Genomic DNA, 108,421 nt, shown 5'->3' with positions numbered 1-108,421 from the left:
TTTGTTCTGCCCCAGCGCGGTTGGTTCAAGCCGGTTGCCGCTGATTTCGGTCCTGATGGGCGGTTTTATGTGTTGGAGCGAAGCCTCTCGGCAATCGGGTTTCGCTCGCGCCTGCGGCGGTGGGATCTGGCAGGCGACATGCCAAACGCCGAGAAAACCCTGTTCGAAACCGGAACGGGCGCGCATGACAACCTCGAAGGCTTGTCGATCTGGCGGGATGATCAGGGACGTTTGCGGGCCACGATGATCTCGGACGACAACTTTCTGGCGCTGCAACGGACCGAGTTGGTCGAGTATCTGCTGCCCGATTGACACGCGGCAGATGAAGGTCTAAACGCACAACCTGCCTCGGGACGGTCCCTTGGCCAAGTCGCCGCTACCTTGTCAAAACGGGCATCAAAATATGCAACGCAACTTTATTCCCGGCATCATTGCCATGGCCGCCATCGTCGTGGCCTCGAACATCCTGGTCCAGTTCCTGATCCTTGACGGGCTGTTGACCTGGGGTGCTTTCACTTATCCGCTGGCCTTTCTGGTCACTGACATCATGAACCGCGTCTATGGTGTGGGCCCGGCTCGCAAGGTCGTTTTCGCGGGCTTCGTCACCGGGGTGATCTGCTCGCTGATCGGCAGCCAGATCATGCTTCAGGGCGACGGCTTCACCTATGCCGCCGTGCCGCTGCGCATCGCCGTGGCCTCGGGCACCGCCTTTCTGATTGCGCAACTGACCGACGTCACCGTGTTCAACGCCATGCGTGGCGGTCAATGGTGGCGTGCGCCGCTGGTATCGACTCTGGTAGGTTCAGCGCTGGATACCGCTTTGTTCTTCACCATCGCCTTCTCGGCCTCGGTCACCTTCTTTGGCGCCGATGCGGATGCTGCCATCAACTGGGCGTGGGAGCCCGTGCCCTTCATGCTGTCGGGTCCCGAGGCACCGCTGTGGGTGACGCTGGCCTTTGCCGACTGGTTGGTGAAACTGTCGCTGGCCCTGATCGCTCTGATCCCGTTCAAGGTGATCGTTGCGCGACTGACCGCTGCACAGCCTGCGTAAAAAAGTGCTTTGAGAATGGCGCATCTTGTGTCACGCTTCTTTTCAACCGCAACAGATAGAAAAGGAGGTGATCCAGTGTCAAGAAAGAGATTGGAGAGAGGTGTCGGAACAACCGGGGGGACCGCCTGCTAGGGCAGCCCTTGGCCGAGCGTGCGCTCCGGCTGGTCGATTGATCTAACCGACCCGACCTCCTGAACTTTCGAAGGGCCGTCCCGCCGGGGCGGCCCTTTCTGTTTTCAGCCGCGCCAGTTATGGTCTCACCCATGTTGCGCATCTCTGACGATATCACTCTGCAAGACTGGGAAATGACCGAGAGTTTCGTGCGTTCCTCCGGCCCTGGTGGGCAGAATGTGAACAAGGTCTCAACCGCCGTTGAGCTGAGGTTCGAGGCCGCGCGATCCCCTTCTTTGCCCGATCCGGTCAAGAACAGGCTGAAACGGCTGGCCGGGCGGCGCTGGACCAAGGATGGCGCGATCATCATCCAGTGCGAAGAAACACGTTCCCAAGCCCGCAACCGGGAAATCGCACGTACAAGACTGGCGGAACTGATCGGCAAGGCGCTGGTCAAATCCAAGCGGCGCATCGCGACGAAACCCACCTATGGTTCGGTCAAACGCAGGCTTGCGGCGAAAAAGGCGCGGGGCGACGTCAAGGCGCTGCGCGGCAAGGTGTCCGAAGAATGATCTGGCATCTCGTCCGGGCGTTGATAGTCTGGCCATCAATAGGTGCAGGAGAGTAACGCCATGAGGCTGGAGGGAAAAACCGCAATCGTCACTGGCGGTGCATCCGGGTTTGGTGCGGGGATCGCAAGGAAGTTCCTGGCCGAAGGCGCGCGCGTCATGATTGCTGACATCAATGGCGATGCCGCCCATGAGCTTGCAACCCAGCTTGGGTCCGAAGCGGTTGCTCAGCAGGTTGATGTAGGTGAGGGCGCTTCGGTTCAAAAGATGGCGGATGCGGCTTTCTCAACCTTCGGCCATCTGGACATCCTTGTGAACAATGCCGGTGTGACCCACCTGCCGACGCCGTTGGAGGAGGTCAGCGAAGCGGATTTCGACCGTGTTTTCAACGTGAACATGAAATCTGTCTATCTGACCGCCCGCGCATTGGTTCCACCTATGAAGGCACGCGGGGCGGGTTCAGTGCTGAACGTGGCTTCAACCGCGGGCCTGTCGCCGCGCCCGAACCTGAACTGGTACAACGCCTCCAAGGGCTGGATGATCACCGCAACCAAGACGATGGCAGTCGAGCTCGCCCCTTCCGGGCTGCGGGTGAACGCGATCTGCCCGGTCGCCGGGGAAACGCCATTGCTGAAGTCTTTCATGGGTGAAGACACACCCGAAATCCGTGCCAAATTCCTGTCGACCATCCCGTTGGGCCGCTTTTCAACCCCTGAAGACATGGCCAATGCCGCCTGTTTCCTGTGTTCGGACGAGGCCAGCATGATCACCGGCGCCGCGCTCGAGGTGGACGGAGGCCGATGCATCTGATCCGTTCTTCATCTGGCCAAAAATATCCCCGCCGGAGGCAGCGCGCGCCAGCGCGCTTTCCCGCTCGACCACCGAGGTATGCATGATCCCCGGACCCAGAAACCTGATCACGGATGTCGCCGGCCTGATGGTCGGCAACGCACAGAACGCAGCTTTGAAATCAGGCGTCACGGTTCTGACCGGCGCGCAACCACTCCGAGCCTCGGTGCACGTGATGGGCGGCGCACCCGGCACGCGCGAGACAGATTTGCTGGCCGCCGACAAGACCGTTGACCAGGTGGATGCGATCGTGCTTTCGGGCGGGTCGGCCTTTGGGCTGGATGCCTGTTCGGGCGTCATGGATGCGCTGCATGCGCAGGGTCGTGGGTTTCAGGTGGGTTCCGCCGTGGTGCCGATCGTGCCCGGGGCGATTCTGTTCGACCTGCTGAATGGCGGCGACAAGGCGTGGCACCAGAATCCCTATCGCGCCTTGGGCCGTGCGGCGTTCGAATCCGCGTCGGACCGGTTCGAACTCGGAACCGCAGGTGCAGGAACCGGGGCTCTGACCGCGATGCACAAAGGCGGGTTGGGTTCCGCCTCGCTTGTTCTGGACAGCGGTGTCACCGTTGGCGCATTGGTTGCGGTCAATCCGCTGGGCAGTGTCACCACGCCGGGTGACAGGCATTTCTGGGCCGCCCCATTTGAAGTGGACGGCGAATTCGGTGGATTGGGACCTGATCCCAATGCCGGGCTTGGCCAGCCAACGGTCAGTCGCAAAGCGCAGGTGATGCGGTCGGCGAACCCGGACAAGGCCAATACCACGATTGCCATCGTTGCGACGGATGCGGTCCTGAGCAAACCGCAATGTCAAAGGTTGGCCGTTGCCGCCCATGACGGTATTGCCCGCGCCATTGTACCCGCCCACACGCCGGGGGATGGCGATCTGGTATTCGGGATCAGTACGGGCGCGCGAGGTGTCGCCACCGATACCGAACCTGGTGTCATCGGGCATGCGGCCTCGCTTTGCCTGGCGCGGGCCATCGCGCGCGCCGTGTATCTGGCGACTCCGGCAGCAGGCGATCTGTTGCCTTGCTGGTCCGGGGTACATGACAAAAGTTAAGGACAGCCTATTTGTCGCAGTGGCACAGTGAACGCGCGCGGCAATCTGCGCGTTGACTCTTTTTTGCGCCGACGGTCCATTCGGTGCAGCCAATTTGTATCGGAGCAAAAGCTATGAATCGCATCCTCGCTACTGCAATCGTCGGCCTTCTGGCCCTTCCTGCCTATGCTGAAGGCGACGCTGAGGCGGGCAAGAAAACCTTCAACAAGTGCAAGTCCTGCCACATGATCGCTGACCCGGCAGGCGAAGTGATCGTCAAGGGTGGCAAAACCGGCCCCAACCTCTATGGAATCGCTGGCCGCACCGCCGGTACCGTTGAGGGTTTCAAGTACGGAGACAGCATCGTTGCCGCCGGTGAGAAGGGTCTGGTCTGGGACGAGACTACTTTTGTCGAGTATGCTCAGGACCCCAAGGCATTTTTGAAATCCTATCTGGATGACACGTCTGCCAAATCGAAAATGACCTTCAAGCTGAAAAAGGGCGGTGAAGACGTCTATGCCTATATCGCAAGCGTGTCGGGTGAATAACACGTGATACTGTGCACCAATGCACAAGGACCAAAGGCCGCAGCCCCTGCGGCCTTTGGTGCGATTGATAACAATGTGGAACAGCGACACTTTGGTATATGACGGCGGATCGCGAAAAAACGCCGCAACGCCAAGCCCGTCCGGCAACAGCTATAATCAAAATCAGGGCCCGTCAGGCGGATTGGCAGCAGGAGAGGACAGATGGGTATCATGATCCCAGCTTGGGTCAATGGTGAGTTGACCCCTGTAGACAAGCTTGAAGTTCACGAAAAAGGGCTCAAGCACAAGGCTGTGTCGGTTTTTGTCGTTCAGGGGACCGAGATCCTGTTGCAGCGCCGGGCGCTGGGCAAGTACCACACGCCCGGCCTTTGGGCGAACACCTGCTGTACGCATCCAGATTGGGATGAAAGCTCTTCCACCTGTGCCGTGCGCCGCCTGCGTGAAGAGCTTGGGATCACAGGTCTGTATCCCGAATACCGGCACCGGTTGGAATACCACGCCGATGTGGGCAACAGCATGGTGGAAAACGAGGTTGTCGACGTCTTTCTGGCCCATGTCCGCGGCCCGCTGAAAATCGCGCCCAACCCGGATGAAGTCATGGATATCCGTTGGATCGACTATCACGATCTGTTGGCCGAGGTGAAACGCCACCCGGACCGGTTTACGCCCTGGTTGAAGATATACCTTCACAACCATGCTGACACGATTTTTGGCCCGGATCTGATCATTTCTGCCAAATCCTGACCCCGGCTGGAAATCCGTGCCTTGCAAGGGCGGCGCAAGCCGCCTAAATCAACGCGTTATGGCCAAGCAGAAGACAGACCCGAATTACAAGGTAATTGCCGAAAACCGGCGCGCCCGCTTCGATTATGCAATCGAAGAGGACATCGAATGCGGTATCGTTCTGCAAGGGTCCGAAGTCAAATCCCTGCGCGCGGGTGGTTCCAACATTGCCGAAAGCTATGCCACCGTCGATGACGGAGAGCTGTGGCTGGTCAACAGCTATATCGCGCCATACGAGCAGGCCAAAGTGTTCAAGCATGAAGAGCGCCGCCGTCGCAAGTTGCTGGTGTCCCGCAAACAGATGTCCGATTTGTGGAATGCAACCCAGCGCAAGGGCATGACGCTGGTGCCGCTGGTTTTGTATTTCAACCACAAGGGTTTGGCCAAGATCAAGATCGGCATCGCCAAGGGTAAGAAAACCCATGACAAGCGCGAAACCCAGGCCAAGCGCGATTGGTCACGGCAGAAACAGCGTTTGTTGAAAGACCACAGCTAGAACGCCATCGCCGCCTGTACCGCGCGTTGCCAACGGTCATAGGCCGCATCGCGGTCGGCTTGGTCCTGCGTTGGCTCGAACCGGCGATCCAGCGCCCATGTTTCCGCAAACCCGGCCTGATCCGGATAAACACCGGCTTTCATGCCTGCCAGCCATGCGGCGCCCAGGGCTGTCGTTTCTTGCATGACCGGGCGATCCACAGGCGCGCCAAGACAGTTCGACAGGCCTTGCATGGTCCAGTCAGACGCGGCCATCCCGCCATCGACGCGCAGGATGACATCGGCATCGGCCCCCCAGTCGCCCTGCATGGCATGCCACAGGTCGCGGGTCTGGAAGGCGATGCTTTCCAGCGTGGCGCGGGCGATCTCGGCCCGGCCGGAATTGCGCGTCAGCCCGAACAGCGCTCCGCGACAGTCAGGTTTCCAATAAGGCGCCCCGAGGCCGGTGAAGGCGGGCACAAGCACCACATGCTGGTTCGGGTCAGCCCGAGCCGCCAGTTCGCCGCTTTGTGGCGCCGCATCGATGATCTGCAACGCGTCGCGCAGCCATTGCACTGCGGCCCCCGCGATAAAGATCGACCCTTCCAGCGCATAGGTTCGCCGGCCGTCCAGTTGATAAGCGATCGTCGTCAGCAGGCGGTTTTTCGACTGAACCGGCTGTGCGCCTGTGTTCAGCAGCGCAAAGCAGCCCGTGCCATAGGTTGATTTCATCATACCGGGCTGGAAACAGGCCTGCCCGATGGTGGCGGCTTGCTGGTCGCCTGCAACGCCCAGAATGGGAATGTCGCCCCCGAACAAAGTGGTGGTTCCGAAATCCGCGGCGCAATCCTTTACTTCGGGCAAAAGGTTCAGGGGCACGTCCAGCAGGTCGCAAATCTCGGCGCTCCACGTGCCTGAGTGAATGTCGAACAGCAGGGTACGGGCGGCGTTGGTGGCATCGGTTGCATGAACACGGCCTTCGGTCAGCCGCCAGATCAGGAAACTGTCGATCGTGCCGAACAGCAGGTCTCCGGCTTCTGCCCGCGCGCGGGCACCCGAAACGGTATCCAGCAGCCATTTGACCTTGGTGCCCGAGAAATAGGGATCCAGCAGCAGACCGGTCTGAGCGGTAACGTCATCCTCGCACCCGGCCTGTTTGTAGCGGGCGCAGATATCGGCGGTGCGGCGGTCCTGCCAGACGATGGCATTGTGGATGGCCTTGCCGGTCTGTTTGTCCCAGACGACCGTCGTTTCGCGCTGGTTGGTGATGCCGATACCGGCAATCTGATCCGCTGAAATGCCGGTGGTTTCCATCACCTCACGGCACACATGCATAACGCTGGACCAGATATCCTCGGGGTCGTGTTCAACCCAGCCTTCCTGCGGGAAGTGCTGGGGAAACTCCTGCTGGGCAGTGCCGACAGGCCGCATCAGCGCGTCAAACAGAATGGCGCGCGAAGACGTAGTGCCTTGATCGATTGCCAGAATATGGGTCATTTCCGCTCTCCCCCGGTATCGTTTTGCCGGACTTTAGCGCAAACAACGGCGCAGGGGCCAGTGCAGAAATCAGGCCGGATTGACAGGAATATTGTCGATCAGGCGGACGCCGTCGGCCCAGGCCGTGACGAACAGGCGGGCGGGCTGGGTGGCGCTGGACAGGCTTTCCAGTGTCTCGGCACAGCGCATGTCGACATACTCGACTTCGGAAAACCCGACCTTCAGCAGGGTTTCCTTTGCATCCTGCGCCAGTTTGGCAAAGTCTGCGCCCTTGGCCAGATCGTCAGCCACCTGTTGCATGACGCCGTTCATTTGTTCTGCGACCTTCAACCCTTGGGGGGAAAGAAGAAGATTGCGCGACGACATCGCCAGGCCCGAGGGTTCACGCACGGTCGGGCAGCCGATCACCTCGATGGGGATATTCAGATCACGCGCCATCCGGCGGACAACCAGCAGCTGTTGATAGTCTTTTTCCCCGAAATAGGCTCGATCCGCCTGTGTTTGCAGGAACAGCTTGGCAACCACCGTGGCCACGCCTTCGAAATGTCCGGGGCGGAAGGGGCCTTCCATCACGTCGGTCAGACCGGCGACCGATACCGTCGTCGAAAACCCTTCCGGATAGATTTCCTGCGGGTCCGGCACATAGATCGCATCCACACCATACGGGGCCAGCTTTTGGGCGTCTTCATGCTCGGTGCGGGGGTAATTTGCCAGGTCTTCGGGATTGTTGAACTGCTTGGGGTTCACAAAAATCGTCACGATCACCCGGTCGCAGCCCTGTTTCGCCGCCTGTGCCAGTGACAAATGCCCCTCGTGCAGCGCACCCATGGTCGGAACCACGCCGATGGTCTCACCGTTTCGATGCCAAGTGGTGGTTTTGGCACGCAGCTCGGCCAGAGAGCGCAGAATCGGTGTGGTCATGTCTTTTGTCCTCTGGCCGGAGCCTGATCGGCAAAGACGTGTTCATCCGCCGGGAAGGTCCGCGCGCGGACTTCGGCGGCGTATTCGGCAATGGCCGCTTCGGCCAGCGGACCCAGCTCGGCATAGCGTTTGACGAATTTGGGTTTGAAGGCGGTGAAAAAGCCCACCATGTCGTCCACGACCAAAATCTGCCCGTCACAGCCCGCAGATGCACCGATGCCGATGGTCGGGATCGCAATCTCTTCGGTGATCTGGTTCGCCAGACCTTGGGGCACTTTCTCCAGAACGACCGAGAACGCGCCAGCCTCGGTCACGGCGCGGGCGTCTGCCATGACGGCTTCGGCCTGCTCGTCACGGCCCTGCACCTTGTAGCCGCCCAGCGTGTTGATCGACTGCGGCGTCAGTCCGATATGAGCCATCACCGGGATGCCTCGTTTCACCAGAAAGCGGATGGTTTCAGCCATTTCGACCCCGCCTTCCAGTTTGACCGCGCCCGCACGTGTGTCCGCCATCAGGCGTGCGGCGTTACGAAAGGCTTGTGCCGGGCCTTCCTCATAGCTTCCGAAAGGCATGTCGATGACCATCATCGCACTTTTTAGGCCGCGTGATACGGCCTGACCATGCAGGATCATCATCTCCATCGTGACCCCCAGCGTGGATTCCAGCCCGTGCAGCACCATGCCGACGCTGTCACCGACCAGCACGAAATCGCAATGGGCGTCCATCAGGCGCGCCATTGGCGTGGTATAGGCGGTCAAAGAGACCAGAGGTTCGCCGCCTTTTCGGGCGCGAATGTCCTCGGCGTTCGGGGCTTTCTTGCGGGCGGTGGCGCTCATGGATCGCTCCTGCAGTATTATGTTGCAGTGCGGCATAGCAGATCGGACGGGGCCGAAGAAACCCCGGTTGCGCGAACATTCCCTTGATTGACCTGAGGTTTACAGGAAGACTGTCGGTAAAACGGCCCTGAAAACAAGGGCACAACCCGTTTCAGTAGGGAGAGTTCACATGACGAAATTCCTGTTCCGGACATTTGCATCGACCCTGGCCGTAGGGGCCAGCCTGCTTGCCACGCAGGCTTTGGCCAAGTCGGACATCACCATAGCGATGCAGCTTGAGCCTCCGCATCTGGATCCGACAAGCGCCGCGGCGCAAGCCATCGACTCGGTGGTTTACACCAATATCTTCGAAGGCCTGACACGTTTCATGGGCGATGGTTCGGTCGTACCCGGCTTGGCGGAAAGCTGGGAGATTTCCGAAGACGGGACGGTCTATACCTTCAAACTGCACGACGGGGTGATCTTCCATGATGGCACGACCATGGACGCCGAGGATGTCAAATTCAGCCTTGACCGCGCAACCGCGGAAGACAGCGCCAACGCGCAAAAGGCCCTGTTTGCCGGTATCGAAACCGTCGAGGTCGTTGACCCGCTTACGGTCAAAGTCACCCTGTCAGAGCCTAACGGAAATTTCCTGTTCAACCTGGCTTGGGGGGACGCAGTCATCGTCGCGCCCGAGAGCATTGAAAACATCAAGACCAATCCAGTTGGTACTGGCGCCTATACCTTTGGCAACTGGGTGCAGGGTGACAGCATCACACTGAACCGCAATCCCGATTATTGGGGCGATCAGCCTGCATTAGAGACTGCAACATTCAAGTTCATCTCGGACCCGACTGCCGCTTTTGCCGCCATGATGGCCGAGGATGTCGACGTATTTGACAACTTCCCCGCGCCGGAAAACCTGCCTCAGTTCGAGGCCGATCCGCGCTTTCAGGTTTTGGTCGGCTCGACCGAAGGTGAGACGATCCTGTCCACCAACAACAAACAACCTCCGTTTGACAGTATTCTGGTCCGGCAGGCACTGGCCCATGCCATCGACCGGCAGGCCATCATCGACGGCGCGATGTTCGGCTATGGCACCCCGATCGGAACCCATTTTGCGCCGCATCATCCGGCGTATGTCGATCTGACGGGCAATTCGGCTTACGACCCTGAAAAAGCAAGGGCGTTGCTGGCAGAGGCAGGGTTCGAAAACGGGTTTGAGACCACGTTGCATCTGCCGCCGCCGTCTTATGCCCGCCGTGGGGGCGAAATCATAGCGGCGCAGCTGGCCGAGGTCGGCATCACGGCCGAGATCATCAATGTGGAATGGGCGCAATGGTTGGAAACGGTGTTCAAGGGCAAGGAGTTCGGCCTGACCATTGTCAGCCACACGGAGCCGATGGATATCGGCATTTATGCGCGACCTGATTATTACTTCCAGTATGACAGCACGGATTTTCAGGCGCTGATGGACACGCTGAACACCACCACCGACCCCGAAGAACGCACCCGTTTGCTGGGTGAGGCGCAGCGCCTGATCGCAAGCGACTATGTCAATGGGTACCTGTTCCAGTTGGCCAAGCTGGGCGTTGCGAAAGTCGGAGTTCAGGGCCTTTGGAAGAACGCGCCCACCGCCGCAATCGATCTGACTCAGATCAGCTGGTCCGAGTAATAGTACTGCCCAGGCCGCGCTGGGCGGCCCGGGCCTTCCATTGTGTCAGGGTGTTCTCACGCATGTTCTTGCTCCGCGCCATTCCCGTCTTGGTTTTAGGTGTTTTCCTGGTGTTCGGTTCTTCGGTCGTGGCCACGGCTCAGAACGTGTTGGGTGGGCGGCTGGATGCCCTGCCCGGAACGCCCGAGAACCCGTTGGATGTTGGCGTCGGCATTCGCATCGACCAGATCACCGGCGTTGATCAAAAGGCTGAAAACTACGGCGCGGTTGTGGTCTTGCGGGTGGAATGGACCGATCCTGCGTTGGCGTTTGATCCCGAGGAACTGGGAAGGGATATCAGGGTTTTCAACCCGCCCGATCTTGCCGATCATGCGGCAAGTATAGGTTCCGTTCTGCCGGCTTTTGTCATTCACAATCAGCAGTCCAACAAGTGGATCCACGAATCCGCCGCATCCCTGCGGTACGACGGACGGGTGCTGTATGTCGAAAAATCGTCTCTTACACTCCAGGCGCCTCATTTCGATTTCCGAAAATACCCGTTCGACACGCAGGAGTTCCATTTCGAAGTCGTATCGGTCTTTCCGTCCGAATATGTCAATTACCATCCGCTGGATGAATTTTCTGGCCTCGGAGATCAACTGGGCGAAGAAGAATGGATTCTGAACAATGCACGGTTGGAAACGTCCAGGGTCCTGGGGCTATCCGGCAAAGAAAGCGATCAGGTCGCGCTTGTTTTCGAGGGCAAACGACATCTGACATACTACGTCATACGGGTTTTCCTGCCGATGCTTGTCTTGATTTCGGTCGGCTGGGCGCTGTTTTTTCTGGATGAATACCGCCGGAGGATCGAGATCGCGGGCGGCAACCTGCTGGTGTTTGTCGCGTTTAACTGGGCGATATCCGCAGATCTGCCCAAGCTGGGTTATCTGACTTTTCTGGATTTTGTCCTACAGTGCATGTTCCTGATGACCGGGGCGCTGATCGTGTTCAACGTCGCACTGCGACGGCTGAAAGTGTCCGGCAAGGAGGGTACGGCCCGCATCCTGGACAACTATGCGATCAAGTGGATCTATCCACTGGGGTATGCCGCGATCGTTGCCTATGCGGTTTCCGCTTTCCTTCTGGTGCCTTAGACGCTGGACCCGTGCCTGATGTGACCCTAACGTGGTGCCAATGCTCCGCTACGTCCTCAAACGACTGATTTCCTTGCTTGTCAGCCTGGCCGTCGCCTCGGTAGTCATCTTCGCCGTGATCGAGGTTGCCCCGGGTGATCCGGCGTCGTTCATGCTGGGCGTCAACGCGCAGGAGGACACGCTGGCCGCGTTGCGGGCCGAGCTGGGTTTGGATGCGTCCAGGATACAGCGGTACTTCAATTGGGTGGGCGGCATGCTGGAGGGCGATTTCGGCACTTCATACACCTATCGCACGCCAGTGTCGCAGATGATCGCGGACCGGCTGTGGGTGTCGTTGCCCCTGGCGCTTTACGCGCTGACACTGTCCACGTTGATCGCCTTTCCCGCCGGAATCTATGCCGCTGCGCGTCGGGGCAAGCCGGGGGACCTTGCAGTGATGGGGGCGACGCAGCTTGGGATTGCTGTGCCCAATTTCTGGTTTGCAATGATGCTTGTGCTGATCTTCGCCATCAACCTGCGCTGGTTCAATGCGGGCGGGTTTGCCGGTTGGAACGACGGTCTGTGGGCCGGCCTGCGATCCCTGACCCTGCCTGCCGTGGCGCTTGCCCTGCCACAGGCGGCGATTCTGGCGCGGGTCATGCGGTCGGCCTTGCTGGACATTCTGGGTGAGGATTTCATGCGCACGGCTCGGGCCAAGGGCCTGTCCCGCCGTCAGGCCCTTTGGCGGCATGGGGTGCGAAATGCACTGATCCCGGTACTGACCATCATCGGCTTGCAGTTTTCCTTCCTGCTGGCGGGGTCGATCATCATCGAACAGGTGTTCTATCTGCCGGGTCTCGGGCGGCTGGTGTTTCAGGCCATTTCTGCCCGTGACCTCATCGTCGTGGAATCGGTCGTGATGCTGCTGGTCTTTGCCGTGATAACGGTCAATTTCCTTGTCGATCTTGCTTATGCGGCGGTGGACCCGCGACTCAGGAGCAGGACATGAACCGGAACCTGATCCTTGGGGCTTTGTTGTCGTCGCTGGTGGTTCTGGCCGCGTTGGTCTCGTTCGTCTGGACCCCCTACGACCATGCCGCGTTGGACATTCCCGATAAATTACAGCCACCAAACGGGCAGCATTGGTTTGGAACCGATCATTTCGGACGCGACATGTTCTCGATGATCATGGTTGGTGCACGTACGTCGATTGCGGTGGCGCTGGTGGCCGTCGGCATCGGCATGGCACTTGGCGTTCCTCTTGGCCTGACGGCGGCCGCGCGCAAAGGATCCTGGCTGGATGAGGTCATCATGCGTGGCAACGATCTGGTCTTCGCTTTCCCTTCGCTGGTGATCGCCATCCTGATCACGGCCGTCTATGGAGCCGGAGCAATCAACGCCATTGTTGCGATCGGCATTTTCAACATCCCCGTCTTTGCCCGTATCACCCGCGGCGCTGCTTTGTCGCTTTGGGAGAGAGAGTTCATCCTTGCCGGCCGTGTGTCGGGCAAAGGGGCCGCGCGGATATCGGCTGAACATATTCTGCCCAACGTGGCCAATCTGCTGATCGTGCAGGGGACGATCCAGTTCAGCCTTGGCATTCTGGCCGAAGCGGGCCTGTCATATGTCGGTCTGGGCGCTCAACCTCCGACGCCCAGCTGGGGCCGGATGTTGGCAGACGCGCAGACGATGGTCAGTTTTGCCCCGCATTTGGCTCTGATTCCGGGTCTGTCGATTATCGTCACGGTGCTGGGTCTGAACTTGCTGGGCGATGGTCTGCGCGACTGGCTGGATCCCCGGATCAGGGTGGCACGGGTATGAGCTTGTTGCAGATTGAAAACCTGTCGCTGACGATCCACGGGATACCGATCCTGAAACAAGTCAGCCTGTCCATCGACCCCAGCCAGATCGTGGCGGTGACGGGTGAAAGCGGCTCGGGCAAATCGATGACCGCATTGGCGGCGATGCAGTTGCTGCCGCATGGGGCCAGCGTGAAAGGTGCGATCCGGCTGGACGGTCAGGATCTGTTGACGCGGTCAGAATCCGATTTGTGTGCCTTGCGCGGCGCGTCCATGGGGATGGTGTTTCAGGAGCCGATGACAGCGCTCAATCCGGTGAAAACCATCGGTGATCAGGTGATGGAGACGATCCTGATCCACAAGGCGATGCCCCAGTCTCAGGCCCGAACACGTGCCGCAGAAGTTCTGACACGCGTCGGCCTGCCACCTGATCGGTTCCCCCTTTCCCGCTATCCGCACGAACTGTCCGGCGGGCAACGGCAACGCGTGGTCATTGCCATGGCCATCGCTCTGCGCCCCAGGCTGCTGATCGCGGACGAGCCGACGACAGCGCTCGACGTCACGACACAGGCGCAGATCCTAGATCTGCTCAAGGGGCTGGTGCGTGAATATGACATGGGGCTGCTGATGATCACCCATGATCTGGCCGTTGTCTCTGATATGGCGGACCAGATCATCGTCATGCGCCACGGAGAAGTGGTTGAAAGCGGGGCCACACAGCACCTGCTGCGTCACATGCAGCACCCTTATACCCGAATGCTGTTCGAGGCGTCTGGCCATCAGGTCACCTTGCCGGAACCCGCGCAACCGCAAACGTTGCTGGAGGTAACCCAGGTTGTCCGGGATTATCGCCTGCCCCGAAAAGGCCTGTTGGACGCGCCGCGCCATCACCGGGCAGTGGATGGTGTCAGTTTTTCACTCAACCGAGGCGAGCGGTTGGGTTTGGTCGGGGAATCCGGATGCGGAAAATCGACCCTAACACGGGCAATTTTGGGCTTGGAGGAGGTTCAGTCCGGTCAAATCCGGCTGGGTGGTCAGCCGGTTTTCACTGGGCACAAACCCAACCTTGCCGTGCGCCGGAAGATGCAGGTGGTGTTTCAGGACCCATATGGCAGCTTCAACCCCCGTCATCGTGTCGCGCGCCTGATCACCGAGCCTTTCCATTTGCTGGACGACCCGCCCACCGGATCAGACCGGCGGGATCGGATCTCGGAAATACTGACGGCCGTCGGCCTCAGCCCCGGCGACGCGGGCAAGTACATCCACGAATTCTCGGGCGGGCAACGACAACGGATCGCTATTGCACGCGCCCTGATCATACGGCCCGAACTGATCCTGTTCGACGAGGCGGTTTCTGCGCTTGACGTTTCGGTCCGTGCTCAGATCCTCGATCTGCTCGCTGACCTGTGCGAAGCCTATGACCTGACCTATCTGTTCATCAGCCATGACCTGAGCGTTGTCCGCACGATCACCGACCGTGTGCTTGTGATGCAGTCCGGTCGGATCGTCGAACAGGGTCAGACAAAGCAGGTCTTCGAAGATCCGCAACATCCCTACACGCAAACCTTGATTGCCGCTGCGCCCCGGTTGCCCGAGATAAGGCCGCTGACGGCGTAAAGTTCCTTGTTAGAGCCTGATTGGAGGCCCAAAATGACCCAGAACATTTGGTTTGATCCCACCTTGTGCCTGATCGGCGGGCGCTGGAGCCAGGCGGCTGCGGGCGACAGCCTGCCCTTGATCAACCCTTCGGACGGGACCCAGATCTGCCGGATCGCCCGAGGGTCCGAGGCGGATATCGACGCGGCGGTACAAGCCGCCCGTTCTGCGTTGAATGGTGATTGGGGGCGAAAGACGGCGTTGGAACGCGGCCGCATCCTGACACGGTTGGGCCAGCTGGTGCTGGACCGGGTGGACGATCTGGCGCGGCTCGAGGCGATGGATGTCGGCAAACCGCTGACACAGGCCCGGGCAGACGCGGTCGCCCTGGCGCGCTATTGCGAGTTCTATGGCGGCGCGGCGGACAAGGTGATGGGCGAGACCATTCCCTATCTCGATGGCTACACCGTCTACACCCTGCGCGAACCGCATGGGGTGACGGGTCATATCGTGCCCTGGAACTATCCGATGCAGATTATCGGGCGTTCCGTCGGGGCGGCGTTGGCCATGGGCAACGCCTGTGTTCTGAAACCTGCGGAAGAAGCCTGCCTGACCGCGCTGGCCTTTGCCCATCTTGCGCAACAGGCCGGGCTGCCAGCCGGAGCATTGAACGTCGTGCCCGGTCTGGGGGCCGAGGCGGGTGCGGCGCTGTCGGGGCATCGGGGAGTCAACCATATCTCGTTCACCGGTTCGGTTGCCACCGGGGCCCTTGTGCAGCAGGCGGCGGGACGCAACGTGGTGCCCGTGACGCTGGAACTGGGCGGGAAATCCCCGCAATTGGTTTTTGACGATGCCGATCTGGATGCAGCGCTGCCGTTTCTGGTGAATGCGGGTGTCCAAAACGCGGGCCAGACCTGTTCGGCCTCGTCCCGCATCCTGGTGCAGCGGGGCGTCTATGAGCAGGTCAGATCGCGCATGGCCAAGGCCTATGAAGAACTGACGGTCGGCCCGGCGATGCAGGATCTGCGCGTTGGACCGTTGATCTCGGACCGGCAGAGACAGATTGTCAGCGGTTTTCTGAAAACAGCCACGGACCTGACGATCGCTGCGCAGGGACAGATTGTCGATGACGCGCCAGAAACCGGAGCCTATGTCCGGCCCACTTTGTTCGCAGACGTGCCGCCAGATCATCAGTTGGCACAGGACGAGATATTCGGCCCGGTTCAGGTTCTGATCCCGTTTGACACCGAAGAACAGGCTCTGACCATAGCGAATAGTACGGAATATGGCCTGGTCGCCAGCGTCTGGACGCGGGATGGTGCGCGACAGATGCGGTTGGCGAAAGCATTGCACTCGGGTCAGGTTTTCATAAACAACTACGGTGCTGGTGGCGGCGTTGAACTGCCATTTGGCGGGGTGGGAAAATCCGGACACGGCCGCGAAAAAGGGTTCGAAGCTTTGTACGGCTTTTCACAGTTGAAGACAGTTGCCGCGTTTCACGGATAGCATTTACCCGGGCAATTCAGATCAGCTTTGCTTCCAATGTATGATTGCCCCAAATCCGTGATGTCCGCGTGGCAGAATGCCCGCTGAACCAACCTCCGACGACCTCGTCGGCAACGTTGGCACTGGCGGGGAACTTTTGTCTGCCGCCGTCTGCCAGGATCACCAAGTCAAACCAGACCCGAACGGAATACGGCGCATTGATCCGGCCTGAATTCAGGTTGTACTTGTGCCAGTGTACCGGGCAGCTTAGGAAAACGACCTTGTTGAAATGCGCCCCCATATCGGCGGCTTTCATGACGACATTGCAGCCGTGGCTGTGGGCAACCACATCGCAGCCGTGATAGGCCTCAAGATCTATCCAGTTTTTCAGGTGTTTGGCAGCAATATGGCGGCCGCGATCGGACCACCGGCCCTCCCACTCATAGTAGTTCTGTCCTGAAAAGATATCGTTGCGATGCGGCTTGATGTAATTGTGCAGATCTCCGACATGCGGATAGTACCATGTGGGGTCGGGATCGACTTCGAAGTGAGTGCCATGAACAAGAAGCAACCCCGGCGCATCGGCTTTCTGTTGCGCGGGGGCCGGTGGAACCTTCGAGCCCGGCGGGTCGGAAATCAGAGCGGACGACAACACAGTAAGCAAATCTTGCGAGAGCGGCTCCAACTGCGCCCAACGCGCCGTAAACACACCAAGCCAAAGACGTGGCGGAAAAGAATCCGGCGAATACAGTTTGAGGCATGAACTCAGTGCGGCAAGAGCAACAATTGAATCCGGGGCCGCCAGTCCAAGCTTCAAAGCAGCGCCAATATGTTGGGCGCTGGGCCATTCCTCTGCTGCTTTGATCGCCTCGAACAAATGTTGGTAATACCCTTCAGGTTCTGGCGAAGTAAGCAGGTCGACGGGCCTTAGGTCATCGGGGCCATCAAGGAAACTCATGTATTCGTGGGCGGATGTCTGGCGGTCGTCAATTGGCTGGAATCCGAGCATGACAAGCTGTTTGGACAGAACGGCATCGTCGATTTCTTCCCAATCGCGGCCCAACAGGAAAAGGTCTCTGTCATCGCCTTCGGCTTGCAGAAACTGGGCGCGGGATATCAGGTATGCGGCGTAGGAAAAAAGTGAAAGCTCATCCCGGGACCCGCCGGTATCGTAGAATTTCTTTGGTTCAAAAATCATTGTATCTCAACCTCAATGCTCAATTGGAATGCTTTCCAAACTAGCATCAGGTGAGTTGCCGATAAATGTTGAATGCGCCGCCGTGGTTCAGACGATCACCTCGATCGCCTTTTGCGCACCGACACCAAACACCCGCTTGTAGCGTTCGATCTGGTCTTTCGGACCCATCGCCTTTTCCGGGTTGTCCGACAGTTTCACCGTCGGGCGGCCATTGGCCGATACCGCTTTGCAGACCAATGAGAACGGCGCCAGCGCGTCATTGGGAACAAGCCCGCGAAAATCGTTGGTCAGCAAGGTTCCCCAGCCGAAGGAAATATTGGCGCGGCCCGCGAATTGGGCATGCAATTCCTGGATTTTCTCGACATCCAGACCGTCAGAGAAAATGATCCGTTTCCCTGTCGGGTCTTCGCCGCGCGCTTTCCACCAGTCTATGGCAACCTCGGCCGCCGCTGCCGGGTCGCCGCTGTCGATGCGAATACCGGTCCATCCCGCCAACCAGTCAGGAGCATTGTCCAAAAACCCCTTGGTGCCATAGGTGTCGGGCAGGATGATGCGCAGGTTGCCGTCATGCTCGTCATGCCAGTCGCTGAGCACGTCATAAGGGGCCTGCGCCAACGCTTCATCCGTGTCGGCCAGCGCTGAATAGACCATGGGCAGTTCGTGCGCATTGGTGCCGATGGCCTCGACCTCGCGTCGCATGGCGATCAGGCAGTTCGAAGTTCCGGTAAAGGATGCGCCCAGCCCTTCGATCATCGCCTGCACGCACCAATCCTGCCACAGAAAGGAATGCCGTCGTCTGGTGCCGAAATCCGCGATCCCAAGCCCGTTGATCGCGCTCAGCTTTTCGATCTTTTCCCAAACCCGGGTCATCGCGCGGGCGTACAGCACCTGCAATTCGAACCGGCGCATATCGTTCAGCACAGCGCGCGAGCGCAATTCCATCAACACCGCCAGCGCGGGGATTTCCCACAACATGACCTCGTGCCACTTGCCTTCAAAGGTCAGTTCGTATTGATCACCGTTGCGTTCAAGGTGATAGGGCGGCAGGCGCAAATTCTCGAACCACTCCATGAAGTCAGAGCGGAACATCTGCCGTTTCCCATAAAACATGTTGCCGCGCAGCCAGGTGCTTTCCCCCCGGCTGAGGCTGAGGGACCGGATGTGGTCCAGCTGTTCCCGCAGCTCGCCTTCATCGATCAAACGCGCCAGAGGTACGTGATTCGACCGGTTGATCAGCGAGAATACAACGTCTGTTTGGGGCTTGTTTCGAAACACTGACTGGCACATCAGCAGTTTGTAGAAGTCAGTATCGATCAAAGACCGCACAATCGGGTCAATCTTCCATTTGTGATTGTAGACGCGGGTCGCGATGTCGACCATGGGGAACTCCTGCGATTTCCGTAGTTAGATCAATCGACTCCGGAAATGGCAAGAGTCGCTGATTTGGTGACAATGCCAGTTTGAGGTCACAATACCGGCATATTGTGCATTGTTTTCACCGGTTAGTGAGAAGAGGGGATGGAAAGTCGAAACTGAGTTAATGAATGGGTATCGAGTACGATTTTGATATTGTTGACGTAGCGCTGGAAGATCTGGATCCTGAAAAGCTGGGGTCTGCCTCTGATACGAAACGCCAGGTATGTGCGGTGTTCCGCGATATCAGAGCCGCGGACGCGTTGCGTGGAACATCGCCGAAAATCCGCAAGATTTTCATGGATGCCGGGTTCAGCCTCGAGTCGCGCAACAGCGGCATCGTGCCTGGTGTGTTTCCAGCCGAAGATCAGGCGGATCGGGTGCGAATTCTGCGGTCGCTGTTTGAAAACATCAGGGCGCGTGGAATTCAGGGTGAATACTGCGGTGATTTCAACCTTTGGGATTTCCTGCACTACGTGCGAACGGCGCAGCCCATGGCGGGGATCGTACGCAGCCGGCCGATGCGCGTTCCGTCACCACCGTCAAGCCAGACCAACCCGGAACGTCGCACGATACCAGGGCGCATTGGGTTCGCGCTGGGTCTGGCGGTTGTTCTGTTCGTGATGATCAAGCTTTTGGCCGCCGCAGGGGCCACACCTTAGGTCAAAGCGACTCCGGCGTCCCGCATCGCCTGCTCGGCGGCTGCCAGCGAACCGTCCATGTCAATCGCGCGACAGGCACCCATCCGAACCGTGACGTCGAAACCCAACCTGGCGGCATCTACCGCAGAATAACGCACGCAGAAATCGGTGGCCAATCCCACAAGGGTCAAACGGTCGATGCCTCGTGTATCCAAATAGCCTTTAAGGCCTGTCGGTGTCTGGTGGTCATTCTCGAAGAACGCGGAATAGCTGTCGATGGCACTGCGGAATCCCTTGCGAAGGATCAAGTCGCCATCCGTGCGCAATTCGGGATGAAAACCGGCGCCGCGTGTGCCTTTCACGCAGTGGTCGGGCCACAGAACCTGTGGGCCATAGGGCATGTCGACCAGGTCGAACGGGTTTTTGCCATCGTGGGAACTGGCAAACGAAGAATGCCCCGCCGGATGCCAATCCTGAGTCAGGATCACGGCGTCGAATTCACCCATCATGGCGTTTATCGGTGCGACGATTTCGTCCCCCTCTGCCACAGCCAGCGCACCACCGGGGCAAAAGTCGTTCTGGACATCGATCACGAGCAGGGCATGGGTCATGGCGGCCTCCTTTTACCGCTCTATCGGTAGGCGGCGGCGCGCGGGGCGTCAATGCAATCCCTTGCGACTCTGGGTCTGCAAAGGTAGATCGCGCGTATGTACACAATCGCTGCCCTCTATCACTTTACCCGTTTCGCGGATCCAGCCGCGTTGCGTGACCCTTTGCTGGACCTGTGCCGCGCGCAGTCCGTCACCGGTACGCTGCTGCTTGCGCAGGAAGGGATCAACGGCACGATCGCCGGCCCGCGTGCCGGAATCGACGCCGTGCTGTCACATGTCCGATCCTTGCCCGGTTGCGCTGATCTGGAGTGGAAGGAAGCGACCTCGGAGCATCCGCCTTTCGGCAAGATGAAGGTGCGGCTGAAGAAAGAGATCGTGACCATGGGTCAGCCCGATGTCGACCCGCGCGCCCGTGTCGGCAACTATGTCGACCCGCAGGAGTGGAATGACCTGATCCGTTCTGACGATGTGGTGCTGATCGACACGCGCAACGATTACGAAGTGGCAATCGGGACGTTTGAAGGCGCAATAGACCCTGAAACAGCCAGTTTTCGCGATTTCCCGGCATGGTGGGAACAGAACAAGGACCGCTTTCACAACAAGCGGGTTGCCATGTTCTGCACGGGCGGTATCCGTTGCGAGAAATCCACCAATTACCTGCTGGGTCAGGGGGTCGAGGATGTCTATCACCTCAAAGGCGGTATCCTGCGGTATCTTGAGGAGATCCCTGCTGAAGACAGTTCCTGGCAGGGCGAATGCTTTGTGTTCGACAATCGTGTTTCGGTTGGTCACGGGCTTGTTGAAGGGCCGCACAAGCTCTGTCATGGCTGCCGGCGTCCAATCCTGCCCGAGGATGTGAAGCGCCCGGAATACGAGCATGGCGTTTCATGCCATCAATGCATCGATGAGACGTCCGATGCTGACAAAATGCGCTTTCGCGAGCGGCAAAAGCAGATCCTGCTGGCGCGCGAGCGGGGTGAGGCGCATCTGCGCCAGGACTGAATTCGGGTTGCGGGCTATGCCTTTAGGTCGGATGATTGCGCGAAGACCGGATTGAAGGGGCGTTCATGCACCGCAAACCCACGACTTTGGATGAATGGAAATCAACCCTGATTGCAGCGTTGGGGCTGGTTCTGGCGAGCTTTCTTGCCTGGTATGGTCTTTCACGCCTGAACGAGGCAGCTGCGGGCGACACGATTGGCACAATCGCTTCGGTTGGCCTGTTGATCTGGCTGGTGTCGCAGTCCTGGTATTACATGACCCAGGTAAAGTCGCCCCGCAGGCTTTTGTTTCTGATGGGGGTGTCGTTCATTCAGGTTGTCCCCTTCCTGTTCGCCGCGGTTTACGGCGCCTTTGGGTATAACGACCACTGTGTCATCGGTGCGCAGGGTCCGGGGGATATCCTGTATTTTTCCTATGTCACCTTTACCACAGTCGGGTATGGCGACATGTCCCCGACCGGTCTGTGCCGTGGGCTCGCCGTGTCCGAGGCCGTAACGGGCTATATCCTGTTGGGGATGTTTGTTGCCGCAGCAGTTTCGCTTTACGCCCGCAATCACACTCAGGAAAGACCCTAATAAGGGTCTATTTGTTCTGATCGATCCAGCGAGACATCATTTTCTTGTCGCGGAAACACTCGGACGGGATCGGGCGGCGTTTACTGCGTGAAATCCGCTCGGCAAACGCGACTTGTTTTCCCGTCGGGTAATTGTCGAACTGCGAGGTCCCGCGTGGTTTGTGGGCTGAAATCCAGTCAGACAAAAGCCGCCGGTCGCGCTGTGCCTCAACAGGGATCTCAAGGGCTGACTTCTCGGCAATCGCACGCGCATACCGCATCTGCCGATCGGTGACCGGAAGCAGGTGATAGTCGTTGTTCGGCCCGTTCAGGGCTGTGGGGCGTGTTTGCTGGGTCATCGGTTTGTCCTCTGACTATGTAGAACATAAATAGAACATTAACCAAAAATTTCAAGGATTATGGGGTTTGACAGGCGTGAAACCGCCCCTTCGATGATTTTATTGACTGGTCAATCAATAACCGATAGGCCGATTTTCGACTGACCATTTGTCCCGTCCTGACGGGTGCGAAAGAAAAGGACACGGTATGAAGTTTCAGCCCAGGGCCAGCCATTTCATTGATGGCGAATATGTCGAAGATACAAACGGCACGGCCATTGAAGTGATCTATCCCGCTACAGGCGAAGTGATTGCACGTTTGCATTCGGCGACGCCGGCGATCGTGGAACAGGCTCTAAATAGTGCAAAAAACGCTCAGGCGGCTTGGGCGGCCCTGTCCGGAACGGAACGTGGCCGCATACTGCGCCGCGCCTCCGATATCATGCGCGAACGCAATTACGACCTGTCCGTTCTGGAAACCCATGATACCGGCAAACCGATTCAGGAAACCACCGTGGCCGATGCCACCTCGGGGGCCGATGCGCTGGAGTACTTTGGTGGATTGGCCGCCTCTCTGACTGGCGAGCATATTCCGCTGGGCGGGGGTGATTTCGTCTATACCATCCGCGAGGCGCTGGGTGTTTGCGTCGGGATCGGCGCCTGGAACTATCCGACGCAGATCGCCTGCTGGAAAGGTGCCCCGGCGCTTGCTTGTGGCAATACGATGGTGTTCAAACCTTCGGAAACCACACCGCTTTCGGCATTGAAAGTGGCTGAAATTCTTGTCGAGGCCGGCGCGCCCAAGGGTGTCTACAACGTGATCCAGGGTTACGGCGATGTCGGTGCTTCGCTGGTCACCGATCCGCGTGTGGCCAAAGTCTCTTTGACGGGTTCTGTGCCGACGGGCCGCAAGGTTTATGCTGCTGCGGCGGATGGCATGAAGCATGTGACCATGGAACTTGGCGGCAAATCCCCGATGATCGTCTTTGACGATGCCGACATCGAAAATGCTGTTTCAGGTGCGATCCTGGGCAATTTCTATTCTTCGGGTCAGGTTTGTTCCAACGGCACCCGCGTCTTTGTTCAGAAAAGTATCAAAGAGGCCTTCCTGAAACGTCTGTCAGAACGTCTGGATCACGCGAAAATCGGCGATCCAATGGACGAAGACGTCAGCTTTGGCCCGATGGTCAGCGAGAACCAGATGAACATCGCCCTGGGCTATATCGAAAAGGGCAAAGCCGAAGGCGCAAGATTGATTTATGGCGGTGAGCGGATCGACCGGGACGGCTATTTTTTGCAGCCCACGGTTTTTGCTGACGTCACGGACAACATGACCATCGCGCGCGAGGAAATCTTTGGCCCCGTCATGTCGGTGCTGGATTTCGAGACCGAGGAAGAGGTGATGGCCCGCGCCAATGACACCGAGTTCGGTCTGGCCGCAGGTGTCTTCACGAATGATCTGACCCGGGCGCATCGAATCGTGGCCGGATTCGAAGCAGGCACGTGCTATATCAACACCTACAACCTTGCCCCGGTCGAAGCGCCGTTTGGCGGATCGAAAATGTCCGGTGTCGGGCGCGAGAACTCGAAACTGGCGATCAACCATTTCTCGGAGATGAAAACCGTCTATGTCTCGATGAATGACGTTGAGGCTCCGTACTGAATCAAGGACGGTTGTCCGCTTTTTTTGTTGTCTCTGCTCCCCGTGTCAGGCACCGGGAGCAGAGGAAACGCCAGCCAGTGGCGGGCAATACTGCACTGACAACACCGATGACTGCCAGCGTGCCGGAAAAGGTAGGTATTGCGGAATTTGTGTTCAAAGACGTTGCCATCCTCGGCCGATTGGCCCGGTTTGATGAGGAGACTCGTCCGCGATTTCTCTGGCCACTGAACTCATTGAAGACGCGGAACCATTACCGCCGTATATCGCTGATCAGGCGTCTCGTTTTCACGCATCTGCCGCAAATGCCGGGTACCGGTTGCTTCGCCGGCGGTCAGCCGTCGTGACCTTATTGGTTGAGGAACGCGGCCTGAAATTCGGCGGCCTGTTCTTCGGCGTCATGTCTGGAACCCAACATCCTTGAAAGAAGTTAAGGCATATTTGCATCCCCGCCTGATCGGGTGTTCTGATTGGATCCGATCTAAGGCAACGGCACCGGGCTCCCAGCGGTTGAAACGCATTGCAGGGTATACCGTGATCGGGACCTGCCTTCACTTTGCCGGGTGCGGCCGGAACAGCCGCGATATACGTCATTTTACACCAACTGCGTTCAACATCTCATCGATCCGCTGGCGGGCGGACTGGCTGTCCTTCAACAGGTTTTCAGCATCCGCCAGCGGTTTTTCCGCCAACCGTTCCGGCAGGTCAGACAAGGCTTGGGTCGTTTGGTTCAACGCCGCGTATTTCCCGCCCGCAGGTTCCAACCTTTCATCCGACACCCCGGCCAGCCAGAAATAGCGGCTTGCTGTTTCGTTTTGGTCGAGATCTCGGAGCACATCGCCGGCGGCTGCAAAATCTTCTGTTGAGACCATCGCCTGCGCGCGCAAGGCATTCGCCTCCTCGGAATTGTCATCAGCCAGCTCCAGCAGGGCTTGATGAGGGCGCCCCGACAGCAAAGCGGCCCGAGCCCGCAATCGAGCCCGATCCAAGCGCCGCGACTGATCTTCCGGTCTGTTTGCCAGAGCGAATGTCTGCTGAGTAAAGCCCAGATCAGCAAGACGGCTGGCCAATGCAATTGCAGTATCGGTTGTCAGCACTGCCGCCATATCCGGCTGCATTGCCTCCATCGTCTGGCGTAGAAAGGTTGCGTCATCCGATCTTTCGGCAAGCAATTGCAGATGCCGATTGATCGCGCCGCCGCTATCGGGGCCGGGTGGCTGCGCTTTGATCACGCCAAATGCGCGGTCGAATTCCTGGCTCAGGCTCAGAGCGATCGCATAGGTGCGGTTCATCATCGGGCCCAGTTCCGATCGCCTGAACTCGACCGCATAAGATGCCGCCAGTTCAAGCTCCTGAGAAGAAACAGCTTTACGTTCAGACCAACGTTTTTCCACCAGGCGCGCCAAAGCCAGCGGTGATTCAGTGGCGGCGTTGGTTGAGGTTATAACCTCGGTCAACAATTCTTCTTCGCGGTCACTGTTCCCTTCCGCCTTGGCAACGCTGGCTTTGGCCTGAGCGACACCGGATGTCGTTTCCGGTTCAATCCGGTCAACCGAGCGAAGGATTCTGCGGGCAGCCTCCAATTGTTGTGCGTTCACCAGTATTTCTGATAACCGCGGCCCCAGCTGGCGGCGAAGATGATCCGGCAGTCTTGAATACGCGTGTTCGATTGCTTCCACATTCGCGTCAGGTGCCAGCTCGCTTTCGGACAACACAGCCCAAAGTGCAGCATCACCGTCACATCGTTGCAGGTCGTTGAATGGATTCCTGGGCAGCGGCGGCCGGTTATCTACAACCCGGGCAATTGCTGCAACTGGTTCGAAGCCCTCAGGCGGCGTCTCCAACAGCCTCAAGACACTCAACGCTTCGGCTCCGAAACCGAAAGAGGCGTAGAGCTTGGCCAGTTTCATGGCCTTTTCGCCGTCAAGTTTGTCAAACTCTTTGTACAGCCCTGAACGGAGAGCTGACACTTGATCTGGAAAAGGCGAGTCCCCAGACCAGGACGCAAAACTCAGCTCAGCAGTCGAGATGCAGGCCGGTCTTTGGTCAATTGGTTGCAGTTCTGCGTTCAAAACATTCTGTAAATCGTCCAAAACCGTGGTCAGACGTAAGTTCGAACTCAATTGGGGCGCCACAACGCTTGTACCGGACGGGGCGGTATTGCGTGGCCCGACAGGAGCAAGCTTCAAGTCCAGCAACTTGCGATCGGCCCCTTGCAGAAGACGAGTCGACAGCTGGTCTTTTATCCCCTGCTCAGTCATGGTGAGAAGCGGCAGATGCAACCCTGTCTCAACCGATGGCGGTTTGTCTTGGGCCGTTTTTCCGATCAAGGGTGGCGGTATATCCTCAAGAAGCGGCGGTAACAATTCCTCTGGCGCGATGTCCAGTACGATCATCGAGTTTCTGTACAGAAACGCCGACGCCACGCAGTTGCATCCGAACTCCAGCTCCAACGCGCTGCCGGGGTTCTTCTGCGACAAAGAAGCCAGGCGGTTCGTGGTCAAACGCCCAAAAACCGAGCTGGTTTTGAATGTCACGTCGTCCAGGGCAATGGTAAGGCTTGCGCCGTTCTTCCGTTGCGCCAGCACCCAGCGGGTGTCTGGTGGCACGTCGAAAACCAGACGTGTGAATCCGTCATGCTCTCCGGATCGCACCACCACGTCCTTTGCGGTCACGGCAGACGCAGCCGTGACCAAAACCGCAATCAGAAACCCGATGCGCTTCATGCCGCCGCCTGCTTGAGCTCTTTTAATGCGTCTTCCAGCTCGGAAAAGCCCGGGCGGTTATGGGTTGGGGTGTTCTGGCGTCCGACCTCAATGCACATGGCGGCATTGTGATTGTGCAGATTGGCCACCAGTACTTCTTTGATCAGCTGATAAAAGTGGTTGTCTTCTTCAACCACGGCTTTCAGTTTGCCTGCGAAGGGGCCGACCAGACCATAGGCCAGAAAAACGCCCAGGAAGGTGCCTACGAGGGCGCCCCCAATCAACTTCCCCAGCACTTCGGGCGGCTGATCGATTGATCCCATCGTCTTGATCACGCCCAGAACCGCGGCAACGATCCCCAGCGCGGGCAGGCCGTCTGCTACTGTTTGAAGTGCATGGCTTGAGTGCATGGCATGATGAAAATTCGCTTCCATGCGCTTCTCCAGAACCTCTTCAACCTGATGCGGATCGTCATAATTCATCGCCGCCGACCGCATGGTGTCACAAATCAGGTCGACGACCTCCTTGTCTGATTGGATCTTGGGATATGCGGAAAACAAGCTGGAGTTTTCGGGGTCTTCAATATGCTGCTCGACCTCAACCGGATTGGCGCGGGCAATGCGGATCAACGAAAACAGAAGACACAGAAGGTCACGATAGTCTTCGGGCTTCCATTTCGGGCCTTTGAACACCTTGCCCATGTCTTTGATCGTATGTTTCACGCCGCCCATGTCATTGCTGATCAGAAAGGCGCCTACGGCGGCACCGCCGATCATCATCATTTCGAAGGGAAGAGATTTCATGATGATGGTCATCTTGCCACCTGCCGCGAGATAGCCGCCGAAGACCATTACGAAGATGACAACAATTCCAACAATTCCAATCATTTGAGATCTCCAGATGAGTTCTGTGCGATACCGGGCAACACCGGCGACTATTCCTGCGGGGCCGAGGCGTTGCGTCCGGCCATGACGACGCTGATCGTATAGGCCGCTTCGGGGCTCAGGCCCGCCAGTACGCCAGCCGCTGCGTCCGCCGGCATGCGGGACAAGAACCCTGCGGCAAAGGTCGGGTCCATGGTTTCAAACAATGCGGCTGCGTCCTTTGGTTTCATGTTCTGGTAAACATCCGTCAGGCGCGCCAGATCGTTCTCTGCCGCCTTGTCCGCAACCGCCAACGTGGCACGCAGGGCATCTTCTGCTTCCTTCAGGGCCGTCAGACGCGTTTCAACGGCTTGGGTTGCGATCTCCAGTGCTTTTTCCTGATCGCGCAATTCATCCTCTCGCTGCTTGACGCGTTCCTCCCGGCGCAAAAGCTCTGCCAACACAACCTGAACATCGCGTGTTTCGGATGCGGCGGGCTTGTTTTCCACGGCTTCGGGCATCGCCGGTTTGGCGAGCGCAGGTCCCGCCTCCAAGCCAACGCGAATCGCAGCCGAGCCGATCATCAGCAATGAGATGACAGCAAGCACACCGCCGCGCGGGCGCGTATCGTGTTTGGCGTTGCGCGCAAGGCTCATACCTGCGCCCCGCTCTGCTTGCGGTCATGCCGGAAGAACATCAGGCCCTCTGGCGCTTTGGGTTGCTCTTCACTCGTACCAGTTTCGACCGGTTCCGCTGTTTTCTCGTGCTTGGTGCCCTGTTGCTCTTCAGGCTGAGGCTCGTCTTGGACAGGCTTTGCTTTTTCCGGAGCGGCAGTTTCTTCTTCGGGGATGACATCATGCAGAGATGCCATCATCAGCTCCAGGCGCTGAGCCACGGTTTCAGCCCTTTGCGTCAGCGCCTTAAGATGATCCCCCGATTGATCAGAGGCATTTCGCGCGCTGTCGAGAGATTTCTTCAGCTCTTCTGCCTGGGTCGACAACACGGCCACCGCGCCACCGACGCCTTTTTCAAGATCGGTGAACCGCCTGAGGCGGCGCGACAGCACAAAGCAATAAAGTCCCGCGCCCAACGCACCGGCGACCAGCAAAATATCCGCAATCAGCTCCAATTCCGCCTCCTAATTCAGCACAAATTCCATCACCAGCACATCGCGAACGCGCCCTTCGCCAACGACAATTCCAATGCGTCGCAGCAGGTGACCTCGGATGCGCGTCAATGCCAGCGAATCCTCCAGGTCCTTCAATTCAACGGCTCGCAGGTATCCGTTCAGGACATCCATGATTCGTGGCTGCATTTTTTTCACATCATCCATGTACGGCGCGTTAACTTCGAGCTGAGCGTGGAACTTCAAATGTCGCGACTTGCCGGAATTCACCGATACAACAACCGGCGGCAGATCAATGAACCCGACATCCGCCAGCGCTTTGGCAGGTTCCTCTTTCGCCTTGTCCTTGCCGGCTTCAACCGCGGCCTTGCCACTCAGCGGAATCAATCCGGATGACGTCAGGAAATACCCGCCCGCAGCGCCGGCGATGGCAAGAAGCATCCCGATCAGGATTCCCTTTTTCCCTTTTTTTCCGGTGGGTTCCGCCAGTTCATCGGTTGCGTCGGTCATGACGTCCTCATTCATCCGTTCCGACTCCGTCATAACCGCGCAGGGACTAACCGATTGTTAAGAGCAATCGTCCAAACAGAGGGTGCGTCGGGCAGAATGCCGGCGAGTCGGAGGTGAGCGTGCAGCAGATCGGAACTGTCTGGGCTAATTTGGACAGGCGTAAACAAATCATCGTCGCCGGTGCGGTTGCGCTGGTGTTTCTGGGAATCCTTGGCATGTCGCGCCTTGTGACGGCTCCGTCCATGACGTTGCTTTATGCGGGCCTGGAAAGCGGTGCCGCCGGGGAAATAGTACGCGCGCTGGACCAGCGCGGCGTCACATATGAAATTCGGGGCGGATCGATCTACGTATCCGGCGCGCAGCGCGACGAGCTGCGAATGACCCTGGCCAGCGAAGGCCTGCCCGCAAACGGCAATAAAGGGTACGAACTGCTTGATTCGCTAAGCGGGTTTGGCACCACCTCTCAGATGTTCGATGCTGCTTATTGGCGCGCGAAAGAGGGTGAACTGGCGCGGACGATTGTCGGTAGTCCGCATATAAGTCAGGCGCGCGTCCATATTGCCAACGGGACAGCAAACCCGTTTCAGCGCAGCGTGTCGCCAACAGCGTCTGTTTACCTCGTGCCATCCGGGACCGAAATTACCGGGGATCAGGCCAAGGCCATCCGGTTCCTTGTTGCCTCGGCCGTCAGCGGTTTGACGCCGGAGAACGTTACGGTGGTTGATTCGCACGGGGCCGTGATTGGCGGTCAGGATACCGCAGCGCCTGCGAACACTGCGGACGACAAGTCGCGTCAGTTGCGGGAACGCGTTCTGCGTCTGGTCGAGGCGCGTGTCGGTACCGGCAACGCCGTGGTCGAGGTCAGTGTCGATACCGAGACCAAGACGGAATCCATTCGCGAGCGGCGCTTTGATCCCAAGGGCCGCGTGGCGATCAGCACGGATGTCGAAGAACGTTCGGACAGCGCCCGAAATCAGTCATCGGATGTCACCGTGGCGTCGAACCTGCCGGATGGTGATGCGGCGGGTGGGGACGAATCGAACTCGACGGCTACCCAGACTCGAGAGCGGGTGAACTACGAAGTCTCCGAGACAGAACTGGAAGTTCACAAGGCCCCCGGCGCGATCAAGCGTCTGACGGTTGCAGTTCTGGTCAACGGGAAAAGATCGGTGGACGCCTCCGGTACCGAAGTCTTCACGCCCTTGCCTCAGGAAGAGCTGGCCGCTCTGGAAGAGCTCGTGGCGTCGGCAGTCGGGTACGATGCGGCGCGCGGGGACGTTATAACACTGAAATCCATGGATTTGCCGTCGGTCGAACCGCAGGGCACTCTGGTTTCGTCGTCGCTCTGGCAGAACATCCATCTGGATGTCATGTCCTTGATACAGATGGCTGTGCTGGCTTTGGTTTCGCTCGTGCTGGCCCTGTTCGTGATCCGCCCGATCCTGACGAAAGCAACACCGACACCGGCGCTGCTGACGGCGGCAGGAGGGGCGGATTCGGATTCCCTGGCGCTGACTGGTGAGATCGCACCGGAGGATCCGGCAGAGTTCTCGACCCTGCCGGCAGAGCGCGGTGTTCCGGCCCTCGGCTCGAACGCCACGGAGGATCCTGTCGATCGGCTGCGCGCCATGATCGGTGACAAGCAGGAAGAGACTGTCGAGATCCTGCGCAGTTGGCTTGAAGAAGGCGAGGAGCGGGTGTGATGTCGATTGCCCATCTTCTTGAGGATTTCACCACCCAGACCGGTACGGGGCCAGTTCTGATCTTGAATGAGGACACGCTGGAAGAACAACGGCTCGCTGCCTTCGAAGACGGGTATGGGGCCGGTTGGGAAGATGCCTCGCGGGCGCAGGAGCAAAGTCGCGGCCAGATTTCGGCTGAATTGGCAAGGTCGCTTGAGGATATGTCTTTCACCTATCACGAAGCCATCGCCCGCATGACCCTGTCGTTGGAGCCCATGTTCACCAGCCTGGTTCAGACCGTACTGCCTGAGATGGCAGAGCGCGGCCTGGCAGCCCGCATCGTGGAACAACTCTGTGAAATGGCGCGTTCGCGGGTAGAGCAGCCGATGCAGATTTTGGTGTCGCCGGGATGTGCCGAGAGTGTCGCAGCGCTGTTGCCGCAAGATCTGCATTCCACTCCTCAGGTGATCGAACACTCCGAGCTGGAGCCGGGTCAGGCCCGCCTTCAGGTCGGCACGAGTCGGCGTGAGGTTGATTGCACCGCTTTGCTCACCGCCATCGAACAGACCTTTGACGCTTATGTCTTTGAGACAAGAGAGGCTTTGTCCAATGAATGACACCCAGATCCCGAAATCTGAAAAACCCAACCCGTTCGAATCGGTCCCGATTGAAGTGACCGTTTCCGTTGGTCGTGCGCGTCCATTGATCAAGGACCTGTTGAACATGGGAGAGAATGCCGTGCTGACCCTGGACAAACGGATCGAAGATCCGGTTGACCTCTATGTTGGGGATCAGTTGGTGGCGCGCGGGCTGTTGGAAGAAATGGAAGGCGATCAGGCGGGGCAACTTGCAGTGCGCTTGACCGAGATTGCGGATCTGCACAACGGAATCGGTTGATGCGCTATGTAATCTGCCTGGCTTTGGTGGCCGTGTTGACGCCCTCACTGGCCGCTGCCCAGGATTTGACTTTGTCTTTGGGCGAGGGCGGGTCGATTTCCGCCCGGACGATCCAGCTGATTCTGCTGATCACAGTACTGAGCATCGCTCCGGGGCTGGCGATCATGATCACCTGCTTTCCCTTCCTGATCACCGTTCTGTCGATCCTGCGGCAAGGGATCGGCCTGCAACAATCTCCACCCAATATGCTGTTGGTCAGCCTGGCGTTGTTCCTGACCTATTTCATCATGGATCCGGTATTTTCAGAAGCATGGGCGACGGGGATACGACCGATGATGGAAGAGACGATGGAAGTGGAGCCAGCCTTGGAGCGCGCGTTAGAGCCGTTCCGCGCCTTCATGGCGGCCCGACTGGATGCGGACACGTTCTATGCCATGGCGGCTTTGCGCCCCGGTGGTGAGGCTATGGAGCTGTCCGCACAAGCGCCGTTGTCGGTCTTGATGCCGTCCTTCATGCTGTCGGAAATCGCGCGGGCGTTTCAGATCGGGTTTCTGATTTTCCTGCCGTTTCTGATCATCGATCTTGTCGTGGCTGCGGTATTGATGTCGATGGGCATGATGATGGTGCCTCCGGCAATCGTATCCTTGCCATTCAAGCTGGCCTTTTTCGTGATTGCCGACGGGTGGGCTTTGATTGCGGGCGCGTTGGTGCGCAGTTACATGCCGTGACCTCGACATTTAGCCCCGGTGCGCAGAAAAAAAGGTGGTCAGATGCCTCTGGTCCACTGTTGTCAAAGGCGTATTTCAACACCCAACCGCAAGTGAACCGGATTAGCCCGTCTTTTTCAGGTCTTTGATCAACTGGTTCAGGTTGCCTTTGCGGGCATCCAGCATCGCGCCGATTTCGGTGCGTTCGGTCAGCAACAGATTCACGCCTTCGATGAACATGTTGTAGAATTTTTCACGCCCCGACTTGTCCGAAACAAGGAACGTCACATCAAACGGAGCCGAGCCGCGCAGTTTGACCAATGTGCGAACTTCATATCCGGCCTTGATCTTGCGGGCATTGCGCACGCTGACCTCACCGCCGATGAACTCGCGGAAGCGGCGACCATATTTGCGCGAGATATAGCCCTGAAACGCCTTGGTGAATTGCTTCAGCTGGGATGGGGTGGCCGTACGGGCATCGGCACCGAGGGCATAACGCGCCATGATCGGGACGTCGGCATATTGCACGAAAATCTTCTCGAAATCACGCAGCATCGCAGTCTCGGACTTGCCGGATTCGATAACCCTGTTGATGTCGTTGACCACGCTGCTGACCAGTGCTTTGGCTGTTGCTTCGGTCTGGGCAAACGCGGATTTGGGCAGGACCGCCAAGGCCAGACCAGCTGCGACAAAGTTACGGCGGTTCAACTCGTTATTCAGCATAGGGGTCCTCGTAGGGGTCTAGATAGGGGTCCCTGACCGGGTCTGTCCCGGTTTCGGCATAGGGGTCAGAATACAGATCCAGATAGGCGTCTTCGTCATCTCTTGTCAGTTCGAAGCGGCGGTTTTGCAGATAGATCAGGCGGGCCTGTGCATAACTGTCGGCGCTTTCATACAGAATCGAATCCACGGTATCCGAGAACCGTCCACGATCACCCATGCGGCGAACGACTTCGGCATAGACGCCCAGATTGTCGGCGGGCCGGACCGGGGTAAAATTGATCGGATTCGAGAACAGGTTGATCACGACGCCGATGGCATCCCTTTGCGTCGACGGGCCATAGAAAGGCAGTTCAACATAAGCCCCTTCACCGACCCCCCAGACGTGCAGGGTCTCGCCGAAATCAGTATCGACGGGCGGCAGGTTCAGCTCATCTGCGGGCGCGGACAGGCCAAAGCCGCCCACGGTCATGTTGATCACGAAGCGCAGCAGCGCATTGCCCATCTGTTTCGGGTTGCCCTGAAGCAGGTAGTCGACCGCCTGCCCGGGCAGCGAAATGTTTTCGGCGAATGTGCTGAAACTGGTGACCATGGGATCGGGAACGATCTTCACGTACCCTTTGGACGCAGGGCGAAACAGAAACCGGTCAACGCCCAGATTGAACTTGTGAATTCCCCGGTTCGTGTTTTCGTAAGGGTCAAACACGTCGCTGCGTGAGGCACCCTCGGGAGGTGTCGTTGCACAGGCGGACAGAATGGCCATGAGCGACAGGACAACCAGGTGTTTCAGGCGAAATCTGCTCGACACGATCTTTGCTTCTCCCAAATGCCCGGCATACGTTCTGTCGGGCAAACAATCACAATTTACCAATACTTACTCGCCGGTATGGCACAAGTTCTTGTCACATAGTCGTTTCAGGTCTCAAATGAAACACCTAGCGTGTAACCTGTCCGTCAGGTCCGGGTAAAGCAATTGAGTATCTAAAAGTCATAATAAGTAAAGATATGCTCAGATCGCATGCAAGCCGGAATTTGCCGCATTCCGTCTTTCCACGGCTGTGCTTCCCGGTTAGCGTCCGGCAGAGTCAATCAGGGAAGGACCCTTTCAATGAGCATCGCTGCAAAACTGGAAAGCCTCGGTGTCACGCTGGGCGACGCACCCGCTCCAGCGGCAAACTATGTGCCGTATGTACGTGTGGGCAATATCGTGTACGTGTCCGGCCAGATATCGAAAACGGATGAACTGATCACCGGCAAGCTGGGCGATGATATGGATGTCGAAGCCGGAGCGGCAGCGGCGCGGGTCTGCGCGATCAATCTGTTGGCACAGGTCAAGGCGGCCTGTGGCGGAGATATCGACAAACTGGTGCGTGTCATCAAACTGACCGGTTTCGTGAACTCGACCGCAGATTTCACGGCGCAGCCGCAAGTGATCAACGGCGCATCCGACTTCCTGGTCGAAGCGCTGGGCGACGCCGGTCGCCACTCGCGTTCCGCCGTGAGTGCTGCGTCGCTGCCTTTGGGCGTGGCGGTCGAGATCGAAGGCATATTCGAAATCGAATGATACCGCCCCTGCCAACTGCGTTTTTGCAGGCCCCGATTGCTCATCGGGCGCTGCATGACGTTTCGAACAACCGCCCGGAAAACAGTCGGGCGGCCATTCGTGCCGCCATTGATGCCGGTTACGGGATCGAGATCGACCTTCAACTGACAGCTGACGATCGTGCCGTCGTGTTCCATGACTACGATATGGGGCGTCTGACCGGCCAGCCCGGGCCGATCCGGCAGGTGTCGGCGGCGGCGGCGTCAGAGTTGACCCTTCTGTATGGTGATGACGGCATTCCGACGCTGGATGAGGTGCTGGATATGGTGGCAGGCCAGGTGCCGCTGCTGATCGAGCTGAAGGACCAGGACGGCGTTATGGGTATGAATATCGGTGCCCTCGAGCACGACACCGTGCGCGCATTGCAGGGGTACGAAGGTCCGGTGGCCCTGATGTCCTTCAATCCCAACTCGGTCGCGGAACTGGCGCGGCTGGCTCCGCATCTGCCGCGCGGCATCACGACCTGCGCCTATGAGCCCAGTGTCGAGCTTCTTCCGCAAGCCGTCTGCGACACCCTGCGCGATGTTCCTGATTTTGACCGTGTCGGGGCCGGTTTCATCAGCCATGAGGCGGAAGACCTTTCCCGCCCGCGTGTGGCCGAGCTGAAGGCGCAGGGCGTGCCGATCCTGTGCTGGACCGTTCGGACGCCCGAACAAGAGGCAGAGGCCCGCATGGTTGCCGACAATGTGACCTTCGAAGGGTATCTGGCTGCGCATTCAGCTTGAACCTTGGCGCCTCGGTCACAGATAAAGGGCTGGCGCGGAGGATACATGGATCAGGCTCAAATCGAAGTTCAGGCACTTGGGTCTCTGTCGCAGATTTCAGCGGCAGAGTGGGATGCCTGTGCCTGCCCCGAGGCCGCCGATGGTGGGCGGCCCCTTGATCCCTTCACCACGCATCGCTTTTTGCTGGCGCTTGAAGAAAGCGGCTCGGTCGGGCGCGGTACGGGGTGGCAGCCGCAATACCTGACAGCCTTTCTTGACGGGATCCTGATCGCAGCGGCCCCGATGTATGCCAAATCGCACAGCCAGGGCGAGTACATCTTTGACCACAGCTGGGCCCATGCCTATGAAAGCGCAGGCGGGCGGTATTATCCCAAACTGCAAATTGCGGTGCCGTTCACTCCCGCCACCGGGCGGCGGTTTCTGGTGCGTCCGGGCTATGACAGGATCGGAATGTCGGCTTTGGTGCAGGGTGCCGTTCAACTGGCGGTCGACAATCAGGTTTCTTCGGTTCACGTGACCTTCTGTACGGAAGCCGAGGCATTGGCCGGTGAGCAGATGGGGCTTATGCCACGCAGCTCGCAACAGTTTCACTGGCTGAATGATGGCTATGCTGATTTCGACGAATTCCTCACCGCGTTGTCGTCACGCAAGCGCAAGAACATCCGCAAGGAACGGGCGCAGGCCAACGGTTTTGGCGGCGAAATCCATACATTTACAGGCGATGACCTGCGCCCGGAACACTGGGATGCGTTTTGGCGGTTCTATCAGGATACCGGGGCACGAAAATGGGGGTCACCCTATCTGACACGCCAGTTTTTTGACATCGTACAAGAGACGATGGCGAATGACATGGCCCTGGTTTTGGCGGAACGGGATGGTCACGCCATCGCGGGTGCGCTGAACTTCATAGGCCGCGAAACGCTTTTTGGGCGGTACTGGGGCTGCATTGAACATCATGCCTGCCTGCATTTCGAACTGTGCTACTATAGGGCGATAGATTTTGCCATTGCCCACGGTCTGGCCCGGGTGGAAGCGGGCGCTCAGGGCGAGCACAAGCTGGCGCGTGGCTATTTGCCGACGCGCACGCATAGCTTGCACTGGGTCGGTGATCCGGGTTTTGCCGATGCCGTCAAAAAATATCTGGACGCCGAAGGCCGCGCAGTGGGAGAAGAGATCGAGATTCTGACGGATTACGGCCCGTTCAGGAAATCGAACCCGGAGGAACAGCAATGACTGAACTTTTGTCCGCCGAGACCCGTGGCCCGCTGCTGGATCCGCTGTTCAAAAACGGCTGGACCATGGTCGAAGGCCGCGATGCGATCACCAAGACCTTCATATTCGACAACTTCGTGCACGCTTTTGGCTGGATGACGCAAGTGGCGATCTGGGCCGAGAAATGGAACCACCACCCAGAATGGTCCAACGTCTACCGCACGGTCGAGGTGGTTCTGTCCACCCACGACGTAGGTGGCCTGTCGTCACTGGACGCCAAGCTGGCCCGAAAGATGGACAGTCTGTGCTAACGGTCGTTGCCTGACCCCTGGCCACCGGCCAGCGACGCAGCCGTGCCCATCTGCTTGAATTCAGCAGGTGTGACGGTGCCGTCGCTGACATCGATGGATCTTGGGATACCCGTGGTCTTGTTCCCGATCTGGCGCACGCTGCGCGCCGCTGGGTTGATATCCAGACACCGGTTTTCATAGCAGGTCAGGCCAGACAGATTGATCTGGATGCGGGCCTGTCCGTTCGGCCCCGTCACCACCGGAGCTTGCGGAACGTCACAGGCCGCGGCCAGTGCCAAAGCACCCATTCCGATCCATTTTTTCATAGCAAGCTCCTTCAAACGGGCTTAGTCCAGTTGACCATTGCCATTCTGATCTGCCGCGCCGAAATCTTCATTCATCTGTGCATCATATTCCGATCTTGAGATAAAGCTGTCCTTGTTGCGGTCAACATTCTGGAACTGCTTTATGTCCAAAAACGGCTTGGCCTCGGCCTGACCCAATGTGCCGTTCTTGTCTTCGTCCATGGCCTGAAACGCATAGTCCGAAAAAGCGTCGAATTCGTCTTTGGACAGGAATCCGTCATTGTTCGCGTCGATGGCGTTCAATTCTTCTTCATGCAGTTCGGCCACGGTTTCGGCATTACCCGCCGAGGCCAGGAATGCAGCCGTGAATACAAAAATCGCCCGTTTCATGTCCAATCTCCTCAGCATGCAAATCTTTGGCCTTCAATGCCACCGGCGGCAGCGCCGGCTGCGGTCAGGATCGTCTTGCCCGATCCACCGCCGAACTGGTTGCCGATTGCACCGCCGATCAAGGCGCCGCCCAATGTGCCGCCAAGGCAGGCAATCTCGTGCTGTCGTGCGGCTTGCTGTTGCGGGGTTGGGGCCGGACCGCAGGCTGCCAGAAGGGCCGCGCCGGTCAGGAAGGAAAAAATCAACTTAAGTTTCATAAAAATCTCCCCAAATTATGCGACGAGTATTCGCGCATTGGGGCGCTGCTTCAAGTTAAATTGGGCTCACGCGGCCCCGGACAAACCGGGGCCGGCCAAATTCAGATCGCCTCCAACAGGCCTTCACCCGCCGAGATCCCGCAGGCACCGGGGTTATCTTCCAGGTTCAGGGCTGTGACCTTGCCGTCCTCGACCAGCATCGCATAGCGTTTGGAGCGTGCGAACAAACCCACAGGCGGGGCGTCGAAATCCATGCCGATGGCCTTGGTGAATTCTGAAGCCGCGTCTGAAACCATCGTCAATCCGGCCGCGGTCGCGCCGGTGGATTCACCCCAGGCGTGCATGACGAACGGGTCATTGACCGACAGGCACATGATCTCGTCCACGCCTTTGTCGTCGAACTGTTTTTTTGTACGAATGAAGCTTGGCACATGTGCGGTGGTGCATGTGCCGGTATAGGCGCCGGGCACGGCGAAAATGACAACCTTGCGCCCTTTGGTCTTGTCTGAAATCCGAACTTCCTCCGGCCCGTCGGCCCCCATCTGGATCAGTGTGGCCTCGGGCAAGGTGTCTCCTGTTGAAATCATTTTTCAGCTCCTGTCGTTTGGATTTGCAGTATTGGGTTAAGCCGCAATATAGGTTGTCCAACCAGAGAGACCACGGGGAAACTGCGGGGTGGGCAAAACATGAGCCATATTGTCGTGATTGGCGCGGGTCAGGCAGGAGCGTCCTTGGTGGCGCGGCTGCGCAAGGACGGGTTCGACGGAGAGATTACTCTGATCGGGGCCGAGCCGCATCTGCCATATCAGCGCCCGCCTTTGTCCAAGGCCTACCTTCTTGGAGAGATGGAGCTGGAGCGCCTGTTCCTGCGACCCGAAAGCTTCTATGCGGAAAACAACATCACTCTGCGGCTTGGCCAGCGCGTGACCGGCATCGACCCCAAGGCCAAAACGGTCACTCTTGGGGACGAAGTCATCCCGTATGACAAACTGGCGCTGACCACCGGGTCAGATCCGCGCCGCCTGCCTGCCGCCATCGGAGGTGATCTGGACGGTGTGCACGTGGTGCGCGACCTGGCCCATATTGATCAGATGGAACCCAAAGTGACCGAAGGCGCCCGCGCGTTGATTGTGGGCGGCGGTTACATCGGGCTCGAGGCGGCCGCCGTCTGCGCGAAACGCGGCGTCAAGGTCACCTTGGTCGAGATGGCCGACCGCATCCTGCAACGGGTCGCTGCGCCCGAAACCAGCGACTATTTCCGTGCGTTGCACAGCGAATACGGTGCCGACATTCGCGAAGGCGTCGGGCTGGATCGTCTGATCGGCGAAAATGGCAGGGTTGTGGGGGCCGTATTGACGGACGGCACGAAGCTGGACGTGGATTTCGTCGTGGTCGGAGTGGGCATCACCCCCTCTACCCAACTGGCCGAGATGGCAGGGCTCGAACTGGACAACGGCATCAAAACCGACGCCCATGGCCGGACCTCTGATCCGTCGATCTGGGCGGCGGGCGATTGCGCCTCTTTCCCCCATGGCGAAGGGCGTATCCGTCTGGAAAGCGTCCCCAACGCCATCGACCAGGCCGAAATCGTGGCGCAGAACATGCTGGGTGCGGCCAAGGAGTATGTGGCGACCCCCTGGTTCTGGTCGGACCAGTACGACGTCAAGCTTCAGATCGCGGGCCTGAACACCGGATATGACCGCGTGGTGACCCGCAAGGGAGAGGGTCAGACCGTGTCCTTCTGGTATTACAAGGGCGACAGGCTGATTGCTGTGGATGCGATGAATGATCCGCGGGCATACATGGTCGGCAAAAGACTGATCGAAATGGGCAAGACCGCTGATCCCGAAGTCGTGGCAGACCCGAACGCGGACCTGAAACCGCTGCTCAAGGCGTGAGGATCATTGCCGGAGAATTCCGGGGCCGGGCGCTGGCCTCGGTCGGCAAGGGTGATGCGGGCGCGCATCTGCGCCCCACCACCGACCGTGTGCGTGAAAGCCTGTTCAATGTGCTCAGCCACCAGATCGAATTTGACGGTTTGCGGGTGCTGGATCTGTTCGCGGGAACCGGGGCGCTGGGGCTCGAGGCGCTGTCGCGGGGGGCGTCGCATGTCACCTTCGTCGATGACGGGCGAGTGGCCCAGGGGTTGATACGCAAGAACATCGACCTGACCCGCAGCGCCGACCGGACGGATTTGATCCGCCGCGACGCGACCCGGTTGGGCGACAATCCCGCCGCGCCTTATGATCTGGTTTTTCTGGACCCGCCCTACGGGAAATCCATGGGGCAGAAGGCCGTCGCCGCCTTGGCCAATGGCTGGATCGCGGATGATGCATTGTTGGTTTGGGAAGAAAACGCCCCGATGCAGGCGCCGGCCGGATTTAAATTGCATGACAGCCGCAAATATGGCGACACGCATATTTCCTTGATGTGGAAAGGCGTTCCAGATTGAAACGCGCTGCGCGGTTTGGTGCGGAACATGGGTGGACGATGACAGGAAAGCCTTGATAGGCCGAGCGTGAGGCAAAGCAGGAATCCCATATGCACGATCTTGTCATTTTCGATTGCGACGGCGTTCTGGTGGACAGCGAGGTGGTCTCGAACCAGGTGCTGGTGGACAATCTGGCGCAACATGGCCTGCATCTGGCGCTGCATAAATGTATGTCCCTGTTTGTGGGCGGAACCATGGTGGGTGTGCGGGACAAGGCCCGCGCGATGGGTGCCGTTCTGCCCGAAGGCTGGATAGATCAGGTCTATGCCGAAACCTATGACCGCCTGCGTGCAGGTGTGCCATTGGTGCCCGGTATCGCAGACCTGCTTGAGGGGCTGGATCAAAAAGGTATCCCTTGTTGCGTCGCGTCGAATGGCAGCCCGGACAAGATGAAGATCACTCTGGGTCAGAACGGGCTTTGGGACCGGTTCAAAGACGTGATGTTCTCGGCCCATGTGCTGGGTATCGGAAAGCCGGACCCAAAGATGTTCCAACTGGCCGCCGAGCACTTTGGCGCGACGGCTCCGGTGGTGATCGAAGACAGTCATAGCGGTGTCACAGCGGCAATCCGCGCCGGCATGCGTTGCCTTGCTTATGCGCCTCATGGAGGCGGTGAAAAGCTGGCGGATCTGGGGGCCGAAGTGATCACGGACATGTCACAGGCGCATGGGGTGTTGGGACTTTGACCCGCGGTCGTGCTAATGTGCACGCATGGACCGCACCCTGACACCTTTTGCCTGGACCTTTTCCAGCGATGCAGAAGATTCCACCAGCCCAGAGCGCAAACCCTTGCGCGCGCCGGTCTTCATCCACGACGCGGTCACGCCGTGGGGGGATGAAACGATGCTGTTGAAACTTCTCCGCGCACAGGCCGCGGATCAAGAGGAATAGGTCGGGTGAAATGTGCCAGCGGGTGACAGGGTAAAGATATCGACCCCATCCGAGGTGACGCCCACCGAATGTTCGAACTGTGCCGACAGCGATTTGTCGCGGGTCACGGCTGTCCAGTCGTCGGCCAGAGTCTTGGTTTCGGGGCGACCCAGATTGACCATGGGTTCGATGGTAAAGAACATACCCTCTTCCAGAACCGCACCGGTGCCCGGGCGGCCATAGTGCAACACGTTCGGTGGTGCGTGGAACACCCGGCCCAGACCATGACCACAGAAATCACGCACGACGCTCATCCGATGCGCTTCGACATAGGACTGAATAGCGTGGCCGATGTCACCAAAGGTATTGCCGGGCTTGACCATCTCGATGCCCTTGAACAGCGCGTCATGGGTCACCTGGATCAGCCGTTCCGCCTTGCGCGGCAGCTTGCCCGCCACATACATGCGCGAGGTGTCGCCGAACCAGCCATCGACGATGACGGTGACGTCGATATTCAGAATGTCGCCATCCTTCAGTTTCTTCTCACCGGGAATCCCGTGGCAGACCACGTGGTTCACGCTGATGCAGCTGGCGTGCTGATAGCCTTTGTAACCTATGGTGGCCGAGGTCGCACCGGCGTCTTCGACCATCTGCGTGATCAGCCCGTCAATGGCGCCGGTGGTTTGTCCGGGAAACACATGTTCGGCAATGTCATCCAGAATCCGCGCAGCCAAAGCCCCTGCCGCATGCATCCCGGCAAAGTCACCTTGTTCATAGATGCGGATGCCGTCCTTGGTCAGGCGGCCACGATGCTCTTTCATCGACGCTAAGCTCCAAATGTTGCGCGCAGCATTCCTTTTACGCTGCTTGTGCAGAAAGTTCCAGAGGGTGTGCAGTGGTGGGTGTTTTTCAGTTAATTGGGTTTAATACAGAGACTGATAAGGGCACTTGTCGATCAAGGCAGACGAAAGTGAGTTGGGAATACGCCGACACTGCTTCCGGGGCCAACAAGAATAATCTGCCTTCCGGTTTGCAGACGTCTGCGAATACTGTTCGGGACATCACAAACGACGTTAATGGCACGCGCCGTGTCTTTCAGAGCGATCGGCCTAGGGCACTTCCGAGAATCTCCCATATTGGGATCACTAACAACAAATGTTATTTCTACCGTGTGAAAAGAGGGAAGAGAAACAACCATCGGGATCGTCGCTGCCACTACAAGAAACCCCGCGAACGCGCCTGCCAAAGGCATGAAAAATATAGACAATGTTGTTTTTATTGGCTCCGAGAGTTGGATGCCTTCCGATAAGCTAAGATGAACCGCCCAAAGCGCCAATGCCGCAGAAAGCGCGCCGACTACACATGCTGGCCAAAAAGTCCAAGAAACCCAATTTGGAGAAGGAACAAACGGCACACCAATAAATTGAGTAAAGACAGGAGCGGCGCCTAAGAGTATGAGTGTCAGCGAAGTTGTTCGAACCAGTTTTTCCAGCTTTTCACTCTCGGTCTTAGATTGTGCCGACATCGATCTGTCCTTTGAAAACACCTTTGTGTGGGATCCAAATACTTGGTGCAGCTTATAATTTTTCACAACGAAAGATTGATGATGCCACCCAAACCCCCGTTGGCGTTATCCGCGTCCCGCAAACGATCCGCTCGACCCCCTGTGCCTGCGCCGCCTCAAACGCCGCCGCATAGGCCGGGTCGATATCCGCGGCCAGCGCAAACCGGTCGCAATCCGTACGTTGCACCAGATACAGCATGATCGCCCGGTGGCCCTGTGCCGCCATCGCGGCCAGTTCACCCAGATGCTTGGTGCCACGGGCTGTGACGCTGTCGGGAAACTCGGCCAGACCGGGCTGGCGTGACAGTGTCACGCTTTTCACCTCGACATAGGCATCCGGCAGGCCCGGCCCGGTCAGCAGGAAGTCGATGCGGCTGTTGTCGCCGTATTTCACCTCGGGCCGGACGGTGTCATAGGCGGCCAGTTCGGGAATCTCACCGGCTTCCAAAGCAGTGCGCAGCGCCCGGTTCGGAACCGAGGTATCGACCCCGGTAAAATGCCCGTTCTCGTGGTCCACCAGCCGCCAACCGTATTTCAGCTTTTTCTTCGGATCGTCGTTGGGTTCCAGCCAAATCTTCTCGCCGGGCTCGGCCAGCCCCATCATCGACCCCGGATTGGCGCAATGGGCCGTTACCTCACTTCCATCCTCAAGCCTGCAATCGGCCAGAAAGCGTTTGTAGCGGCGGATCAGGCGGGCGGGGACAAGAGGGGTTTCAAATCGCATGGTTCAGGGCCTATACCTGCCCCCAAGGACGATCAAGAGGGGGACAGCGCCATGGCCAATCCAACCGCAGCGATGCTGGTGATCGGGGATGAAATCCTGTCGGGTCGCACCCGCGATGCGAATATGCACTTTCTGGCGCAGGAGCTGACAAAACACGGCATCGACCTGAAAGAGGTCCGCATTGTCAGCGACGACGCCCCTGCCATCGAAGCGGCCGTCAAAGCGCTGTCCGACGCCTATGACACTGTCTTCACCAGCGGCGGCATCGGCCCGACCCATGACGATATCACGGCCGATTGCATTGCCCGCGCTTTCGATACACCCATTGATGTGCGTGATGACGCGCGCGCGCTCTTGCAGGCCCATTACGACAAATCCGGGCTGGAACTGAATGCCGCCCGCTTGCGCATGGCGCGTATTCCGGACGGTGCGACGCTGATCGAAAACCCGGTTTCCACGGCGCCCGGGTTCACGCTTGCGAACGTGCATGTCATGGCAGGTGTGCCGTCGGTTTTTCAGTCGATGGTGGCAAGCGTTTTGCCAACATTGACCGGAGGCAGCCCTTTGTTGTCGCAAACTCTGCGTGTGGACCGCGGAGAAGGTGATATCGCCGCAACCCTGGCGGCCCTGGCCGAAGATTTCAGCGACCTGTCCATCGGGTGCTACCCGTTTCAGATCAACGGTGCCTTCGGGGCCAACGTGGTTGTGCGCGGCACCGACGGGGGCCGGATCGACGCGGCCACCACCCGTTTGGCGAAAGAGCTTGAGCTTTGAGCGGCACCTGGGCGGACATAGTTGATTGCACATGGCCCGCCGCACGCTATCAGCGGCTTGGCCCGTTTCTGCTGCGTGAGGGGCAGGGCGGAGGGTCGCGGGTGTCTGCGGCCAGTGCATTGGGCCCGGCCAATGAAGACGATATCGACGCCGCCGAGGCCGCGATGCTGGCCATGGGGCAAAAGCGCATCTTCTGTCTGCGGCCCGGAGATGAGGCCCTGGATGCAATGCTGGCCCGGAGGGGCTATGATATTCTTGACCCGGTGAACATCTACGTCTGCCCCGTCTCCAGACTGACCGATCAGCCAATCCCCCCGGTCATGGTGTTTTCGATCTGGGAACCGCTTGAGATCATGCGCGACATCTGGGCCTCGGGCGGGATCGGACCCGAACGGATTGCGGTGATGGAACGCGCCAAGGGCCCCAAGACAGGATTTTTGCTGCGTCACAACGACAAACCCAGCGGCGTGGCTTTTGTGGCGATGCATGCAGATACTGCAATGGTCCACGCGCTTGAAATCCTTCCTGAACATCGCCGTCAGGGGCTGGGCCACTGGACCATGCGCGCAGCGGCATTCTGGGCGCGGGATCATGGTGCGCAGAACCTCAGCGTGATCTGCACCAAGGCCAATGAAGGCGCCAACGGTCTTTATCGCGCCCTCGGGATGGAGATCGCAGGCGAATACCATTACCGTCATCTTGTCTGAACTGAAGAGGTCGCCGTGACACAAAAAGACATGCCTACCGCGCTGAACCTGCCCATGGTCGATCCGCTTCCGCCGGAAACGCAGAAATACTTTGATATCTGTGTCGAAAAACTGGGCATGGTGCCGAATGTGCTGAAAGCCAACGCATTTGACATAGACAAGCTGAACACATTCACCGCGATGTATAACGATCTGATGCTGGCTGACAGCGGGTTGACCAAGCTGGAACGCGAGATGATCGCGGTCGTCGTCTCGTCGATCAACAAATGCTTCTACTGTCTGGTCGCGCATGGGGCGGCAGTGCGTCAGCTTTCGGGCAATCCGCAACTGGGCGAAATGCTGGTGATGAACTACCGCGTCGCGCCGCTTGAGCCGCGTCAACGGGCGATGCTGGACTTCGCAGCAAAGATGACCACCGCCAGCGCCGAGATCGAAGAGCCCGACCGACAGAAATTGCGAGACGCCGGATTCACTGACCGGGACATCTGGGACATCGCCAATGTCGCCGGTTTTTTCAACATGTCAAACCGGGTGGCCAGCGCAACGGCGATGGTGCCCAACGAAGAATATCACGCACAGTTTCGATGATCCGCACCGCCGCCCTTGTTGCCCTGCTGATGACAGGATCTGTTGCCGCGCAGGACCTGACCCTGCCGGCCAGTGCCCGACAGATCAGCGACCGGACGTCGCCACTGGACAGCTATGACCTGCCGACGGGGCCTTATGCAAATGGCTCTGTTCCCGCAGAAACGTTAGAAGGGCGTGTGGAACGCTTTACGTGGCGGCTTCAGGCGGGGTCGAGCACGACATTGCAGCTTCTCGCCCCGCTGCGGGAACAGATCGAGGCGCAGGGCTACAAGATCCTGTTCGAATGCGACGCGCGGGTTTGTGGTGGTTTCGACTTTCGCTTTGGCACCGAGGTCGTGCCAACCCCGGACATGTATGTCGCCATTCAGGATTACCGTTTTCTGTCGGCCACCAAGGGGCCGGTTGCCCTTAGTTTGCTGGTCAGCCGCAATCCCCCGGATGGCTATGTTCAGATGATCCGGGTGACGCCTCAAGATGCACCGGACCCGGACCCTGTGGTGGTCGAGCAAGCCGCAGAAGGTTCGGTCGGGGTGCTGGAGGCCTTGGCGGCAACGGGACACGTGATTCTGGATGATCTGCATTTCCCTACGGGCGAGGTTGCCCTGGGCGAGGGTCCGTTTGACTCACTGACCTTGTTGGCCGGATATTTGACCGACAACCCGGAAACGCGTCTGGCACTGGTGGGGCACACTGACGATACCGGTGCCTTGCAGGCAAATATTGCGGTCAGCAAAAGCCGGGCCGAGGCGGTGCGAACCCGCCTGATTGATGCACATGGCGTGGCACCCGACCGGATCGAAGCGCAGGGTGTCGGCTATCTGTCTCCGCTTACATCGAATGCAACCCCGGAAGGGCGCGATCTGAACCGTCGGGTCGAAGCGGTATTGCTCGTCAACTGATCCACCACAGGTACAGCGGCAACCCGACGGTGATGTTGAACGGAAACGACACCCCCAGCGACAAGGTCAGATAGATCCCGGCCTCGGCCTTCGGAAGGGCGATCTTCATCGCGGCGGGAACCGCGATATACGATGCCGAGGCTGACAGCACCATGAACAGGAACAAGCTGCCTTTCGGCAATCCGATCACGGCACCTACCGCCCAGGCCATCAGTGCGCCAATCAGGGGCATCAAGACACCAAAGGCGAACAGGCCAACCGACAGCTTGTCTCGGTTGCTGATCAGGCTGCGCCCTGCCGACAGGCCCATATCCAGCAGAAACAGGCACAGAATACCGGTGAACGGCGTCACGATGAAGGGCGCGATCATCTGCATACCTTCGCCGCCGGTGATGGCTCCGATCAGGAAAGCGCCGGTGAGCAGAACGATCGAGCCGTTGGCCAGCAGATCACGCCACAGCTTGTCATCCTTGACGCCATTGCTTCCGGTCTTGTGTGCCAGCCAAAGTGCCGACAGGATTGCAGGAACCTCCATCGCAGCCGCAACGGCCACCATGAACCCGTCATGGGACAGCCCCACCAGATCCAGCAGGCTGGTGGCGGTGACAAAGGTGACGATCGAGATCGAACCATAGTGCCCTGCAACCGCCGCCGCGTTCAGCGCATCCAGCTTTGTCATCACCCTGAGCAGGCCAAAGGCCACGAAGGGGATGGCAAAGGACAAGGCAACACCGCCCAGCAGAGTCAGGAACAGTTGCAGGTGAATGCCATGCGCGGCCAGACTGGCACCGCCCTTGAACCCGATGGCCAGCAACAGATAGAGCGACATGAACTTGGCCGCGCCCGCCGGAATGGACAGGTCACTGCGTACAAAGGCCGCCAGAAGCCCAAGAGCAAAAAACAATATGGTCGGCACCAGCAGATTGCTGGACAGTGTTTCGATCACTCCGGGCATAATTGACTCCTGATCCCTCGTTTTCGGGTTGGGTGCCTTGCAAAATGGAATTCGCCAAATACTATCTTTCTAAGTTATAAATAGTTTTAGGCTATGAAATGCGCCCGACACTGCGACAGTTGGAATACATCGTTACGGTCAGTCGCCTTGGGCGATTCAGTTTGGCTGCCGAGGTTTTGAATGTCAGCCAGCCCAGCCTGTCGACGCAGATTGCGACCGTAGAACAAGAGCTTGGCGTTCGAATCTTTGACCGTAACCGCGGTGGAATCCAGGTGACGACGAAGGGGGAAGAGTTCATCTTGCGCGCGCAGAAGATCCTGGCAGAGGTCAAGGACCTGCGCCACGCCATGTCGAACGATATGCCCGTCGGAGGAAGGTTGCGACTGGGGGTTTTGCCTTCGATCGGGCCTTATCTGTTGCCGCAAGCCATCAAACAGGTGCACCGGCTGCGCCCCGGATTGCGCATCGTGGTGCGCGAGGAAAACACATTGGATCTGGAACAGGGTCTGAAATCCGGTCGATTCGATCTGATTCTGTCCACGCCCGAGGACCATCCGAATACCGTGCAACACCGGTTGTTCAACGAACCTCTCTGGGTCGCGGTTGCCGTTGATGACGTTCTGGCGCGGGATTTGCAGGGTGTCAGTGCCGCAGACCTTCAGAACCGGATTTTCCTGACCCTCGATCAAAGCCACCGCCTGTCGCGCATCGTCTATGCATTGGCGGCAGAATGCGGTGGGGTGGTTTCGGATGAGTATGAAGGCACGACACTTGATTCCATTGTCCTGATGGCGGCTTCGGGTGTTGGTGTTGCGGTATTGCCTGATCTTTATGCTCGCAGACAGGGGATCTACCGCGACGAAGTGCGCTTGCGACCGCTGTCCATCGCCAATGCAAATCGCGATATCGCCCTGTTGGCACGCCGTTCCGAGACCCCGCCGCCGGGTCAGAATGTGCTGACGGACAGCCTGCGCTCTTTCGCCCGGTCCATGGGGCTGTCGGTGATCGACCCATAAAAAATGGCCCGCACTTTCACATGCGGGCCAAAAGTTGGTCTTCAGGGAGAAATTACCAGTCCATCGGACCCTTCTCGTGAAAAGAGTCGACGAGGAAATCGATGAAGGCCCGTACTTTGGGTTGCGTAAAGCGGCCCGGCGGGTAGACCGCGTAAACGCCTTGAACTTCGTCGGGCAGGGACGGCATGGCATCGACGACTAGCCCAGCCTTCAGGGCTTCTGCATAAAGATAGCTGGGCAGATACGCGATACCCAGGCCGGAAACCGCCGCGTTCAACAGGGATTGGCCATCGTTCACGCTCAACCATCCGGCCGTTCGAACCTGACGCTTTTCGCCGGATGGCGCGGTCAGTTTCCAGACATTGCCCGACGACTGGCTGGAATAATGCAGCAGCTTGTGTTCGTTCAGATCGTCGATTTTCTGTGGCCGGCCGAATCTTTCGACATAGCTGGGCGCGGCGACCATGCGTTTGACGGTTTCGGTCAGTTTGCGGGCGCGCAGCGTGCTGTCTTCCAGCTCACCAATGCGGACGGCCACGTCAAATCCTTCGGAAATCAGTTCGACATAGCGGTTGTTCAAAACCATGTTCACGGTGATGTCGGGGTAGGCTGCAAGGAACTCGGACAGCACGGGCGACAGGTGATTGACGCCGAAATCCGTGGCAACGCTGATGCGCAAAAGACCGGACGGGGCCGATTGCATAGACGTGACCAGTGAATCCGCTTCTCCGGCATCATTCAGCACGCGCCGCGCGCGATCATAATAGGCCAGCCCGATTTCCGTTGGTGAGACCCGGCGCGTGGTGCGGTTCAACAGTCGCGCTCCCAGACGCGCCTCAAGGCTTGATACGTGTTTGGACACGGCTGATTTGGAGATGCCCATCTTTTTGGCCGCATCGGTGAAGCCACCCTGGTCCACCACATTGGCGAAGGCTTCCATTTCGGTCAGTCGGTCCATACTCGTTCCCCAGATCTTGATTTCCGTCCTGACTATGGCGCTGAATCTGGGCGGAAACGGGGCAGACATGGGATAATATCAGGGATTTGAATCGGATCGTTTGCGTATGGGAAACGCAGAAACAGTGGTTTCCAATCTCGCCTCAGGCATTGTGATGCTGTGTTTTTCAGGCAATCGCGCTAAGATCTCACATTGAGAATGGCATTTTTGTGACCAGGGAGGAGATCATGAAACCCTTTTTCGCCATTGCTGCGCTTTGCCTTTCGGTGGGCATTGCACACGCCGGAGGAGAGACCCCATCGAATCCCGATGCAAAGGTCTATTTCGTCAACCTGTCGGATGGCGATACCGTTCAATCACCGGTCACGGTTGTCTTTGGTCTCAGCGGCATGGGCGTCGCACCCGCCGGAACCGAGAAAGAAAACACCGGGCACCACCACCTGTTGCTTGACCGTCCCCCGCTGGGTGAGGGCGAGGATGGCGCGGATGAGTTGGCCAATGGTCTGCCCGCCGACGAACATCACATGCACTTCGGGGGCGGTCAGACCGAAGTAACACTGGATCTGTCGCCGGGCCAACACACTCTGCAATTGGTTCTGGGCGACGCCGGGCATGTGCCGCATTCCCCGCCGATTGTATCCGAGGTGATTACGATCACCGTGGAATAGCCGCAGGTCGTTGAAACCGTCCGTTCGGTTCATGTGATGGAGAGGCATTTACATTTTCGGCGCACTTAGTGAATCTGCCTGCATTTGCAGGGGGTACTAATGTCGCTGGAATTCTTCATTACATCATTGATTGTTGTTTTGCTGCCGGGTACCGGCGTCATCTATACTTTGGCTGTCGGTCTTGGGCGCGGGTTTCGCGCAAGTCTTGCCGCAGCCGTCGGATGCACACTTGGGATCGTTCCGGCGGCCTTGGCCAGCATCATCGGACTTGCAGCATTGCTGCACACCAGTGCCGTCGCGTTTCAACTCATCAAATACCTTGGCGTCTTGTACTTGTTCTACATGGCATGGGGTATCCTGAAGGACGGCGGTGCCATGGACGTCGCGGCGGAGAAATCCGCAAGAAGCGACTTTGGAGTTGCCGTTACAGGAACGCTGATCAACGTTTTGAACCCAAAGTTGTCGTTATTCTTCCTGGCCTTTCTGCCTCAATTCCTGCCAGCGAATTCAGCAAATGCAGGAATGGAACTGACCAAACTGGCGCTGGCCTTCATGGCCATGACACTTGTTGTTTTTGTCGGGTATGGCGCATGCGCCGCACTGGCGCGGGACTATGTAATCCGGCGCCCTGCTGTGATGGCGTGGATAAAGCGGTGTTTCGCAACCGCTTTTGGTGCCTTGGGTGCAAAACTCGCGCTGTCGGAGTGAAGACACTCTGAACGAGTGGCTTCAGAACTCTGCGGCAAGGCGTGTGCCCTGATTGATCGCGCGTTTGGCGTCCAGTTCCGCCGCCACATCCGCGCCGCCGATCACATGCGGGGTGATGCCGCGTTCGATCAGCGCGTCGGCCAGCGACCGCTCGGGCACCTGACCGGCACACAGCACGATCGTATCGGCCTTGATCACGGTCGGGTCGGCGCGCTCTTCGCCGAACGAGACATGCAGCCCCTCGTCGTCGATGCGTTCATAGTTCACGCCGCCCACGAAGTTCACGTTCTTCATCTTCAGCGTGGCGCGGTGGATCCAGCCGGTGGTCTTGCCCAGCCCCTTGCCATGCGCCTGTTTCTTGCGCTGGAGCAGCGTGACCTGACGCTTGGGCGCCTCGGGCTGCGGGCCTTCGGGCGCCAGGCCCGCGCGGTGCTGCTCGGGGTCGGCGACGCCCCATTCCTTCATCCACAGGGGCAGGTCGGTGGTGGGCGAGTGGCCTTCCTCGAGCAGGTATTCCGACACGTCGAACCCGATGCCGCCCGCGCCGATCACAGCCACCGATTTGCCCACCGGGGCCTTGTCGCGCAGCACGTCGATATAGTTCACGACATTGTCACGGTCCTCGCCGGGGATCTGCGGGTCGCGCGGATTGACGCCGGTGGCGATCACCACCTCGTCGAACCCGGTCAGATCATCGGCGCCGACCGCGCGGCCCAGTTCCACCTTGACGCCCAGCGTGTCGAGCATGGTGCGGTACCAGTCCACCAGCCCCCAGAACTCTTCCTTGCCCGGCACCTGCTTGGCCATGTTCAGCTGCCCGCCGATCTCGTCGGCCTTGTCGAACACGGTCACGTCATGGCCCCGCTGGGCGGCGGTCATCGCCGTGGACAGGCCCGCCGGGCCCGCGCCCACGATGGCCACGCGCTTGGGCGTTGCGGCCTTTTCGATCACCAGCTCGGTCTCGTGGCAGGCGCGCGGGTTCACCAGGCAGGATGTCAGCTTGCCGCTGAACGTGTGATCCAGACAGGCCTGGTTGCAGGCGATGCAGGGCGCGATCCTGGCCGATTCACCGGCCATCGCCTTGGCGACGAAATCCGCATCCGCCAGCATCGGCCGCGCCAGCGACACCATGTCGGCGCAGCCCTCGGCCAGCACCTGCTCGGCCACTTCGGGCGTATTGATCCGGTTCGAGGTGATGACCGGAATCCCCACCTTGCCCATCAGTTTCTTCGTCACCCAGGCAAAGGCCGCGCGCGGCACCGATGTGGCGATGGTCGGAATCCGCGCCTCGTGCCAGCCGATGCCGGTGTTGATGATCGTCGCCCCGGCCTGTTCGATCCGCTGCGCCAGCTGCACCACCTCGTCAAAGGTCGAGCCGTTGGGCACCAGGTCGATCATCGACAGCCGGTAGATGATGATGAAATCGGTCCCCACCGCCTCGCGGGTGCGGCGCACCACTTCCAGAGGCAGGCGCATCCGGTTCTCATAGGACCCGCCCCAGCGGTCGGTGCGCTTGTTGGTGTGGTTCACCAGAAACTGGTTCAGGAAATACCCCTCGGACCCCATGATCTCGACCCCGTCATAGCCCGCCTTCTGCGCCAGCACGGCGGCGTTGACGATGTCGCTGATCTGCTTCTCGATGCCGTCCTCGTCCAGCTCGGTCGGCGGAAAGGGCGAGATCGGAGACTTGATCGGGCTGGGCGCCACGCATTTCGGCCCATAGGCATAGCGGCCCGCATGCAGGATCTGCATGGCGATCTTGCCGCCCGCCTGATGCACCCGGTCGGTGACGATGGAATGGTTGGTCACATCCTTGTCGCTGGTCATCATCGCGGCTCCGGGCAGGACCGAGCCTTCGAGGTTCGGCCCGATGCCGCCCGTGACCATCAGCGCCACGCCGCCGCGGGCGCGGGCGGCATAGAACTCGGCCACCCGGTTCCAGTCGCCGGTTTCTTCCAGCCCGGTATGCATCGAGCCCATCAGGACCCGGTTCTTCAACGTGGTAAAGCCCAGATCCAGTGGTGCCAGCATGTTTGGGTACACAGTCATGGCAAAACTCTCCCTCCTGAATTTGCGTGATAGATTGACGTTCGCGTAAACTTTGTCACGCGAAACCCCACGTCACCCTCTTTGCTGTTGCGCCGGTGATTGCTAGAGGTGGGCGAAACAACACGATGAGGCCGCGCATGACCCCCGAAGAAATCGCCAAACTGCCCTATCGCCCCTGCGTCGGGCTGATGCTGATGAACGATCAGGGCCAGATCTTCGTCGGCCAGCGCAACGACCGGTTCGAGGACGCCTGGCAGATGCCCCAGGGCGGTGTGGACAAGGGCGAAGACCCTCGTGACGCGGCCTTGCGTGAGCTGTGGGAGGAAACCGGTGTAACCGGCGATCTTGCGGAAATCGTGGCCGAGACCGAGGGCTGGCTGCCCTATGACCTGCCGCATGACATCGTGCCCCACATCTGGAAGGGCCGCTTTCGCGGGCAGGAGCAGAAATGGTTCCTGATGCGCTTTCTGGGAACCGACGACCAGATCGACATCCAGACGGATCACCCCGAGTTCACCCGCTGGAAATGGCAGGACCCCGAGCGGTTGATCGCCGAGATCGTGCCGTTCAAGCGGGAGGTGTACGAGCGGGTGATGGAGGCGTTTGGGGGGTATTTAGAATAGTTAGTCGTCCAAGCACTGAGAAAGGCGGCGACCGTTCCCCGATTCTGCCACCTTTCCCATGTCTTCTACAATGTAGAAGCCATATTGATCACCATTTACGGTGATTGCTTCGCCATATTTGTCGAACATCACGCTGGCGATGAATGTCACAGGAGGATTGTTATTTCCGTAGAAGCTGTAAACCAATTCGGGATCTGAAATTTGCTGACCCGCGTAGATCAACTCCAGCTTTTCGTTGGAACCCAAGCCGGCCACTTCGATGCCGCCGCTTTTGGAGCAATCCAGCGCATACCTGCCTTCGACGTCTTCAATGTCGAAGTCCTCATCGTATTGCGGAAGATAACCCACAAAGGACGCGCAATATGGGTCCGCCTCTTCTTGATCCCACATTTGGCAGGGCCCGTCTTTCATTCCTGCAATACCGGCTCCGGGTGACAGCAGCAGAACCAAGGCCAATGTAAGCTTCTTCAACGCCGATCTCCCTATCTGGTTGGCACCTTGCGATCATCAAACTTCTACACGAAAGCTCGACTTTCTTGCAACCCAAGGTGGCAAAAGGGGGGCGATAAAATCTGGATATCTATGCCAAGTGCTTGACTACGGCAGAGGTGTAATGTGTTGTGTTTGAGGATCGCTCTGAAACACCTCGAGTCCCCTCAGGCCAACCCCTCTTTCCGCAACACTTCCAGCATGTTCGCCTTGGGTCACGACGCGGCGCCAAACCGAGCTGCCGATCATCGCGGCTAGCGCATCGCAGGGGTGAGGAATGCCGACAGTGCGCTTGAACCTCCCCCGTCAGGAACGACAGGCGCGCGACCGAAAACATCGTGCCACAACGAAATAGGGCGCCCAAAGGCGCCCCGTTCCTAACTTGGATCGTCCCCTCAGGCGAGTTGTAGGTTTTCCGCCGACTCGCGGCCGTCGCGGCCGGACTGGACGTCGTAGGTAACCTTCTGGTTGTCGGCCAGACCGGTCAAGCCGGAACGCTCAACGGCGGAAATATGGACGAAAACGTCCTTGCCGCCTGTTTCGGGTGCAATGAAGCCGAAGCCTTTGGTGGTGTTGAACCATTTCACGGTGCCATTGGCCATCGTGAGATCTCCTGTATTTTTCAACCTGTTCGCGGAATTGCAACAGCGTGGCGCAGTCGGCCTATATCGAGTTCGCTGAAGTCCGGTAGGGAACGCAGGGGATCGAAAGCAGTAACGTAGCCCGCCCCTTCTGACCGATCGCAGACGCCCTGACCATCCTTATTCGTGTTTTACCCTACGTCACTCTGAACAGGTCGGGGCCGACCGGTTGGCCGAGATCACCCTGAACCCGGCCCCATCCGGAACGGGCCATCAGACGGACAGGGCGGAGTGTTTGCTCTGCTCGGCATGGCACGATGCATGATTACGGCAGCCTCAGGTTGGCGTGCTGGGGCCGATCATGGCTCAAACCAACCCCTCTTCCCGCAGCAATTCCAGCATGTTCGCTTCAGGGCGGGGGCCGATATGGCTGATCACTTCGCGAGCGCAGGCATTGCCAATCTTGGCGCAGGTCTCGTAATCGCGGCCCGTCGCCATGCCGAACAGGAAGCCGGCGGCAAACTGGTCGCCTGCGCCTGTTGCATCAACGGGGACAACCTTTTCAACCGGTACGTCAATGCGGGTGTCGCCGTTCAGAACGGTCACACCGTCGCCCGAGCGGGTGCAGACCACCAGCGGACAGATCGCGGCCGTCTTGGCCAATGCGTCTTCCAGATCGTCAGTTTCGAACAGGGATTTGATCTCGGCCTCATTGCCGATCACGAAATCCAGCTCATTTTCGATCAGCAGCAGGAAATCGACCCGGTGACGTTCCACGCAGAACGGGTCGGAAATGGCGATGCCGGCCTTGCCGCCACCCTTGTGGCAGGCGCGCGCGGCCTCAAGGAATGCCGCCTTACCTTTTTCCTTGTCGAACAGATACCCCTCGAGGAACATGATCTGGCTGTTTCCAGCGACCTCTTCCGAGACGTCCTGAGACGACAGTTCCGAGGAAATGCCCAGATAGGTGTTCATCGACCGCTCACCATCGGGCGAGACAAAGATCATCGAGCGTGACGTCGGCAATTCACCACCCGGAACTGGTGGGTTCACGAAATCGACGCCATCCTCGTTCATCGCATCTGCATAGAACCGGCCCAGTGCGTCATCGTGAACCCGGCCGATGAAGGCCGCATCCAGCCCAAGCGCGCCTGCGCCCGCAATGGTATTGGCCACCGAACCGCCCGGCGTTTGGACACGGCTTTCCATCGAGGCGTACAGCACCTCGCCGCGTTCCTGTTCGATCAACTGCATGATGCCTTTTTCGATGCCCATCAGCTCCAGAAAGCTGTCATCGGCCTGGGAAATCACGTCCACAACGGCATTTCCGATGCCGGTCAGTTGATAAGTCTTCATAGGGTTTTGTCCTCGAATTGGCAGAGATCACGGATGATGCAGGTCGGGCATTGCGGCTTGCGCGCCTTGCAGTGGTACCGGCCATGCAGGATCAGCCAGTGATGCGCATGAAGTTGAAAGTCAGCAGGAATATTGTCTTCGATGGCGCGTTCGACCGTGTCCACATCCTTGCCCGGGCAAATGCCGGTGCGGTTGCCGACGCGAAAGATATGGGTGTCCACCGCCTGCGCCGGTTGTCGCCACCACATGTTCAGAACCACGTTGGCCGTCTTGCGGCCCACACCCGGAAGGGATTGCAGGGCAGCCCGGGAATTGGGAACCTCGCCGCCATATTCGTCAACCAGGATACGGCTGAGCTTGATGACGTTCTTGGCCTTCTGGCGGAACAAGCCAATGGTTTTTATGTGCTCGATCAGGCCTTCCTCGCCCAGATCCAGCATCTTTTGCGGCGTGTCGGCGATCTTGAACAGGTCGCGCGTCGCCTTGTTGACGCCCGCATCCGTGGCTTGCGCCGAAAGGGCCACGGCGACGACCAGAGTATAGACGTTCACATGCTCCAGCTCGCCCTTGGGTTCCGGGTCGGCCTCCTGAAAGCGCGTGAAAATCTCGCGGATCGTATGATAGTCGAGTTGCTTTGCCATCCGGGTCTTAATGCCGTCCACCGGGCTCTGACACAAGCCCAAAGCCAATGCGCAAGTTCCGGGTCGCGGCAGCGTGGCCTGCGCGCTATGGTTTTGTCAGAAGATGAGGTGGAACCATGAACGTCCAGACCCCGGAAAGCGGATACCATTACAACGTCATGCGCCGCGCAATCGAGTTGATCGATCAGGGCGGCGAGGGCCTGAGCCTTGATGAGCTGGCACGCCAGATGGATATGAGCCCGGCCCATTTCCAGCGCCTGTTCTCACGTTGGACCGGAGTGTCGCCGAAACGGTACCAACAATACCTGACACTGGGCCATGCGAAGGCATTGCTGCGCGAACGGTTCACGACACTGGAAACGGCACACAATGTGGGGCTGTCCGGCAGCGGACGTCTGCATGATCTGTTCCTGAAGTGGGAATCCATGAGCCCCGGCGAATATGCCCGCAAGGGCGAAGGTCTGACGATCTATTGGGGGTGGTTCGAATGCCCCTTTGGCCCCGCGCTGGTCATGGGTACCGACAAGGGCATCTGCGGCATGGCCTTCGGGGCCGAGACCGGCGAAGAGGCCGCGATGGAAGATATGATCTCGCGCTGGCCCAAGGCGACGTTCGTCGAAGATCCGATGCGCCTGCGTCCTTGGGCGCTGAGTGCTTTTGGCGCTGCCAGCGACCGGTTGGAGCCAACACCGGTTTTCCTGATCGGATCACCTTTGCAAATCAAGGTGTGGGAAGCGCTGATGCATATCCCGTCCGGGCAGGTCACGACCTATTCCGAGATCGCCCAGCGGGTCGGCTCTCCGCAAGCCGTTCGCGCCGTGGGAACGGCAGTTGGCCGCAACCCGGTCAGTTGGCTGATCCCCTGTCACCGTGCCTTGCGCAAATCAGGTGGCCTGGGAGGCTATCACTGGGGCTTGCCGGTCAAGCGTGCCATGCTGGCCTACGAGGCGGCGCAGGCAGACGCCTGATTGACAGACGGCCTGACCGCTGCCAAAAGGCACCTCAGGTTCGGGTCCCCTGCCGTTCGCGGCCATAGGCTTTGGTGAAACCCGGTTTGAAAAGCATCTGTTGCCCTTTCCCGGCGCGCGGATGGAAATGCGAGCCCCGTCCTGATTTCGCGCCCGTTCAAGGAAACGAGGCACATGATGACACGATCCCGAACCGTTGCTCCGGTTGAAGAGCTGAAAGCGCAGGCGAAACGCCTGCGGGAAGAATTGAAGACGAAGGGCGTTTTGCTGTCGCACAGCGCGGCATTGGAACTGCTGGCCCATCAGCATGGTGTTCGAGACTGGAACACCTTGCATGCAATGGCCGGAAACCGGATGCATCTGCGCGTGGGTGATCGGGTCGAAGGGCGCTATCTGGGTCAGGCGTTCACGGCCGAAATTCGCGGTATGACCATGCTGGGCGATGGCGCGCGCCGCCGAGTGACCCTGCATTTCGACACGCCGGTAGATGTGGTGCGCTTTGACAGTTTCTCTGCATTTCGGCAACGCGTCACCGGAGAGATCGGGTGGGACGGTCGGTCCCGACGCCACACGTCCGATGGCGAACCCCAGCTTGTGGTGCGGCCCGTATAAAGCGTTATGGGCGAGGCAACCGCGTTGCCCCGCCCAATCTGTCTGCTTCGCAGGTGAAGTTACTCTGCGGCCCAGCCGCTGACGGCTTTGACTTCAAGGAAGTCCTCGAGACCGAAGACGCCGCCTTCCCGCCCGTTGCCGGATTGCTTCATGCCGCCGAACGGTGAGCCCGCGCTGCGCGATTGTCCGTTCATTTCGACCATGCCCGACCGCAGAGCCCGCGCCATGCGGTTGGCGCGCGCACCATCCTGTGTCTGAACATAATTCGTCAGGCCATAGGGCGTATCATTGGCGATTTCGACAGCTTCCTCTTCGGTGTCGAAGGGGATCATGGTCAGAACGGGGCCAAAGATTTCTTCGCGGGCGATGGTCATCTGGTTGTTTGCATCGGCAAAGACCGTGGGGCGGACATAGTAACCCTTGTTCAGCCCCTCAGGTCGTCCGGTGCCGCCTGCAACTAGCCGCGCCCCTTCATCGATGCCCTTCTGGATCAGGTCCTGAATTTTGCTCCACTGAACGTCATTCACAACCGGACCGATGTGGCGGCCTTCCTCTGAGGCAGGGCCAACCTTGACCATGTTTGCAACTTCGGCCGCTGTTTCCACAGCCTTGTCATAGATCGGGCGCTGCACCAGCATCCGGCTGGGGGCATTGCAGCTCTGGCCGGTGTTTTGCATCATGTGCAGCACCCCGCGCTTGACCGCTTTTTCATCCGCATCCTCAAAGATGACGTTGGCCCCTTTGCCTCCAAGCTCAAGATGTACTTTCTTGAGGGTATCAGCCGCGTTTTTGGAAATCGCGGTGCCTGCGCGGGTCGAACCGGTGAAGCTGACCATGTCCACATCCGGATGACCCGAAAGCTGCGAACCAACACCCGCTCCGTCGCCGTTGACCAGATTGAACACACCGGGCGGGAAGCCTGCCTCGTCCATCATCTCGGCAAAGATCATCGCGTTCAGCGGGCTTTGTTCCGACGGTTTCAGAACCATCGTGCAACCCGCAATCGAGGCAGCACCCACCTTGAGCGTGATCTGGTTCATCGGCCAGTTCCACGGCGTGATCAGAGCGGCAACGCCAACCGCCTCGTAAATGATGCGATCATTCGGTGCATGATCCCCCAGCGGGCGCTCGAACTCAAACCCCCTGGCGGCGCGGATGAAGTTCTTCAGATGATAGATGCCGGCACCAGCCTGCGCCGAGCGCGCCAGATCGATCGGGGCGCCCATTTCAAGTGACATCGCCTGCGCCAGATCCTCTGACCGGCTTGCATAGAGTTCGACCAGTTTTTCCACCAGCGCGATGCGGGTTTCCACTGGCGTGGCCATCCAGCCTGGCAAGGCGGCCTTGGCTGCGGCAACGGCTGCATTCGTGTCGGCTTCGGCCCCAAGCGAGATTACTGCGCAGGGCTCTTCGGTCGAGGGGTTGATGACCTCGAAGTCATTGGGCTGCGACGGGGCGACCCACTGACCGTTAATGTAGAAATCCCGCTTTTCGATCATCCTGAGCCCTCCTGAAGGTTCGCCTGAAGCCGGCTGTTCGGGGCCACTCTGTCACCCATGCACAGGCTGAGCAATAGTGAATTTGATCAAATTTTTTTTCGGTCAGGCTCACGAAATCCGTATCTCTGGATACGATGGCTGGTTTAACCTGCGCGCAAAGTGATTAGGTTCCAGACGACCGACTCAGGTTTTTCACAGAAAAGGAGATGCCCCATGGGTTTGCGTATCAACGACACCGTTCCGAATTTCACGGCAGAAACGGATCAGGGCACCATTCAGTTCCACGACTGGATTGGCGACAGCTGGGCCATTCTGTTCTCGCACCCAAAGGATTTCACACCTGTTTGCACCACCGAGTTTTCGGCCGTTGCGCAGTTGAATGACGAATGGGCCGCGCGCAACACCAAGGTGATCGGCGTTTCAGTCGATGGTGTCGAAGACCACAAGAAGTGGAAGAAGGACATCGAGGAATACGGCAAGGCCAACCCCGGTTTTCCGATCATCGCCGATGAAGGTCTCGCCGTGTCCAAGGCTTTCGACATGCTGCCCGCCGAAGCATATCTGCCTGATGGCCGTACACCGGCTGACAGTGCCACGGTGCGTTCGGTCTTCATCATCGGCCCGGACAAGCAGCTGAAGCTGTCGATGACGTACCCGATGACCGTGGGCCGGAACTTTGCCGAAATCCTGCGCGCGCTTGACGGGTTGCAGATGTCGGCCAAGGGGGTCGCGACACCTGCCAATTGGGTGCCGGGCGAAGACGTGATCATTCCGCCGACCGTGTCGAACGAAGACGCCAAGGCCAAGTTTGGCGAGTTTGAAACGATCTTCCCCTATCTGCGCAAGACCAAAGCGCCGTCGTAAGCCGGTTGCCGGGTCAGGGGGGCTGTCTGCCCCCCATCGTGCCTGCCGGCACGATTCCCCCCGAGGATATTTTTAGCCAGATGAAGCGGGCGGTTGTTGCAGGCCGGGCGACTGCCGGCATGTCCAGCGCGTGCTGCGTTTTTCGGGTTTTCCGGGTGCCCCCGCACCTGAGGCGCGAGGGCAAAAAGGGGCAGGAAGCCGGAGAGAAACCTGACACCTGAAGCAATCAGAAATGATAGCGAAGTCCGAAATTGACGCTGAATGTATCCAGATCGTCCTCTACGTTGCCGGTCAAAGCTCCGTTGGGGGCCAGGCGCTGCGACGGTACATCAAAGGCACGGGCGTAACGGGCGTCAACGGTGAGCGCTGTCGACGCGTTGATGTTATATGCCACACCGGCGATCAGCTGGGCGGCCAAAGTGGTGTCGGTATCGCCCAGCGCCACACCCGGCCCATAAGAAAAACCCAGATCCGACTAGGTGGCACCCAGACCGAACCCGGCAAACGGTGTCAGCACGCCGGCCTGTCTGAAATCGAACAGCAGATTGGCAAATAACGAGGTCTGCGTGACGTCGCCCGAGCTATTGCCCCCGGGCCCCGGACCATTGCAGGTAAAGCTCACACCATCCACGTCACTGTCGCGATAAGACCCTTCCAACTCGATCCGCGTTCCGATGATGTCATTGGACCATTGCGGGATTTCCTTGCCTGTCGCGAGGCCCGGTCCGAAACCTGCGTCGAAATCGGTATCGACCGATTGCGTCGCGCCACCGATCGTTCCGGTGAAATCGCTGTCCTGTAGCAGGCTGTGGCCGATGAAGCCGTGAACATAGGTGCCGTCGCCCAGGCTCGGCGCGGCAAGCGCCGTTGCGCTGATCACCGGAGCCGTAGACGCGAGAATGAGGCGCGTGAACATAACCATCTCCAGTGTTCCGAAATCCGCATGCCGCGGGTGTGGGCGCGGCTGGCCAAAAGTGAAAGGCGCCGGGGCTTCACTTCACGTGTCTTTGGGAATGTGTGAGTGAATAGGCACGAGGGTATGCCACTGTTTCAGGGCAGACTGGCTGGTGGGTTTGGCACTTCTCTGACCAACGGTTCTGACAGGAGTTCGTCGACAAAAAAACTGAGCAACTGAACCCTGCTGGAAACGCCCGCCTTTCGATAGACCGCAGCGCTTTGGGCCTTGATCGTCCCTTCTTTCGTCTGTCGCATTCCGGCGATTTCCGCGATGGACAGACCCTTGATCGTCAGCATGGCAACGTCACGCTCAGCATCACTGAGCTGCCACGCGCTGAACTGGGTTTCGATGACTTGGGCAAAGGCCCCTTGTGCCACTTGCAGTTGCCGCTGCATGCCGCGCACCCGTCTGGACTGGGTACGGATCAGGGCGATCGTGGCGCTCAGGCCGCCGACAAGCGCCAGAGACAGAAACAGCTCGAACGAATGAAGGTGACGAAAGCCCGCGCCGTCGCCGCCAGTCCAATCCAGCAGCGCATCCGTCATGAAAAAGGCGGCGCAGAGGGCCTGCACCACCAGAAGGAGCCAGAGCAAAGACGTTTGAGGTACTTTCATGCGGCCCCTTGGACGTTGCAGGTTCAGTCGTCGTCTTCTTCGAGCTCGATGGCTGTCACCACCCCGTCCGTGTCAGACAGAACCAGTTCAGTTTCCACGCCATCCTTGGTGAGTTCAACCTCGATCTTCCCACCTTCGAATTCGATCTCTTCGATCTGGTACCCTTGGGCTTCCAGCGCCGCGCGGATATCGGCTTCGCTTGTGCCCAGTTTGTCACCCAGTCCGACATTGGCCAAAGCAAGAACCGGTGCGGTTGCGATCAATCCCGTCAGTGTCAGCAGTTTCAAGGTTTCCATATCGCATCTCCTTTTTGCGTTGTGGCGATGCGGTCGAACTGGGGATGGCAGAGGAGACCTGCGATTGGCTTTTGGTTGAAACGGGGCGAATTGAACCAAGGTTTATGCCATTTGCGGCCGTTTCCGCCCGTCAGGTTCAGGTTGCAATCAAATTGTGATAGTTTGTGTTGCGGATACATACGGGCATGTGACCAACGATGTCGGGCTTTCTGACTGTCTTGAACAGGAGAAGACCATGGCTTTTACAGATTGGTACGTCGAAGGGGAAAGCTTCGGAAACTGCAATTGCGGTTATGCCTGCCCCTGCCAGTTCGAGGAATTGCCGACGCATGGCGATTGCCGCGGTTTCGAGGTGCTTGAAATATCCAACGGATATTTTGGCGAAACGGATCTGAGTGGAACCAGGGCCGCCCTGATCTATGCATGGCCCGGGCCAATATTCGAGGGTGGCGGCGAAATGCAGGTGATCGTCGACCCCGGGGCCACAGCGGCGCAGCGCAATGCGCTGGAAAAAGTCTTTCACGGCGAAGAAACCGAAGAGATGGCAACCCATTGGTACGTGTTCCGGGCCATGTGTGAGACGGTACATGACACGCTGTACCTGCCGATTGAGCTTGCGATGGATATCGAAGGGCGAACGGCCAGCGTCGCCGTTGGTGACGTTCTAAAGTCGACCGGGCGCCCGATTCAGGCCCCGCATGGCGGCGGGGAACATCGCGTACGCATCGATATTCCCGGCGGGATCGAATTCACCATTGCCGAGATCGGCAGCGCCTCGACCCGAGCCGATGCGGCGATCAAACTGGATCTGAAAGACAGCTACGGCCAGTGGCATGTTTTGAAACATGGCCCCGGTGGTGTCGCGCACTGACCTGCGGTCAGGCGGCTTTCGCGGATTCATTGGGGCGGACCTTCCAGCCCGGAACCGCCAGATCCGCCGACAGCACCCGGACTTCGAAGGGTTTGAGGACCGGCAATACGGTTGAACCATAACCGCCTTCACCATTGGCCAGTTCCGGGAACAGTTCGAACAGTTCGCTTCGGGTGGCGGGTGCCATTGCCTCAAGACTTGTGTCACCGGGGTAAAAGGACTCGGACCAGAGTCCTTCGACATTCACCAACTCATGCTGATCAAAGAGGATATGAATGTACTCCACCCCATGTGCGGGCGTTTCCTGAACGATGGAGTGCCCATTGATCAGCCCTTTTGCGGGGGCCAGCATGGCCGCTTCGCCATGCATCAGCTCCATCATGGCCGAGGTCACGGCAATCCGGTGCTGTGGGGAAATGACAAGATCGCGGCTTGGGCCGTTCGGCCCGAAACAGCCCGCCTTGATCCGTACAGGGGACAGGTGCGTGTTTCGCCGCAATTCGGACGCGGACAACCGGCGCTTGCCGATCCAGCGGACCGGGCGGGCATGGCCGCCGGCGGTGATGACCGGGTCGCCGGGCTCCAGTGCCTCGACCCGGCGCAGCCCAGTCGGTGTCTGGATCAGAGATCCTGTGGTAAAACACACGAAAGAAGGCAAAGTGCTATAGGTAGAGGGCGGCGCGATGCCGGAAAAACTGGTGTCTGAAATCGTGTCATTCAGTTCAGCCTGACCCGAAGTGACTATGATGTAACGCGGGTTTGAAAACTGGATCAGGATAAACGTGACCGGCGCGCCATCGACCGTGCCCGTATAGTTTTCGAAAGTACTGAAATTCTGGGTCGAGCCGGAAAAGCCGGGCAGAGACCCAAGGTCGAGTTGCGAGCTGCCATCCGGGTCGGGATCTTGCAGCAGGGCGTCATTATCCGTGACTTCGACAGAATACGCAGCAGTAACATCAACACTGCGGTTGCTGAACGGGTCTGCGCTGATTTCGTAAACAGTAATCGATGCCACGGTCGAACAGCTTCCTTGAAAACGGCAATATCCCCCTTAAGGTTGAGCTAATACACGCAATAAGTGTTAATAATTGATTTACCAAAATTGCGCCGCAGTTAACCGTCCCGGTGCCGCGCAAACAAAAAAAGGCCCCGGTTGAAACCGGGGCCTTCCGCTGTCTGTCAGAGGGGCAGATTACTCTGCGTTTTCCTCTTTCTTTTCTTTCTTCTCAGGCACGATCTCTTCGCCGGTTTCCTGATCGACGCATTTCATCGACAGGCGCACCTTGCCGCGATCGTCAAAGCCCAGCAGTTTGACTTTGACTTCCTGACCTTCTTTCAGAACATCCGACGGATGGTTCAGGCGGCGGTTTTCGATCTGCGACACGTGGACCAGACCGTCACGCTTGCCGAAGAAGTTCACGAAGGCGCCGAAATCGACGATCTTGACCACTTTGCCGGTATAGATCTGACCTTCTTCAGGTTCTGCCACAATCGAATGGATCATGTCATAGGCCTTCTGGATCGACTCACCATCGGGCGAGGCGATCTTGATGACGCCATCGTCGTTGATGTCGACCTTGGCGCCCGAAACCTCGACGATCTCGCGGATGACCTTGCCGCCCGAACCGATCACTTCACGGATCTTGTCGGTCGGAATGTTCATGGTTTCGATGCGCGGGGCGTGGACCGAGAAATCGTTGGTCTCGGACAGGGCTTTGCCCATCTCGCCCAGAATGTGCATCCGGCCTTCCTTGGCCTGTGCCAGGGCGGTTTCCATGATCTGCGGTGTGATGCCGGCAACCTTGATGTCCATCTGGAGCGAGGTGATGCCGTTCTCGGTGCCCGCAACCTTGAAGTCCATGTCGCCCAGGTGGTCTTCGTCACCCAGGATGTCGGTCAGAACAGCGTACTCACCGTCATCTTCCAGGATCAGACCCATGGCAACACCGGCCACCGGCGCTTTCAGCGGAACACCCGCATCCATCATCGACAGCGAACCGCCGCAGACAGAGGCCATCGAGCTTGATCCGTTGGATTCAGTGATCTCCGACACCACGCGGATGGTGTAGGGGAAATCGGTCGGCGCAGGCAGAACCGCCTGAAGCGCGCGCCAGGCCAGTTTGCCGTGGCCCACTTCGCGACGGCCCGGAGGGCCAACACGGCCAACTTCACCCACCGAATACGGGGGGAAGTTGTAGTGCAGCAGGAAGTTCGATTTGAAGTTGCCGTGCAGTGCGTCGACGAACTGCTCGTCGTCGCCGGTGCCCAGCGTGGTCACGGCCAGCGCCTGTGTTTCACCGCGGGTGAACAGGGCAGAACCGTGGGTCCGGGGCAGAATCGAGGTTTCTGCAACGATCGGACGGATATCGGTGGTCGAGCGACCGTCGATCCGCTTGCCGCCCCTGACGACGTCGCCGCGCAGAATGCCGGCTTCCAGCTTTTTCATCGCGGAACCGAGATTGCCGTCTTCCAGTTGCTCTTCGGTCAGCGCCTCTTTGATCGCTTCGCGGGCAGCGGCAACAGCGGCGGTGCGTTCTTGCTTGTCGGTGATCGCGAAGGCGGCGCGCATCTGCTCTTCACCGGCAGCCTTGACGGCGGCATAAAGCTCGGAATAATCCGGCGCCTGGAAGTCAAACGGTTCTTTCGCGGCTTCTTCCGCCAGCGAGATGATCAGGTCGATGACCGGTTGGATCTGCTCATGCGCAAAGTTCACCGCACCCAGCATTTCCGCTTCGGACAGTTCGTACGCTTCCGATTCCACCATCATCACGGCGTCTTTGGTGCCGGCCACAACCAGGTCCAGACGCTGTTCGGGGTTCAGGCGCAGGTCCTGCATGTCGTCCACGGTCGGGTTCAGGACGTATTCGCCATCCACGAAACCAACACGGGCACCGGCAATCGGGCCCATGAACGGCGCGCCGGAAATGGTCAGAGCAGCCGAAGCAGCAATCATCGCAACGATGTCGGGATCGTTGACCAGATCGTGGCTCAGCACGGTACACATCACCAGAACTTCGTTTTTGAAGCCGTCAACGAACAACGGGCGGATCGGACGGTCGATCAGACGCGCGGTCAGCGTCTCTTTCTCGGTCGGGCGTGCTTCGCGCTTGAAGAAGCCACCCGGCACCTTGCCGGCGGCATAGTATTTTTCCTGATAGTGCACGGTCAGCGGGAAAAAGTCCTGACCGGGCTTCTGTTCCCTGGCGAAGGTCACGTTGGCCATGACGCTGGTTTCGCCCAGTGTGGCAATCACGCTGCCGTCGGCCTGACGGGCAACCTTGCCGGTTTCCAGTGTCAGCGTCTCTTCGCCCCACTGAATTGATTTTTTCGTTACATCAAACATATGCGTATCCTAGATGGGAGCACTCCCGCCCCTGCGGGTCTCCCGTTTTGCGTGGCGGCCCCATTGCCGCCGACCCCAATTTATCTTCCATTCGAGTGCCGGGGTCAGGGCACAACGTCTCAGATACCGCGCGCATACATGAGAATGCGTTGGAAGGAAAGCGAAACTGCATCGGATGGCTGGTTCATGCCGGGGCTGGCTTCTGCTGTGTCCGGTGCAAAAGATTCAAGCCTGAACAACGATCAACCTGTAAAGTCGCTGTTCTTTTTCGGATACGGGGCCACGGACATCCGGAATTGACTGTAGCGCTAACATATTGGCAATCGAATGCATTTTGTAAAAATATGAAGGCAGTATAAGCTTTTATCATGAAGCCCGCGGTCGAAATGACGGAAACGCGCCAAGGGGGTTAACAAACTCATTCCCGTCCGCCGACCGAGTACCTTGGCGTTTGCAGTCAGCGAACAGAAGGGCAATCGAATGGCACAGACAAAGAAGATGCTGGATCCGGATCCCCGGATTTACGACTTCGAAACGGAATATGAACTAGGGCAGGACAATGTCCGGCCGTTTGGCTTGGACATCCACAACCCGGTCTTTCTGATCTCGAGTATCATGATCTTTGCGTTCGTTCTGATCGCATTGGCCAACCAAGAGGCGGCGGCCTCGTTCTTCGGATGGCTCCGGCCCTGGCTGACCAGCACGTTCGATTGGTTTCTGGTCCTTTCGGTTGATGCAATCACCCTGTTTTGCCTGGTTCTGATCATCCTGCCCGTCGGCAGTGTCCGGATCGGCGGCAAGGACGCCAAGCCTGATTATTCCTACGCCGGATGGATCGCAATGATGTTCGCCGCCGGTATTGGTATCGGTCTTTTGTTTTTCGGAGTGATGGAGCCGGTCTATTACAATTTTGCCGAGGGCGGAAACGCGGCACCGCTGGGCATTGATATCGCGGTGCCTGGAAATGAATATGCCGGTGTCGTCGGAACCATTCACCATTGGGGGCTGGAAGGCTGGGCGGTTTACGCCGCAGTCGGCCTGAGCCTGGCAATCTTCAGCTACAACCTGAACCTGCCCCTGACCTTGCGTTCGGCCTTCTATCCGATCCTTGGAGAACGGGTCTGGGGATGGTGGGGCCATATCATCGACACGTTGGCGGTTTTTGCCACGTTGTTCGGATTGACCACATCGCTCGGTCTGGGTGCTCAGCAGGTTGCCGCTGGCCTATACGAGGTCTTCGGCATCGAACCCAGCCCCACCGTCGTGGTTCTGCTAATCATCGGCATTACGTTGATTGCGCTGGGCTCGGTTCTGCTGGGCATGGATGCGGGCGTCAAACGGCTGAGTGAGATCAATATGGTCATGGCCGTGGGGCTGTTCCTCTTCGTCATCGCTGTAACGGGCATCGGCACGGCAATCGCGCGGTATTTCAGCGTGATGACCGACTACGTGCTGCACCTGCCCGCGCTGTCGAACCCGTTCGGACGAGAAGACACCAGCTATTTCCACGGTTGGACGACCTTCTACTGGGCGTGGTGGATCGCATGGTCACCCTTTGTTGGCATGTTCATAGCCCGGATCTCGAAGGGTCGAACGGTGCGCGAGTTCATAATCTGCGCGCTGCTGGCGCCGACAGCCGTCTGCGCCCTGTGGATGTCAACCTTCGGCGGCGCCGCCATCGACATGTTGAACGCAGGCGGAGCGGAAGGCGTCCGCGCGACCGTGATTGACAGCTACGCCCCCGAGGGAGCGTTGTTCGGCTTCCTGAAGGAACTGCCGCTGTACAGCATCGTAGCCCCGATCGCGCTTGTCCTGATCGTCATCTTCTTCGTCACTTCGTCCGATTCAGGGTCGTTGGTGATCGACACGATCACGGCAGGCGGCAAGATGGACGCGCCCGTGGTTCAGCGTGTGTTCTGGTGCACATTGGAAGGCCTGGTTGCCATCGCATTGCTGTTGGGAGGTGGTCTTTCCGCGCTGCAAGGCGCGGCGGTTTCAACCGGCATTCCCTTTACGCTGGTGGTTCTGATGATGTGCTACTGCCTGTGGCTGGCGTTGAAATCAGAAAAAGCGAAAATGTGAAGGCGCGCATTCTTCCAGGATCGAGGCGCCCACCGATTGGTGGGCGCCTTCGGTTTTGTGAAGCCAGCGTAAGGTGAAATGATCTGCGCGGTGTCTTGACCGCAATCATACACCCGCCAGCGCGAACAAAACCGCAAGGGTCGGGCGCAGCGTTGGATGCCGGATGCCGAACACCCGGGCGCAGGTTGTCATTGAAGCCGGGAAGCTGCCAACTTTGCGTTGACCGGGAAAATGCCCGCTTTGCCGCGTGTTCCGGGACGCTGCTATCGCGTTGACATTGAATACTCAGAATAGGACGTTCACGCGAAGAAAACCGCTTTCAGCCACCCTTCGGAGGAACAAGTGTCAATTGTTGATGTCCTGGCTGCGCGCCTGATCGAAGATGTCAAATCCAATGACCTGTCAGGACGCTTTCTGATGCTGGGGCGGCAGGATTGGATCGGTGCGCGCCGGTCTACGTCCGCCGCATTGTTCAGGGAAACCTTGCAGAAATACCTGCCCGGAGTGGCCGAAGCTGACCTTCGCAACCCGGATGATGGATACTCGGAAACATTCTTTCGAAAACTTGGATTCTCGGAAGTGGATTCGCTGGATTTTTCGGACTTCGAAGGTGCGAGCATCGTTCAGGATCTCGCGGGGGATTTGCCTGAAAATCTGGTTGGTCGGTTTGACGTTATCTATGACGGTGGAACCTGCGAGCACGTGTTCGATTTGCCGACCGCCTACCGGAACATTGACAAGATGCTGAAGCCCGGGGGTGTGTTTATCGCACATTCGCCATCGAACAACTGGATCAATCACGGCTTCTATCAGATTTGCCCAGAGATCGTGTACGGCTTTTGGGTAAACGCCATGAACTATGAGGCTCTGAAATGCGTGTGGCAGCCATTGAGGCCATACGCTGCTCGTGACGTGGTGAAAATGACGGACCCCAACAAGACAAAGAAACGTCCGCGACCGCTGGGAACTTTTGGTCCGGGATTGCCTGTTCTTCTGGATTATGTGGTTCGAAAACCTGTTGCCGGCACCAAGACAAGTGCAAATGTGTCGCAAAGTGACTATGCCACGCGTTGGGAAAACACGCAGAAAGCCTAAAACCAAGTGCCGCAACGGACATTCCCTGACCGTCGGGGAATGTCCAGTTGCTCTGGCAAGTTAAGGGGGGGGGTATCGCTTGCGGTGGATCCGACGGAAAACGCCCGCCGGTTGGCGGGCGTCGAACCGGAATACCCGGTTTCAGGTCATCTGCAAAAAAGCGTTTAGCGGCGGATGCCCAGCTTTTTGATCAGGTCCTGGTAACGTGCTTCTTCTTTGCCTTTCAGATAGTCCAGCAGCTTACGGCGCTGGGCAACCATCTTCAGCAGACCGCGACGACCGTGGTTGTCTTTCTTGTGGGTCTTGAAGTGCTCGGTCAAAGTGGTGATGCGCGAGGTCAGGATGGCAACCTGTACTTCAGGCGAACCGGTGTCGCCCTCTTTGGTTGCGAATTCTTTCATGACGCGTGCTTTTTCTTCAGCAGTGATCGACATCGGGGTCTCCTTCAAAGGTTAGAGTTGATGGCGCAGGCCGGGATGTCGTCCAGCACAGGCCCATGGAGAAAACCGCACCGATTCCGATGCGGATGGGCGCGTATAGGCGCATTTTCACCAAATGGCAAAGGGAATTTGCGGGATCAGACCATCTGCCCGTACTGGGCCAGTTGCGCTTCGGTGATCAATTGAATGTCGGCCACCGACATACCTTCGGCCCCGTATACCTGCGCCACTTCCTGACCGTTGATCATGACCCGCGTCAGGTTGGCATTTTCCGCGTCGGGTTCCACCTCAATCTCCGGGTCGGCCTCATCCTCCCAGGTGACAAGCAGCTTGTCCTCGCCGGGTTGGAAGCCCATGACGGTGACGTCTTCGTCACCCGGGCTCAGCACGATGTCATCGGCGCCCTGCCCACCGGTCACCACATCCCCGCCGCCTGCCACAATGGTGTCGTCACCGTCGCCGCCGTTCAGGAAATCCTTTTCGGCTGCGCCCTCTTCGATGCCAAAGACAAAGTCGTCGCCGTCGCCGCCAAAGACAGTATCTTCACCTGCGCCACCGTTCAGCGCATCGTCTCCGAACCCGCCCTGCAACGCGTCATCATCGGCCCCGCCCGTCAGAGTATCGTCACCCTGACCGCCGTAAAGCTCGTCTTCGCCTTCGCCGCCATCCAGGGTGTCGTCCCCGAAATGGCCGAACAGGGCGTCGTCCCCCTGATTGCCGAACAGAAAGTCGTCATCCGCCTCTCCGTGCAGAACATCATCACCCTGACCGCCCGCAATCGTATCCGTACCGTCGCCCCCGTGCAGAACGTCGTCGCCCTGGCCGCCGTCGATGGTGTCATCGCCGCCAAACCCGTTGATCTGGTCAACACCGTCCTGACCGGTGATCTGGTCCGGGCCATCGCTGCCGGCAATCACGAGATCTCCTTCGAATTCAGAGATTACGGTTCCAGTGGATGGGGTTTCGATGTCGGGGTTTACCGGGTCTTCGACGTTTTCGCCAATCTCAAGAAACTCTCCGGTGTCGGGTTCAGTTTCTGCGTCATCATTGGGGTCGTCCTCTGATACGTCCTCGTCTTCGATCAGCATGTCGCTCATCGCGTACGCGGCACCGCCGATGGCGGCGAGTCCGATCAATCCGGCCAGAAACATGACACCTCTCCGATCGCAGAATGCTCCGAGGGTGAACATCCCACGCAATCGGCGGTCGGGTCAAAGTCAAGTTATTGAAATGGTTAATACTTTATCACCATTGCTCGGGCTGTTGGCTGTAGGCGATATAAAGCGGGTGCTTGGGGTGGCCGTCTTTGGTCAAGCCCAGATGGAACAGCGGCTGGCCGGTCCGGCGCAGCAGGGTTTCCACCGCCGGGCCCCGGTCCAGATGCGCACCATGGGTGCCCCAGGCGGCGATGACCTGATCGGCCCACCGAACACCTTCCAGAATGGCGGCGTCATTTTCCGGGCCTACCGGATCGGCAGCGGCACGCATCTTGCGCGGATCGGTGTCGCGCCAGGCAAAGATGTTGGTCACCTGAAACGCGCCGAACCCCAGCGCCCGGGCACGGCGTTCGCAGCGTTCCACCGTCGGGTCGTTCTGCACTTCGGTCGCGGTAGACGGGTTCAACATGACAAACAGCGCCTTGCGCCCTGCCGGGTCCCACACACGGGTCAGGCTATAGCGGTATTTCTCGCAGTCGGAATAGATGGCGGTCGAGGGCGCATCGCCCTTGGTGTGCGTTCGGGTGATCATGCTTTTCGCCTAACACGTGGTTCAGGCGGCGAACACCCGGCTGGGATGCAATTCGCCCGATTTGTAAACCCCCACGGCCACGGCCTTGCCATCCAGCGAGGCCCATGCCTCGTCGCCGTATTCAACATCCGAGGCCAACACCATACCCGGGTTGCCATTGCGCAGGCGGGTTGCACCTTCGGGGGTGCATTTGAGCTCGGGCAGGTCCGACAGGCCGGCTTCCAGCGGGTGCAGATAGTCGTCCAGCGCCGTGGTCTTTGCCATTTCGTCGATCTGTTCGATGCTCAACCCGTCTTCGGCCTCGAACGGTCCGGACCAGATCCGGCGCAGTTCCCGGACGTGGCCGTGGCATCCCAGCGCTTCACCCAGATCGCGGGCGATCGAGCGGACATATCCGCCCTTGCCGCAGGTCATCTCCAGCACCACGTGATCTGCGTCGGGGCGGTCGACAAGGATCAGTTCCTCGACCCAAAGGGGCCGTGCTGTCAGTTCAACGTCTTCGCCATCGCGGGCCAGTTTATAGGCGCGCTGGCCGTCGATTTTCACGGCGGAAAACTTGGGCGGGACCTGCATGATGTCGCCCAGAAACGGGGTCAACGCCTGCTTGATGTCTTCATCTGACGGACGCGCATCGCTTTCGGCAATCACTTCGCCCTCGGCATCGTCAGTGTTGGTGGCCTGACCCAGACGGACAGTGAAGGTGTAAGCCTTCAAAGCATCCGTGATGTAGGGAACGGTCTTGGTCGCCTCACCCAGGGCCACGGCCAGAACGCCGGTGGCCTCGGGGTCCAGCGTGCCCGCATGGCCTGCCTTCTTGGCATCCATCGCCCAGCGCACCTTGTTGACCACGGCGGTCGACGTCATGCCCGCGGGCTTGTCCACCACCAGCCAGCCGGAAATGTCGCGACCCTTGCGTTTGCGTCCCATAAAGCACCTTCAATCTTGCTGAGGCGCGCGACCTAGCGGATCGCCATCGCCCTGTCAATTTCAAGGTGCGTCTTCGACCACACCCACGATCGGTCCCAGCGAAAACCCGACATCGGACCGATTGTTCGCGCGGTCATACATGCGAGAGATATTGCCGTCGAAGAACAGCGCATTCGGAGTTTCCAGCACGTCCCGGAACAGGCGGCCGAATTCGTGGAATGTGACGTAATCTTCGGAAATCGCAAACACCGCCCGGGTGCCATCGGCGCTGGTGCCCACCCCGTTGCGCACATAGTGCGAGGTCGAATCGGGCAGGAACCGGGGATGCAACTCGCCATCGATCACCAGCATCGGGCCGGATTGGCTGGCGAACCGGCAGTCGGGGGCCTGATCGAGGAAATCCAGCGTCTCGAACACATCAGCCCGGCCCTCGCGGATGCAGAACACGCCGTTGGGCAGCAGGCCGAAATTGCCGGGGCCGGGGTTGGAGATCACCCGCATGACCTCTTTGCCGTTCTCGACATAATGGCCGACGGGCGACCGGTCATCGTGATACATGCCCGCGTTCATGGCAAAGGCCAGACGCTTGCCGCCGGGGGCCAGCGCCTCGTTCACCGACGAGAAATGCCCCAGCAGATCCCCGTTTTCGTCGTTGAGAAACAGGCGCAGGTCTTCGTTTGCCGCGTCGACTTCGCAGACGGTATAGCGCTTGTCATCATAGGTCAGCTTTTCGCAAGTGACCGCAGAGGCTTGCGCGGCCCAGACAACCGCGCCCAATGTGACAAGTGCCCGGATCACTCGTCCAGATCGCGGCGCACCGCGTCCTGTTCGAACATGCGGCGGGTGTCGTCCAGACGGTCGAACGTGTCATCAAGGCGGAACCGCAGATCGGGCGAGAATTTCAGGCCGACCTTCTTGCCAACCATGCGCCGAAGTTCACTTTTGTTGCGGGCGAGCAGATCGATCACGTCCTCCTGCCCCTTGCCGCCCAAGGGCAGCACATAGGCGGTGGCGATCTTCAGATCGGGCGAGGTGCGTACCTCACCCACTGTGATCGACATGCGGTTCAGGTCGGGGTCGTGGACATCTCCGCGCGCCAGAACCTCGGACAGGGTGCGGCGGATCAGTTCGCCGACGCGCAGCTGTCGTTGGGACGGGCCGGGGCCATCGTGGAATTTATTCTTTGCCATAATCCCCGATCTAAGCGCAAACCGGGGCTTTGCCAAGCGGGCGCGAACGGGGTAGGAGGCTTTGAGCAGTTTGCAGCAAGGGAATACCGCCATGACCCATATTCCGGGTATCGTCATCACAGGGGCTTCGGGCCGTATGGGGCAGATGCTGATCAACACCGTAAACGACAGTGATCAGGCGCGTCTGGTCGGCGTGGTCGAGCGCACGGGGCATGACTGGGTCGGTCAGGATGTGGGCGAAGCCATGGGTGGCCAGGCGCTGGGCGTCAAAGTTACCGATGACCCGCTGGAAGCCTTCGCGCAGGCACAGGCGGTGATCGATTTCACCGCACCCGAGGCGACGCTGGACTTTGCCGCTTTGGCCGCGCAGGCGCGCTGTGTGCATGTAATCGGGACAACCGGCATGACGGATGAGCAGATCGCCGCGCTGGAACCGGCCTCGCGCCACGCGGTGATCGTGCGGGCAGGGAACATGAGCCTTGGCGTCAACCTGCTGGTGCAACTGACCAAGAAAGTCGCGGCTGCACTGGATGAGGATTTTGATATCGAAATCATCGAAGGGCATCACCATCACAAGGTGGACGCACCATCCGGCACCGCTCTGATGTTGGGCGAGGCCGCTGCCGAGGGACGCGGCGTCAAACTGTCGGAGGTGTCCGACCGGGGTCGCGACGGCATCACCGGTCCCCGCAAACGCGGAGATATCGGTTTTCATGCCATACGTGGCGGCGACATCGTGGGCGAGCATGACGTGTTGTTCGCCGCCCCCGGTGAACGCATCGTTCTGCGCCATCTGGCCAGCGACCGCGCGATTTTTGCCCGTGGTGCGCTGAAGGCGGCGCTGTGGGGGCAGGGGAAGGCGCCGGGCCAATATGACATGGTGGATGTGCTGGGGCTGTGAGCCATAGACGAAGCGGTCGCCGACGCTAAGCTTTGATTCATGAGGATTCGGCGCTCTGGACTGGCAACCGGCATTTTGCTTGCGGTGTTCTACCTGACACTGCTGCCTTTCGTTGCGCATGGCGTTGGAATGATCGGCGATGGCCTGTCGCAGGACGCCGCCCGGCGCAGCTATCTGTTCGCTGATGGCGAGAATGTCGGCAATGCCGCGATGTTGGTGCACATTCTGGCAGGTAGTTTTCTGGTCGTACTCGTCCCGCTTCAACTGCTGAAGGGGCTGCGGCTCAGGTACAATCGGTTTCACCGCGTGATGGGAGCCTGTCTGGTGGCGCTGGCATTGATCACCGGGCTGGCAGGCATGAGTTATATTCCCCTGCGCGGAACCATCGGCGGGCCGCTGATGTCTGCCGCCTTCTTTCTGTACGGGCTGTGTCTTTTCACGGCCGCGCTGATGGTGGCGCGCAGGGCTTTGGAAGGGGATCGCGCAGGACATTGGGCATGGGGATTGCGGCTGTTCTGGCTGGCGCTTGGATCCTGGCTTTACCGCGTGCATTACACATTGTGGTATCTGCTGACCGGCGGGTGGGGGTCAGAGCCCGATTTCTCGGGCCTGTTCGATCTGATTCAGAATTTCGCGTTCTTTGTACCGTATCTGCTGGTCGTACAAATCTGGATCGCCCGCAACCGTGCCACTCATCAAAATGCCCTGGTCACAGGTTCCTGATCTTGTCGGCCCGCAGGGGACACGCGAGGTAGACGCCGAATTCTGTGCCGATATCCGCGCTGACCCGCGCGTGAACGGCTCCTTGTCGGTCAAGGAAGCGCTGGTTGTCCTCAACCGGAAAAATCCCTTCGTGCCATATGCCGGGATGGATATAGAGCCCCCTTGATCCGTCACACCAGAATGCCACCACCTTGTCCGGCGTCAGATTGTCGCCGGCCAGGGCCACAGGCACGATGAAGGGCTTGTTGTCCAGCGGCCAGAACATCTGCCCGCCGTCGGGGTGATAGTTCATATGCCACAGCAACACTTGATCCCGCGGTGCTGTTTTCCGGTCGGTTTGTGCCTGTTGGGGGTCGGCGGACCAACCCAGCACGTAATGGCCTTTGACCGCCTCGTTCTCACCGTAAAGCACGTCACCCTGCCAGTCGCATTTGAACGTGCCTTCAACCCAGCCGCCTTCGTCACCCGTGCCGTCGTCAATCGGTCGCCAGCCCTGCTGCGGCCAGCGTACGATCTCGATTTCAAAGGTTTCGGGGTCGTCGACCAAACAGCCGTACCCCTTGACCGATGTGTCCGTCGCACGGATCAGGGGAACTTCGTGCCACGGCAGCGAGGGTTTCGAACTGGCCTCGAAGATGTACTCGGGTGCGGTCATGATGCACCCAGATGCCTGTCGACCATGCGCTGAACCATCGGTGCGAAATGGGCGAAATCCGGTGTCTCCATATCCGCGCGTTTGCCGGCCTCATCCAGATACCGGACCTGAATGATCTCTTTCAGGTTCGGATTGGATTCGAACGCGGCGACTTCTTCGGCGCTCATCGGGCCGCCTTGCAGCTCCAGGGTATGGACCGAGGCGGCGGAGAGGCGGTTGAAATATTCGGGCTTGGTGGCGCAGAGATACCGCTTGGCGGCCACGTGATATCGACAGCAATCGGTGATGACCGAAGGGAAGAACTGCTCCAGCACCTCAGCACCCGCATCCTCGTGGTGGCGGTCTTCGGTATCATCGGGGTGGTAGGTTCCGAATTCGGACGTGAAATGGCCGATATCATGCAACAAGGCACCGACGATGATCTCTTCAGGCTGGCCGTTCTGTTCGGCGATGGTGGCGCCTTGCAGCATGTGCTGGGCCATGGTGACGGGTTCGCCAAGATATTCCTCACCGCCGCGGCGGTCGAAGATATCCCCGATGAAGGCGACGATATTGTCCCGGTTCAGGGTCGAGAAATCGGGCTTCATTCCGCTGCCTCCGGTTGTGTCATCTCCATCGCCGCCAAAGTCGACAGCAACCCGTCCTTGTCGGCGTAGCACCCCTGCAACCAGCGCGACCCCGCACCGGAATAGCCCAGCCTTGCATGCAGGACACGGGTGTTGTCGACGATGAAACTCTCGCCCGGCTCCAGTTTGAACGACACGCCCATGGCCGGGTCGTCGATGATCTCGCCCAGTTGGCGATAAGCCGCATAGTAGGCTTCCATCCTGTCGAAAGGCACGTCCACGAAAGGCGCGGAGGAGCGGTTGTTGAACCGGATCCCGACCAGTTCGCCATCCGGCGACAATTCGATCATCGGACGGCGAGACCGCAGGCAGACACCGTCAGACCCCTTGTATTCGAACCGCGCCGGGTAGCCTGCCAGCAGCGCAAAACCTTCGGGGTTCTGCGCACGCAGCTTTTCGGCAGCGCGAAAGCCGTCGACAACGATCGAGTCGCCCCCTTCGGCGCTGTTTTCCAGACAATAAAGGATTTGCAGCGTCGGCACAGGGTCGCGATAGGGGTTGTCGGTGTGGGCCTGCAAGCCAAGCCCGGTATAGGCGAGGTTGGTCGGGTTCACTTCCGTCCGAACCTCGAAATAAGGGCCATAATTGGTTTCGCGGACATAGCCGAACAGGTCGGCCACTTTCAAAAGCGACTCTGGTTCGGTTGGCCCGCCCGTCAGCCTGGCAAAGCCGTAACGCGCCACAGACGCCAGCCAGTTGCGTTTGGCCGCAGGGCTGGCATGAACCTCGTTCCAGTCGCCAGAGGGTGCGGCGATCCCGCCTTCCCAGGTGATGATGCCGGGGCCGGTGCGGCCCAGCGTATCGTCCCGTTCGCAATCATAGTTGTGTTCGGCCAGCCATTCAGCCGGGAAGGTAACGGTTTTGTCTTCGGGCTGGAACGTGACCTGAAGGCCGCCCGCGACAACCTCGGCTGAACTGACCGAGATGTCAGCAGGGATATCGCCGATGGTGATCAGCCGCTGGCCGTTGCCCGGGGCACGGGTTTCCGGGTCCAGCGCGTTGTCGCGCAACCAGACGGCGTGAAAGCGGGCTTGCGGTCCTGTGTCGAACGCGACGGTGACGACCGAACTGTCATGGGTGGCGGTGCGCAGCATTGGGGTCTCCTGTTCGGCGCGAGCTTTGGTTGAGCAGATACGCTGTTCATGGCATTACGACAATTAATCCTTATTTCGGCTGAGGCTTGGAAAATCTAATGGCTAAGAAAAAGATCGGTCTGCCGCCGTTGGACTGGTTGCGCGTGTTCGAGGCAGCCGGACGTCTTGGTGGGTTCTCGGCAGCAGCCAAGGAGTTCGGGCTGACGCAGGCCGCTGTCAGCCAGCGGATCGGCAATCTGGAAGCCTGGCTGGGCCGATCCCTGTTCGTGCGCGAGGCGCGGGGCGTGTCACTGACGGTTGAAGGTGAAAGCTATCTGCCCTTGGTGCAGGACAGCCTTCGTGCGCTGGAGCGCAATACCGAGGATCTGTTTGGCAAATCCCCGCGTGAGTTGCGCGTGGCCGGGTTGTCGTCGAACATCCACGCATTGGTTCTACCGGCGCTGACCCGGTTTCACGAGATGCAGCCCGGGGTTCGAGTGATGACCGACTCGGTCGCGCGCCGGTCGTCTTTGGACGAAGAACGAACCTGGCTGCAAATCCGATATGGTCGGGGCATCTGGGCCGGGCGTGATGCCGCCCTGATCGCGCCCGAGGTCCTTGCACCGATGGCGCCGCCGGGTGTCGACTGGGGCGCCCCATTGATCGATCTGCGCGGAGAACGCCCCGGCTGGAGAGAGTGGAGCCAGAAAAACGGCCAGCAGGACCTGCCGCCTTCAAAAACCAGCTTTGATTCGATGGAACATGCGATCTCGGCTGCGCGGCGCGGCATGGGTGTGGTGTTGGGATCGGTTCCGTTGGCCTTTGCCGACCTGCAAGAGGGGCGGTTGCGGCGGCTGGATTTACCCGAATTGCACACCAAAGACGGGTACTGGCTGACCTGGCCTGAAGACCGGGCGAAGTCCAGAAAACAGCGTGCCCTGATCGAGGATTTCCTGAATGCGCTGCGTGGTTGACCGTTCAGAAGTCGATGGCGATGCCCTTCTTTTCCCAGTCACCGTAACGGGCCGGGTCCGGCCCGTCTCGGCCACCCAGCTCTTTCGGCAATTCCTGGGCCTGGGCCGCGGCTTTGCGGCGGCGTTCTTCCGCTTCGGCCAGGGCGCGCTGCGCGGCGGGGGGCAAGTCTTTGCGGTCGTCAGTCATGACATCGGGTTCCTTTCCGTGCGCAGTCTTGATATACGCCCGCGTCCGCCATTGGCAATGCGGACGCAGGTCACATGAAGGCGGTACAATGTCTAACAGCGCAACAGCAGCACGGCGCAGCGCAATCTATCTTCTGGATCAGGTTCTGGGCGAAGGTCGCCTGCTGGCCGAGTGTCTGGCGGCGGGTGCAGTGGATCGCTTGGAACCCGAGGATCGCGCGCGCGCTCAGCGACTGGCGTTGGAAACACTGCGTGGGCTGGAACGGGCCGACCGCCTGCTGGCCAACCACCTGAACCGAACACCCGCTCTGACGGTCCACAACGCGCTGAGACTGGGTGCGGTCGAACTTTGCAACGGCGAAGCCGCCCATGGCGTCGTCAATTCCATGGTCGAGATCGTCAGCCGTTCGCGCAAGCATGGTCGCCTCAAGGGGTTGGTGAATGCCGTTCTGCGCAAGGTTGCGGCAGAAGGCCCCGAGGCGTGGCCGAAGATGCGCGTTCCGCGTTTGCCGGACTGGTTGCGTGAACCGATGATCGCAGCGTGGGGCACGGATGCCGTTACCGGAATGGAGCAGGCACATTTCGCGGGTGCGCCACTGGACCTTACCTTGAAACCCGGGGCGGAAGGCCCTTCAGGCGAGATCCTTCCGACCGGGTCGGTGCGGTTGCACGATGCGGGTCAGGTCTCGACCCTGCCGGGGTACAAGGCCGGAGACTGGTGGGTGCAGGACGCCGCTGCGGCTTTGCCGGTTCGCGTTCTGGCCCCGAAGGCGGGCGAAAAAGTGCTGGATCTCTGCGCGGCCCCAGGTGGAAAAACGATGCAACTTGCGGCCGCAGGGGCTGATGTCACGGCATTGGATGTGTCGGAATCACGGATGGAACGGGTGCGCGAAAACCTTGCAAGGACCGGCCTGAAGGCGAAGGTCGTTGTTGGCGATGCGCTGGAACACGAGGGCCAGTACGACGCGATCCTGCTGGACGCGCCGTGCTCGGCCACAGGTACGATCCGCAGGCATCCTGACTTGCCGTTTGCCAAGGACGGTTCGGAATTCGGCGGTCTGATCGAACTCCAGTCGCGCATGTTGGCCCACGCGTGGGGCTTGCTCAAACCCGGTGGGCGTCTGGTCTATTGCACGTGTTCCCTGCTGCCGGACGAGGGCGAAGTTCAGGTTGAAGAGGCGCTGGACATGTATTCGGACATGAGCGCGGATCGCGACGCGCTGAACGTACCCGGTGTTGAAACGGATTGGATCACTGAAGAAGGCGGCATGCGATTGCGCCCTGATTATTGGCCGGATCGGGGCGGTATGGATGGGTTCTATATCGCGTGCCTGACCAAATCCGTCTGAACGCACGCTTTTCGATGACTTGACGACCGGCGCGGTCTATCGTTGGGTCTCAAGCGCCAGCAGAGCGCAAGGGGCAGAGTAACACGCGTCATGTCGAAATCAGACACCATGACCAGCCGGTGGATGCGGTTTCAGAACCGTTTCTATGCGCGCCTGAGCCAGCGGCAGAAGGCGGTCACAGGGTTTGTTGCGCAACCGGATCCGCGCTCGGTGGGTTCGTTTGCACGTGGGCGGCAACTGGTTGCCGGAAACCTGTTGTTCGCAGGCTATCTGGTCGAGGCCGAAGATACAGGGCTTTGGGACGTCACCGCCCCCAGTGCCGGCTTTGACGAAGAACGTCACGGTTTTGCCTGGCTGGATGATCTGGCTGCGGTCGGAGACATGCGTGCGCGGGAAAAGGCGCAGCGCTGGGTCTGGGGATGGATCGAGGCGCACGGGCGCGGGCAAGGGCCCGGCTGGGTGCCTGATCTGACCGGACGACGGGTGATGCGCTGGATCAACCACGCGCTTTTTCTGCTGCGAGGGGCGGATGAAAAACAAAGCAAGCTGTTTTTCCGCTCGCTTGCCCAACAGACATGGTTTCTGTCCAAACGCTGGCATGCCGCGACCCCGGGTCTGCCCCGGTTCGAAGCGCTGGCTGGGCTGGTACAGGCCGGGCTGGCGCTGGAGGGGCTGGAGCACATGGCCGACCCGGCCCTGCGCGCCCTGGCCGGAGAATGTGACCGTCAGGTCGACGCGCAAGGCGGCATTCCAACACGCAATCCGGAAGAACTGCTCGAGGTCTTCACATTGCTCAGCTGGACATCGGCGGCGCTGAGCGATCTTGGGCGCGGCACGCCTGCCGCTCAGGCCAATGCGATCAAACGGATCGCGCCGACCCTGCGCAGCCTGCGCCACGCGGACGGGGCCTTGGCACGGTTCCATGGTGGCGGGCGCGGTGTCGAGGGACGTCTGGAACAGGCTCTTGCGCAAAGCGGCGTCAAACATAAGGCGGCAACCGAATTGCCGATGGGCTATGCCCGGCTGGCAGCCGCACGCACCTCGGTGATCGTGGATGCCAGTGTGCCGCCTTCCGGAGCGGCCTCGTACAATGCGCATGCCTCTACTCTGGCGTTCGAGTTGACCTCGGGGCGGCGGCCGCTGATCGTGAACTGCGGGTCGGGGGCCAGTTTCGGGCTGGAATGGCGCCGCGCCGGACGGGCGACGCCGTCGCACTCGACGCTTTGCCTGGATGGGTTCTCAAGCGCCCGGCTGGCCAGCCCGGTGCCGGGGCGTGAAGCTCAGGCGCTGGTTGACGCACCGCAAGAGGTGCCCGTTGATTTCGAGGATGCGTTCGAGGGCATCCGCTTCATGGCCGGGCATGATGGATACGCAAAGGTCTTTGGCCTGACCCATGCGCGTACATTCGAATTGCGATTTGACGGTCGGGAACTGACCGTTGAGGATATTCTGCTGACCGCGACCGACAAGGCGAAGCGACAGTTTGACAAGGCGATGGATGCTTCGGGCCTCAGGGGCATCGGCTATGACATCCGGTTTCACCTGCATCCGGATGTCGATGCGGCGCTGGATTTGGGCGGGGCGGCGGTGTCGATGGCGCTCAAAAGCGGTGAAATCTGGGTTTTCCGCCATGATGGCGTTGGAAAATTGTCCGTCGAGCCAAGCGTTTACCTTGAAAAAGGGCGTTTAAAGCCACGCGCGACAAAACAGATCGTTCTATCCGGGCGCGCAATGGAGTATGCGACGCGCACCCGGTGGACTCTGAGCAAGGCACAGGACACAGCCTATGCCGTGCGCGATACGCACCGGGACGAGCCCGAGTTAGACTGACGCCAAAAGGACCTTTGGACCCATGACCGATCTTCACCCCGTGCGCCGCGCGTTGCTTTCCGTATCCGACAAAACCGGGCTGATCGAGCTGGGCAAGGCGCTGGCCGAGCGCGGGATCGAACTGCTGTCGACCGGCGGCACGGCCAGGGCGTTGCGTGATGCAGGGCTTGCGGTGAAGGATGTCAGCGAGATCACCGGCTTCCCCGAGATGATGGATGGTCGGGTCAAGACCCTGCACCCGATGGTGCATGGTGGCCTGCTGGCGCTGCGGGACAACGACACCCATGTTGCTGCGATGGAAGAACACGGCATCGGTGCGATCGATCTGCTGGTTGTGAACCTCTATCCGTTCGAGGCAACCGTGGCCAAAGGCGCGGGTTATGACGAATGCATCGAGAACATTGATATCGGCGGTCCGGCAATGATCCGCGCGGCCTCCAAAAACCATGCCTTCGTGAATGTGGTTGTGGATGTCGAGGACTATTCCTCGCTGCTGGATCAACTGGAAGAAAACTACGGCAAGACTTCCTATGGTTTCCGTCAGTGGCTTGCGCAAAAAGCGTATGCGCGTACCGCGGCCTATGACACGGCTGTGTCCAACTGGATGGCCGACGCGCTGGAGCTTGAAGCCCCGAAACGTCGCGCCTTTGCCGGTGAATTGAAACAGACCCTGCGCTATGGCGAGAACAGCCATCAGCAGGCGGCGTTCTACACCGACGGCACAAACCGTCCGGGCGTTGCGACCGCCGTGCAGCATCAGGGCAAGGAACTGAGTTACAACAACATCAACGACACCGATGCGGCCTTTGAGCTGGTGGCCGAGTTTGACCCCCAGCAGGGCGCCGCCTGCGCCATCATCAAACATGCCAACCCCTGTGGCGTGGCCAGGGGTGCAACCCTGCTTGAGGCCTACAAGGCTGCCTTCGACTGCGACCGCACCTCTGCCTTCGGCGGTATCGTGGCGTTGAATCAGCCTCTGGACGCCGAGACCGCGCAGGAGATCACCGGGATTTTCACCGAAGTCGTGATCGCTCCGGGCGCATCGGATGAGGCCAAGGCAATCTTTGCCGCCAAGAAAAACCTGCGCCTGCTGACGACCGAAGCGCTGCCGGATGTGACCGCCGGTGGGAAAACCGTGCGTCAGGTGGCCGGCGGGTTGCTGGTGCAGGACAAGGATAACGGCTTTGTCGGCATGGATGATCTGAAAGTTGTGACCAAGAAGGCCCCGACCGACGAACAGATGCGTGACCTTTTGTTTGCCTGGAAAGTGGCCAAGCACGTCAAGTCCAACGCCATCGTCTATGTCAAAGACGGCGCCACCGTGGGCGTCGGCGCGGGCCAGATGAGCCGTGTGGACTCGGCCCTGATTGCCGCCAAGAAAGCCGAACGTATGGCTGACGTGCTGGGCTTGGCCCAACCGCTGACCATCGGCTCGGCCGTTGCGTCGGACGCGTTTTTCCCCTTCCCTGACGGCCTGATGGAAGCGGCCGAGGCGGGCGCAACCTGTGTGATCCAACCGGGTGGGTCCATGCGTGACGATGAAGTCATCGCCGCCGCGGATGAGGCGGGCCTTGCCATGGTCTTTACCGGCATGCGCCATTTCCGTCACTGATGCGGTCACGCCTGCTTCTCTGGGCGGCGCTGGCCGCCTTTGCGATCGACCAGATCAGCAAATACCTGGTCGTTCACGTCATGCGCGTGGCCGATCAGCCCGGCGGCATCGATGTTGTGCCGCCGCTGCTGGTGTTCAAATACGGCGAGAACCGGGGCATCAATTTCGGCCTTTTCCAAGGAAACTCGGAGGCCGCGCGCTGGATTCTGATCGGCGTTTCCGTGGCGATCTGTGTTGGCGTGCTTGTCTGGCTCAGCCGTGCAGCCCATTCAAGGCTGATGCTGTTTTGTGGCGGCCTGCTGATTGGCGGTGCGCTGGCGAATGTGGTGGATCGGGTTCTTTACGGCTTTGTTCTGGATTTCCTGAACATGTCCTGTTGCGGCATCAACAATCCGTTTGTTTTCAACCTCGCAGATGTCTTCATATTTGCAGGAGCCATCGGGCTGGTGCTGTTTGACGGCAAAAAGGCCTCGTGACGCGCGGAATGATATGCGATAAAAGCGCCTGAAACAGGCTGGAGACACCAATGCGGATGCCGCGCGCCCTATTTGTTTTGACTGTTGCCGCTGCGGTTGCGGCGTGTTCGAATCCGGGTCTTCGGGATCTGGAGCCTCCGGGTCCGGGGCCGGATGAGTTTTCCGTGCTGCCGGTCAAGCCGCTGACCCAACCTCAGGACTATGCGTTCTTGCCTGCACCCACGCCGGGTGGCGCGAATCTGACGGATCCGAACCCAAATGCCGATGCGGTGGCTGCGCTGGGCGGAAATGCATCTGCGCTGAACCCGAATACAGCTGTGCCATCCTCGGATGCAGCGCTTGTCACGGCCTCCAGCCGCTATGGTGTTTCCCCCGATGCGCGGCAGGTGGTCGAGGCTGATGACGCCGCGTTCCGCAAACGGCGGGGGCGTTGGACAGGTCTGCGCCTGTTCCCGGTCGACCGCTATGGTCAGGTTTACGAAAAACAATCGATCGATCCGTTCGCGGAAACAGAAGCTGCCCGTCGGGCCGGGATCGAAACCCCTTCTTCGCCGCCGGGTGAATAATTCTTAACTTTCCGTCATCGGGCTTGAACCCGGGCCGCGTCACCGTAGTTTGAATACCAGAAACGAAACGGAGGATGCCCCATGGTTCGGGCCCTGGCCTTGTCGGCTGCCCTGATCGCTGCCACCCCGGTTTTTGCCGAGGACGGGAAAGAAGCGGTCACCACATTCACATTGGACAACGGAATGGATGTCGTCGTGGTCGAAGACCACCGCGCACCGGTCGTACAACACATGGTCTGGTACCGTGCCGGATCCGCAGATGAGCCGATCGGATCCTCGGGTGTGGCGCATTTTCTGGAACACCTTCTGTTCAAAGGCACCGACACGCTGGCCCCGGGTGAGTTTTCGGCCACCGTCGCAGCCAATGGCGGCAACGACAACGCCTTTACCTCGTATGACTACACCGCATATTTTCAGCGTGTCGCGGCCGACAGGCTAGAGTTGATGATGCGGATGGAATCCGACCGGATGCGAAACCTTCGGCTGAGCGAAGAGGATATTCTGACCGAACGGGACGTGATTCTTGAGGAACGCAACCAACGTACCGAAAACAACCCGCGCGCCCTGTTCGGCGAACAGATGAGTGCGGCTCAGTATCTGAACCACCGCTACGGCGTTCCGATCATCGGTTGGATGCACGAGATGGAAGAACTGGACATGGAGGACGCGCTGTCGTTCTACCAGACCCATTATTCGCCCAACAACGCCATTCTGGTGGTCACGGGTGACGTTGATCCCGACGAAGTCCGCGCGCTTGCCGATCAGTATTACGGTGTGATTCCCGCCAATCCGGACCTGCCCGAGCGGGTGCGGTCACAAGAGCCGCCGCAAACAGCCGAGCGTCGCCTGACCTTCAAGGACCCGCGCGTCGCCCAGCCTTACGTTCAGCGCAGCTATCTGGCCCCGGAACGCGATCCGGGCGAACAGGAAAAAGCGGCGGCTCTGTTTCTGCTGGCTGAATTGCTGGGTGGAAGCACCACCTCTTATCTGAACGAAAAGTTGCAGTTTGATCAGCAGAAGGTCGTCTATGCCGGGGCGTTCTATCGTGGTGTTTCGCTGGATGACACGACCTTCGATCTTATCGTCGTTCCGGCCGAGGGTGTTTCCCTGCAAGAAGCCGAAGACGCCATGGACCAGGCCGTGGCCGACTTCATCGCCGAAGGTGTGAACGAAGACGATCTTGAGCGCATCAAGATGCAGCTACGCGCCGCCCAGACCTATGCGCGCGACAATGTGGACGGCATCGGCAACCGCTATGGCCGGGCCCTGACCAGCGGTCTGACGGTCGAAGACGTGCAGGCCTGGCCCGAGATCCTTCAGGCCGTGACCGGTGATGAGATCATCGCCGCAGCCCGCGAAGTTCTGCAACCCGAGGCGTCTGTTACCGGCTGGCTGATGCGCGATGACGAGGTGACGCAATGAAACGGTTTATTGCAACGCTGGTTGCCTGCCTGGTCGCCCTGCCGGCTTTGGCCGAGATCGAGATCGAAGAAGTGACCTCGCCCGGTGGCATCAAAGCCTGGCTGGTCGAGGACCATTCCATCCCATTCACCGCGCTGGAACTGCGGTTCCGTGGCGGCACGTCGCTGGACGACCCTGACAAACGCGGCGCGGTCAACCTGATGAGCGGGCTGATCGAAGAAGGCGCGGGCGATATGGATGCGCGGGCCTATGCGCGTGAACTGGAGGCTCTGGCGGCTTCGTTCCGATACAATGCCGGCGACGATGCAGTTTCGATTTCCACGCGTTTTCTGTCCGAGAACCGGGATGAAGTGGTCGATTTGCTGCGCACGACGATCCACGAGCCGCGTTTTGATCAGGATGCGGTTTATCGGGTGCGCGCCCAGATTCTGTCGGGCCTGCGCTCGGATCAGACTGACCCGAACGAAATCGCAAGCCTCACCTTTGCGCAGATGGCCTACGGGGATCACCCCTATGGATCCGAAGGGAAAGGCACCATCGAAAGCGTCTCGGCCCTGACCCGTGACGACGTGGTCGCGGCTTATGAAGGCGTCTTTGCCAAGGATCGCCTGTACGTGGGGGCCGTTGGCGATATAACGGCAGAGGAACTGGGGATCCTGCTAGATACACTGCTCGGCGACTTGCCGGACACCGGCAAGCCCATCCCCGGCAAGGCCGAGGTGAACATTCCCGGTGGCGTCAGTGTTGTCGAATTCGACACGCCTCAGTCCGTGGCCTTGTTCGGTCAGGCCGGGATTGATCGGGATGACCCGGATTTCTTTGCGGCCTTCGTTCTGAACCACATTCTTGGCGGCGGCGGGTTTGAAAGCCGGCTGATGCAGGAGGTGCGCGAAAAGCGCGGCCTGACCTATGGGGTCGGGACCTATCTGGTGCCCAAGGATCTGGCCTCGGTCTATCTTGGGTCCGTGTCCTCGGCCAATGACCGTATCGCCGAAGCCATCGACGTAATTCGCGATGAATGGGCGCGCGCGGCCACTGAAGGCGTGACGCAAGAGGAACTTGACGACGCCAAGACCTATCTGACCGGCGCCTATCCGCTACGGTTTGACGGCAATGGTCAGATTGCCGGGATTATGGTTGGGATGCAGATGGAAGGCCTGCCGATCGACTATATCGCCACCCGGAATGACAAGGTGAACGCGGTGACATTGGAAGACGTAAACCGCGTTGCTGCCGGACTGCTTGACCCGGACGGTTTGCACTTTGTCGTCGTTGGCAAACCGGTTGGCCTGGAAACAACGAACTGAACCTGTGGGGGTAAGCTGCGGCTTACCCCTTTTTCATGCTGCGCAGCATGTCTCCCATCATCTGGCCGAACTTGCCCGAGCCACGCTGATACAGCGCCCCGTCCACAGCCAGAACCGTACCGCTGATATAGCTGGCCATGTCCGAGGCCAGAAACAGGCAAGCGTTGGCCACGTCCTGCGGCTGACCCCAACGGCCCAGCGGCACGTCGCGGCGCAAGGCCTCACCGGCATCGGGTGTGGGGGCAAGGCGCTTGGCGCCTTCCGTGCCTTCGATGAAGCCCGGCACGACCGAGTTCACGCGAATGCCCTCGACGCCCCATTCCATCGACAGGGTGCGGGTAATCTGGTCAACCCCCGCCTTGGCGGCGCAGACATGGGCCTGGCCCTCGTAGGGCAGATAGGATTGCGGGGCCGAGATGTTGATGATGTTGCCGCCGGGGCGTTTCAGATAGGGATAGGCCCCTTTCATCACATGCACGGTGCCCATCAGGTCGATCTCGACCACGGTGCGGAAGGCGTTGGCCGACATCTCCGCCATCAGCGCCGGAAAATTGCCCGCCGCACCCGAGATCAGCACATCGAAATCACCAAATGCGTCGTGGAACTGCTTGAGGCCCGCCGCCACCCCATCAGGGTCACGCACATCGAACGCTGCCCCGATCGCATCCTGTGCACCTGCGGCTTTCAGCGCGGCGACGGTGTCATCCACCTTGTCCTGCGACCGGCTGGCAACGGCCAGTTTGGCACCTGCCGCCGCGAAAGCCTCGGCAATGCCGCGGTTGATACCGCTGGTTCCGCCGATGACGATGACGGTTTTTCCTGAAAAATCCATGTAGGCCTCCCTTGGCGGGGAGCCCTACTCGCCGTAGGGCACCCAGATGTTTTTCACTTCGGTCGAAGCCTGAAGGAAGCGGCGGGAATGGTCCATGCCCCAATCAAATGCCGTCGCGTTATTGACCCATGTCCGTTTCAGGTTCCCGGCCGAGACGACCTCGATCTCCTTCGACAGGTCGGTGGACGAGAACGACCAGACCGCATCCACATTCAGGTGTGAGGCCAGCGGTTTCGCCAGTTCTGCATGGCTGCCGGTCAGGATGTTGACCACGCCGGCGGGCACGTCCGAGGTGTCCAGCACCTGATAGAAATCGGTGGCCGCCAGCGGATAGGGCTCGGACGCCACCAGAACCATCCGGTTGCCCATGGCGATCGCCGGCGCCATGGCCGAGACCAGACCCAGCAGCGGCGCCTCATCCGCGCACAGCGCGCCGATCACGCCCACCGGTTCCTTCATCGCAATCGCCACGCCCCGGATCGGAACGCCATGCACCTGGCCGTCATACTTGTCGGCCCAGGCGGCGGCGGTGAACAGGCGCTGGATCGCGGCGTCGACCTCTTTCGCGCCGTCCTTGCGGCCGGTCATCGCGTCGATGCGCCCGGCGAATTCATCCGCGCGGGCCGAGAGGTTCTCGCCGATATAGTACAGGATCTGCGCCCGCAGATGGCCCGTGGTCTTTGACCAGCCCTTGGCCCCCGCCGCGGCCTCGACCGCGTTGCGCACGTCCTTGCGGTTGGCAAGGCCCACGTGGCCCAGCAGCCCCGCCTTACCCCAGACCGCGCGGGAATAGCCGCTGTCAGGCCGCGCCTGCTTGCCGCCGATGTACAGCTTTGCGGTGCGGTCGATAGGATCTACCGGCGCACCTTCGCCAGTGACTGCTTCGACCTTCGCCAGCGGTTTTGCCTTGCCTTTGGGCTTGGTATAGGCGCTCAGCCCTTCCCAGCCTCCTTCCCGGCCAAAGCCGCTTTCGCGTACACCGCCAAACCCGGCGGCTGCGTCGAACAGGTTGGTGGCGTTTACCCAGACTACGCCCGCGACCAGCTTGGGCGCGATGTCCAGCGCAAGGTTCACGTTCTCGGTCCAGACCGTCGCGGCCAGCCCGTAGCGGGTGTTGTTGGCCAGCTCGACCGCCTCGGCCGGGGTGCGGAAGGTGGACGAGACCAGAACCGGGCCAAAGATCTCCTCCTGCATCAGAGGGTCCGAGGTCTCCAGGCCCGAGATCAAAGTCGGCGGATAGTAGCAACCGTTCGCAGGTAAATCACACGCGGTTTGGTGAACGTGACCAGCGGTGTTGCTTTCGACCATGCCTTTTATGGTCTGCAACTGAACCGGGTCGACCACGGCGCCCACGTCGATGCATTTGTCCAGAGGATTGCCGACGCGCAGCTTGTCCATCCGGGCACGCAGCTTGTCATGGAAACGGTCGGCGATGCCTTCCTGCACCAGCAGGCGCGAGCCCGCACAGCAGACCTGACCCTGGTTGAACCAGATCGCATCGACCAGACCTTCGATGGCACTGTCAATATCGGCATCGTCAAAGACGATATAGGGCGACTTGCCGCCCAGCTCGAGCGTCAGGGCCTTGCCAGACCCGGCGGTGGCCTCGCGGATGCGGCGGCCCACGATCGTCGAACCGGTAAAGGCGATCTTGTCCACGTCTGCATTCACGATCATCTCGCCTACCGCGCCGTCGCCGGTGACGATGTTGACCACGCCCTTGGGCAGGCCGGCCTGCATGCAGATATCGGCAAACAGCAGCGCCGTCAGCGAGGTGTATTCGGCCGGTTTCAGAACCACCGTGTTGCCCATGGCCAGCGCCGGGGCCACCTTCCACGCCAGCATCAGCAGCGGGAAGTTCCACGGGATGATCTGGCCGCAAACCCCCAGCGCCTCAGCGTCGGGCAGCTCGGTTTCCATCAGCTGGGCCATGCCCGCGTGATAGTAGAAATGCCGCTGCACCAGCGGAATGTCGATGTCGCGCGATTCCCGGATCGGCTTGCCGTTGTCCAGCGTTTCCAGCACCGCGAACAGGCGGGCGTGTTTCTGGATCAGCCGCGCGATGGCATAAAGGTAACGGGCGCGGCCAGCGCCACCCAGTTTTTCCCACTTAGGTTGCGCCTTGCGGGCGGCGGCAACGGCGGCGTCCACATCGGCCTGCGTGGCCTGGGTCAGCTTGGCCAGAACCTCGCCCGTGGCCGGGTTGCGGCTTTCAAACCCTCTGCCGGGCTTGGTGAAGGCGCCGTCGATGAAATGGCCGAACTTGTCGCCCTGATCGACCAGCCATGCCAGGGCCTCGGCGGCACTTTCCGGGGCGGGTCCGTATTCCATGGTCTCGAAAATCTCTTTGACTGTCATTGTTCCTGTCCTCAGCCCATCGGGTGCCGGTATCCGGCCGAGTATGCCCCGGTGACGAAATGTTCCAACTGCCGCTCGATATCGCCCAGCAGGGACGAGGCGCCGAACCGGAACAGGTCGGGTTGCAGCCAGCGGTCGCCCAGCTCGTCCTTGATCAGCGACAGGTAGACCAGCGCATCCTTGGCCTTGGAAATCCCGCCCGCGGGCTTGTAGCCCACGCGATGGCCGGTGCGCTCGTAATAGTCGCGGATGGCGCGGATCATCACCAGCGACACCGGCAGGGTGGCGTTGACGCTTTCCTTGCCGGTCGAGGTCTTGATGAAATCCGCCCCCGCCATCATGCAGACCAGCGAGGCGCGCGCGACATTACGCAGGCTGCCCAGTTCGCCGGTGGCCAGGATCGCCTTCACATGCGCCTCGCCGCAGGCCGCACGGAACGCCTTCATCTCGTCATAGAGCGCCTGCCAGTCGCCCGTCAGCACATGGCGGCGCGAGATCACGATGTCGATCTCCTCGGCCCCGGCCTTCACGCTTTCCTCGATCTCGGCCACGCGCAGGTGAAAGGGCGACAGGCCCGCCGGAAAGCCGGTGGATACGGCCGCGACCGGAATCCCGGTGCCTTTCAGCGCCTCCACCGCCGTTTCGATCATGTCGTGATAGACACAGACCGCCCCGGTGGTGATCGGCGGCATGTCCAGCGCCTTCAGCAGGGCGGGCGACACCGGCTGGCGGGCCTTGGCGCACAGGCGGCGCACGCGGCCTTCGGTTTCATCGCCCGACAGGGTGGTCAGGTCGATCATGGTGATTGCCTTCAGCAGCCAGGCTGCCTGATATTCCTTTTTGACCGACCGGCGGCCCGGCAGGGTCGCGGCGCGGCGCTCGATAGCCGAGGTATTGGCCTGAACGGCGCGCACCCAGTCCAGATCCAGATCCATGCCGGGATTCCGGGCTTCGGTCACTTGCGGCAGATGCGCGGTGCGCACGGGGCTTTCTGAGCTCTGCGTATCCATTGTCACGTCCTTTGGGAGGTTTGCGACAAAATCGCACGGGAGACCGGGGAATGGAAGATGCAGGCATGCAATGTTTGGATAATTTTTGACCAAATGGACAAAATGCGACGGCTTTCTTGCGAATAATTCGCATTAGCGTTGACTTACTTGCGAATGGTTCTCATATTCAGCTCACACAGGAAGCAAAAGCTGAGGTCGAAGATGATTCGCCGGAATTTTCTTGCAGTATTGGCGCTGGCGGTATCCCTGCCAGTCACGGCCTGGGCCGATGCACCCCTTAAGGTGGTGGCCACGACGGGCATGATTGCCGACGCGGCACGTCAGGTCGGTGGAGATCATGTTGACGTCAGGGGGCTGATGGGGCCGGGCATCGACCCGCATGCCTATCGCCAGACCCGCAGCGATATCGTGGCGATGACTCGTGCGGATCTGATCCTGTGGCATGGCCTGTACCTCGAAGCGCAGATGGAGGATTTCTTCCATGACCTTGAACGCAAGCGGACCGTGGTTGCAGTTGCCGAAGGTATCGACAAGTCGAAGCTGCGCGCGCATGACGATTACGCCGACAAATATGATCCTCATGTTTGGATGACGCCCGAGTTGTGGCGGGACGTGGTGCTTGAAGTGCAGGCAGCCCTCACCGAGGTACGTCCTGAAGCGGCCGAGGTTTTTGCAGCGAATGCGCAGGCACACCTGGCGGATATCGATCGTCTGACAGACTATGCAGACAAAGCTCTGGCGTCCGTTCCGGACAACAACAAGGTTCTTGTCACAGCCCATGATGCCTTTGGGTATTTTGGTGAAAGCTTCGGGTTCGAGGTTCTGGGAATTCAGGGCATCTCGACCCAGTCCGAGGCGGGCCTGAACCGGATAGGCGAATTGGTCGATCTGCTGGTTGACCGCAAGATCACGGCTGTTTTCGTCGAAAGCTCGGTCTCGGATCGGTCAATCCGCGCGCTGATCGAGGGCGCGGCTGCAAAGGGACATGAGGTGCACGTGGGGGGCGAACTGTTCTCGGATGCCATGGGTGAAGAAGGAACCTATGAAGGCACTTATGTTGGTATGCTGGATCATAACATTACGGTCATTGCCAGTGCTTTGGGTGGTGATGTGCCGGATCGTGGAATGGACGGAAAACTGTCGGCGGGGTTTTGATCGATGCTGGGTCTGGTCAGCAATGAAGGTATGACCGTTGGTGACAGGGGGTTGGTCGACAGCCCCCTTGCCCTGCGCGGCCTTACGGTCTCTTACGGGCAGAAACCTGCGGTGTTTTCAGTCGACATGACCGTACAGCCCGGGGCGATGACCGCGATCATCGGACCGAACGGGGCCGGGAAATCCACATTGCTCAAGGCGGCGCTTGGTATCGTTTCCCCCCTGTCAGGTCAGGTGACCGTGTTTGGCCAGCCATTGGACACGCAGCGCGCACGCATTGCTTATGTACCTCAGCGCGCCAGCGTGGATTGGGATTTTCCAACGCGCGTCATCGACGTGGTTCTGATGGGCCTGTCGCGCGAACTTGGCTTGCTGGGCCGTGTGCGTGCCCGCCACAAGGCGTGCGCGATGGATTGTTTGCACCGCGTGGGAATGCGGGATTTCGCGAATCGCCAGATCGGGCAGCTATCCGGCGGGCAGCAGCAACGTGTCTTTCTGGCGCGCGCGCTGGCTCAGGGCGCTGATCTGTACCTTCTGGATGAACCTTTCGCAGGCGTGGATGCCGCCACCGAGAAAGCCATCATCTCGGTGCTGAAATCCCTGAAAGAGGCGGGCAAGACGGTCGTCGTGGTGCATCACGACCTTGCGACCGTGACCGATTATTTCGACCATGTCTTCCTGATCAACACCCGCAAGGTCGCCGAGGGACCAGTGGCCGAGGCCTTCACGGCGGAAACGTTGCAATCAGCATATGGCGGTCGACTGGCAACCGCGCAGATCGATCAGATATCGCGCGCGCTGGGGTAACGCATGCTTTGGGATGCTCTGACCCTGCAACTTGGTTACAACGCCACGCTGGTTGCCATCGGTGCAACCTTGCTGGGTGTTTCAGCCGGTGTGACGGGGACGTTTCTGTTCCTGCGCAAACGCGCTTTGGTCAGTGATGCAATCAGCCACGCAACCCTGCCAGGCGTTTGTCTGGCTTTCATGGTATTGGTCGCACTCGGAGGGGACGGGCGCAACCTGCTGGGCCTGTTGGCGGGATCGGCCATCTCGGCCTGGATCGGTCTTCTCTGCATGAACTGGCTGACGCGTCACACGCGTTTGGCCGAAGATGCCGCCATCGGAGCGGTCCTGTCGGTCTTCTTCGGCTTTGGCATCGTTTTGCTGACGGTCATACAGACGATGGGTGTAGGCCGTCAGGCCGGGCTGGAAGGATTCCTTTTGGGGTCCACTGCCGGGATGCTCTGGGCTGATGCGATGATCATTGCGGTCGGCGGCGCTGCGACGCTGCTGCTGGTCATGATCATTCGTCGCCCGATGATTCTTGTGGCCTTCGATCCTGAATATGCCGCAGCCCGCGGGTTGCCGGTGCACAGGATCGATCTGGCCATGATGGGGTTGGTCATGGCCGTGACCGTGGTTGGCCTGAAAATCGTGGGTTTGATTCTGATCGTGGCTTTGCTGATCATTCCTGCCGTGACCGCGCGGTTCTGGTCCGAGCGCTCGGACCATGTCGTTCTGCTTGCGGGATTGGCCGGCGGGTTGGCGGGGTACATTGGCGCGGCCATTTCGGCCTCGGCACCAAACCTTCCGACGGGGCCGATTATCGTTCTGGTCAGCTTTGCCTTCTTTGTCGTGTCTTTGTTTCTGGCGCCGATACGTGGCGTTCTGGCGGCGGTGTTGCGCCATCTGCGCTTTCAACGTCGGGTGCATATTCGTCAGGGTCTTTTGGCCTTGGCGCAGGGGCAAAAGATCTACGAACCCCTGACCCTGCGCTTGCTGCGCCGCGCTGGGCTGGTGCGCGCGGACGGCGTTGCGACCGACATTGGCAAAGCCCGTGCGGCCAAGGCGCTGCGGGATGAAAAGCGCTGGGAAATCGTGCGCGCAGATCAGGCACATGAGGCAACAGCCGCGCTATATGATGGGTTGCGGGATATCGAAACCGTCCTGACCCGCGATCAGATCGCCGAGATAGACCGCCGCATCGGCGGGCCAATGGGGGTGCCGGTATGAGTGGTGAAGAATTTGTCCCGCTGTCTCTGACGCCGTTGTTGATCGGTACATTCGCGGCCATTGCCTGCGCGTTGCCCGGCAATTTTCTGGTGTTGCGCAAACAGGCATTGATCGGAGACGCGATCAGCCATGTGGTGCTGCCGGGAATCGTCGTGGCGTTTCTGATCACAGGGACGATATCGACCTGGCCGATGATGCTGGGCGCGGCAGGCGCTGCCGTTGTGGCCGTGGTGCTGATCGAAGCCATTCGCCGATTGGGTCAGATCGAACCCGGGGCCGCCATGGGCGTGGTCTTTACCACCATGTTCGCTGTGGGCGTCCTGCTGCTTGAGCAGACGGATACGTCGACGGTGCATCTGGATGTGGAACATGCGCTTTACGGCAATCTCGAAAGCCTGATCTGGCTGGACGCCACCGGATGGTCGTCCTTGCTGGACACAGAGGCGCTGTCCGGATTGCCCCCGGAATTACCCCGCATTGCGCTGACACTGGTCGGTGTGTCATTGTTTACATGGCTGTTCTGGCGGCCGCTGAAGATCTCTACCTTCGACGAGGGCTTTGCCCGGACCGTTGGCATTCGCACCGGCGTTCTGGGCATGGCACTGGTCATCACCGCGGCAATTGCGGCGGTGGCGGCTTTTGACGCGGTGGGCTCGATCATCGTGATCGCCATGTTCATCTGCCCGCCCGCTGCGGCGCGGATGTTGACCAACCGACTGGAAGCGCAGATTGCCTGGAGCGTTGTGTTCGCCATAGCCGCGGCAGTGTCGGGCTATGTGCTGGCAGGTTATGGCCCGCTGTGGCTGGGCGGCGCGGATGCCGTCAGCGCGGCGGGCATGATCGCCACGATGTCAGGCTTGATTCTCGCTGCGGCAGCGATGCTCGGACCCTGCCGGGCCAGGATCGGCGTACGCACATCTGGCTGATCAGGCATTTTCCCGCCACACTTGCCCGCACGTCATCGGCCAATCTCTGCCAAGAAACTGAGCGGGAGAATCTTAAGCAGATTTTCCGACACGTGCATGATACATCCTGCCTCATTGATTAGCTGAAACACACCACTCACTTGGCACGTCCGGGTGATCCGGAATGAATTCTCGTTCGCGGACACCCGGGCGCCCCGTCTCTTCCAAAAAGTGCGGTTCAAACCGGTGGCAGAATGGTGCGCGGTTGTGCTAGGTATAGGGGTATGGCGCAGGTAAACCCCAATATCGGCGAAAAACGCCCCGTGATTAAGCAGCTCGACGATGCCGCAATCAACCGCATCGCGGCTGGTGAGGTGGTGGAACGACCGGCCTCGGCGGTCAAGGAACTGGTCGAGAATGCAATCGATGCCGGGGCCACGCGGATCGCAATCGATGTCGCAGATGGCGGCAAGACCCTGATCCGGGTCACGGATGATGGCTGCGGTATCGCGGCGGAAGATCTGCCGCTGGCCTTGTCCCGCCATGCCACGTCAAAGATTGACGGTTCGGACCTGCTGAACATCCACACTTTCGGGTTCAGGGGTGAGGCGCTGCCATCCTTGGGCGCCGTTGGGCGTCTGACCATAACCAGCCGCGTTCCCGGTGCGGATGCGGCGCAGGTGCACGTCGCGGGTGGCAAGATGGATGCGGTCAAACCCGCCGCCCTGCGCGCGGGGACTGTGGTCGAACTGCGCGATCTGTTCTACGCCACGCCAGCCCGCCTGAAATTCATGCGCACGGACCGGGCCGAGGCGCAAGCGATCACCGACATAGTGAAACGGCTGGCCATGGCCGAACCTTCCCTGACCTTCACCCTGCGCGATGTGTCCGGTGGCGGCGAGGGTCGCGTGACCTTTCGCGCGGATCGCGAAAACGGGGATCTGTTTGATGCGCTCCACGCCCGACTGGCCCGCGTGATCGGGCGCGAATTTGCGGAAAACTCCTTGCAGATTGATGCCACGCGTGAGGGCATCCGACTCTATGGCTATGCTGCCCTGCCGACCTATTCCCGGGGCGCTGCGGTGGCACAGTACCTTTTCGTCAACGGACGTCCTGTGCGCGACAAGATGCTGACTGGCGCGCTGCGGGCGACCTATTTCGACTTCCTGAGCCGGGATCGCCACCCGGCGGCAGCTCTGTTCATCGACTGCGACCCCACGCTGGTTGACGTGAACGTCCACCCTGCGAAATCCGAGGTTCGGTTCCGGGATCCCGGTGTCGCGCGGGGGCTGATCGTGTCCAGCCTGCGCCATGCTTTGGCCGAGGCCGGGCACAGGGCGTCCTCGACCGTTGCCAATGCGACACTGGGCGCAATGCGACCGGAACCCGCACAGCCTGCTCCGGCGCGGGTTTATCAGATGGATCGCCCGTCCTCTGCCGCGCGCACGGCGGCGTATCGCGCACAGGCACCGGGATTTGCGGAACTGGCCAATGACTACAGCGGCAGCTTCGTCGAGCCGACCCCGGTTGCACAGGTCGCCGAGTTGCACGAGCCTCAGGCGCAGGATCTGCCGCTTGGTTCTGCTCGCGGGCAGGTGCACGAGAATTACATCATAGCCCAGACCGCCGATGGCATGGTGATCGTAGATCAGCATGCTGCACATGAACGGCTGGTTTATGAAAAGCTGAAAACGCAGATGGCCGAGAATGGCGTCGCGGCGCAGGCCCTGCTGATTCCGGAAATCGTGGAATTGTCGGAAGGGGATTGCGCCCGCCTGATGGCCGTCACAGATGACTTGACGCGCCTTGGCCTGACCATCGAACCTTTCGGCGGAAGCGCCATTGCCGTACGCGAAACCCCCGCCATTCTGGGCGAAGTCGATGCGCGCGCGATGATCCTCGATATCCTGGATGAACTTGCTGATCAGGGCGAAAGCCAGATGGTGCAGTCAAGGATCGAGGCGATCCTCAGCCGGGTGGCCTGTCATGGGTCGATCCGATCCGGCCGTCGGATGCGGGCCGAAGAGATGAATGCCCTGCTGCGCGAGATGGAGGCGACGCCGCATTCCGGCCAGTGCAACCATGGGCGGCCCACTTACGTGGAACTGAAGCTGAGCGATATCGAACGCCTGTTCGGACGCAGTTGATCTGGTTTCAAACACGGTTTAACAAGATAGAAACAAAACGAGAACAAACTGACCCCCATGATCCAGATTGCAGGCACTGAAATGGCGTTGAATGATCCCGTGATTCTGACCGTGGGTGGTGTGGTGGCGTTGATTCTGCTGCTGCTGTTCCTGTCGTTGCGGGCGGCCAACCGCTCGGCCCGGATGGCGGAACCTCTGGCGCGGCAGATGGCGCATCTGGGTCAGCACGTCCAGCAACTGGGCCAGGGCCAGGAACAGTTGCGCGGCGGCCTTCAGCATGTCTCGGACACTCAGGCCAACGCGCAGATGCAGGTGATTCAGACGGTCGAGGCGCGGTTGGCTTCGGTCCAGCAACAGATGAATGACCGGCTGGCGGATAATGCGATGAAATCGGCGCGTGCGCTTGCCGAGATGCAGGAACGGATGAAAGAGACGTTGCATGGATCGTCGAAACAGACGGCGACCTCGCTGACCCAGTTGCAGGAACGTCTGGCCGCCATCGACAAGGCACAGGACAATATCACCAAACTGTCGGGCGATGTGCTGTCTTTGCAGGATATCCTGTCAAACAAGCAAAGGCGCGGGATGTTCGGGGAAATCCAGCTGAACGATATCGTGTCCAAGGCGCTGCCCGCTGACAGTTATTCGTTGCAGGCCACTCTGTCGAACGGCAGGCGGGCGGATTGCCTGATTCACCTGCCGAACCCGCCCGGACCGATCGTGATCGACGCGAAATTCCCGTTGGAGGATTTCGAGGCGCTGGCCGCTGCGCAGACAAAGGCGGATGTGGATAGATGCCTGCGGGCCTTCGGTGCTGCGGTGAAAGTGCATATCAAGGCGATTTCCGAAAAATACATACTGGACGGGGAAACCGCAGACGGTGCCTTGATGTTCGTGCCTTCCGAGGCGATTTATGCCGAACTGCACGCGCGTCTGCCCGATGTCGTGCGTGAAGGGTTCGCCGCGCGGGTCTGGATCGTGTCCCCGACGACATGCATGGCCACGTTGAATACCATGCGGGCGATCCTGAAAGATGCGCGTATGCGCGAACAGGCCGGTGCAATCCGCAAAGAGTTGGGGCTGCTGCACAAGGATGTGGACCGCCTGGGTGATCGCGTCTCGAACCTGGATCGTCATTTCGGGCAGGCGGCCAAGGATATCTCGGAAATCAAGATCAGCGCCGAAAAGGCTGGCCGACGTGCGCAGCGTCTGGACAATTTCGACTTTGAAGAAATCGAGACCAAGGCCGAAACCGGCGTTGTGCCCCTTGCTCGACACGAAGGTTGAAATCTATTGGATGGACAGGTCCAGATTGTACCCCACGGTTTTACCGGTATCCCTGTCATTGCCCATCAGATAGACGCGGATCGTATAGTCTCCATCGTCGGGCAGGGTGATCCGGGCCGTATTGCCGTCAATCGACCCGTTGTAGATCGCCACACCATCGCTGCCCGGCGGCAGGATGTTGAAATAGATCACGCCATTACCATTGGTGTCGCTGACCTGAAGATCGGCAAACATCTCCTGTCCGGCTTTGGCGCCAAGCGTATAGTCGAAGTACGCATCTCCTTGAGATGGTCCCACTGACCATCGTTCCATAATTGCCGGGCTGAAACTGAACCTCGGCCGACATTTGGGCCGAGACGACGGGCGCGACTGCAACGAGAAGGACGGATACAAGAAGTCTTCCGAACATGATCATTCCTTTCAAAACACGCCATACGCGGGCCTCGTAGGCAAACTCAGATGCGCAGGAAGGGTTGGAACAGGCGCGGCATCAACTTGGTGAATTTCAACGGTGCATCGGTAACCGCCAGGCAAATGCAGTCTTCCGAAATGTCCGCCACGGGCGTGTGTTCCAGATCCTCATCCGCGATCTCGACGTCGCCACGGGCGAAGCGATCCACTTCGTCCGAGAATGCGCCCTGAAGCACCATCGTCAATTCTATCCCGTTGTGGCCATGATCTGGTACAGCCGTTCCGGCGGGAATGAACAGCAACCGGGCCGAGGCCTCGCTTGTGGTTGGCAGGATGGCCTGTTTCACACCCATGCCGATCGGTTTCCATCGGATATCTGAAACCGTACCGCCGACATAATCCTGCAACGGGGCCGGCAATACCGGGCAGTTCGGACGCGCCGGCTTGGCCGCTGGCGCGCCTTTGGAGATCAACGCCATAGTCGCGGCCAGAGATGTATCACTCATGGCGATGGAGTCCGTCTGTTCCTCCAGAACATGCCCACCCACGGCATCGTAACTTTCCGCCCGCGCACGGCAATGGTCGCACAGCGACAGGTGCGTCGCGACCATCAGGTCGAAGGCTTCGGGCAGATTGCCTGCGGCATATGCCATCAGCAGGTCATCTGTCAGGTGATGTTTGATCGATTTACTCATCGTACTCATCTCAGTTCATCGCATGGCGCAAGCGGTCCAGCGCCAGCCTGATTCGTGATTTGATCGTTCCCAGGGGCAACCCGGTCTGAGACGCAATTTCCCGATGACTCAGATCACCGAAATACGCCTTTTCGATCAGCTCTCTCTGCGCGTCCGGCAACGCTGTCAAAGCGGTGCGCAGCTGCGCGGTTTCCTGTTGCAGCATGATGACATCGTCCTGTTCAGGCTCGGCCTCGGGACCCCACCACAGTTCTTCGGGTTCGGGGCGGCGTTGCTTTCGCAGAACGTCAATGCGCTTGTTCCGAGCGATGGTGAACACCCAGGTGGCCACCGTTGCCCGCGTCGGGTCGAACAGATGGGCTTTGTGCCACAAGGTCGCCATCACCTCCTGGGCGCACTCCTCAGCCATCGTGGCGTCTGATCCTGACTTCATCAGGAACGCCTTGATTCGTGGCGCGAAATGCTGGAACAGTTCGGCAAAAGCCGCCTGATCCTGCGCGTCGCGGATGCGCCTGACGTGATCCACCCATTCGGTTCTGGTCTCGCGCCTGCCGTTTCTTCCGTTCACCCGTCTACCCTTGATGCGTTTCTTTTCGCGCCGAGGCTGAAGGACGGCCGGTTCAGCCGCAGGTTCGTCCAAGGTCACGGTATCAATCTCGGTAAACATAACCTCATTACGGCGCGTTCCCCAAGCCGGATCACTTTATCGGGACATTATGATCCAAATTGTGCAAATTGCCGTATCAGAATTACCAGCATCTGAAGGAAATCAGTGCAGTTCAAGGCGTTTACGGGAAGGCTAGAAAGCAGCGGATGACGCAGGAAATGGACCATATCGCGGGTCATACCTATCACGGGCGCAAGGGTGCGATTGAAAATGCATTCCGATACTCGGTAGATTACATCCTGCTGGATCCCGAAGCAGAGCTGAACACCCCTTTGCTGTTTTCGGTTGATCGCGCGAACGTCACGAACTGGCGTACCAGAGATCATGGGGGAGAGCCAGGTCGGGGCGAAGGCGCGCTTTGGCTACGTGCGCGATTTGATGAAATGTCGGTGCAACAACCGGCGCGTTTCAAGTTGCTGACGCAACCCCGTGTTTTGGGGCACGTTTTCAATCCAGTCAGTTTTTGGTTCTGTTTTAATGACAGCGATCACCTGTATGCCGTGGTGGCCGAGGTCACCAATACCTATGGCACCCGTCACAGTTACCTGTGTCACAAACCTGATTTCTCGGTCATCGAACCGACTGACAGGGTGGTGGCGGACAAGCTGATGCATGTCTCACCGTTTCAGAAAATCGAAGGCAGCTATACGTTCCGCTTCGACTATCGCCCGGATCGGGTCGGTGTCTGGATTGATTACGGCCGCGCTGATGGTGGGCTGATCGCGACGCTGACCGGACCGCGGCAACCCCTGACCAACCGGGTGATCCTGTGGTCCTTGCTGCGGCGACCATTCGGCGCCCGGAGAACCTTTGCACTGATCGTCTGGCAGGCTTTCAGGCTGTGGTTGAAAAAAGCAACCTTTCGCCCGTTTCGCAGGCAACCGGTACCGGACGAACCTGTTTCACGGGCGCGGCACGAGGGCCGTTGTTTGCGTAAGATCAAAGACTCGGCTGGTGTTCGGTGATTGTGATGGCACGACAACCGCGAACACGAGGAACATGATCCATGTTGGAAATATCGGCAAGAAAGGTCGCTCAGATTGCCATGATGGGGCGCGAGCTGAACCGGGCAGAAGGTGAAATGCGCGCCTTCATCGAACGTATGAGCGAAGACGAGCAAGCCGAACTGGTTGCCATCATGTGGATCGGCCGCGAAAGCTTTTTCCCCGAGGATCTGGCCGAAGCGATTGCCACTGCCAAGGCCGAGGCCTCGACCCCCTGCGCCGACTATCTGATCGGCACTCCGCACATGTCAGACCACCTTGAAAATGGCCTGGATGCGCTGGGGATTTCGGCCGAGGACGTCGAAAACGATCTGATGTGACCTGCCTGCATAGGGGCGTTTTCTGCGACGGATCGACATTCGCGTTATCTTGATCCGCCCTTGAAAGGACATGTCGCGGGCCTGGATCGAAGACTGTAATCAACGTGCCGGTCCAGCCCGAACTTTCCCGCCAATACAGTCTTAACAAACCTTAATGATCCGGTTTTGCAACGTTAAGGCAGGCTTCCCAAATTTGATGTCAGGAAGACAAAGACATTGAGTTCAGGAGGAGAAAGACATGTCACATACACAAACATTCGAAGGCCGGGGTGGCCTGCTTGACGGTCTGTTTTCAAACTATGCGGAAGCAAAGGTCGAACATTTCCGCCGTCGGATTTTTTCGAAAACCGTGCGGGATCTGGAAAAGCTTGATGACCTGCAACTGGCCGACATCGGCATCCAGCGGGATCAGATCAAAAGACGCGCATATGAAAGTGTGTATCACAACAAGCCATACCGGCAGTGATCAAACATTCAGCGTGAACTGAAAACAATCCCCCAAAAGCCTGTCAGCGAGGTTACCAGAATGTTCGACGCCATACCGCCCACCAATGAACCGGCTCCGGCTGTCAGCGCGCTTTTGCTGTTCGACCGTGCCATGCGAATCCGTTCGATCAGCCCTGATATTGTCCGCGCAGCCCAGCATCTGAATGCTTTGACCGATCATCAGTTGTCCGAGCTGGGTATCAACCGCAGTGATATCGAAGATACCATCCAGCGGTATATCTGAAGGCCGGGTGAGGGAAACCCGAACGAGGACAACATGCGTAATGTAGAACAATGAAAGCCGTTCCAGACAGTCTGGAATGGCTTTTTTGCATTCAGGCCGTATGATCGACGATTTGCAGATGCTGGGCCAGCTTGTCGATTTCAGCCATCCATCCCTGCACCAGCTTTGGATCGCTCGGGGCCGCGTGAACCCCGGCCGGGATGGCGCGGTTCAATACGGCCTCGACGGCAAGTGAGACCGGAATCGACACCAGACGCGCCATTGCCGTGCCACGCTCGTCGCCCCAGGCATCCATGACATAGGTCTTGTGCCAGACGGGGATACCGTCTTTCTCGGCCTTCAACCCCACGCACAACACAACGCGATCAGGCTCGCCTTCGTCATAGGCGTTTTCCTCCCAGAACTGATCCGACATCTCTTTCAGACGCGCATCCCCTTCCGGGCCGGACAGGGTTTCGATCTCGGTGAACACATCCGACCATGCGTCGGCCCAGCCGTTCAAGCGCAGGGTGCCGCGGACGAATTCCTTGACCGGCCAGTGATCCTCGAAATGGTACTGCGCCATGAAGGGAATCGAGTCGCGGTTCGGGTAGACCTCGAAGCTTTCCGGTGTCGGCAGCGGGGCGATGTAGCTGCTGATCGCATCCCAGGGGCGGGCAACGTCCAGCGGCGCGTAATCGCGGATCGATTTCGACGGCGACCTCAGCGCTTTCAAAACGCCCAGCGGCGACCAGCTGAATTTATAGCGGAACGGGTTGGGGTTCTTGGGAATGCCGCCGCAATAGGAAATGAAGCTCAGGTGGTTCTCCGGGTCGAACGCATCCGAGCCGCGGTAGTCGTCGATCAGGGCATGTGCCATCAGGTGATCGATGCCCGGGTCCAGCCCGACCTCATTGACCAGTGCGACACCGGCCTCGCGCGCCTTGTCATCCAGCGCGCGCATCTCGGGCGCGATATACGAGGACGAGACGAAATGCGCGCCCTTCTCGATCGCCAGTTCCGCCAGCGGCACATGCCAGTCGCCCGGCAGCATCGAGACGATCACATCGCCCTTCTCCAATACGGCGCCAAGCGCGTCGATGTCGAAGGCGCGGATGTCGTCGGTCAGGTCTCCGACCTCGGCCCTGGCCTTTTCGATTGTCCGGTTCCAGACGGTGACCTTATGGCCACCTTCGATCAGGCGACGCAGGCCGGGAATGGCCGAGAGGCCGGTGCCACACCAATGAATGGTCATCGTTCAGAGTCCTTCAATATGCGTTTTGTAAGTTGCTTCTGCCCGACCCCAGACACCGCTGTCCAGATCGGTCAGGGTCAGCAAGGACGGCAGAAGTTGCGCCGCGTAGTCTTCCGAGCTTTCGACCGGCAGCATCGACGGCAGGTTGTCGATCGCCATCACGTCCATCACCGGGTCGGTGGCCACGCGCAGGGCGGGTTCTTCCCATGTGGTGGCGCGGTCATAGACGGGCACCGGGTTGTAGTCGCTGTCGGGGTCGCAGGCCACATCGCCGATGGCGGTCAGCTTGCGCGGGGCGGTCAACGCCTCGCGCGGGACAAAGACAGGCGTTCCGGGGCGCGCGAAGATGCAGTTCAGGAACAGATCATGGTCAAGGATTTCGGGGAACGGTCCGCCGCTGGCTGTCTCGGCCATGTCCCATTTGGTGACTGCGACGCCCATTGCCTCACACAGGTCTGCGGCACCGGTGCCCACACGGCCCAAAGCTCCGATGACGATGGCGCGGGGGCGGGGCGCGCCGGTGGCGTCCAATTCTGCCAGAAGTTCGGCGTTTAGCGCGTCCTTGCCGGGATAGACGCCGACGGGGCCGCAGATCTCGCCGCGTTGCTGCGCCGCCCAGGTCTTGAGCGTCACCGCCGCGCCCGCGTAGCCTGCCCAATAGCCGAATGCCGCGACCCGGCGACCATCCTCATCCACGAGGTATTCCAGATCATAAAGCGTGCCGCCGCCGGCCTTGAACCGTTCCAGCAGAGCCCGGCCCGAATGCTGGCCCTTGAAGGCATGGCCGAACATGATGTGGCGGTGGGGCAGGGGCGTGCCGTCGTCGGGCAGTTCCTTGAGGCCGAAGATGATCGCGTCCAGCGGCGCCTCGGGCCAGGAATTCTCGGGCGCGATCTCGCAGCCTGCGTCCTTGTAGCCGTCCAGTGGAATGGCGCGGGCATGGCTTTCCTCGACCGTCACGCGGATGCCGGCCGCGATCAGTGCGGCGGCGCCTTCCGGCGTCAGCCCAACCCGTTCTTCGTTCGGGCGCTGTTCTGCCCGGACCCAGAGATGTGTCATCTTACTTCCTTTTGTCAGAGCATTCCGGCGGCCCGCACCGCCTGAACCGAGGGACGTGCCTCCATCGCCTCACGGAAGGCGACGATTTTGGGAAAGGCCGAAACGTCCACGCCATCGCCTTCCAGCCAGCTGCACACCACGAACAGGTAAGCATCGGCCAGCGAGAACGCCTCGCCCAGCACGAATGGTCCACGCAGCCCGTTCGACGAGATGTAAGTGCAGGATGCGGTCATCGTCTGCGCGACCTTGTCTTTCATGTCTTTCCAGCTGGATTTCCTGTCGGCCCAGCGGTGCCCGCGCAATTTGTGCGCGTGGTTCACATGCATGGTCGACGCAAGGTAGAACATCACTTCACGCATCCGGGCCGCCATCACCGGGTCGGTCGGCACCAGCCCGGCCTCGGGGGCCTTGGCGGCGACAAATTCCAGCAATGCCCCGGTCTCGGTCAGGGTGCCGCCATCCACCACCAGCGCCGGAACGCGGCCTTTGGGGTTGATCTGTTTGTAGGCCGGTTTCGTCTGTTCACCCCCGGCAAAGTCGAGCTTGACCGCTTCGTATTCCAGCCCGGCCTCTTCCAGTGCGATCGCAACAGCGACCGAGATGGTTCGGGGTGCATAGTAAAGCTGCATCAGGCGTCTCCGGTCTGGTTACAGGTGGGTCTGCGCGAACTGCCGATCAGGGGCTTCCAGATGCGGAACGGCGTTGAAAAGAACCGGGCTCAGCTGAGCACCAATCGGATGCAGACGATGCATCGACGTGTTCATGATCGCAAGGGCCACCCGTGCCATTGACGGTATATCCAACCCCATCGCCTGACGCACCACCATCGAAATCAACCCGCCCGAGGTCACGACAATGGCCGGTCCGCCCTCGGTTCCGATCTCGTGCAGCGCGTCGCGCACGCGCGTCTCGAATTCTTCGAAGGTTTCCGGCGGGTTCTCGATTTCGCCGTTGGCCCAGGCCGCAAAGGTTTTGGGCAGATGTTCGACGAAACCTTCGCGGTCCGTGGGGATCGCAACACCGTGTTGGTCCTCGAGCAGTTGCGCCAGCGTGAAATACTCGATCTCGTTCAGTCGCGCGTCACGGATTGGATTGGGCAAGTCCATACTGGCCGCCGTCTCGGCGTGGCGGGTCAGGGTCCCGCAATAGACCCGGGTATAGTGGCTGCGGGTATCACGCAGATGCGCCCCCAGCCAGCGCGCCTGCTGATGCCCCAAGTCGCTGAGCCTGTCGTAACTTGCCTCGTCTCGCGCCGTTGTGTTCGCCTGCCCGTGACGCACCAATGTGATATGTGACATGTCGGTCCCTCTTGCGCCGAAGTCTTAGGGCAGGTTCCCCTCCTGTGCCAGAGGGGTTTCACGCCTGTCGAAAAAAACCTCGCCCCTTTTCTGTTTCTGGCTATGGTTCGCCCCGTACAAGCCTTCGGAGGGGTTTATGACCGTCGATCACACGCGTTTTCTGACCGACCTGCATAAGTTGCGTGAATTCGGTGCTTCGGGTGTGGGCAAGGGGGTTGTCCGCCCCGCCTATTCCGACGCGGATATCGCCGCGCGCCAGTGGCTTGCCGGACGTATGCGCGAAGCAGGCCTGACCCCGCAGTTTGACCCGGTGGGAAACCTGTTCGGATTGGCGTCCGGTCCTTCGCTGCTGATGGGATCACATTCCGACAGTCAGCCCGAAGGCGGTTGGCTGGACGGCGCCCTTGGCGTCATTGCCGCGCTGGAAATCGCACGTTCCAGCGAACGGCCCGTTTCGGTCGTCAGCTTTCAGGACGAAGAGGGGCGGTTTGGTGTGACCACCGGTTCTGCTGTCTGGTCGGGCGGGGTGTCTCTGGAAAAAGCCGATGTGTTGATGGATGGGGCCGGTGTCAGCTTTGGCCAGGCCCGATCCTCCATGGCAGACTTGTCCCGGGGCTTCGTGGACCCGTCCCGTTTCAACGGCTTCATAGAGATGCATATCGAACAGGGACCCTCTCTGGACGCGTCCGGAGACCAGATCGGAGTCGTCACCGATATCGTTGGCATCCGCGATATGCCGATCACCTTCGAAGGTCAGCAGAACCACGCCGGCACCACCCCCATGCACCTGCGCCGCGACGCATTTCAGGCCCTGTCCCTGTTCAACACCCGGCTCAATGAGCGGTTTCGCAATGTTGTCACCCCGCAGACGGTCTGGACCATCGGGCGGGTCGACCTGCATCCAAACGCATCGTCCATCGTACCGGGACGGGTTCGATTCTCGATGCAATGGCGCGATGCTGACGCAGACCGTTTGGCCCGGATGGAGGAAATCATTCGGGCGACGGCACAAGAAACCGCTGAGCAAATGGGGCTGAGCCTGGATTACGGTCCCATGCTGGGGCTGGATCCCGTCGCCATGGATCAAACCTTGCGCCGCGCTCTTGAACGCGGTGCGGAACAGGTTGCACCGGGTCGGTGGCGCAGAATGCCTTCGGGGGCCTTGCACGATGCCACCAACGTGTCGCGCCTGATGCCGGTCGCGATGCTGTTCACGCCCTCGATCGACGGAATCAGCCATGATTTTGCAGAAGATACGGCAGAGGCCGATTTGATTGCGGGGCTCGAAGTTCTGGTGCGTGCCGTACGGTCCCTCTCTGTCTAAACGCCACTTTGCAACAAAAAATCGCGAGGAAGGTGTTGCATGGACGGTGAAATCCCCCCCCGGCATCCGGCAGGACGCCGGGAATTTTACGCGATGGAAACGAGGGTTGTTGCCCAACGGAAAAAAGTTTCCTATAGGAACATTCATGATGCATGCGTCTGTATACCGCCTCTTCTTCGGATCGGTGTTTCACTAAAAACCGGGTGGAATCATTGCATTCTATGCGGCTTGGGGCAGACTGACGGTTATGCATTTTGACCTTTGGATAATCGGAAGTTGGACCGGATCATGACCACACCGAAGCGCACGCCTTTGTATGACCTTCACGTCGCACTTGGCGGCAAGATGGTTGATTTTGCTGGGTG

General features: G+C 59.5%; 122 protein-coding genes (1 of these 122 cut by a window edge). 67 read left to right on the top strand and 55 right to left on the bottom strand.

The window, feature by feature from the left end; genetic code table 11:
- The 8 genes from AC2FF8_RS15385 to smpB form a co-directional block, all read left to right on the top strand.
- Positions 1-312, top strand: partial view of an esterase-like activity of phytase family protein gene (locus AC2FF8_RS15385; protein ID WP_496880119.1) — the 3' end only. 573 nt of this gene lie to the left of the window's left edge; the window shows 312 of its 885 coding nt (coding positions 574-885); the start codon falls outside the window, past its left edge; it ends in the stop codon at positions 310-312.
- Between the two features lie 91 nt (positions 313-403).
- Entirely contained in the window at positions 404-1,051 is a 648-nt protein-coding gene (locus tag AC2FF8_RS15380) for a queuosine precursor transporter (RefSeq protein ID WP_425079938.1), read from the top strand.
- Between the two features lie 263 nt (positions 1,052-1,314).
- Complete coding sequence (gene arfB / locus AC2FF8_RS15375; protein ID WP_496880118.1) at positions 1,315-1,734, top strand: alternative ribosome rescue aminoacyl-tRNA hydrolase ArfB; 420 nt, start codon at positions 1,315-1,317, stop codon at positions 1,732-1,734.
- A gap of 60 nt (positions 1,735-1,794) precedes the next feature.
- A complete protein-coding gene (locus AC2FF8_RS15370; protein WP_170346759.1) occupies positions 1,795-2,541 on the top strand; it encodes an SDR family oxidoreductase in 747 nt (248 codons plus the stop codon).
- 82 nt (positions 2,542-2,623) lie between these two features.
- The gene (locus AC2FF8_RS15365; RefSeq protein WP_496880117.1) at positions 2,624-3,640 is read left to right on the top strand and encodes a P1 family peptidase; all 1,017 of its coding nucleotides are present in this window, start codon (positions 2,624-2,626) and stop codon (positions 3,638-3,640) included.
- A 113-nt stretch (positions 3,641-3,753) separates the two neighbouring features.
- Positions 3,754-4,167, top strand: coding sequence for a c-type cytochrome (locus AC2FF8_RS15360; protein WP_170346757.1), 414 nt, complete (start codon positions 3,754-3,756; stop codon positions 4,165-4,167).
- 201 nt (positions 4,168-4,368) lie between these two features.
- Positions 4,369-4,911, top strand: coding sequence for an isopentenyl-diphosphate Delta-isomerase (gene idi / locus AC2FF8_RS15355; protein ID WP_496880116.1), 543 nt, complete (start codon positions 4,369-4,371; stop codon positions 4,909-4,911).
- Between the two features lie 58 nt (positions 4,912-4,969).
- Positions 4,970-5,446: an SsrA-binding protein SmpB gene (gene smpB, locus AC2FF8_RS15350; RefSeq protein ID WP_170346755.1), complete on the top strand. Its 477-nt coding sequence runs from the start codon at positions 4,970-4,972 to the stop codon at positions 5,444-5,446.
- Here smpB and glpK read toward each other — a convergent pair.
- The 3 genes from glpK to panB form a co-directional block, all read right to left on the bottom strand.
- On the bottom strand, positions 5,443-6,921 hold the full coding sequence (glpK, locus tag AC2FF8_RS15345; RefSeq protein WP_496880115.1) for a glycerol kinase GlpK: 1,479 nt from the start codon (positions 6,919-6,921) through the stop codon (positions 5,443-5,445). The two genes, smpB and glpK, sit on opposite strands and share 4 nt — an antisense overlap.
- Positions 6,922-6,990: 69 nt before the next feature.
- On the bottom strand, positions 6,991-7,842 hold the full coding sequence (panC, locus tag AC2FF8_RS15340; protein WP_496880114.1) for a pantoate--beta-alanine ligase: 852 nt from the start codon (positions 7,840-7,842) through the stop codon (positions 6,991-6,993).
- The gene (gene panB / locus AC2FF8_RS15335; RefSeq protein WP_496880113.1) at positions 7,839-8,678 is read right to left on the bottom strand and encodes a 3-methyl-2-oxobutanoate hydroxymethyltransferase; all 840 of its coding nucleotides are present in this window, start codon (positions 8,676-8,678) and stop codon (positions 7,839-7,841) included. Before panB ends, panC begins: the two co-directional genes overlap by 4 nt.
- Before the next feature lie 169 nt (positions 8,679-8,847).
- On the opposite strand from panB, the gene AC2FF8_RS15330 reads away from it, so the two are divergent.
- The 6 genes from AC2FF8_RS15330 (at position 8,848) to AC2FF8_RS15305 (ending at position 16,348) form a co-directional block, all read left to right on the top strand.
- Positions 8,848-10,335, top strand: a complete 1,488-nt coding sequence (locus AC2FF8_RS15330) for an ABC transporter substrate-binding protein (protein ID WP_496880112.1) — start codon at positions 8,848-8,850, stop codon at positions 10,333-10,335.
- A 62-nt stretch (positions 10,336-10,397) separates the two neighbouring features.
- On the top strand, positions 10,398-11,468 hold the full coding sequence (locus tag AC2FF8_RS15325) for a ligand-gated ion channel (protein ID WP_257599554.1): 1,071 nt from the start codon (positions 10,398-10,400) through the stop codon (positions 11,466-11,468).
- Between the two features lie 40 nt (positions 11,469-11,508).
- Positions 11,509-12,456, top strand: coding sequence for an ABC transporter permease (locus tag AC2FF8_RS15320; protein ID WP_496880111.1), 948 nt, complete (start codon positions 11,509-11,511; stop codon positions 12,454-12,456).
- On the top strand, positions 12,453-13,268 hold the full coding sequence (locus AC2FF8_RS15315) for an ABC transporter permease (protein ID WP_496880110.1): 816 nt from the start codon (positions 12,453-12,455) through the stop codon (positions 13,266-13,268). Before AC2FF8_RS15320 ends, AC2FF8_RS15315 begins: the two co-directional genes overlap by 4 nt.
- Complete coding sequence (locus AC2FF8_RS15310) at positions 13,265-14,863, top strand: ABC transporter ATP-binding protein (RefSeq protein ID WP_496880109.1); 1,599 nt, start codon at positions 13,265-13,267, stop codon at positions 14,861-14,863. Before AC2FF8_RS15315 ends, AC2FF8_RS15310 begins: the two co-directional genes overlap by 4 nt.
- Before the next feature lie 33 nt (positions 14,864-14,896).
- A complete protein-coding gene (locus AC2FF8_RS15305) occupies positions 14,897-16,348 on the top strand; it encodes an aldehyde dehydrogenase family protein (RefSeq protein ID WP_496880108.1) in 1,452 nt (483 codons plus the stop codon).
- 16 nt (positions 16,349-16,364) lie between these two features.
- On the opposite strand, the gene AC2FF8_RS15300 is transcribed toward AC2FF8_RS15305, so the two are convergent.
- Both AC2FF8_RS15300 and pncB read right to left on the bottom strand, forming a co-directional pair.
- Complete coding sequence (locus AC2FF8_RS15300) at positions 16,365-17,525, bottom strand: hypothetical protein (protein WP_496880107.1); 1,161 nt, start codon at positions 17,523-17,525, stop codon at positions 16,365-16,367.
- 87 nt (positions 17,526-17,612) lie between these two features.
- A complete protein-coding gene (gene pncB, locus AC2FF8_RS15295) occupies positions 17,613-18,905 on the bottom strand; it encodes a nicotinate phosphoribosyltransferase (protein WP_425079952.1) in 1,293 nt (430 codons plus the stop codon).
- Between the two features lie 164 nt (positions 18,906-19,069).
- Here pncB and AC2FF8_RS15290 point away from each other — a divergent pair, with 164 nt between their 5' ends.
- Positions 19,070-19,600 carry a hypothetical protein gene (locus AC2FF8_RS15290; protein ID WP_170346744.1) on the top strand — a complete coding sequence of 177 codons (531 nt, stop codon included), beginning with the start codon at positions 19,070-19,072 and terminating at the stop codon, positions 19,598-19,600.
- Here the strand turns inward: AC2FF8_RS15290 and pncA are convergent.
- Positions 19,597-20,190, bottom strand: coding sequence for a bifunctional nicotinamidase/pyrazinamidase (gene pncA, locus AC2FF8_RS15285; protein WP_480685825.1), 594 nt, complete (start codon positions 20,188-20,190; stop codon positions 19,597-19,599). The genes AC2FF8_RS15290 and pncA overlap by 4 nt on opposite strands.
- A 96-nt stretch (positions 20,191-20,286) precedes the next feature.
- On the opposite strand from pncA, the gene trhO reads away from it, so the two are divergent.
- Together trhO and AC2FF8_RS15275 are read left to right on the top strand one after the other, a co-directional pair.
- Positions 20,287-21,192 (top strand): oxygen-dependent tRNA uridine(34) hydroxylase TrhO, encoded by a 906-nt coding sequence (trhO, locus tag AC2FF8_RS15280; RefSeq protein WP_496880106.1) that lies wholly within the window; start codon positions 20,287-20,289, stop codon positions 21,190-21,192.
- A gap of 65 nt (positions 21,193-21,257) precedes the next feature.
- Positions 21,258-21,767, top strand: coding sequence for a potassium channel family protein (locus tag AC2FF8_RS15275; protein WP_170346741.1), 510 nt, complete (start codon positions 21,258-21,260; stop codon positions 21,765-21,767).
- Positions 21,768-21,774: 7 nt separating this feature from the next.
- On the opposite strand, the gene AC2FF8_RS15270 is transcribed toward AC2FF8_RS15275, so the two are convergent.
- Complete coding sequence (locus tag AC2FF8_RS15270) at positions 21,775-22,104, bottom strand: hypothetical protein (RefSeq protein WP_257599543.1); 330 nt, start codon at positions 22,102-22,104, stop codon at positions 21,775-21,777.
- A gap of 187 nt (positions 22,105-22,291) precedes the next feature.
- On the opposite strand from AC2FF8_RS15270, the gene betB reads away from it, so the two are divergent.
- Positions 22,292-23,746 (top strand): betaine-aldehyde dehydrogenase, encoded by a 1,455-nt coding sequence (gene betB / locus AC2FF8_RS15265; protein ID WP_496880105.1) that lies wholly within the window; start codon positions 22,292-22,294, stop codon positions 23,744-23,746.
- A 107-nt stretch (positions 23,747-23,853) separates the two neighbouring features.
- Positions 23,854-24,090: a hypothetical protein gene (locus AC2FF8_RS15260; protein WP_496880104.1), complete on the top strand. Its 237-nt coding sequence runs from the start codon at positions 23,854-23,856 to the stop codon at positions 24,088-24,090.
- A 243-nt stretch (positions 24,091-24,333) separates the two neighbouring features.
- On the opposite strand, the gene AC2FF8_RS15255 is transcribed toward AC2FF8_RS15260, so the two are convergent.
- The 5 genes from AC2FF8_RS15255 to AC2FF8_RS15235 are packed head-to-tail and all read right to left on the bottom strand — an operon-like array spanning position 24,334 to position 28,947.
- Positions 24,334-26,469 carry a hypothetical protein gene (locus AC2FF8_RS15255; protein WP_496880103.1) on the bottom strand — a complete coding sequence of 712 codons (2,136 nt, stop codon included), beginning with the start codon at positions 26,467-26,469 and terminating at the stop codon, positions 24,334-24,336.
- Positions 26,466-27,335: a flagellar motor stator protein MotA gene (motA, locus tag AC2FF8_RS15250; protein ID WP_170346736.1), complete on the bottom strand. Its 870-nt coding sequence runs from the start codon at positions 27,333-27,335 to the stop codon at positions 26,466-26,468. Before motA ends, AC2FF8_RS15255 begins: the two co-directional genes overlap by 4 nt.
- 47 nt (positions 27,336-27,382) lie before the next feature.
- Positions 27,383-27,967, bottom strand: a complete 585-nt coding sequence (locus AC2FF8_RS15245; protein WP_257599539.1) for a MotE family protein — start codon at positions 27,965-27,967, stop codon at positions 27,383-27,385.
- On the bottom strand, positions 27,964-28,440 hold the full coding sequence (locus tag AC2FF8_RS15240; protein ID WP_496880102.1) for a hypothetical protein: 477 nt from the start codon (positions 28,438-28,440) through the stop codon (positions 27,964-27,966). The genes AC2FF8_RS15245 and AC2FF8_RS15240 overlap by 4 nt, the downstream gene beginning before the upstream one ends.
- A 9-nt stretch (positions 28,441-28,449) precedes the next feature.
- The gene (locus AC2FF8_RS15235) at positions 28,450-28,947 is read right to left on the bottom strand and encodes a flagellar basal body-associated FliL family protein (protein ID WP_480685833.1); all 498 of its coding nucleotides are present in this window, start codon (positions 28,945-28,947) and stop codon (positions 28,450-28,452) included.
- 119 nt (positions 28,948-29,066) lie between these two features.
- On the opposite strand from AC2FF8_RS15235, the gene fliF reads away from it, so the two are divergent.
- Genes fliF through fliP form a run of 4 tightly spaced genes read left to right on the top strand, consistent with a single transcriptional unit; the run spans position 29,067 to position 32,254 of the window.
- Positions 29,067-30,650: a flagellar basal-body MS-ring/collar protein FliF gene (fliF, locus tag AC2FF8_RS15230; RefSeq protein WP_496880101.1), complete on the top strand. Its 1,584-nt coding sequence runs from the start codon at positions 29,067-29,069 to the stop codon at positions 30,648-30,650.
- A complete protein-coding gene (locus AC2FF8_RS15225; RefSeq protein ID WP_496873442.1) occupies positions 30,650-31,246 on the top strand; it encodes a FliH/SctL family protein in 597 nt (198 codons plus the stop codon). Before fliF ends, AC2FF8_RS15225 begins: the two co-directional genes overlap by 1 nt.
- The gene (locus AC2FF8_RS15220; protein WP_170346730.1) at positions 31,239-31,526 is read left to right on the top strand and encodes a FliM/FliN family flagellar motor switch protein; all 288 of its coding nucleotides are present in this window, start codon (positions 31,239-31,241) and stop codon (positions 31,524-31,526) included. The genes AC2FF8_RS15225 and AC2FF8_RS15220 overlap by 8 nt, the downstream gene beginning before the upstream one ends.
- On the top strand, positions 31,526-32,254 hold the full coding sequence (gene fliP / locus AC2FF8_RS15215; RefSeq protein WP_171117115.1) for a flagellar type III secretion system pore protein FliP: 729 nt from the start codon (positions 31,526-31,528) through the stop codon (positions 32,252-32,254). Before AC2FF8_RS15220 ends, fliP begins: the two co-directional genes overlap by 1 nt.
- Before the next feature lie 102 nt (positions 32,255-32,356).
- On the opposite strand, the gene AC2FF8_RS15210 is transcribed toward fliP, so the two are convergent.
- Both AC2FF8_RS15210 and AC2FF8_RS15205 read right to left on the bottom strand, forming a co-directional pair.
- Positions 32,357-32,956, bottom strand: coding sequence for an MlaC/ttg2D family ABC transporter substrate-binding protein (locus AC2FF8_RS15210; protein WP_257599534.1), 600 nt, complete (start codon positions 32,954-32,956; stop codon positions 32,357-32,359).
- Complete coding sequence (locus AC2FF8_RS15205) at positions 32,946-33,716, bottom strand: MlaA family lipoprotein (protein ID WP_257600881.1); 771 nt, start codon at positions 33,714-33,716, stop codon at positions 32,946-32,948. Before AC2FF8_RS15205 ends, AC2FF8_RS15210 begins: the two co-directional genes overlap by 11 nt.
- A gap of 345 nt (positions 33,717-34,061) precedes the next feature.
- Here AC2FF8_RS15205 and AC2FF8_RS15200 point away from each other — a divergent pair, with 345 nt between their 5' ends.
- From AC2FF8_RS15200 to AC2FF8_RS15185, 4 genes are read left to right on the top strand one after another with little or no spacing between them, the layout of a single operon-like run.
- Complete coding sequence (locus AC2FF8_RS15200; RefSeq protein ID WP_171172046.1) at positions 34,062-34,517, top strand: RidA family protein; 456 nt, start codon at positions 34,062-34,064, stop codon at positions 34,515-34,517.
- Positions 34,514-35,281, top strand: coding sequence for a glycerophosphodiester phosphodiesterase family protein (locus AC2FF8_RS15195; RefSeq protein ID WP_170346727.1), 768 nt, complete (start codon positions 34,514-34,516; stop codon positions 35,279-35,281). Before AC2FF8_RS15200 ends, AC2FF8_RS15195 begins: the two co-directional genes overlap by 4 nt.
- Before the next feature lie 45 nt (positions 35,282-35,326).
- Entirely contained in the window at positions 35,327-36,514 is a 1,188-nt protein-coding gene (locus AC2FF8_RS15190; RefSeq protein ID WP_496873444.1) for a GNAT family N-acetyltransferase, read from the top strand.
- Positions 36,511-36,804: a 4a-hydroxytetrahydrobiopterin dehydratase gene (locus AC2FF8_RS15185; RefSeq protein WP_152459417.1), complete on the top strand. Its 294-nt coding sequence runs from the start codon at positions 36,511-36,513 to the stop codon at positions 36,802-36,804. The genes AC2FF8_RS15190 and AC2FF8_RS15185 overlap by 4 nt, the downstream gene beginning before the upstream one ends.
- Here the strand turns inward: AC2FF8_RS15185 and AC2FF8_RS15180 are convergent.
- From AC2FF8_RS15180 to AC2FF8_RS15165, 4 genes are all read right to left on the bottom strand, one after another.
- Positions 36,801-37,109: a hypothetical protein gene (locus AC2FF8_RS15180; protein ID WP_170346725.1), complete on the bottom strand. Its 309-nt coding sequence runs from the start codon at positions 37,107-37,109 to the stop codon at positions 36,801-36,803. The genes AC2FF8_RS15185 and AC2FF8_RS15180 overlap by 4 nt on opposite strands.
- Positions 37,110-37,130: 21 nt before the next feature.
- Positions 37,131-37,478 (bottom strand): EF-hand domain-containing protein, encoded by a 348-nt coding sequence (locus AC2FF8_RS15175; RefSeq protein ID WP_496880100.1) that lies wholly within the window; start codon positions 37,476-37,478, stop codon positions 37,131-37,133.
- 11 nt (positions 37,479-37,489) lie between these two features.
- A complete protein-coding gene (locus AC2FF8_RS15170) occupies positions 37,490-37,735 on the bottom strand; it encodes a YMGG-like glycine zipper-containing protein (RefSeq protein ID WP_170346723.1) in 246 nt (81 codons plus the stop codon).
- A 101-nt stretch (positions 37,736-37,836) separates the two neighbouring features.
- Complete coding sequence (locus AC2FF8_RS15165; protein WP_425079964.1) at positions 37,837-38,322, bottom strand: peroxiredoxin; 486 nt, start codon at positions 38,320-38,322, stop codon at positions 37,837-37,839.
- Positions 38,323-38,421: 99 nt separating this feature from the next.
- Here AC2FF8_RS15165 and AC2FF8_RS15160 point away from each other — a divergent pair, with 99 nt between their 5' ends.
- From AC2FF8_RS15160 to AC2FF8_RS15145, 4 genes are all read left to right on the top strand, one after another.
- Positions 38,422-39,633: an NAD(P)/FAD-dependent oxidoreductase gene (locus AC2FF8_RS15160; RefSeq protein WP_170346721.1), complete on the top strand. Its 1,212-nt coding sequence runs from the start codon at positions 38,422-38,424 to the stop codon at positions 39,631-39,633.
- Positions 39,630-40,187: a 16S rRNA (guanine(966)-N(2))-methyltransferase RsmD gene (gene rsmD / locus AC2FF8_RS15155; protein ID WP_425079966.1), complete on the top strand. Its 558-nt coding sequence runs from the start codon at positions 39,630-39,632 to the stop codon at positions 40,185-40,187. Before AC2FF8_RS15160 ends, rsmD begins: the two co-directional genes overlap by 4 nt.
- A gap of 89 nt (positions 40,188-40,276) precedes the next feature.
- Positions 40,277-40,912 (top strand): HAD family hydrolase, encoded by a 636-nt coding sequence (locus AC2FF8_RS15150; protein WP_496880099.1) that lies wholly within the window; start codon positions 40,277-40,279, stop codon positions 40,910-40,912.
- Positions 40,913-40,937: 25 nt separating this feature from the next.
- The gene (locus AC2FF8_RS15145; protein WP_496880098.1) at positions 40,938-41,117 is read left to right on the top strand and encodes a hypothetical protein; all 180 of its coding nucleotides are present in this window, start codon (positions 40,938-40,940) and stop codon (positions 41,115-41,117) included.
- Here the strand turns inward: AC2FF8_RS15145 and map are convergent.
- The 3 genes from map to sfsA all read right to left on the bottom strand — a co-directional run bounded on the left by map (position 41,105) and on the right by sfsA (position 43,384).
- Complete coding sequence (gene map, locus AC2FF8_RS15140; protein ID WP_496880097.1) at positions 41,105-41,917, bottom strand: type I methionyl aminopeptidase; 813 nt, start codon at positions 41,915-41,917, stop codon at positions 41,105-41,107. The genes AC2FF8_RS15145 and map overlap by 13 nt on opposite strands.
- A gap of 134 nt (positions 41,918-42,051) precedes the next feature.
- Positions 42,052-42,621: a hypothetical protein gene (locus AC2FF8_RS15135; protein WP_496880096.1), complete on the bottom strand. Its 570-nt coding sequence runs from the start codon at positions 42,619-42,621 to the stop codon at positions 42,052-42,054.
- A gap of 52 nt (positions 42,622-42,673) precedes the next feature.
- The gene (sfsA, locus tag AC2FF8_RS15130) at positions 42,674-43,384 is read right to left on the bottom strand and encodes a DNA/RNA nuclease SfsA (RefSeq protein ID WP_496880095.1); all 711 of its coding nucleotides are present in this window, start codon (positions 43,382-43,384) and stop codon (positions 42,674-42,676) included.
- Between the two features lie 51 nt (positions 43,385-43,435).
- On the opposite strand from sfsA, the gene AC2FF8_RS15125 reads away from it, so the two are divergent.
- From AC2FF8_RS15125 to AC2FF8_RS15110, 4 genes are read left to right on the top strand one after another with little or no spacing between them, the layout of a single operon-like run.
- The gene (locus AC2FF8_RS15125; RefSeq protein WP_496880094.1) at positions 43,436-44,158 is read left to right on the top strand and encodes a competence/damage-inducible protein A; all 723 of its coding nucleotides are present in this window, start codon (positions 43,436-43,438) and stop codon (positions 44,156-44,158) included.
- A complete protein-coding gene (locus tag AC2FF8_RS15120) occupies positions 44,155-44,865 on the top strand; it encodes a GNAT family N-acetyltransferase (protein WP_496880093.1) in 711 nt (236 codons plus the stop codon). Before AC2FF8_RS15125 ends, AC2FF8_RS15120 begins: the two co-directional genes overlap by 4 nt.
- 30 nt (positions 44,866-44,895) lie before the next feature.
- Positions 44,896-45,453: a peroxidase-related enzyme gene (locus AC2FF8_RS15115; RefSeq protein ID WP_170346797.1), complete on the top strand. Its 558-nt coding sequence runs from the start codon at positions 44,896-44,898 to the stop codon at positions 45,451-45,453.
- Positions 45,450-46,352 carry an OmpA family protein gene (locus AC2FF8_RS15110; RefSeq protein WP_170346713.1) on the top strand — a complete coding sequence of 301 codons (903 nt, stop codon included), beginning with the start codon at positions 45,450-45,452 and terminating at the stop codon, positions 46,350-46,352. The genes AC2FF8_RS15115 and AC2FF8_RS15110 overlap by 4 nt, the downstream gene beginning before the upstream one ends.
- On the opposite strand, the gene AC2FF8_RS15105 is transcribed toward AC2FF8_RS15110, so the two are convergent.
- Positions 46,345-47,307 carry a sodium-dependent bicarbonate transport family permease gene (locus AC2FF8_RS15105; RefSeq protein ID WP_496880092.1) on the bottom strand — a complete coding sequence of 321 codons (963 nt, stop codon included), beginning with the start codon at positions 47,305-47,307 and terminating at the stop codon, positions 46,345-46,347. The genes AC2FF8_RS15110 and AC2FF8_RS15105 overlap by 8 nt on opposite strands.
- Before the next feature lie 98 nt (positions 47,308-47,405).
- Between AC2FF8_RS15105 and AC2FF8_RS15100 the strand changes: the two genes are divergently transcribed.
- Entirely contained in the window at positions 47,406-48,323 is a 918-nt protein-coding gene (locus AC2FF8_RS15100) for a hydrogen peroxide-inducible genes activator (protein WP_425079972.1), read from the top strand.
- A 52-nt stretch (positions 48,324-48,375) separates the two neighbouring features.
- Here AC2FF8_RS15100 and AC2FF8_RS15095 read toward each other — a convergent pair whose 3' ends face one another.
- The gene (locus tag AC2FF8_RS15095; protein WP_117871765.1) at positions 48,376-49,281 is read right to left on the bottom strand and encodes a LysR family transcriptional regulator; all 906 of its coding nucleotides are present in this window, start codon (positions 49,279-49,281) and stop codon (positions 48,376-48,378) included.
- 227 nt (positions 49,282-49,508) lie between these two features.
- Here AC2FF8_RS15095 and AC2FF8_RS15090 point away from each other — a divergent pair, with 227 nt between their 5' ends.
- The gene (locus AC2FF8_RS15090; RefSeq protein ID WP_425079973.1) at positions 49,509-49,949 is read left to right on the top strand and encodes a DUF4399 domain-containing protein; all 441 of its coding nucleotides are present in this window, start codon (positions 49,509-49,511) and stop codon (positions 49,947-49,949) included.
- A gap of 99 nt (positions 49,950-50,048) precedes the next feature.
- A complete protein-coding gene (locus AC2FF8_RS15085) occupies positions 50,049-50,657 on the top strand; it encodes a LysE family translocator (RefSeq protein ID WP_480685854.1) in 609 nt (202 codons plus the stop codon).
- A 21-nt stretch (positions 50,658-50,678) separates the two neighbouring features.
- On the opposite strand, the gene AC2FF8_RS15080 is transcribed toward AC2FF8_RS15085, so the two are convergent.
- On the bottom strand, positions 50,679-52,706 hold the full coding sequence (locus AC2FF8_RS15080) for an FAD-dependent oxidoreductase (RefSeq protein WP_496880091.1): 2,028 nt from the start codon (positions 52,704-52,706) through the stop codon (positions 50,679-50,681).
- A gap of 137 nt (positions 52,707-52,843) precedes the next feature.
- Here AC2FF8_RS15080 and AC2FF8_RS15075 point away from each other — a divergent pair, with 137 nt between their 5' ends.
- Positions 52,844-53,329, top strand: a complete 486-nt coding sequence (locus tag AC2FF8_RS15075) for an RNA pyrophosphohydrolase (RefSeq protein ID WP_496880090.1) — start codon at positions 52,844-52,846, stop codon at positions 53,327-53,329.
- Here the strand turns inward: AC2FF8_RS15075 and AC2FF8_RS15070 are convergent, their stop codons facing one another.
- The 4 genes from AC2FF8_RS15070 to nth form a co-directional block, all read right to left on the bottom strand.
- Complete coding sequence (locus tag AC2FF8_RS15070) at positions 53,330-53,800, bottom strand: hypothetical protein (RefSeq protein WP_496880089.1); 471 nt, start codon at positions 53,798-53,800, stop codon at positions 53,330-53,332.
- A 413-nt stretch (positions 53,801-54,213) separates the two neighbouring features.
- Positions 54,214-54,420 carry a cold-shock protein gene (locus AC2FF8_RS15065; protein ID WP_480685860.1) on the bottom strand — a complete coding sequence of 69 codons (207 nt, stop codon included), beginning with the start codon at positions 54,418-54,420 and terminating at the stop codon, positions 54,214-54,216.
- 345 nt (positions 54,421-54,765) lie between these two features.
- Entirely contained in the window at positions 54,766-55,755 is a 990-nt protein-coding gene (locus tag AC2FF8_RS15060; RefSeq protein WP_170346704.1) for an adenosine kinase, read from the bottom strand.
- Positions 55,752-56,396: an endonuclease III gene (gene nth, locus AC2FF8_RS15055; RefSeq protein ID WP_171726073.1), complete on the bottom strand. Its 645-nt coding sequence runs from the start codon at positions 56,394-56,396 to the stop codon at positions 55,752-55,754. The genes AC2FF8_RS15060 and nth overlap by 4 nt, the downstream gene beginning before the upstream one ends.
- A gap of 116 nt (positions 56,397-56,512) precedes the next feature.
- Between nth and AC2FF8_RS15050 the strand changes: the two genes are divergently transcribed.
- Positions 56,513-57,364, top strand: a complete 852-nt coding sequence (locus tag AC2FF8_RS15050; RefSeq protein ID WP_257599509.1) for a methylated-DNA--[protein]-cysteine S-methyltransferase — start codon at positions 56,513-56,515, stop codon at positions 57,362-57,364.
- A 177-nt stretch (positions 57,365-57,541) separates the two neighbouring features.
- On the top strand, positions 57,542-57,976 hold the full coding sequence (locus AC2FF8_RS15045) for a glyoxalase superfamily protein (RefSeq protein WP_257600879.1): 435 nt from the start codon (positions 57,542-57,544) through the stop codon (positions 57,974-57,976).
- Positions 57,977-58,035: 59 nt separating this feature from the next.
- Here the strand turns inward: AC2FF8_RS15045 and AC2FF8_RS15040 are convergent, their stop codons facing one another.
- A complete protein-coding gene (locus AC2FF8_RS15040; protein WP_496880088.1) occupies positions 58,036-59,475 on the bottom strand; it encodes an aldehyde dehydrogenase family protein in 1,440 nt (479 codons plus the stop codon).
- A gap of 213 nt (positions 59,476-59,688) precedes the next feature.
- On the opposite strand from AC2FF8_RS15040, the gene AC2FF8_RS15035 reads away from it, so the two are divergent.
- Positions 59,689-60,339 carry a peroxiredoxin gene (locus AC2FF8_RS15035; protein ID WP_117871788.1) on the top strand — a complete coding sequence of 217 codons (651 nt, stop codon included), beginning with the start codon at positions 59,689-59,691 and terminating at the stop codon, positions 60,337-60,339.
- A gap of 226 nt (positions 60,340-60,565) precedes the next feature.
- On the opposite strand, the gene AC2FF8_RS15030 is transcribed toward AC2FF8_RS15035, so the two are convergent.
- The 4 genes from AC2FF8_RS15030 to AC2FF8_RS15015 all read right to left on the bottom strand — a co-directional run bounded on the left by AC2FF8_RS15030 (position 60,566) and on the right by AC2FF8_RS15015 (position 62,207).
- Positions 60,566-60,784, bottom strand: coding sequence for an outer membrane protein (locus AC2FF8_RS15030; RefSeq protein ID WP_496880087.1), 219 nt, complete (start codon positions 60,782-60,784; stop codon positions 60,566-60,568).
- 30 nt (positions 60,785-60,814) lie between these two features.
- Positions 60,815-61,255 carry a hypothetical protein gene (locus tag AC2FF8_RS15025; RefSeq protein WP_496880086.1) on the bottom strand — a complete coding sequence of 147 codons (441 nt, stop codon included), beginning with the start codon at positions 61,253-61,255 and terminating at the stop codon, positions 60,815-60,817.
- Positions 61,256-61,389: 134 nt separating this feature from the next.
- On the bottom strand, positions 61,390-61,911 hold the full coding sequence (locus AC2FF8_RS15020) for a helix-turn-helix transcriptional regulator (RefSeq protein ID WP_496880085.1): 522 nt from the start codon (positions 61,909-61,911) through the stop codon (positions 61,390-61,392).
- Between the two features lie 23 nt (positions 61,912-61,934).
- On the bottom strand, positions 61,935-62,207 hold the full coding sequence (locus AC2FF8_RS15015) for a PepSY domain-containing protein (RefSeq protein ID WP_171233448.1): 273 nt from the start codon (positions 62,205-62,207) through the stop codon (positions 61,935-61,937).
- Between the two features lie 235 nt (positions 62,208-62,442).
- Here AC2FF8_RS15015 and AC2FF8_RS15010 point away from each other — a divergent pair, with 235 nt between their 5' ends.
- Positions 62,443-63,078, top strand: a complete 636-nt coding sequence (locus tag AC2FF8_RS15010) for a DUF1326 domain-containing protein (RefSeq protein WP_170346695.1) — start codon at positions 62,443-62,445, stop codon at positions 63,076-63,078.
- Between the two features lie 7 nt (positions 63,079-63,085).
- On the opposite strand, the gene AC2FF8_RS15005 is transcribed toward AC2FF8_RS15010, so the two are convergent.
- Positions 63,086-64,093, bottom strand: coding sequence for a Hint domain-containing protein (locus AC2FF8_RS15005; protein WP_496880084.1), 1,008 nt, complete (start codon positions 64,091-64,093; stop codon positions 63,086-63,088).
- Between the two features lie 177 nt (positions 64,094-64,270).
- Positions 64,271-66,421 carry a polyribonucleotide nucleotidyltransferase gene (gene pnp, locus AC2FF8_RS15000; RefSeq protein ID WP_425079984.1) on the bottom strand — a complete coding sequence of 717 codons (2,151 nt, stop codon included), beginning with the start codon at positions 66,419-66,421 and terminating at the stop codon, positions 64,271-64,273.
- Between the two features lie 144 nt (positions 66,422-66,565).
- Here pnp and AC2FF8_RS14995 point away from each other — a divergent pair, with 144 nt between their 5' ends.
- The 3 genes from AC2FF8_RS14995 to AC2FF8_RS14985 all read left to right on the top strand — a co-directional run bounded on the left by AC2FF8_RS14995 (position 66,566) and on the right by AC2FF8_RS14985 (position 69,598).
- On the top strand, positions 66,566-66,721 hold the full coding sequence (locus tag AC2FF8_RS14995) for a hypothetical protein (protein ID WP_425079985.1): 156 nt from the start codon (positions 66,566-66,568) through the stop codon (positions 66,719-66,721).
- A gap of 180 nt (positions 66,722-66,901) precedes the next feature.
- Positions 66,902-68,503, top strand: a complete 1,602-nt coding sequence (locus tag AC2FF8_RS14990; protein ID WP_170346692.1) for a BCCT family transporter — start codon at positions 66,902-66,904, stop codon at positions 68,501-68,503.
- Positions 68,504-68,845: 342 nt separating this feature from the next.
- The gene (locus AC2FF8_RS14985; RefSeq protein ID WP_425079986.1) at positions 68,846-69,598 is read left to right on the top strand and encodes a class I SAM-dependent methyltransferase; all 753 of its coding nucleotides are present in this window, start codon (positions 68,846-68,848) and stop codon (positions 69,596-69,598) included.
- A 164-nt stretch (positions 69,599-69,762) separates the two neighbouring features.
- Here the strand turns inward: AC2FF8_RS14985 and rpsO are convergent, their stop codons facing one another.
- The 6 genes from rpsO to rbfA all read right to left on the bottom strand — a co-directional run bounded on the left by rpsO (position 69,763) and on the right by rbfA (position 73,904).
- Positions 69,763-70,032, bottom strand: a complete 270-nt coding sequence (gene rpsO / locus AC2FF8_RS14980; protein WP_152459381.1) for a 30S ribosomal protein S15 — start codon at positions 70,030-70,032, stop codon at positions 69,763-69,765.
- A gap of 143 nt (positions 70,033-70,175) precedes the next feature.
- Entirely contained in the window at positions 70,176-71,189 is a 1,014-nt protein-coding gene (locus tag AC2FF8_RS14975) for a calcium-binding protein (RefSeq protein ID WP_496880083.1), read from the bottom strand.
- Positions 71,190-71,283: 94 nt separating this feature from the next.
- Entirely contained in the window at positions 71,284-71,787 is a 504-nt protein-coding gene (locus AC2FF8_RS14970; RefSeq protein WP_170346689.1) for a DUF1643 domain-containing protein, read from the bottom strand.
- A gap of 21 nt (positions 71,788-71,808) precedes the next feature.
- Positions 71,809-72,714: a tRNA pseudouridine(55) synthase TruB gene (truB, locus tag AC2FF8_RS14965; protein WP_170346688.1), complete on the bottom strand. Its 906-nt coding sequence runs from the start codon at positions 72,712-72,714 to the stop codon at positions 71,809-71,811.
- 60 nt (positions 72,715-72,774) lie between these two features.
- Positions 72,775-73,512: a phosphodiester glycosidase family protein gene (locus tag AC2FF8_RS14960; protein WP_170346687.1), complete on the bottom strand. Its 738-nt coding sequence runs from the start codon at positions 73,510-73,512 to the stop codon at positions 72,775-72,777.
- On the bottom strand, positions 73,509-73,904 hold the full coding sequence (gene rbfA / locus AC2FF8_RS14955) for a 30S ribosome-binding factor RbfA (protein WP_152459376.1): 396 nt from the start codon (positions 73,902-73,904) through the stop codon (positions 73,509-73,511). The genes AC2FF8_RS14960 and rbfA overlap by 4 nt, the downstream gene beginning before the upstream one ends.
- A gap of 91 nt (positions 73,905-73,995) precedes the next feature.
- Between rbfA and dapB the strand changes: the two genes are divergently transcribed.
- Entirely contained in the window at positions 73,996-74,805 is an 810-nt protein-coding gene (gene dapB, locus AC2FF8_RS14950; RefSeq protein ID WP_496880082.1) for a 4-hydroxy-tetrahydrodipicolinate reductase, read from the top strand.
- Positions 74,806-74,844: 39 nt separating this feature from the next.
- Positions 74,845-75,528, top strand: coding sequence for a DUF2306 domain-containing protein (locus tag AC2FF8_RS14945; protein WP_496880081.1), 684 nt, complete (start codon positions 74,845-74,847; stop codon positions 75,526-75,528).
- Here AC2FF8_RS14945 and AC2FF8_RS14940 read toward each other — a convergent pair.
- The 3 genes from AC2FF8_RS14940 to tmpA are packed head-to-tail and all read right to left on the bottom strand — an operon-like array spanning position 75,515 to position 77,903.
- Positions 75,515-76,183 (bottom strand): ureidoglycolate lyase, encoded by a 669-nt coding sequence (locus AC2FF8_RS14940; RefSeq protein WP_496880080.1) that lies wholly within the window; start codon positions 76,181-76,183, stop codon positions 75,515-75,517. The genes AC2FF8_RS14945 and AC2FF8_RS14940 overlap by 14 nt on opposite strands.
- Positions 76,180-76,770, bottom strand: a complete 591-nt coding sequence (tmpB, locus tag AC2FF8_RS14935) for a (R)-1-hydroxy-2-trimethylaminoethylphosphonate oxygenase (RefSeq protein ID WP_170346683.1) — start codon at positions 76,768-76,770, stop codon at positions 76,180-76,182. The genes AC2FF8_RS14940 and tmpB overlap by 4 nt, the downstream gene beginning before the upstream one ends.
- Complete coding sequence (gene tmpA, locus AC2FF8_RS14930; RefSeq protein ID WP_496880079.1) at positions 76,767-77,903, bottom strand: 2-trimethylaminoethylphosphonate dioxygenase; 1,137 nt, start codon at positions 77,901-77,903, stop codon at positions 76,767-76,769. The genes tmpB and tmpA overlap by 4 nt, the downstream gene beginning before the upstream one ends.
- 98 nt (positions 77,904-78,001) lie before the next feature.
- Here tmpA and AC2FF8_RS14925 point away from each other — a divergent pair, with 98 nt between their 5' ends.
- A complete protein-coding gene (locus AC2FF8_RS14925; protein WP_496880078.1) occupies positions 78,002-78,856 on the top strand; it encodes a LysR family transcriptional regulator in 855 nt (284 codons plus the stop codon).
- A gap of 4 nt (positions 78,857-78,860) precedes the next feature.
- Here AC2FF8_RS14925 and AC2FF8_RS14920 read toward each other — a convergent pair whose 3' ends face one another.
- Positions 78,861-79,043 carry a DUF1674 domain-containing protein gene (locus AC2FF8_RS14920; RefSeq protein ID WP_425079993.1) on the bottom strand — a complete coding sequence of 61 codons (183 nt, stop codon included), beginning with the start codon at positions 79,041-79,043 and terminating at the stop codon, positions 78,861-78,863.
- A gap of 88 nt (positions 79,044-79,131) precedes the next feature.
- Between AC2FF8_RS14920 and AC2FF8_RS14915 the strand changes: the two genes are divergently transcribed.
- The 7 genes from AC2FF8_RS14915 to AC2FF8_RS14885 all read left to right on the top strand — a co-directional run bounded on the left by AC2FF8_RS14915 (position 79,132) and on the right by AC2FF8_RS14885 (position 87,604).
- Positions 79,132-80,391 (top strand): RsmB/NOP family class I SAM-dependent RNA methyltransferase, encoded by a 1,260-nt coding sequence (locus tag AC2FF8_RS14915; RefSeq protein WP_496880077.1) that lies wholly within the window; start codon positions 79,132-79,134, stop codon positions 80,389-80,391.
- Between the two features lie 90 nt (positions 80,392-80,481).
- On the top strand, positions 80,482-82,221 hold the full coding sequence (locus AC2FF8_RS14910) for a heparinase II/III family protein (protein ID WP_496880076.1): 1,740 nt from the start codon (positions 80,482-80,484) through the stop codon (positions 82,219-82,221).
- Positions 82,222-82,243: 22 nt separating this feature from the next.
- Positions 82,244-83,833, top strand: coding sequence for a bifunctional phosphoribosylaminoimidazolecarboxamide formyltransferase/IMP cyclohydrolase (gene purH, locus AC2FF8_RS14905; RefSeq protein ID WP_257599489.1), 1,590 nt, complete (start codon positions 82,244-82,246; stop codon positions 83,831-83,833).
- Positions 83,833-84,309 (top strand): signal peptidase II, encoded by a 477-nt coding sequence (lspA, locus tag AC2FF8_RS14900; protein ID WP_170346676.1) that lies wholly within the window; start codon positions 83,833-83,835, stop codon positions 84,307-84,309. Before purH ends, lspA begins: the two co-directional genes overlap by 1 nt.
- Positions 84,310-84,359: 50 nt before the next feature.
- Entirely contained in the window at positions 84,360-84,875 is a 516-nt protein-coding gene (locus tag AC2FF8_RS14895) for a DUF3035 domain-containing protein (protein ID WP_257599488.1), read from the top strand.
- 81 nt (positions 84,876-84,956) lie between these two features.
- Positions 84,957-86,297 carry a M16 family metallopeptidase gene (locus AC2FF8_RS14890; protein WP_496880075.1) on the top strand — a complete coding sequence of 447 codons (1,341 nt, stop codon included), beginning with the start codon at positions 84,957-84,959 and terminating at the stop codon, positions 86,295-86,297.
- Complete coding sequence (locus tag AC2FF8_RS14885; protein WP_496880074.1) at positions 86,294-87,604, top strand: M16 family metallopeptidase; 1,311 nt, start codon at positions 86,294-86,296, stop codon at positions 87,602-87,604. Before AC2FF8_RS14890 ends, AC2FF8_RS14885 begins: the two co-directional genes overlap by 4 nt.
- 22 nt (positions 87,605-87,626) lie before the next feature.
- Here AC2FF8_RS14885 and AC2FF8_RS14880 read toward each other — a convergent pair whose 3' ends face one another.
- Genes AC2FF8_RS14880 through deoC form a run of 3 tightly spaced genes read right to left on the bottom strand, consistent with a single transcriptional unit; the run spans position 87,627 to position 91,804 of the window.
- Positions 87,627-88,436, bottom strand: coding sequence for an SDR family oxidoreductase (locus AC2FF8_RS14880; RefSeq protein ID WP_496880073.1), 810 nt, complete (start codon positions 88,434-88,436; stop codon positions 87,627-87,629).
- 24 nt (positions 88,437-88,460) lie between these two features.
- The gene (locus AC2FF8_RS14875) at positions 88,461-90,794 is read right to left on the bottom strand and encodes an aldehyde dehydrogenase family protein (RefSeq protein ID WP_496880072.1); all 2,334 of its coding nucleotides are present in this window, start codon (positions 90,792-90,794) and stop codon (positions 88,461-88,463) included.
- An 11-nt stretch (positions 90,795-90,805) separates the two neighbouring features.
- Positions 90,806-91,804, bottom strand: a complete 999-nt coding sequence (gene deoC / locus AC2FF8_RS14870) for a deoxyribose-phosphate aldolase (protein WP_496880071.1) — start codon at positions 91,802-91,804, stop codon at positions 90,806-90,808.
- Between the two features lie 201 nt (positions 91,805-92,005).
- On the opposite strand from deoC, the gene AC2FF8_RS14865 reads away from it, so the two are divergent.
- From AC2FF8_RS14865 to AC2FF8_RS14840, 6 genes are all read left to right on the top strand, one after another.
- Positions 92,006-92,959, top strand: a complete 954-nt coding sequence (locus AC2FF8_RS14865; RefSeq protein ID WP_496880070.1) for a metal ABC transporter solute-binding protein, Zn/Mn family — start codon at positions 92,006-92,008, stop codon at positions 92,957-92,959.
- Positions 92,960-92,962: 3 nt separating this feature from the next.
- A complete protein-coding gene (locus AC2FF8_RS14860) occupies positions 92,963-93,766 on the top strand; it encodes a metal ABC transporter ATP-binding protein (RefSeq protein ID WP_496880069.1) in 804 nt (267 codons plus the stop codon).
- 3 nt (positions 93,767-93,769) lie between these two features.
- Positions 93,770-94,975 (top strand): metal ABC transporter permease, encoded by a 1,206-nt coding sequence (locus AC2FF8_RS14855; RefSeq protein WP_170346667.1) that lies wholly within the window; start codon positions 93,770-93,772, stop codon positions 94,973-94,975.
- On the top strand, positions 94,972-95,901 hold the full coding sequence (locus AC2FF8_RS14850; protein ID WP_496880068.1) for a metal ABC transporter permease: 930 nt from the start codon (positions 94,972-94,974) through the stop codon (positions 95,899-95,901). The genes AC2FF8_RS14855 and AC2FF8_RS14850 overlap by 4 nt, the downstream gene beginning before the upstream one ends.
- Before the next feature lie 263 nt (positions 95,902-96,164).
- Positions 96,165-98,027 (top strand): DNA mismatch repair endonuclease MutL, encoded by a 1,863-nt coding sequence (mutL, locus tag AC2FF8_RS14845; RefSeq protein ID WP_496880067.1) that lies wholly within the window; start codon positions 96,165-96,167, stop codon positions 98,025-98,027.
- Between the two features lie 57 nt (positions 98,028-98,084).
- Positions 98,085-99,314, top strand: a complete 1,230-nt coding sequence (locus tag AC2FF8_RS14840) for a DNA recombination protein RmuC (protein ID WP_224858362.1) — start codon at positions 98,085-98,087, stop codon at positions 99,312-99,314.
- Positions 99,315-99,317: 3 nt separating this feature from the next.
- On the opposite strand, the gene AC2FF8_RS14835 is transcribed toward AC2FF8_RS14840, so the two are convergent.
- The 3 genes from AC2FF8_RS14835 to AC2FF8_RS14825 form a co-directional block, all read right to left on the bottom strand.
- Positions 99,318-99,611, bottom strand: coding sequence for a hypothetical protein (locus tag AC2FF8_RS14835; protein WP_496880066.1), 294 nt, complete (start codon positions 99,609-99,611; stop codon positions 99,318-99,320).
- Between the two features lie 158 nt (positions 99,612-99,769).
- On the bottom strand, positions 99,770-100,420 hold the full coding sequence (locus AC2FF8_RS14830; RefSeq protein ID WP_257599479.1) for a ChrR family anti-sigma-E factor: 651 nt from the start codon (positions 100,418-100,420) through the stop codon (positions 99,770-99,772).
- 10 nt (positions 100,421-100,430) lie between these two features.
- Positions 100,431-101,087, bottom strand: coding sequence for a sigma-70 family RNA polymerase sigma factor (locus AC2FF8_RS14825; protein ID WP_480685891.1), 657 nt, complete (start codon positions 101,085-101,087; stop codon positions 100,431-100,433).
- A 146-nt stretch (positions 101,088-101,233) separates the two neighbouring features.
- On the opposite strand from AC2FF8_RS14825, the gene AC2FF8_RS14820 reads away from it, so the two are divergent.
- The 4 genes from AC2FF8_RS14820 (at position 101,234) to AC2FF8_RS14805 (ending at position 103,141) form a co-directional block, all read left to right on the top strand.
- Entirely contained in the window at positions 101,234-102,052 is an 819-nt protein-coding gene (locus AC2FF8_RS14820; RefSeq protein ID WP_496880065.1) for a DUF1365 domain-containing protein, read from the top strand.
- A gap of 41 nt (positions 102,053-102,093) precedes the next feature.
- Positions 102,094-102,411, top strand: coding sequence for a DUF3775 domain-containing protein (locus tag AC2FF8_RS14815; protein ID WP_152459349.1), 318 nt, complete (start codon positions 102,094-102,096; stop codon positions 102,409-102,411).
- A 238-nt stretch (positions 102,412-102,649) separates the two neighbouring features.
- Positions 102,650-102,877, top strand: coding sequence for a YjiS-like domain-containing protein (locus AC2FF8_RS14810; RefSeq protein ID WP_496880064.1), 228 nt, complete (start codon positions 102,650-102,652; stop codon positions 102,875-102,877).
- Positions 102,878-102,937: 60 nt separating this feature from the next.
- Entirely contained in the window at positions 102,938-103,141 is a 204-nt protein-coding gene (locus AC2FF8_RS14805; protein WP_257599476.1) for a DUF1127 domain-containing protein, read from the top strand.
- Positions 103,142-103,232: 91 nt separating this feature from the next.
- On the opposite strand, the gene AC2FF8_RS14800 is transcribed toward AC2FF8_RS14805, so the two are convergent.
- From AC2FF8_RS14800 to AC2FF8_RS14785, 4 genes are read right to left on the bottom strand one after another with little or no spacing between them, the layout of a single operon-like run.
- A complete protein-coding gene (locus AC2FF8_RS14800) occupies positions 103,233-104,375 on the bottom strand; it encodes a saccharopine dehydrogenase family protein (protein WP_496880063.1) in 1,143 nt (380 codons plus the stop codon).
- Positions 104,376-104,378: 3 nt separating this feature from the next.
- Complete coding sequence (locus AC2FF8_RS14795) at positions 104,379-105,434, bottom strand: saccharopine dehydrogenase (protein ID WP_496880062.1); 1,056 nt, start codon at positions 105,432-105,434, stop codon at positions 104,379-104,381.
- Positions 105,435-105,448: 14 nt separating this feature from the next.
- Positions 105,449-106,063, bottom strand: a complete 615-nt coding sequence (locus AC2FF8_RS14790; protein WP_496880061.1) for a glutathione S-transferase family protein — start codon at positions 106,061-106,063, stop codon at positions 105,449-105,451.
- 18 nt (positions 106,064-106,081) lie between these two features.
- Positions 106,082-106,732 (bottom strand): histidine phosphatase family protein, encoded by a 651-nt coding sequence (locus AC2FF8_RS14785; RefSeq protein WP_496880060.1) that lies wholly within the window; start codon positions 106,730-106,732, stop codon positions 106,082-106,084.
- A 136-nt stretch (positions 106,733-106,868) separates the two neighbouring features.
- Between AC2FF8_RS14785 and AC2FF8_RS14780 the strand changes: the two genes are divergently transcribed.
- A complete protein-coding gene (locus tag AC2FF8_RS14780; RefSeq protein ID WP_496880059.1) occupies positions 106,869-108,056 on the top strand; it encodes a Zn-dependent hydrolase in 1,188 nt (395 codons plus the stop codon).
- Positions 108,057-108,421: the final 365 nt, after the last annotated feature.

It is taken from the genome of Ruegeria sp. YTSA144, from assembly GCF_059610125.1.
This window is presented reverse-complemented; position numbering and strand designations above follow the sequence as displayed.

What these genes read in the sequence shown, in the direction of transcription:
- AC2FF8_RS14780 (WP_496880059.1), top strand. Translation starts at nt 106,869, where the DNA reads ATGACCGTCGATCACACGCGTTTTCTGACCGACCTGCATAAGTTGCGT.
- map (WP_496880097.1), bottom strand. Translation starts at nt 41,917, where the DNA reads ATGAAAGAGCATCGTGGCCGCCTGACCAAGGACGGCATCCGCATCTAT.
- AC2FF8_RS15305 (WP_496880108.1), top strand. Translation starts at nt 14,897, where the DNA reads ATGACCCAGAACATTTGGTTTGATCCCACCTTGTGCCTGATCGGCGGG.
- AC2FF8_RS15085 (WP_480685854.1), top strand. Translation starts at nt 50,049, where the DNA reads ATGTCGCTGGAATTCTTCATTACATCATTGATTGTTGTTTTGCTGCCG.
- AC2FF8_RS14885 (WP_496880074.1), top strand. Translation starts at nt 86,294, where the DNA reads ATGAAACGGTTTATTGCAACGCTGGTTGCCTGCCTGGTCGCCCTGCCG.
- AC2FF8_RS15370 (WP_170346759.1), top strand. Translation starts at nt 1,795, where the DNA reads ATGAGGCTGGAGGGAAAAACCGCAATCGTCACTGGCGGTGCATCCGGG.
- AC2FF8_RS15115 (WP_170346797.1), top strand. Translation starts at nt 44,896, where the DNA reads ATGCCTACCGCGCTGAACCTGCCCATGGTCGATCCGCTTCCGCCGGAA.
- AC2FF8_RS15245 (WP_257599539.1), bottom strand. Translation starts at nt 27,967, where the DNA reads ATGAGCCTTGCGCGCAACGCCAAACACGATACGCGCCCGCGCGGCGGT.
- AC2FF8_RS14805 (WP_257599476.1), top strand. Translation starts at nt 102,938, where the DNA reads ATGTTCGACGCCATACCGCCCACCAATGAACCGGCTCCGGCTGTCAGC.
- AC2FF8_RS15150 (WP_496880099.1), top strand. Translation starts at nt 40,277, where the DNA reads ATGCACGATCTTGTCATTTTCGATTGCGACGGCGTTCTGGTGGACAGC.
- AC2FF8_RS15105 (WP_496880092.1), bottom strand. Translation starts at nt 47,307, where the DNA reads ATGCCCGGAGTGATCGAAACACTGTCCAGCAATCTGCTGGTGCCGACC.
- AC2FF8_RS15310 (WP_496880109.1), top strand. Translation starts at nt 13,265, where the DNA reads ATGAGCTTGTTGCAGATTGAAAACCTGTCGCTGACGATCCACGGGATA.
- AC2FF8_RS14820 (WP_496880065.1), top strand. Translation starts at nt 101,234, where the DNA reads ATGACGCAGGAAATGGACCATATCGCGGGTCATACCTATCACGGGCGC.
- AC2FF8_RS15060 (WP_170346704.1), bottom strand. Translation starts at nt 55,755, where the DNA reads ATGAAGACTTATCAACTGACCGGCATCGGAAATGCCGTTGTGGACGTG.
- motA (WP_170346736.1), bottom strand. Translation starts at nt 27,335, where the DNA reads ATGATTGGAATTGTTGGAATTGTTGTCATCTTCGTAATGGTCTTCGGC.
- AC2FF8_RS14830 (WP_257599479.1), bottom strand. Translation starts at nt 100,420, where the DNA reads ATGAGTAAATCGATCAAACATCACCTGACAGATGACCTGCTGATGGCA.
- deoC (WP_496880071.1), bottom strand. Translation starts at nt 91,804, where the DNA reads ATGGATACGCAGAGCTCAGAAAGCCCCGTGCGCACCGCGCATCTGCCG.
- AC2FF8_RS14810 (WP_496880064.1), top strand. Translation starts at nt 102,650, where the DNA reads ATGTCACATACACAAACATTCGAAGGCCGGGGTGGCCTGCTTGACGGT.
- AC2FF8_RS15160 (WP_170346721.1), top strand. Translation starts at nt 38,422, where the DNA reads ATGAGCCATATTGTCGTGATTGGCGCGGGTCAGGCAGGAGCGTCCTTG.
- AC2FF8_RS15220 (WP_170346730.1), top strand. Translation starts at nt 31,239, where the DNA reads ATGAATGACACCCAGATCCCGAAATCTGAAAAACCCAACCCGTTCGAA.
- AC2FF8_RS15210 (WP_257599534.1), bottom strand. Translation starts at nt 32,956, where the DNA reads ATGCTGAATAACGAGTTGAACCGCCGTAACTTTGTCGCAGCTGGTCTG.
- sfsA (WP_496880095.1), bottom strand. Translation starts at nt 43,384, where the DNA reads ATGCGATTTGAAACCCCTCTTGTCCCCGCCCGCCTGATCCGCCGCTAC.
- AC2FF8_RS15075 (WP_496880090.1), top strand. Translation starts at nt 52,844, where the DNA reads ATGACCCCCGAAGAAATCGCCAAACTGCCCTATCGCCCCTGCGTCGGG.
- AC2FF8_RS14815 (WP_152459349.1), top strand. Translation starts at nt 102,094, where the DNA reads ATGTTGGAAATATCGGCAAGAAAGGTCGCTCAGATTGCCATGATGGGG.
- AC2FF8_RS14840 (WP_224858362.1), top strand. Translation starts at nt 98,085, where the DNA reads ATGATCCAGATTGCAGGCACTGAAATGGCGTTGAATGATCCCGTGATT.
- AC2FF8_RS15300 (WP_496880107.1), bottom strand. Translation starts at nt 17,525, where the DNA reads ATGATTTTTGAACCAAAGAAATTCTACGATACCGGCGGGTCCCGGGAT.
- dapB (WP_496880082.1), top strand. Translation starts at nt 73,996, where the DNA reads ATGACCCATATTCCGGGTATCGTCATCACAGGGGCTTCGGGCCGTATG.
- AC2FF8_RS15025 (WP_496880086.1), bottom strand. Translation starts at nt 61,255, where the DNA reads ATGTTCACGCGCCTCATTCTCGCGTCTACGGCTCCGGTGATCAGCGCA.
- AC2FF8_RS15185 (WP_152459417.1), top strand. Translation starts at nt 36,511, where the DNA reads ATGACTGAACTTTTGTCCGCCGAGACCCGTGGCCCGCTGCTGGATCCG.
- pnp (WP_425079984.1), bottom strand. Translation starts at nt 66,421, where the DNA reads ATGTTTGATGTAACGAAAAAATCAATTCAGTGGGGCGAAGAGACGCTG.
- AC2FF8_RS14790 (WP_496880061.1), bottom strand. Translation starts at nt 106,063, where the DNA reads ATGCAGCTTTACTATGCACCCCGAACCATCTCGGTCGCTGTTGCGATC.
- AC2FF8_RS14925 (WP_496880078.1), top strand. Translation starts at nt 78,002, where the DNA reads ATGGCTAAGAAAAAGATCGGTCTGCCGCCGTTGGACTGGTTGCGCGTG.
- AC2FF8_RS14800 (WP_496880063.1), bottom strand. Translation starts at nt 104,375, where the DNA reads ATGACCATTCATTGGTGTGGCACCGGCCTCTCGGCCATTCCCGGCCTG.
- betB (WP_496880105.1), top strand. Translation starts at nt 22,292, where the DNA reads ATGAAGTTTCAGCCCAGGGCCAGCCATTTCATTGATGGCGAATATGTC.
- AC2FF8_RS14945 (WP_496880081.1), top strand. Translation starts at nt 74,845, where the DNA reads ATGAGGATTCGGCGCTCTGGACTGGCAACCGGCATTTTGCTTGCGGTG.
- AC2FF8_RS15315 (WP_496880110.1), top strand. Translation starts at nt 12,453, where the DNA reads ATGAACCGGAACCTGATCCTTGGGGCTTTGTTGTCGTCGCTGGTGGTT.
- glpK (WP_496880115.1), bottom strand. Translation starts at nt 6,921, where the DNA reads ATGACCCATATTCTGGCAATCGATCAAGGCACTACGTCTTCGCGCGCC.
- AC2FF8_RS15045 (WP_257600879.1), top strand. Translation starts at nt 57,542, where the DNA reads ATGACACGATCCCGAACCGTTGCTCCGGTTGAAGAGCTGAAAGCGCAG.
- AC2FF8_RS15260 (WP_496880104.1), top strand. Translation starts at nt 23,854, where the DNA reads ATGACTGCCAGCGTGCCGGAAAAGGTAGGTATTGCGGAATTTGTGTTC.
- AC2FF8_RS15270 (WP_257599543.1), bottom strand. Translation starts at nt 22,104, where the DNA reads ATGACCCAGCAAACACGCCCCACAGCCCTGAACGGGCCGAACAACGAC.
- AC2FF8_RS14795 (WP_496880062.1), bottom strand. Translation starts at nt 105,434, where the DNA reads ATGACACATCTCTGGGTCCGGGCAGAACAGCGCCCGAACGAAGAACGG.
- AC2FF8_RS14920 (WP_425079993.1), bottom strand. Translation starts at nt 79,043, where the DNA reads ATGACTGACGACCGCAAAGACTTGCCCCCCGCCGCGCAGCGCGCCCTG.
- AC2FF8_RS15080 (WP_496880091.1), bottom strand. Translation starts at nt 52,706, where the DNA reads ATGACTGTGTACCCAAACATGCTGGCACCACTGGATCTGGGCTTTACC.
- truB (WP_170346688.1), bottom strand. Translation starts at nt 72,714, where the DNA reads ATGGGACGCAAACGCAAGGGTCGCGACATTTCCGGCTGGCTGGTGGTG.
- AC2FF8_RS14995 (WP_425079985.1), top strand. Translation starts at nt 66,566, where the DNA reads ATGCGTTGGAAGGAAAGCGAAACTGCATCGGATGGCTGGTTCATGCCG.
- AC2FF8_RS15125 (WP_496880094.1), top strand. Translation starts at nt 43,436, where the DNA reads ATGGCCAATCCAACCGCAGCGATGCTGGTGATCGGGGATGAAATCCTG.
- AC2FF8_RS15040 (WP_496880088.1), bottom strand. Translation starts at nt 59,475, where the DNA reads ATGATCGAAAAGCGGGATTTCTACATTAACGGTCAGTGGGTCGCCCCG.
- AC2FF8_RS14915 (WP_496880077.1), top strand. Translation starts at nt 79,132, where the DNA reads ATGTCTAACAGCGCAACAGCAGCACGGCGCAGCGCAATCTATCTTCTG.
- AC2FF8_RS14890 (WP_496880075.1), top strand. Translation starts at nt 84,957, where the DNA reads ATGGTTCGGGCCCTGGCCTTGTCGGCTGCCCTGATCGCTGCCACCCCG.
- panB (WP_496880113.1), bottom strand. Translation starts at nt 8,678, where the DNA reads ATGAGCGCCACCGCCCGCAAGAAAGCCCCGAACGCCGAGGACATTCGC.
- AC2FF8_RS14880 (WP_496880073.1), bottom strand. Translation starts at nt 88,436, where the DNA reads ATGGATTTTTCAGGAAAAACCGTCATCGTCATCGGCGGAACCAGCGGT.
- AC2FF8_RS15100 (WP_425079972.1), top strand. Translation starts at nt 47,406, where the DNA reads ATGCGCCCGACACTGCGACAGTTGGAATACATCGTTACGGTCAGTCGC.
- pncA (WP_480685825.1), bottom strand. Translation starts at nt 20,190, where the DNA reads ATGACCCATGCCCTGCTCGTGATCGATGTCCAGAACGACTTTTGCCCC.
- arfB (WP_496880118.1), top strand. Translation starts at nt 1,315, where the DNA reads ATGTTGCGCATCTCTGACGATATCACTCTGCAAGACTGGGAAATGACC.
- AC2FF8_RS15235 (WP_480685833.1), bottom strand. Translation starts at nt 28,947, where the DNA reads ATGACCGACGCAACCGATGAACTGGCGGAACCCACCGGAAAAAAAGGG.
- AC2FF8_RS15205 (WP_257600881.1), bottom strand. Translation starts at nt 33,716, where the DNA reads ATGGCCATTCTGTCCGCCTGTGCAACGACACCTCCCGAGGGTGCCTCA.
- AC2FF8_RS15165 (WP_425079964.1), bottom strand. Translation starts at nt 38,322, where the DNA reads ATGATTTCAACAGGAGACACCTTGCCCGAGGCCACACTGATCCAGATG.
- AC2FF8_RS14850 (WP_496880068.1), top strand. Translation starts at nt 94,972, where the DNA reads ATGAGTGGTGAAGAATTTGTCCCGCTGTCTCTGACGCCGTTGTTGATC.
- nth (WP_171726073.1), bottom strand. Translation starts at nt 56,396, where the DNA reads ATGGCAAAGCAACTCGACTATCATACGATCCGCGAGATTTTCACGCGC.
- pncB (WP_425079952.1), bottom strand. Translation starts at nt 18,905, where the DNA reads ATGGTCGACATCGCGACCCGCGTCTACAATCACAAATGGAAGATTGAC.
- rpsO (WP_152459381.1), bottom strand. Translation starts at nt 70,032, where the DNA reads ATGTCGATCACTGCTGAAGAAAAAGCACGCGTCATGAAAGAATTCGCA.
- AC2FF8_RS15065 (WP_480685860.1), bottom strand. Translation starts at nt 54,420, where the DNA reads ATGGCCAATGGCACCGTGAAATGGTTCAACACCACCAAAGGCTTCGGC.
- AC2FF8_RS14940 (WP_496880080.1), bottom strand. Translation starts at nt 76,183, where the DNA reads ATGACCGCACCCGAGTACATCTTCGAGGCCAGTTCGAAACCCTCGCTG.
- AC2FF8_RS15175 (WP_496880100.1), bottom strand. Translation starts at nt 37,478, where the DNA reads ATGAAACGGGCGATTTTTGTATTCACGGCTGCATTCCTGGCCTCGGCG.
- AC2FF8_RS15190 (WP_496873444.1), top strand. Translation starts at nt 35,327, where the DNA reads ATGGATCAGGCTCAAATCGAAGTTCAGGCACTTGGGTCTCTGTCGCAG.
- idi (WP_496880116.1), top strand. Translation starts at nt 4,369, where the DNA reads ATGGGTATCATGATCCCAGCTTGGGTCAATGGTGAGTTGACCCCTGTA.
- smpB (WP_170346755.1), top strand. Translation starts at nt 4,970, where the DNA reads ATGGCCAAGCAGAAGACAGACCCGAATTACAAGGTAATTGCCGAAAAC.
- AC2FF8_RS15255 (WP_496880103.1), bottom strand. Translation starts at nt 26,469, where the DNA reads ATGAAGCGCATCGGGTTTCTGATTGCGGTTTTGGTCACGGCTGCGTCT.
- AC2FF8_RS15320 (WP_496880111.1), top strand. Translation starts at nt 11,509, where the DNA reads ATGCTCCGCTACGTCCTCAAACGACTGATTTCCTTGCTTGTCAGCCTG.
- AC2FF8_RS15330 (WP_496880112.1), top strand. Translation starts at nt 8,848, where the DNA reads ATGACGAAATTCCTGTTCCGGACATTTGCATCGACCCTGGCCGTAGGG.
- AC2FF8_RS14895 (WP_257599488.1), top strand. Translation starts at nt 84,360, where the DNA reads ATGCGGATGCCGCGCGCCCTATTTGTTTTGACTGTTGCCGCTGCGGTT.
- AC2FF8_RS14855 (WP_170346667.1), top strand. Translation starts at nt 93,770, where the DNA reads ATGCTTTGGGATGCTCTGACCCTGCAACTTGGTTACAACGCCACGCTG.
- AC2FF8_RS15200 (WP_171172046.1), top strand. Translation starts at nt 34,062, where the DNA reads ATGAGCATCGCTGCAAAACTGGAAAGCCTCGGTGTCACGCTGGGCGAC.
- AC2FF8_RS14785 (WP_496880060.1), bottom strand. Translation starts at nt 106,732, where the DNA reads ATGTCACATATCACATTGGTGCGTCACGGGCAGGCGAACACAACGGCG.
- AC2FF8_RS15095 (WP_117871765.1), bottom strand. Translation starts at nt 49,281, where the DNA reads ATGGACCGACTGACCGAAATGGAAGCCTTCGCCAATGTGGTGGACCAG.
- AC2FF8_RS14875 (WP_496880072.1), bottom strand. Translation starts at nt 90,794, where the DNA reads ATGACAGTCAAAGAGATTTTCGAGACCATGGAATACGGACCCGCCCCG.
- AC2FF8_RS15290 (WP_170346744.1), top strand. Translation starts at nt 19,070, where the DNA reads ATGGGTATCGAGTACGATTTTGATATTGTTGACGTAGCGCTGGAAGAT.
- AC2FF8_RS15275 (WP_170346741.1), top strand. Translation starts at nt 21,258, where the DNA reads ATGCACCGCAAACCCACGACTTTGGATGAATGGAAATCAACCCTGATT.
- fliP (WP_171117115.1), top strand. Translation starts at nt 31,526, where the DNA reads ATGCGCTATGTAATCTGCCTGGCTTTGGTGGCCGTGTTGACGCCCTCA.
- AC2FF8_RS15145 (WP_496880098.1), top strand. Translation starts at nt 40,938, where the DNA reads ATGGACCGCACCCTGACACCTTTTGCCTGGACCTTTTCCAGCGATGCA.
- AC2FF8_RS15035 (WP_117871788.1), top strand. Translation starts at nt 59,689, where the DNA reads ATGGGTTTGCGTATCAACGACACCGTTCCGAATTTCACGGCAGAAACG.
- trhO (WP_496880106.1), top strand. Translation starts at nt 20,287, where the DNA reads ATGTACACAATCGCTGCCCTCTATCACTTTACCCGTTTCGCGGATCCA.
- AC2FF8_RS15195 (WP_170346727.1), top strand. Translation starts at nt 34,514, where the DNA reads ATGATACCGCCCCTGCCAACTGCGTTTTTGCAGGCCCCGATTGCTCAT.
- AC2FF8_RS15325 (WP_257599554.1), top strand. Translation starts at nt 10,398, where the DNA reads ATGTTCTTGCTCCGCGCCATTCCCGTCTTGGTTTTAGGTGTTTTCCTG.
- AC2FF8_RS15180 (WP_170346725.1), bottom strand. Translation starts at nt 37,109, where the DNA reads ATGAAAAAATGGATCGGAATGGGTGCTTTGGCACTGGCCGCGGCCTGT.
- AC2FF8_RS15380 (WP_425079938.1), top strand. Translation starts at nt 404, where the DNA reads ATGCAACGCAACTTTATTCCCGGCATCATTGCCATGGCCGCCATCGTC.
- AC2FF8_RS15360 (WP_170346757.1), top strand. Translation starts at nt 3,754, where the DNA reads ATGAATCGCATCCTCGCTACTGCAATCGTCGGCCTTCTGGCCCTTCCT.
- AC2FF8_RS15090 (WP_425079973.1), top strand. Translation starts at nt 49,509, where the DNA reads ATGAAACCCTTTTTCGCCATTGCTGCGCTTTGCCTTTCGGTGGGCATT.
- AC2FF8_RS15010 (WP_170346695.1), top strand. Translation starts at nt 62,443, where the DNA reads ATGGCTTTTACAGATTGGTACGTCGAAGGGGAAAGCTTCGGAAACTGC.
- lspA (WP_170346676.1), top strand. Translation starts at nt 83,833, where the DNA reads ATGCGGTCACGCCTGCTTCTCTGGGCGGCGCTGGCCGCCTTTGCGATC.
- panC (WP_496880114.1), bottom strand. Translation starts at nt 7,842, where the DNA reads ATGACCACACCGATTCTGCGCTCTCTGGCCGAGCTGCGTGCCAAAACC.
- AC2FF8_RS14975 (WP_496880083.1), bottom strand. Translation starts at nt 71,189, where the DNA reads ATGTTTCTGGCCGGATTGATCGGACTCGCCGCCATCGGCGGTGCCGCG.
- AC2FF8_RS15110 (WP_170346713.1), top strand. Translation starts at nt 45,450, where the DNA reads ATGATCCGCACCGCCGCCCTTGTTGCCCTGCTGATGACAGGATCTGTT.
- AC2FF8_RS14990 (WP_170346692.1), top strand. Translation starts at nt 66,902, where the DNA reads ATGGCACAGACAAAGAAGATGCTGGATCCGGATCCCCGGATTTACGAC.
- AC2FF8_RS14865 (WP_496880070.1), top strand. Translation starts at nt 92,006, where the DNA reads ATGATTCGCCGGAATTTTCTTGCAGTATTGGCGCTGGCGGTATCCCTG.
- AC2FF8_RS15050 (WP_257599509.1), top strand. Translation starts at nt 56,513, where the DNA reads ATGAACGTCCAGACCCCGGAAAGCGGATACCATTACAACGTCATGCGC.
- AC2FF8_RS14860 (WP_496880069.1), top strand. Translation starts at nt 92,963, where the DNA reads ATGCTGGGTCTGGTCAGCAATGAAGGTATGACCGTTGGTGACAGGGGG.
- purH (WP_257599489.1), top strand. Translation starts at nt 82,244, where the DNA reads ATGACCGATCTTCACCCCGTGCGCCGCGCGTTGCTTTCCGTATCCGAC.
- AC2FF8_RS15020 (WP_496880085.1), bottom strand. Translation starts at nt 61,911, where the DNA reads ATGAAAGTACCTCAAACGTCTTTGCTCTGGCTCCTTCTGGTGGTGCAG.
- AC2FF8_RS15170 (WP_170346723.1), bottom strand. Translation starts at nt 37,735, where the DNA reads ATGAAACTTAAGTTGATTTTTTCCTTCCTGACCGGCGCGGCCCTTCTG.
- AC2FF8_RS15135 (WP_496880096.1), bottom strand. Translation starts at nt 42,621, where the DNA reads ATGTCGGCACAATCTAAGACCGAGAGTGAAAAGCTGGAAAAACTGGTT.
- rbfA (WP_152459376.1), bottom strand. Translation starts at nt 73,904, where the DNA reads ATGGCAAAGAATAAATTCCACGATGGCCCCGGCCCGTCCCAACGACAG.
- tmpB (WP_170346683.1), bottom strand. Translation starts at nt 76,770, where the DNA reads ATGAAGCCCGATTTCTCGACCCTGAACCGGGACAATATCGTCGCCTTC.
- AC2FF8_RS14910 (WP_496880076.1), top strand. Translation starts at nt 80,482, where the DNA reads ATGTCGAAATCAGACACCATGACCAGCCGGTGGATGCGGTTTCAGAAC.
- tmpA (WP_496880079.1), bottom strand. Translation starts at nt 77,903, where the DNA reads ATGCTGCGCACCGCCACCCATGACAGTTCGGTCGTCACCGTCGCGTTC.
- AC2FF8_RS15225 (WP_496873442.1), top strand. Translation starts at nt 30,650, where the DNA reads ATGTCGATTGCCCATCTTCTTGAGGATTTCACCACCCAGACCGGTACG.
- mutL (WP_496880067.1), top strand. Translation starts at nt 96,165, where the DNA reads ATGGCGCAGGTAAACCCCAATATCGGCGAAAAACGCCCCGTGATTAAG.
- AC2FF8_RS15365 (WP_496880117.1), top strand. Translation starts at nt 2,624, where the DNA reads ATGATCCCCGGACCCAGAAACCTGATCACGGATGTCGCCGGCCTGATG.
- AC2FF8_RS14970 (WP_170346689.1), bottom strand. Translation starts at nt 71,787, where the DNA reads ATGATCACCCGAACGCACACCAAGGGCGATGCGCCCTCGACCGCCATC.
- AC2FF8_RS14825 (WP_480685891.1), bottom strand. Translation starts at nt 101,087, where the DNA reads ATGTTTACCGAGATTGATACCGTGACCTTGGACGAACCTGCGGCTGAA.
- AC2FF8_RS15015 (WP_171233448.1), bottom strand. Translation starts at nt 62,207, where the DNA reads ATGGAAACCTTGAAACTGCTGACACTGACGGGATTGATCGCAACCGCA.